General features: G+C 71.5%; 107 protein-coding genes, 4 tRNA genes and 1 pseudogene (2 of these 112 only partly in view). 71 read left to right on the forward strand and 41 right to left on the reverse strand.

What is annotated here, in order from left to right:
- Window positions 1–709, forward strand: partial view of an FG-GAP-like repeat-containing protein gene (locus MRBLMG1_RS31580; protein WP_367827587.1) — the end only. Its footprint begins 989 nt before the window's first position; only the last 709 of its 1698 coding nucleotides appear in the window; the start codon falls outside the window, past its left edge; its stop codon occupies window positions 707–709.
- Window positions 710–820: 111 nt separating this feature from the next.
- Here the strand turns inward: MRBLMG1_RS31580 and MRBLMG1_RS31585 are convergent, their stop codons facing one another.
- Window positions 821–1978: a flavin-containing monooxygenase gene (locus MRBLMG1_RS31585; protein WP_367827588.1), complete on the reverse strand. Its 1158-nt coding sequence runs from the start codon at window positions 1976–1978 to the stop codon at window positions 821–823.
- Window positions 1979–2151: 173 nt separating this feature from the next.
- On the opposite strand from MRBLMG1_RS31585, the gene MRBLMG1_RS31590 reads away from it, so the two are divergent.
- Together MRBLMG1_RS31590 and MRBLMG1_RS31595 are read left to right on the forward strand one after the other, a co-directional pair.
- On the forward strand, window positions 2152–2601 hold the full coding sequence (locus MRBLMG1_RS31590) for a DoxX family membrane protein (protein ID WP_367827589.1): 450 nt from the start codon (window positions 2152–2154) through the stop codon (window positions 2599–2601).
- Window positions 2601–3068, forward strand: coding sequence for a Zn-ribbon domain-containing OB-fold protein (locus MRBLMG1_RS31595; RefSeq protein ID WP_367827590.1), 468 nt, complete (start codon window positions 2601–2603; stop codon window positions 3066–3068). The genes MRBLMG1_RS31590 and MRBLMG1_RS31595 overlap by 1 nt, the downstream gene beginning before the upstream one ends.
- Here MRBLMG1_RS31595 and MRBLMG1_RS31600 read toward each other — a convergent pair.
- From MRBLMG1_RS31600 to MRBLMG1_RS31615, 4 genes are all read right to left on the reverse strand, one after another.
- On the reverse strand, window positions 3057–5030 hold the full coding sequence (locus MRBLMG1_RS31600; protein WP_367827591.1) for a protein kinase domain-containing protein: 1974 nt from the start codon (window positions 5028–5030) through the stop codon (window positions 3057–3059). The genes MRBLMG1_RS31595 and MRBLMG1_RS31600 overlap by 12 nt on opposite strands.
- Before the next feature lie 111 nt (window positions 5031–5141).
- Complete coding sequence (locus MRBLMG1_RS31605; RefSeq protein ID WP_367827592.1) at window positions 5142–7406, reverse strand: FG-GAP repeat domain-containing protein; 2265 nt, start codon at window positions 7404–7406, stop codon at window positions 5142–5144.
- A 55-nt stretch (window positions 7407–7461) separates the two neighbouring features.
- On the reverse strand, window positions 7462–9729 hold the full coding sequence (locus MRBLMG1_RS31610) for an FG-GAP repeat domain-containing protein (protein ID WP_367827593.1): 2268 nt from the start codon (window positions 9727–9729) through the stop codon (window positions 7462–7464).
- Window positions 9730–9842: 113 nt separating this feature from the next.
- A complete protein-coding gene (locus MRBLMG1_RS31615; protein ID WP_367827594.1) occupies window positions 9843–9974 on the reverse strand; it encodes a hypothetical protein in 132 nt (43 codons plus the stop codon).
- Between the two features lie 78 nt (window positions 9975–10052).
- Between MRBLMG1_RS31615 and MRBLMG1_RS31620 the strand changes: the two genes are divergently transcribed.
- The gene (locus MRBLMG1_RS31620) at window positions 10053–10514 is read left to right on the forward strand and encodes a hypothetical protein (RefSeq protein ID WP_367827595.1); all 462 of its coding nucleotides are present in this window, start codon (window positions 10053–10055) and stop codon (window positions 10512–10514) included.
- Between the two features lie 77 nt (window positions 10515–10591).
- Here MRBLMG1_RS31620 and MRBLMG1_RS31625 read toward each other — a convergent pair whose 3' ends face one another.
- Both MRBLMG1_RS31625 and MRBLMG1_RS31630 read right to left on the reverse strand, forming a co-directional pair.
- On the reverse strand, window positions 10592–11470 hold the full coding sequence (locus tag MRBLMG1_RS31625) for a GNAT family N-acetyltransferase (RefSeq protein ID WP_367827596.1): 879 nt from the start codon (window positions 11468–11470) through the stop codon (window positions 10592–10594).
- 173 nt (window positions 11471–11643) lie between these two features.
- Window positions 11644–12720: an alpha/beta hydrolase family protein gene (locus MRBLMG1_RS31630; RefSeq protein ID WP_367827597.1), complete on the reverse strand. Its 1077-nt coding sequence runs from the start codon at window positions 12718–12720 to the stop codon at window positions 11644–11646.
- Between the two features lie 85 nt (window positions 12721–12805).
- Between MRBLMG1_RS31630 and MRBLMG1_RS31635 the strand changes: the two genes are divergently transcribed.
- Window positions 12806–13762, forward strand: coding sequence for an ArsR/SmtB family transcription factor (locus MRBLMG1_RS31635; protein WP_367827598.1), 957 nt, complete (start codon window positions 12806–12808; stop codon window positions 13760–13762).
- 40 nt (window positions 13763–13802) lie between these two features.
- Here MRBLMG1_RS31635 and MRBLMG1_RS31640 read toward each other — a convergent pair whose 3' ends face one another.
- The 4 genes from MRBLMG1_RS31640 to MRBLMG1_RS31655 are packed head-to-tail and all read right to left on the reverse strand — an operon-like array spanning window position 13803 to window position 15881.
- A complete protein-coding gene (locus MRBLMG1_RS31640) occupies window positions 13803–14093 on the reverse strand; it encodes a hypothetical protein (protein WP_367827599.1) in 291 nt (96 codons plus the stop codon).
- 59 nt (window positions 14094–14152) lie between these two features.
- Window positions 14153–14779, reverse strand: coding sequence for an HAD family hydrolase (locus MRBLMG1_RS31645; protein WP_367827600.1), 627 nt, complete (start codon window positions 14777–14779; stop codon window positions 14153–14155).
- Window positions 14776–15021: a DUF397 domain-containing protein gene (locus MRBLMG1_RS31650; RefSeq protein WP_367827601.1), complete on the reverse strand. Its 246-nt coding sequence runs from the start codon at window positions 15019–15021 to the stop codon at window positions 14776–14778. Before MRBLMG1_RS31650 ends, MRBLMG1_RS31645 begins: the two co-directional genes overlap by 4 nt.
- Window positions 15018–15881 (reverse strand): helix-turn-helix domain-containing protein, encoded by an 864-nt coding sequence (locus tag MRBLMG1_RS31655; protein ID WP_367827602.1) that lies wholly within the window; start codon window positions 15879–15881, stop codon window positions 15018–15020. The genes MRBLMG1_RS31650 and MRBLMG1_RS31655 overlap by 4 nt, the downstream gene beginning before the upstream one ends.
- A gap of 91 nt (window positions 15882–15972) precedes the next feature.
- Here MRBLMG1_RS31655 and MRBLMG1_RS31660 point away from each other — a divergent pair, with 91 nt between their 5' ends.
- On the forward strand, window positions 15973–16374 hold the full coding sequence (locus MRBLMG1_RS31660) for an ATP-binding protein (RefSeq protein WP_367827603.1): 402 nt from the start codon (window positions 15973–15975) through the stop codon (window positions 16372–16374).
- Window positions 16375–16663: 289 nt separating this feature from the next.
- Here MRBLMG1_RS31660 and MRBLMG1_RS31665 read toward each other — a convergent pair whose 3' ends face one another.
- From MRBLMG1_RS31665 to MRBLMG1_RS31675, 3 genes are all read right to left on the reverse strand, one after another.
- On the reverse strand, window positions 16664–18961 hold the full coding sequence (locus tag MRBLMG1_RS31665) for an FG-GAP repeat domain-containing protein (protein WP_367827604.1): 2298 nt from the start codon (window positions 18959–18961) through the stop codon (window positions 16664–16666).
- Window positions 18962–19063: 102 nt separating this feature from the next.
- Window positions 19064–19573 carry a mycothiol transferase gene (locus tag MRBLMG1_RS31670; RefSeq protein ID WP_367827605.1) on the reverse strand — a complete coding sequence of 170 codons (510 nt, stop codon included), beginning with the start codon at window positions 19571–19573 and terminating at the stop codon, window positions 19064–19066.
- A gap of 96 nt (window positions 19574–19669) precedes the next feature.
- The gene (locus tag MRBLMG1_RS31675) at window positions 19670–20068 is read right to left on the reverse strand and encodes a DUF1992 domain-containing protein (protein WP_367827606.1); all 399 of its coding nucleotides are present in this window, start codon (window positions 20066–20068) and stop codon (window positions 19670–19672) included.
- 140 nt (window positions 20069–20208) lie between these two features.
- Here MRBLMG1_RS31675 and MRBLMG1_RS31680 point away from each other — a divergent pair, with 140 nt between their 5' ends.
- Window positions 20209–21153 (forward strand): M23 family metallopeptidase, encoded by a 945-nt coding sequence (locus MRBLMG1_RS31680; RefSeq protein ID WP_367827607.1) that lies wholly within the window; start codon window positions 20209–20211, stop codon window positions 21151–21153.
- A 110-nt stretch (window positions 21154–21263) separates the two neighbouring features.
- Here the strand turns inward: MRBLMG1_RS31680 and MRBLMG1_RS31685 are convergent, their stop codons facing one another.
- The gene (locus MRBLMG1_RS31685) at window positions 21264–21467 is read right to left on the reverse strand and encodes a cold-shock protein (RefSeq protein ID WP_015035453.1); all 204 of its coding nucleotides are present in this window, start codon (window positions 21465–21467) and stop codon (window positions 21264–21266) included.
- A gap of 284 nt (window positions 21468–21751) precedes the next feature.
- On the opposite strand from MRBLMG1_RS31685, the gene MRBLMG1_RS31690 reads away from it, so the two are divergent.
- Complete coding sequence (locus MRBLMG1_RS31690; RefSeq protein ID WP_367827608.1) at window positions 21752–22624, forward strand: menaquinone biosynthetic enzyme MqnA/MqnD family protein; 873 nt, start codon at window positions 21752–21754, stop codon at window positions 22622–22624.
- A gap of 19 nt (window positions 22625–22643) precedes the next feature.
- On the opposite strand, the gene MRBLMG1_RS31695 is transcribed toward MRBLMG1_RS31690, so the two are convergent.
- The gene (locus MRBLMG1_RS31695; RefSeq protein ID WP_367827609.1) at window positions 22644–23684 is read right to left on the reverse strand and encodes an alpha/beta hydrolase; all 1041 of its coding nucleotides are present in this window, start codon (window positions 23682–23684) and stop codon (window positions 22644–22646) included.
- A gap of 175 nt (window positions 23685–23859) precedes the next feature.
- On the opposite strand from MRBLMG1_RS31695, the gene mqnC reads away from it, so the two are divergent.
- From mqnC to MRBLMG1_RS31715, 4 genes are all read left to right on the forward strand, one after another.
- Window positions 23860–25059, forward strand: coding sequence for a cyclic dehypoxanthinyl futalosine synthase (gene mqnC, locus MRBLMG1_RS31700; RefSeq protein WP_367827610.1), 1200 nt, complete (start codon window positions 23860–23862; stop codon window positions 25057–25059).
- A gap of 7 nt (window positions 25060–25066) precedes the next feature.
- Window positions 25067–25666 carry a hypothetical protein gene (locus MRBLMG1_RS31705; RefSeq protein WP_367827611.1) on the forward strand — a complete coding sequence of 200 codons (600 nt, stop codon included), beginning with the start codon at window positions 25067–25069 and terminating at the stop codon, window positions 25664–25666.
- Between the two features lie 74 nt (window positions 25667–25740).
- Window positions 25741–26436 (forward strand): demethylmenaquinone methyltransferase, encoded by a 696-nt coding sequence (locus MRBLMG1_RS31710; protein ID WP_367827612.1) that lies wholly within the window; start codon window positions 25741–25743, stop codon window positions 26434–26436.
- Between the two features lie 136 nt (window positions 26437–26572).
- Complete coding sequence (locus MRBLMG1_RS31715; RefSeq protein ID WP_367827613.1) at window positions 26573–27859, forward strand: geranylgeranyl reductase family protein; 1287 nt, start codon at window positions 26573–26575, stop codon at window positions 27857–27859.
- Between the two features lie 180 nt (window positions 27860–28039).
- On the opposite strand, the gene MRBLMG1_RS31720 is transcribed toward MRBLMG1_RS31715, so the two are convergent.
- From MRBLMG1_RS31720 to MRBLMG1_RS31730, 3 genes are all read right to left on the reverse strand, one after another.
- Window positions 28040–28975: a hypothetical protein gene (locus MRBLMG1_RS31720; RefSeq protein ID WP_367827614.1), complete on the reverse strand. Its 936-nt coding sequence runs from the start codon at window positions 28973–28975 to the stop codon at window positions 28040–28042.
- A gap of 4 nt (window positions 28976–28979) precedes the next feature.
- Window positions 28980–29393, reverse strand: coding sequence for a hypothetical protein (locus tag MRBLMG1_RS31725; protein WP_367827615.1), 414 nt, complete (start codon window positions 29391–29393; stop codon window positions 28980–28982).
- A 232-nt stretch (window positions 29394–29625) separates the two neighbouring features.
- Window positions 29626–30480, reverse strand: coding sequence for a C40 family peptidase (locus MRBLMG1_RS31730; RefSeq protein WP_367827616.1), 855 nt, complete (start codon window positions 30478–30480; stop codon window positions 29626–29628).
- A 656-nt stretch (window positions 30481–31136) separates the two neighbouring features.
- Between MRBLMG1_RS31730 and MRBLMG1_RS31735 the strand changes: the two genes are divergently transcribed.
- From MRBLMG1_RS31735 to MRBLMG1_RS31810, 16 genes are all read left to right on the forward strand, one after another.
- Entirely contained in the window at window positions 31137–31496 is a 360-nt protein-coding gene (locus tag MRBLMG1_RS31735; RefSeq protein WP_019888619.1) for an NADH-quinone oxidoreductase subunit A, read from the forward strand.
- 17 nt (window positions 31497–31513) lie between these two features.
- Window positions 31514–32068 carry a NuoB/complex I 20 kDa subunit family protein gene (locus MRBLMG1_RS31740; RefSeq protein WP_030318842.1) on the forward strand — a complete coding sequence of 185 codons (555 nt, stop codon included), beginning with the start codon at window positions 31514–31516 and terminating at the stop codon, window positions 32066–32068.
- A complete protein-coding gene (locus MRBLMG1_RS31745) occupies window positions 32065–32796 on the forward strand; it encodes an NADH-quinone oxidoreductase subunit C (protein ID WP_367827617.1) in 732 nt (243 codons plus the stop codon). The genes MRBLMG1_RS31740 and MRBLMG1_RS31745 overlap by 4 nt, the downstream gene beginning before the upstream one ends.
- Window positions 32796–34118, forward strand: coding sequence for an NADH-quinone oxidoreductase subunit D (locus tag MRBLMG1_RS31750; protein ID WP_367827618.1), 1323 nt, complete (start codon window positions 32796–32798; stop codon window positions 34116–34118). Before MRBLMG1_RS31745 ends, MRBLMG1_RS31750 begins: the two co-directional genes overlap by 1 nt.
- The gene (gene nuoE / locus MRBLMG1_RS31755; protein ID WP_367827619.1) at window positions 34115–34855 is read left to right on the forward strand and encodes an NADH-quinone oxidoreductase subunit NuoE; all 741 of its coding nucleotides are present in this window, start codon (window positions 34115–34117) and stop codon (window positions 34853–34855) included. The genes MRBLMG1_RS31750 and nuoE overlap by 4 nt, the downstream gene beginning before the upstream one ends.
- Window positions 34852–36204 (forward strand): NADH-quinone oxidoreductase subunit NuoF, encoded by a 1353-nt coding sequence (gene nuoF / locus MRBLMG1_RS31760; RefSeq protein ID WP_367827620.1) that lies wholly within the window; start codon window positions 34852–34854, stop codon window positions 36202–36204. Before nuoE ends, nuoF begins: the two co-directional genes overlap by 4 nt.
- A complete protein-coding gene (locus MRBLMG1_RS31765) occupies window positions 36201–38705 on the forward strand; it encodes an NADH-quinone oxidoreductase subunit G (protein ID WP_414721688.1) in 2505 nt (834 codons plus the stop codon). Before nuoF ends, MRBLMG1_RS31765 begins: the two co-directional genes overlap by 4 nt.
- Complete coding sequence (nuoH, locus tag MRBLMG1_RS31770) at window positions 38702–40066, forward strand: NADH-quinone oxidoreductase subunit NuoH (protein WP_367827621.1); 1365 nt, start codon at window positions 38702–38704, stop codon at window positions 40064–40066. Before MRBLMG1_RS31765 ends, nuoH begins: the two co-directional genes overlap by 4 nt.
- Window positions 40038–40637 (forward strand): NADH-quinone oxidoreductase subunit NuoI, encoded by a 600-nt coding sequence (gene nuoI / locus MRBLMG1_RS31775; protein WP_367827622.1) that lies wholly within the window; start codon window positions 40038–40040, stop codon window positions 40635–40637. The genes nuoH and nuoI overlap by 29 nt, the downstream gene beginning before the upstream one ends.
- Window positions 40634–41461, forward strand: coding sequence for an NADH-quinone oxidoreductase subunit J (locus tag MRBLMG1_RS31780; RefSeq protein WP_367827623.1), 828 nt, complete (start codon window positions 40634–40636; stop codon window positions 41459–41461). Before nuoI ends, MRBLMG1_RS31780 begins: the two co-directional genes overlap by 4 nt.
- On the forward strand, window positions 41458–41757 hold the full coding sequence (gene nuoK, locus MRBLMG1_RS31785; protein ID WP_017239464.1) for an NADH-quinone oxidoreductase subunit NuoK: 300 nt from the start codon (window positions 41458–41460) through the stop codon (window positions 41755–41757). Before MRBLMG1_RS31780 ends, nuoK (MRBLMG1_RS31785) begins: the two co-directional genes overlap by 4 nt.
- Window positions 41758–41767: 10 nt before the next feature.
- A complete protein-coding gene (nuoL, locus tag MRBLMG1_RS31790) occupies window positions 41768–43663 on the forward strand; it encodes an NADH-quinone oxidoreductase subunit L (RefSeq protein ID WP_367827624.1) in 1896 nt (631 codons plus the stop codon).
- A gap of 5 nt (window positions 43664–43668) precedes the next feature.
- Window positions 43669–45240, forward strand: a complete 1572-nt coding sequence (locus MRBLMG1_RS31795; RefSeq protein WP_367827625.1) for an NADH-quinone oxidoreductase subunit M — start codon at window positions 43669–43671, stop codon at window positions 45238–45240.
- A complete protein-coding gene (nuoN, locus tag MRBLMG1_RS31800; protein WP_367827626.1) occupies window positions 45237–46886 on the forward strand; it encodes an NADH-quinone oxidoreductase subunit NuoN in 1650 nt (549 codons plus the stop codon). Before MRBLMG1_RS31795 ends, nuoN begins: the two co-directional genes overlap by 4 nt.
- Window positions 46887–47054: 168 nt before the next feature.
- Window positions 47055–48002, forward strand: a complete 948-nt coding sequence (locus MRBLMG1_RS31805) for a helix-turn-helix transcriptional regulator (protein WP_367827627.1) — start codon at window positions 47055–47057, stop codon at window positions 48000–48002.
- 42 nt (window positions 48003–48044) lie between these two features.
- Window positions 48045–48872, forward strand: coding sequence for a carbohydrate-binding protein (locus tag MRBLMG1_RS31810; RefSeq protein ID WP_367827628.1), 828 nt, complete (start codon window positions 48045–48047; stop codon window positions 48870–48872).
- A gap of 8 nt (window positions 48873–48880) precedes the next feature.
- Here MRBLMG1_RS31810 and fahA read toward each other — a convergent pair whose 3' ends face one another.
- Window positions 48881–50107: a fumarylacetoacetase gene (fahA, locus tag MRBLMG1_RS31815; protein ID WP_367827629.1), complete on the reverse strand. Its 1227-nt coding sequence runs from the start codon at window positions 50105–50107 to the stop codon at window positions 48881–48883.
- A gap of 291 nt (window positions 50108–50398) precedes the next feature.
- Here fahA and MRBLMG1_RS31820 point away from each other — a divergent pair, with 291 nt between their 5' ends.
- The gene (locus MRBLMG1_RS31820; RefSeq protein WP_367827630.1) at window positions 50399–51733 is read left to right on the forward strand and encodes a peptidase; all 1335 of its coding nucleotides are present in this window, start codon (window positions 50399–50401) and stop codon (window positions 51731–51733) included.
- A gap of 61 nt (window positions 51734–51794) precedes the next feature.
- Here the strand turns inward: MRBLMG1_RS31820 and MRBLMG1_RS31825 are convergent, their stop codons facing one another.
- Window positions 51795–53792 (reverse strand): CocE/NonD family hydrolase, encoded by a 1998-nt coding sequence (locus tag MRBLMG1_RS31825; RefSeq protein ID WP_367827631.1) that lies wholly within the window; start codon window positions 53790–53792, stop codon window positions 51795–51797.
- Window positions 53792–54010, reverse strand: coding sequence for a hypothetical protein (locus MRBLMG1_RS31830; protein ID WP_367827632.1), 219 nt, complete (start codon window positions 54008–54010; stop codon window positions 53792–53794). The genes MRBLMG1_RS31825 and MRBLMG1_RS31830 overlap by 1 nt, the downstream gene beginning before the upstream one ends.
- A 166-nt stretch (window positions 54011–54176) precedes the next feature.
- Between MRBLMG1_RS31830 and MRBLMG1_RS31835 the strand changes: the two genes are divergently transcribed.
- Both MRBLMG1_RS31835 and MRBLMG1_RS31840 read left to right on the forward strand, forming a co-directional pair.
- Window positions 54177–55187: a polyprenyl synthetase family protein gene (locus tag MRBLMG1_RS31835; protein WP_367827633.1), complete on the forward strand. Its 1011-nt coding sequence runs from the start codon at window positions 54177–54179 to the stop codon at window positions 55185–55187.
- Between the two features lie 128 nt (window positions 55188–55315).
- Complete coding sequence (locus tag MRBLMG1_RS31840) at window positions 55316–56497, forward strand: LolA family protein (RefSeq protein ID WP_367827634.1); 1182 nt, start codon at window positions 55316–55318, stop codon at window positions 56495–56497.
- Window positions 56498–56562: 65 nt separating this feature from the next.
- On the opposite strand, the gene MRBLMG1_RS31845 is transcribed toward MRBLMG1_RS31840, so the two are convergent.
- Window positions 56563–57870, reverse strand: a complete 1308-nt coding sequence (locus tag MRBLMG1_RS31845; RefSeq protein WP_367827635.1) for a M28 family metallopeptidase — start codon at window positions 57868–57870, stop codon at window positions 56563–56565.
- 225 nt (window positions 57871–58095) lie between these two features.
- On the opposite strand from MRBLMG1_RS31845, the gene MRBLMG1_RS31850 reads away from it, so the two are divergent.
- Both MRBLMG1_RS31850 and MRBLMG1_RS31855 read left to right on the forward strand, forming a co-directional pair.
- Window positions 58096–59202, forward strand: a complete 1107-nt coding sequence (locus MRBLMG1_RS31850) for a hypothetical protein (RefSeq protein WP_367827636.1) — start codon at window positions 58096–58098, stop codon at window positions 59200–59202.
- 173 nt (window positions 59203–59375) lie between these two features.
- Complete coding sequence (locus tag MRBLMG1_RS31855) at window positions 59376–59873, forward strand: DUF1203 domain-containing protein (RefSeq protein ID WP_367827756.1); 498 nt, start codon at window positions 59376–59378, stop codon at window positions 59871–59873.
- A gap of 5 nt (window positions 59874–59878) precedes the next feature.
- On the opposite strand, the gene MRBLMG1_RS31860 is transcribed toward MRBLMG1_RS31855, so the two are convergent.
- On the reverse strand, window positions 59879–60337 hold the full coding sequence (locus MRBLMG1_RS31860) for a VOC family protein (protein WP_367827757.1): 459 nt from the start codon (window positions 60335–60337) through the stop codon (window positions 59879–59881).
- A gap of 217 nt (window positions 60338–60554) precedes the next feature.
- On the opposite strand from MRBLMG1_RS31860, the gene MRBLMG1_RS31865 reads away from it, so the two are divergent.
- The gene (locus MRBLMG1_RS31865) at window positions 60555–61208 is read left to right on the forward strand and encodes an NADPH-dependent F420 reductase (RefSeq protein ID WP_367827637.1); all 654 of its coding nucleotides are present in this window, start codon (window positions 60555–60557) and stop codon (window positions 61206–61208) included.
- On the opposite strand, the gene MRBLMG1_RS31870 is transcribed toward MRBLMG1_RS31865, so the two are convergent.
- Window positions 61151–61798, reverse strand: a complete 648-nt coding sequence (locus MRBLMG1_RS31870; RefSeq protein ID WP_367827638.1) for a DUF4291 domain-containing protein — start codon at window positions 61796–61798, stop codon at window positions 61151–61153. The two genes, MRBLMG1_RS31865 and MRBLMG1_RS31870, sit on opposite strands and share 58 nt — an antisense overlap.
- A 116-nt stretch (window positions 61799–61914) precedes the next feature.
- Here MRBLMG1_RS31870 and MRBLMG1_RS31875 point away from each other — a divergent pair, with 116 nt between their 5' ends.
- Window positions 61915–62235, forward strand: coding sequence for a DUF6401 family natural product biosynthesis protein (locus MRBLMG1_RS31875; protein ID WP_367827639.1), 321 nt, complete (start codon window positions 61915–61917; stop codon window positions 62233–62235).
- A 20-nt stretch (window positions 62236–62255) separates the two neighbouring features.
- Here MRBLMG1_RS31875 and rarD read toward each other — a convergent pair whose 3' ends face one another.
- The gene (gene rarD / locus MRBLMG1_RS31880; RefSeq protein WP_367827640.1) at window positions 62256–63236 is read right to left on the reverse strand and encodes an EamA family transporter RarD; all 981 of its coding nucleotides are present in this window, start codon (window positions 63234–63236) and stop codon (window positions 62256–62258) included.
- 98 nt (window positions 63237–63334) lie between these two features.
- Complete coding sequence (locus MRBLMG1_RS31885; RefSeq protein ID WP_367827641.1) at window positions 63335–64201, reverse strand: NmrA family NAD(P)-binding protein; 867 nt, start codon at window positions 64199–64201, stop codon at window positions 63335–63337.
- A 119-nt stretch (window positions 64202–64320) separates the two neighbouring features.
- Between MRBLMG1_RS31885 and MRBLMG1_RS31890 the strand changes: the two genes are divergently transcribed.
- The 4 genes from MRBLMG1_RS31890 to MRBLMG1_RS31905 all read left to right on the forward strand — a co-directional run bounded on the left by MRBLMG1_RS31890 (window position 64321) and on the right by MRBLMG1_RS31905 (window position 70089).
- Entirely contained in the window at window positions 64321–64731 is a 411-nt protein-coding gene (locus MRBLMG1_RS31890) for a winged helix-turn-helix transcriptional regulator (protein WP_367827642.1), read from the forward strand.
- An 85-nt stretch (window positions 64732–64816) separates the two neighbouring features.
- Window positions 64817–65668 carry a hypothetical protein gene (locus MRBLMG1_RS31895; protein ID WP_367827643.1) on the forward strand — a complete coding sequence of 284 codons (852 nt, stop codon included), beginning with the start codon at window positions 64817–64819 and terminating at the stop codon, window positions 65666–65668.
- Complete coding sequence (locus MRBLMG1_RS31900; protein ID WP_367827644.1) at window positions 65665–67902, forward strand: bifunctional serine/threonine-protein kinase/ABC transporter substrate-binding protein; 2238 nt, start codon at window positions 65665–65667, stop codon at window positions 67900–67902. Before MRBLMG1_RS31895 ends, MRBLMG1_RS31900 begins: the two co-directional genes overlap by 4 nt.
- Before the next feature lie 3 nt (window positions 67903–67905).
- Window positions 67906–70089: a bifunctional serine/threonine-protein kinase/ABC transporter substrate-binding protein gene (locus MRBLMG1_RS31905; protein WP_367827645.1), complete on the forward strand. Its 2184-nt coding sequence runs from the start codon at window positions 67906–67908 to the stop codon at window positions 70087–70089.
- Between the two features lie 52 nt (window positions 70090–70141).
- Here MRBLMG1_RS31905 and MRBLMG1_RS31910 read toward each other — a convergent pair whose 3' ends face one another.
- From MRBLMG1_RS31910 to MRBLMG1_RS31930, 5 genes are all read right to left on the reverse strand, one after another.
- Window positions 70142–71203, reverse strand: a complete 1062-nt coding sequence (locus MRBLMG1_RS31910) for a 2-oxoacid:ferredoxin oxidoreductase subunit beta (protein WP_367827646.1) — start codon at window positions 71201–71203, stop codon at window positions 70142–70144.
- Window positions 71196–73133 carry a 2-oxoacid:acceptor oxidoreductase subunit alpha gene (locus tag MRBLMG1_RS31915; protein ID WP_367827647.1) on the reverse strand — a complete coding sequence of 646 codons (1938 nt, stop codon included), beginning with the start codon at window positions 73131–73133 and terminating at the stop codon, window positions 71196–71198. Before MRBLMG1_RS31915 ends, MRBLMG1_RS31910 begins: the two co-directional genes overlap by 8 nt.
- A 269-nt stretch (window positions 73134–73402) precedes the next feature.
- The gene (locus MRBLMG1_RS31920) at window positions 73403–74062 is read right to left on the reverse strand and encodes a LuxR C-terminal-related transcriptional regulator (protein ID WP_367827758.1); all 660 of its coding nucleotides are present in this window, start codon (window positions 74060–74062) and stop codon (window positions 73403–73405) included.
- A gap of 861 nt (window positions 74063–74923) precedes the next feature.
- Window positions 74924–76210 carry a sensor histidine kinase gene (locus MRBLMG1_RS31925; RefSeq protein ID WP_367827648.1) on the reverse strand — a complete coding sequence of 429 codons (1287 nt, stop codon included), beginning with the start codon at window positions 76208–76210 and terminating at the stop codon, window positions 74924–74926.
- A gap of 273 nt (window positions 76211–76483) precedes the next feature.
- The gene (locus MRBLMG1_RS31930) at window positions 76484–77665 is read right to left on the reverse strand and encodes a sensor histidine kinase (protein ID WP_367827649.1); all 1182 of its coding nucleotides are present in this window, start codon (window positions 77663–77665) and stop codon (window positions 76484–76486) included.
- A gap of 135 nt (window positions 77666–77800) precedes the next feature.
- Between MRBLMG1_RS31930 and MRBLMG1_RS31935 the strand changes: the two genes are divergently transcribed.
- The 14 genes from MRBLMG1_RS31935 (at window position 77801) to MRBLMG1_RS32000 (ending at window position 90437) form a co-directional block, all read left to right on the forward strand.
- Window positions 77801–78229 carry an NADH-quinone oxidoreductase subunit A gene (locus MRBLMG1_RS31935; protein WP_367827650.1) on the forward strand — a complete coding sequence of 143 codons (429 nt, stop codon included), beginning with the start codon at window positions 77801–77803 and terminating at the stop codon, window positions 78227–78229.
- On the forward strand, window positions 78220–78795 hold the full coding sequence (locus MRBLMG1_RS31940) for an NADH-quinone oxidoreductase subunit B (protein ID WP_017239493.1): 576 nt from the start codon (window positions 78220–78222) through the stop codon (window positions 78793–78795). The genes MRBLMG1_RS31935 and MRBLMG1_RS31940 overlap by 10 nt, the downstream gene beginning before the upstream one ends.
- Window positions 78792–79979, forward strand: coding sequence for an NADH-quinone oxidoreductase subunit C (locus tag MRBLMG1_RS31945; RefSeq protein WP_367827651.1), 1188 nt, complete (start codon window positions 78792–78794; stop codon window positions 79977–79979). The genes MRBLMG1_RS31940 and MRBLMG1_RS31945 overlap by 4 nt, the downstream gene beginning before the upstream one ends.
- Window positions 79976–80944, forward strand: a complete 969-nt coding sequence (locus tag MRBLMG1_RS31950) for a complex I subunit 1/NuoH family protein (protein ID WP_367827652.1) — start codon at window positions 79976–79978, stop codon at window positions 80942–80944. The genes MRBLMG1_RS31945 and MRBLMG1_RS31950 overlap by 4 nt, the downstream gene beginning before the upstream one ends.
- Before the next feature lie 2 nt (window positions 80945–80946).
- Window positions 80947–81504 carry a NuoI/complex I 23 kDa subunit family protein gene (locus tag MRBLMG1_RS31955; protein ID WP_367827653.1) on the forward strand — a complete coding sequence of 186 codons (558 nt, stop codon included), beginning with the start codon at window positions 80947–80949 and terminating at the stop codon, window positions 81502–81504.
- The gene (locus MRBLMG1_RS31960) at window positions 81501–82055 is read left to right on the forward strand and encodes an NADH-quinone oxidoreductase subunit J (RefSeq protein WP_367827654.1); all 555 of its coding nucleotides are present in this window, start codon (window positions 81501–81503) and stop codon (window positions 82053–82055) included. The genes MRBLMG1_RS31955 and MRBLMG1_RS31960 overlap by 4 nt, the downstream gene beginning before the upstream one ends.
- On the forward strand, window positions 82055–82420 hold the full coding sequence (nuoK, locus tag MRBLMG1_RS31965; protein WP_367827655.1) for an NADH-quinone oxidoreductase subunit NuoK: 366 nt from the start codon (window positions 82055–82057) through the stop codon (window positions 82418–82420). The genes MRBLMG1_RS31960 and nuoK (MRBLMG1_RS31965) overlap by 1 nt, the downstream gene beginning before the upstream one ends.
- Window positions 82417–84396, forward strand: a complete 1980-nt coding sequence (locus tag MRBLMG1_RS31970) for an NADH-quinone oxidoreductase subunit L (protein WP_367827656.1) — start codon at window positions 82417–82419, stop codon at window positions 84394–84396. The genes nuoK (MRBLMG1_RS31965) and MRBLMG1_RS31970 overlap by 4 nt, the downstream gene beginning before the upstream one ends.
- Before the next feature lie 27 nt (window positions 84397–84423).
- Window positions 84424–85977, forward strand: coding sequence for a complex I subunit 4 family protein (locus MRBLMG1_RS31975; protein ID WP_367827759.1), 1554 nt, complete (start codon window positions 84424–84426; stop codon window positions 85975–85977).
- Window positions 85974–87479, forward strand: coding sequence for an NADH-quinone oxidoreductase subunit N (locus MRBLMG1_RS31980; protein ID WP_367827657.1), 1506 nt, complete (start codon window positions 85974–85976; stop codon window positions 87477–87479). The genes MRBLMG1_RS31975 and MRBLMG1_RS31980 overlap by 4 nt, the downstream gene beginning before the upstream one ends.
- A gap of 34 nt (window positions 87480–87513) precedes the next feature.
- Window positions 87514–87969: a large conductance mechanosensitive channel protein MscL gene (gene mscL, locus MRBLMG1_RS31985; protein WP_367827658.1), complete on the forward strand. Its 456-nt coding sequence runs from the start codon at window positions 87514–87516 to the stop codon at window positions 87967–87969.
- Window positions 87970–88142: 173 nt separating this feature from the next.
- Window positions 88143–89006 carry a zinc metalloprotease HtpX gene (htpX, locus tag MRBLMG1_RS31990; RefSeq protein WP_367827659.1) on the forward strand — a complete coding sequence of 288 codons (864 nt, stop codon included), beginning with the start codon at window positions 88143–88145 and terminating at the stop codon, window positions 89004–89006.
- Window positions 89003–89410, forward strand: a complete 408-nt coding sequence (locus MRBLMG1_RS31995; protein ID WP_367827660.1) for a YccF domain-containing protein — start codon at window positions 89003–89005, stop codon at window positions 89408–89410. The genes htpX and MRBLMG1_RS31995 overlap by 4 nt, the downstream gene beginning before the upstream one ends.
- A 7-nt stretch (window positions 89411–89417) precedes the next feature.
- Complete coding sequence (locus MRBLMG1_RS32000) at window positions 89418–90437, forward strand: hypothetical protein (protein ID WP_367827661.1); 1020 nt, start codon at window positions 89418–89420, stop codon at window positions 90435–90437.
- On the opposite strand, the gene MRBLMG1_RS32005 is transcribed toward MRBLMG1_RS32000, so the two are convergent.
- The 4 genes from MRBLMG1_RS32005 to MRBLMG1_RS32020 all read right to left on the reverse strand — a co-directional run bounded on the left by MRBLMG1_RS32005 (window position 90403) and on the right by MRBLMG1_RS32020 (window position 93371).
- Window positions 90403–91641, reverse strand: a complete 1239-nt coding sequence (locus MRBLMG1_RS32005; RefSeq protein WP_367827662.1) for an APC family permease — start codon at window positions 91639–91641, stop codon at window positions 90403–90405. The genes MRBLMG1_RS32000 and MRBLMG1_RS32005 overlap by 35 nt on opposite strands.
- 18 nt (window positions 91642–91659) lie before the next feature.
- Window positions 91660–92289: an alpha-ketoglutarate-dependent dioxygenase AlkB family protein gene (locus tag MRBLMG1_RS32010; protein WP_367827663.1), complete on the reverse strand. Its 630-nt coding sequence runs from the start codon at window positions 92287–92289 to the stop codon at window positions 91660–91662.
- Window positions 92286–92783, reverse strand: coding sequence for a methylated-DNA--[protein]-cysteine S-methyltransferase (locus MRBLMG1_RS32015; RefSeq protein WP_367827664.1), 498 nt, complete (start codon window positions 92781–92783; stop codon window positions 92286–92288). The genes MRBLMG1_RS32010 and MRBLMG1_RS32015 overlap by 4 nt, the downstream gene beginning before the upstream one ends.
- A 96-nt stretch (window positions 92784–92879) precedes the next feature.
- Window positions 92880–93371: a YajQ family cyclic di-GMP-binding protein gene (locus MRBLMG1_RS32020; protein ID WP_367827665.1), complete on the reverse strand. Its 492-nt coding sequence runs from the start codon at window positions 93369–93371 to the stop codon at window positions 92880–92882.
- Window positions 93372–93543: 172 nt separating this feature from the next.
- On the opposite strand from MRBLMG1_RS32020, the gene MRBLMG1_RS32025 reads away from it, so the two are divergent.
- Window positions 93544–93625 (forward strand) — tRNA-Tyr (locus MRBLMG1_RS32025).
- An 87-nt stretch (window positions 93626–93712) separates the two neighbouring features.
- Here MRBLMG1_RS32025 and MRBLMG1_RS32030 read toward each other — a convergent pair.
- On the reverse strand, window positions 93713–94369 hold the full coding sequence (locus MRBLMG1_RS32030; protein WP_367827666.1) for an NAD(P)H-binding protein: 657 nt from the start codon (window positions 94367–94369) through the stop codon (window positions 93713–93715).
- Between the two features lie 2 nt (window positions 94370–94371).
- Complete coding sequence (locus tag MRBLMG1_RS32035) at window positions 94372–95652, reverse strand: amidohydrolase family protein (RefSeq protein ID WP_367827667.1); 1281 nt, start codon at window positions 95650–95652, stop codon at window positions 94372–94374.
- Between the two features lie 206 nt (window positions 95653–95858).
- Here MRBLMG1_RS32035 and MRBLMG1_RS32040 point away from each other — a divergent pair.
- The 6 genes and pseudogenes from MRBLMG1_RS32040 to MRBLMG1_RS32065 all read left to right on the forward strand — a co-directional run.
- Window positions 95859–95931: transfer RNA gene (locus tag MRBLMG1_RS32040), tRNA-Thr, on the forward strand.
- 44 nt (window positions 95932–95975) lie between these two features.
- Window positions 95976–96048 (forward strand) — tRNA-Met (locus MRBLMG1_RS32045).
- Window positions 96049–96136: 88 nt separating this feature from the next.
- Window positions 96137–96301: a 50S ribosomal protein L33 gene (gene rpmG, locus MRBLMG1_RS32050; RefSeq protein WP_003956487.1), complete on the forward strand. Its 165-nt coding sequence runs from the start codon at window positions 96137–96139 to the stop codon at window positions 96299–96301.
- A gap of 85 nt (window positions 96302–96386) precedes the next feature.
- Entirely contained in the window at window positions 96387–96839 is a 453-nt protein-coding gene (locus tag MRBLMG1_RS32055; RefSeq protein WP_367827668.1) for an FAS1-like dehydratase domain-containing protein, read from the forward strand.
- 2 nt (window positions 96840–96841) lie between these two features.
- Window positions 96842–97270: a MaoC family dehydratase gene (locus MRBLMG1_RS32060; protein WP_367827669.1), complete on the forward strand. Its 429-nt coding sequence runs from the start codon at window positions 96842–96844 to the stop codon at window positions 97268–97270.
- A gap of 37 nt (window positions 97271–97307) precedes the next feature.
- Window positions 97308–98384, forward strand: a pseudogene (locus tag MRBLMG1_RS32065) (UDP-N-acetylmuramate dehydrogenase); the annotation flags it as partial.
- A gap of 31 nt (window positions 98385–98415) precedes the next feature.
- Here the strand turns inward: MRBLMG1_RS32065 and MRBLMG1_RS32070 are convergent.
- Entirely contained in the window at window positions 98416–99048 is a 633-nt protein-coding gene (locus MRBLMG1_RS32070) for an NAD(P)-dependent oxidoreductase (protein WP_367827670.1), read from the reverse strand.
- 87 nt (window positions 99049–99135) lie between these two features.
- Between MRBLMG1_RS32070 and MRBLMG1_RS32075 the strand changes: the two genes are divergently transcribed.
- A complete protein-coding gene (locus MRBLMG1_RS32075) occupies window positions 99136–99735 on the forward strand; it encodes a TetR/AcrR family transcriptional regulator (protein WP_367827671.1) in 600 nt (199 codons plus the stop codon).
- On the opposite strand, the gene MRBLMG1_RS32080 is transcribed toward MRBLMG1_RS32075, so the two are convergent.
- Both MRBLMG1_RS32080 and MRBLMG1_RS32085 read right to left on the reverse strand, forming a co-directional pair.
- Window positions 99725–100747: an adenosine deaminase gene (locus tag MRBLMG1_RS32080; protein WP_367827672.1), complete on the reverse strand. Its 1023-nt coding sequence runs from the start codon at window positions 100745–100747 to the stop codon at window positions 99725–99727. The two genes, MRBLMG1_RS32075 and MRBLMG1_RS32080, sit on opposite strands and share 11 nt — an antisense overlap.
- 143 nt (window positions 100748–100890) lie before the next feature.
- On the reverse strand, window positions 100891–102117 hold the full coding sequence (locus MRBLMG1_RS32085; protein ID WP_367827673.1) for a pyridoxal phosphate-dependent aminotransferase: 1227 nt from the start codon (window positions 102115–102117) through the stop codon (window positions 100891–100893).
- 206 nt (window positions 102118–102323) lie between these two features.
- Here MRBLMG1_RS32085 and MRBLMG1_RS32090 point away from each other — a divergent pair.
- The 10 genes from MRBLMG1_RS32090 to MRBLMG1_RS32135 form a co-directional block, all read left to right on the forward strand.
- A tRNA-Trp gene (locus tag MRBLMG1_RS32090) sits at window positions 102324–102396 on the forward strand.
- A 103-nt stretch (window positions 102397–102499) separates the two neighbouring features.
- A complete protein-coding gene (gene secE, locus MRBLMG1_RS32095) occupies window positions 102500–102787 on the forward strand; it encodes a preprotein translocase subunit SecE (protein WP_017239539.1) in 288 nt (95 codons plus the stop codon).
- A 44-nt stretch (window positions 102788–102831) separates the two neighbouring features.
- The gene (gene nusG / locus MRBLMG1_RS32100; RefSeq protein WP_367827674.1) at window positions 102832–103743 is read left to right on the forward strand and encodes a transcription termination/antitermination protein NusG; all 912 of its coding nucleotides are present in this window, start codon (window positions 102832–102834) and stop codon (window positions 103741–103743) included.
- A 159-nt stretch (window positions 103744–103902) separates the two neighbouring features.
- The gene (rplK, locus tag MRBLMG1_RS32105) at window positions 103903–104337 is read left to right on the forward strand and encodes a 50S ribosomal protein L11 (RefSeq protein WP_015035536.1); all 435 of its coding nucleotides are present in this window, start codon (window positions 103903–103905) and stop codon (window positions 104335–104337) included.
- Between the two features lie 80 nt (window positions 104338–104417).
- A complete protein-coding gene (gene rplA / locus MRBLMG1_RS32110; protein ID WP_150267065.1) occupies window positions 104418–105146 on the forward strand; it encodes a 50S ribosomal protein L1 in 729 nt (242 codons plus the stop codon).
- A gap of 119 nt (window positions 105147–105265) precedes the next feature.
- Window positions 105266–106198, forward strand: coding sequence for a hypothetical protein (locus tag MRBLMG1_RS32115; RefSeq protein WP_367827675.1), 933 nt, complete (start codon window positions 105266–105268; stop codon window positions 106196–106198).
- A gap of 245 nt (window positions 106199–106443) precedes the next feature.
- Window positions 106444–106974 (forward strand): 50S ribosomal protein L10, encoded by a 531-nt coding sequence (gene rplJ, locus MRBLMG1_RS32120; protein WP_030687887.1) that lies wholly within the window; start codon window positions 106444–106446, stop codon window positions 106972–106974.
- A 111-nt stretch (window positions 106975–107085) separates the two neighbouring features.
- Window positions 107086–107469, forward strand: coding sequence for a 50S ribosomal protein L7/L12 (gene rplL, locus MRBLMG1_RS32125; protein WP_056552432.1), 384 nt, complete (start codon window positions 107086–107088; stop codon window positions 107467–107469).
- Between the two features lie 548 nt (window positions 107470–108017).
- Window positions 108018–111500: a DNA-directed RNA polymerase subunit beta gene (rpoB, locus tag MRBLMG1_RS32130; protein ID WP_367827676.1), complete on the forward strand. Its 3483-nt coding sequence runs from the start codon at window positions 108018–108020 to the stop codon at window positions 111498–111500.
- Between the two features lie 100 nt (window positions 111501–111600).
- Window positions 111601–113517, forward strand: partial view of a DNA-directed RNA polymerase subunit beta' gene (locus MRBLMG1_RS32135; protein ID WP_367827677.1) — the start only. It continues 1983 nt past the right edge of the window; the window shows 1917 of its 3900 coding nt (coding positions 1–1917); its start codon is at window positions 111601–111603; the stop codon falls past the right edge of the window.

Here is a 113517-nt window from a genome sequence, read left to right on the forward strand (position 1 = left end):
CTACGGCGGCGACGGCCGCGCCGACCTCCTCGCCGTGGACGGCGCGGGCGTCCTCTGGCGCTACGACGGCACCGGCGACGGCGGCTTCCGGCCCCGGCAGAAGATCGGCTGGGGCTGGAAGGGCTACCGCTTCACCGCCGTCGGCGACCTCAACGCCGACGGCCGCCCCGACGCGCTCGCCCAGGACGCCACCGGCGGCCTCTGGCGGCTCGACGGGACCGCGGGCGGCGGCTTCGGCGCCAAGGTGAAGATCGGCACCGGCTGGAAGGACTTCAAGCTCACGGGCGTCGGCGACCTGACCGAGGACGGCTACCCCGACGTCCTGGCCGTCGACGCGGTGGGCGCCGTCTGGCACTACCCGGGCGACGGCCGCGGGGGCCTCCAGGCCCGCCAGAGGGAGGGCACCGGGTACACCGGCCAGCGCATGACGGGCGTCGGCGCGTTCACGCGCAGCGGCCACCAGAATTACCTCGGCCTCTTCCCGGCCGGCGACCTCTACCGCTACGAGCGGGGCGGCGCCGACAAGATCGGCTGGGGCTGGAAGGGCCTGACCCTCACCGGCGCGGGCGACCTCTCCGGCGACGGCGTCACCGACGTCCTCGCCCTCGACACCGCCGGGGTGCTGTGGCGGTACGACGGCGACGGCAACGGCGGCATGAAGCCCAGGGTCAAGGCGGGCTGGGGCTGGACGGGCCTGAACCTGTTCTGATCCTTCCCGGGACCTGAACCTGTTCTGATCCTTCCCGGGACCTGAACCTGTTCCGATCCTTCCCGGGACCGACGCGGTGCCCGCCCCCGGCCGCGGGGGTGGGCACCACTCTCATTTCGCCCGCGTACGCGCGATCCGCCGTGCGATCCTCTCCGCGTCGATCGCCAGCTCCCGGAACATGCCGCTGATCGGGTTCGTGAAGCCGGTGAAGTACAGCCCCGGGGTCTCGCGCGGGCAGCGCGCCCCGTGGACCACCGGCCGCCCGCTCCCGTCGAGCACGTCCAGGTGACCGAGGAGGGGCTCAAGGGCGCGGCGGTAGCCGGTCGCGGCGATCACGGCGTCCGGGGCGATCCGGGTGCCGTCGGCGAGGACGACCTCGCCGCCCTCGAAGGCCTCGACGGCGGCGACGATCTCGACCTTGCCCGCCCGGACGGCGTCGATGAGGCCGACGTCCTGGACGGGGACGGCGCCCTCGCGCTGGCGGGTGGCGAGGCCGGACGTGGGGCGGGGCAGCCCGTAGGCGGAGAGGTCGGGCACGGCGACCTTGGCCATCAGGGTGCCCATGCGGTCGACGAGCGGGGCGGGGAGCCGCCGGACCAGGATGCCGGTGCGCTGGGCGGGCCAGCCGGCGGTGGTGCGGCGGACGATGTGCGGGACGGTGCGGATCGCGAGGCGCACGCGGGCGGCGCCGCCCTCGGCGAGGTCGGCGGCGATCTCGGCACCGGTGTTGCCGGCGCCGACGACGAGGACGTCCTTGCCCTCGTACGGCCCGGGGTTGCGGTAGGAACGCGCGTGGTTCAGCTCGCCCTCGTACGCGTCGCGGCCGGGCCAGTCGGGGACGTGCGGGGTGTGGTTGTAGCCCGTCGCCACGACCACCGCGCGCCCGGTGAGCCGCCGTCCGCCCGTGGCGTGCAGGATCCATTCCGTGCCGTCCCGCTCGACGCGGTGGACCTCGACCCCGGTCACGACCTCCAGCTCGTGCTGCTCGGCGTACTTCTCCAGGTAGCGCACGACGTCGGCGCGGGCCACCCAGCGGCCGAACGAGCGGGGCATCTTCAGGCCGGGGAGCGCGGAGAGCCGCCGGGTGGTGTGCAGCCGCAGCCGGTCGTAGTGGGCGCGCCAGGAGGCGCCGACGGCGTCGGACTTCTCCAGGACGACGGCCCGGACTCCCCGCGCGCCCAGGGCTGCGGCGACGGCGAGTCCGCCGGGTCCGCCGCCGATGACGTACACGGGATGCGCGGGGGGTGGAGGGGGGGTGGTGATGGCCATGAATGCTGAGCGTAATGACGTGTACACGCAGTGGGTCTCGGTCAAGAGGGATTTCGGTTGCGAATCGGTCACGTGCGCGCGGCCCGCACCCCTCCGTGCCCGCCTCTTGCGCTGCACGCCCACCCTGCGCTGAACTGACATACCGTCAGATCAGGCTCTCCGAGGGGGCGCGCATGCAGACCGTCTGGCTCACCGGCGCCGAATGGCTCGCCGTCCTCCGCATCGGCCTCGGCCTGTGGTGGCTGGAGAGCTGGCGCCACAAGGACAAGAAGGGCTGGTTCGAGCGCGGTACCGGCATCGCCTGGGCCGCCGACGTCGCCGGCAAGCACCGCTGGCCCCAGGTCAAGAAGGGCTTCGACACCGTCGTCGCCCCCCGCCCCAAGCTCATGGCGTACGTCGTCGTCTATGCCGAACTCGCCCTGGGACTCGGCCTGGTCGTCGGCTTCCTCACCCCGGTCGCCCTCGTCGCCGGCCTCCTCCTCAACCTCCTCTACCTCGTCCTGATGATCCACGACTGGGCCGAGCAGGGGCAGAACGCGATGATGGCGCTCATCTCCCTCGTCGCCCTCCTCGCCATGTCCTGGCAGACCTGGTCCCTCGACCACGCGATCGGACTCTTCTGATGACGGCGAAACCCGCGACGCCCGCGACGGCCGCGAAACCCGCGACGCCCGCGAAACCCGCGACGGCCGCCACCCCCGACATCGACGCCTTCACCCGTCCCTACTGGGACGCCGCCGCCGAAGGCCGGCTCCTCGTCCGCCACTGCGCCGCCTGCGACCGCGCCCACCACTACCCGCGCGAGTTCTGCCCCCACTGCTGGAGCGAGGACGTCCGCTGGGAGCCGGCGAGCGGACGGGCCACCCTCTACACCTGGTCGGTCGTCCACCGGAACGACCTCCCGCCGTTCGGCGAGCGCGTCCCGTACGTCGCCGCCGTCGTGGACCTCGCGGAGGGCCCGCGCATGATGACGGAGGTCGTCGGCGTGCCGGAGGCCGACCTCCGGATCGGGATGGATCTGGAGGTCGCCTTCCGGGCGGAGGGGGACGTCGCGGTGGCGGTGTTCCGCCGCCCGCCCTCAGAGGGCTGAGATGTTCCGCCAGAGCTGGCTGCCGTCGGAGCCGCAGGTGTAGGTCATGGCGAACGAGCCGGCTGTCAGGCACCGGCCGTCGCTCATGTTCTTGAAGGTGCGGCCGGCGGAGGTGGAGGTGAGGACCTTCCAGGACTGGAGGCTCGCTCCGTTGCAGGCGGCAGTCGTGACGGAGGTGTTGCCGGCGGGCTGGAGGCAGCGGCCGGACTTCCTGTTGATCAGCCGGAAGGTGCCGTTGCTGCCGGGCGAGTAGGTCCACGCGTACCAGTAGGTGGCTCCGCTGTTGCCGGGGGCGCCGCACTCGGCCGAGGTGACGATGACGCCGAAGCCCGCGTCGTACTCGGCCAGGCAGTTGCCGCTCGACCCGTTCTCGAGGGAGTACGTCCCCGAGGGCGCCGAACCGCCGGTCGGCGGCGGCGCGGGCCTGGCGGTCGTCGGCTTCGGGGCGGGCTGCGTCGTCGTACCACCGGAGCCGGAGCCGGACCCGGACCCGGAGCCGGAGCCGGACCCCGACCCGCCGGGTGCCACGGTGGTCCCGCCGGCCCCGCCCCCGCCCCCGGGCGGCGTTCCTCCGCCGCCGGCCCCGCCGCCCGCGCCTCCGCCGTCGGCGGGCGGCGGGACGGGGGCGCCGGGGGAGGAGCCGGGCGGGGTCGAGACGGGCGGCTTCGAGGACGGGGCCTTGGAGGAGGGCGAGCCGGGCCCGCTGGACGGCGGCACGGCGGCGGGCTGAGAGACGGTCGCGGTGGCGGAGGGCGAGGTGCTGGGGCCCGCGCCGAGGCGGCCGATCTCGTACGGGCCGAGGGCCACCGTGAGGGTGGTGCCGGTGGCCACGACGACGGGGACGGCGAGCATGACGAAGCGGTTGCGGCGCTTGCGCTGATCGCCGGAGGCGCCCCGGCCGGTCACGGCCAGCGGGTCGGGCGAGGTGGTCGCGGGCTCCTTGCCGGGCTGCGGGGTCAGCGGCGCGGTCGCGACGTCCTCGGAGGGGTCGGCCTTCTCCAGCTCCGTCAGGTGCTCGGCGGTCGGGGCCCCGGCGGCGAAGGCGGCGCGTTCGCCGATCCGCTCGGCGACGGCCGCCGGCCAGTCGGCGCCCTCGGCCCGCTCCTCGGTGAGTCCGACGAGCTCCTCGGCCGTCGGCCGGTCCGCGGGGTCCTTGGCGAGACACTTCCGTACGAGCTCCGCCAGTTCGGGGTCGTCGTCGGCGAGGCGTCCGAAGTCGGGCTCTCCGTGGACGACGCGGTAGAGGAGGTCGGGGCCGGAGCCGTCGCCGAACGGGGGCCGGCCGTTGGCCGCGTACAGGAGGAGGCTGCCGAGCGCGAACACGTCGGCCGCGCCGGTGAGGCGGCGGTCGGCGACGGCCTGCTCGGGGGCCATGTAGGCGGGCGTGCCGATGACCATGCCGGTCTTGGTCAGCCGGCTCTGGTCGGCGGCCCGGGCCACGCCGAAGTCGATGAGCGAGAGGCCGTCGCCGGTGAGCATGACGTTGGACGGCTTGAGGTCGCGGTGCACCATGTCGGCGCCGTGGACGACCCGGAGCCCGGCCGCCGCGTCCCGGAGGAGCCGCCAGAGGGCGGCGCCGGTGAGCGGGCCGCCGTTGAGCCGGATGGCTTCGTTGAGGGTGATTCCGGGGATGAACTCCGTGGCGAACCACGGGGGTTTGGCCGTGCGGTCGCTCGCGAGGAGCTTGGTGTTCGCCCCGGCGGGCAGCCGGGCGAGGTTGTCCAGCTCGTGCCCGAAGTGGCTCAGGAAGTCGGGATCCTCGGCGAGCACGGGAAGTACCCGCTTCACCGCCGCGAACTTGCCCGGCACGGCGCCGAGGTACACCCGGCCCATCCCCCCGGATCCGAGCACCCCGAGCAGCCTGAACGCCCCGATCCGGCGGGGATCCCCCGCTTCCAGCGGTATGGCCCCGCTGCCGGTCAGACCGTCAAAACTAGAGTTGTTTTCCAGTTCCCCCTGCATGGGCCACACAGTAGCCGAGCCCCCTTCCGATCTGAATATCGATCAGGTGAAGGGGGCTCGACATCAACTTCACGTCAAACAAGGCGAGTTGGACGGGTTGTCCGGAACATCCTAGAACCAGTCCCGGTCGGTCATCGAGTTCGGGAAGTAGTTCTCGACGCGCGGCTTGAAGGGCGCCTGCCAGTCCCCCGTCCCCCCGTACCAGTACATGCGCGCCGTGGGGTCGGACCTGTCGAACGCCACGAGGTCGTTCCGGCCGTCGCGGTCGATGTCCCCGACACCGACGAGCCGGGCGTACGTGTTCCAGCCGGTGCCGATCTTCGTGCGGGGCGCGAAGCTGCCGTCGCCCTTGCCGAGGTACTGCCAGAGGACGCCGTCCTTGTCGCGGGCGACGAGGTCGCCGGCGGGGGCGCCGGCGATGTTCCCGGTGGCGGTGACCTCGTTGTAGACGCCCCAGCCGGTGCCGATCTGCTTGCGGGGGCCGAGGGGCGTGCTGGAGTTGCCGGTGGCGGGGTAGAGCCACAGGCCGCCGACCGTGTCCGTGGCGAGCACGTCGGGCCTGCCGTCGCCGGTCAGGTCGCTGCCGCCGGTGATCTTGTCGTAGATCTGCCAGCCGGTCCCGATCTTCACCGGGGGAGCGAACGCGAGGCTCCTCGTGCCCGGGAAGAACCACAGGCCGCCGTTCTTGTCGCGGGCGAGCACCTCAGGCGCCTTGCTCGTCCCGCCGAAGTCGCCGGGCGTGACGAACCGGTCGTAGGTGCGTCCCCAGCCGGTGAGCGTGGCTCCCTTGAACCAGTTGAAGCCCTGTTGGGACGGAAGGTAGGAGCCTTCGATGACGGACACGTCCCCGGTGGCGGAGTCGACCGCGAACAGGTCCGGCGAACCGTTGTCGGAGAAGTCGTGCGACTTCGGGGCGCGGACGACCTTCATCGTGCCGCTCAGCCCCACGCCCTTGCCGACGCCGTCGAGCGGGGTGACGCCCATCTTCCAGACGTAGTCGCCGTTGGTGACGTCGCCCCACGGAGTGAGCCCGCCCTCGTAGGAAGAGCGGTTCCCCTCCCACGTGAGGGTCATCGTCCCGGGGCCGGTCGGGCCCTCCGTGGGGCGGATCTCGCCGGACCACTCCGTGACCGTGGGCGTCTCCGCCTTCGAGATGGTGACGCTCACCCGCACGTTGCGGCGGCTCACGTCCACCGTGAACGGGACGGCACCCCGGTTCTTGTCGAGGTCGAGCACCGCGGGGATGTCGGGCCCCGCGGTCACGGAGACCCCGGTCTTCTCCCCGGTCGCCGCCACCGGCTCCCGCGTGACCGAGGCGCCGCCCCGCACCCGGTACAGCCCCTCGCCCTCGCTCTCGGCCACCGACCCGCCGCGGACGAGCAGCGAGCCGTCCGGGGCGGCCGTCACGCTCGTCACGTGATCGATCCACGGCGTCCACCCGGACGCCCCGTTCAGCGAGACCGCCCTCGGACCCTGCCGCGCCTGGAACGGATCGGTCACGTCCTCCCCGTAGACCACCCAGCCGTCGACCAGGCCCACCTTCATCGCGCCGCCGCCGGTGTTCAGCGTCGTGGCCGCACCGGTCTTCCGGTCCACGACGATCAGGTGGTCGTCCACGAAGCCGTCCGAACGCGGCGTCTCCTGCACCCACGCCACGTGCGTCGCGGAGAGCGCGGCCGACTGCCCGTAGCCGACGGGACCCGCGTTGTCGTACGTCTCCGTGACCGCCCGCGTCCCGAGGTCGACCACCGCGAAGTGGCTCTTCCCGGCCGACTGGTAGCCGACGAGCGCGGTCCCGGGGATCCCGGCCGCGAAGGTGAGCGCGCTCGCGTCCGCCGGCAGCCCGGTCACGGCGTGGTTCCCGGTGCTGCCGTCGGCCTCGTGGGTGACGAGGTGCAGCAGGGTCCCGCCGTCGGCAGGGGCCACGCTCGTCAGGACGGTGCCGCCCACCGCGCCGATCGGCGTGTGGACACCCCCGCCCAGCATGTTGGTCCAGATGTCGACCGGCGCGGCGCCCGTCGCCATGTCCCTGAGCCGGACCGTGTTGATCCCGGGCCGCGTCACGACCACGTCCGAAGCGGCCCCCAGGACCTCCTCCTGACCGAGGTCGCTCGTCGTGCCGTCGGCCAGCCGCGTCCACCGGTACTCGCCGGCGTCGCTCTTGCTCAGGAAGCCGGTGTCCCCGGCACTCACGATCTCGGACGCGAGCGGGAAGGCGATCGGGGCCTCGGCGGTGACCGCCGCCACCACGGCCGGGGTCCCGGCGACGGCGACGGGGGCCGCGACCAGCGTCCCGGCGGTGACGGCCAGCGACGCGGCGATGGCCGCGGTGAGCATTCTCGACCGGGACGGCGTGCGGTGCTGTGGACGGGGCAAGGCTCGGTTCCTGTTCCGTGAGGCGGACGGCCATGTGGTGGTGCGGGAAACGGGGCTAGAAGACCAGGCGCGCGTCGTGCGCGGCCGCCCACTTCGCGGTCCGGGGACCGAAGGGAGCGCTCCAGGCGCCCGTGCCCTTGTAGACGTAGACGTTCTTGTTCGGGTCGGACGGGGTGCGGACGTAGGCCATCAGGTCGTTGAGGCCGTCGTTGTCGAGGTCGCCGAGGGCGAGGATCCGGCTGTACGCGTTCCAGCCGCCGCCGATCCTGGTGCGGGGCGCGAAGGTGCCGTCGCCCTTGCCGAGGTACTGCCAGAGGACGCCGTCCTTGTCGCGGGCGACGAGGTCGCCGGCGGGGGCGCCGGCGATGTTCCCGGTGGCGGTGATCAGGTTGTAGACGCCCCAGCCGGTGCCGACCTTCTTGCGGGCGGAGAAGGGGGCGTTGACGTTGCCGGTGCCGGGGTAGAGCCAGAGGACGCCGGCCTTGTCGGTGGCGAGGAGGTCGGGCTCGCCGTCGGCGTTCACGTCGCTGCCGCCGGCGATCTTGTCGTAGATCTGCCAGCCGGTGCCGATCCGGGTGCGGGCCGAGAGCGGCTGGTCCGCCATGCCGCCCTGGTAGAGCCAGAGGTAGCCGCTCCTGTCGCGGGCGACGACGTCGGGCTGGTCGGTGCCGCCGAGGTCGCCGGGGACCGAGACGCGGTCGTAGACGCCCCAGCCGGTGCCCCACCTGGAGTCCCAGCCGGTGGTGTCGTCGTTGCGGACGAGCTCGCCCGCCGCGTTGACGCTCAGCAGGTCGGGGACGGCGTTCTTCGTCCAGTCGTGCGGGCGGGGAGCGCGGGTGACGGTGAACGTGCCCCTCAGCTCGACCGACTCCCCCACGCCGTCGGTCGGCCGGACCTCCGCCTTCCACTCGTACAGCCCGTTCGACGCGGTCCCGCTGGACCCGTAGTCGCCGGTGCCGTAGTCGTAGCTGCCGTCCCATCTGACGCAGAGGGATCCGGACGTGCCGCCGCAGGAGCCGTTGCCCTGCCACATGTAGGAGTAGTGGTCGATCTGCCCGGGCGGCGAGATGATCATGTGCACCGCCACGTTGGGCCGGTCCACGTCGAACGTGAACACCGCGGGGCGGTTCTTGTCGAGGTCGACCACCTCCGGGACGTCGTACCCCGTCACCGAGAGCTGGGTGACCTCGCCGCTGCCGGCCACCAACCGCCGGTCCACCTCGCCCTCGCGCGCCGTGACGCGGTACAGCCCCTCGGCCTCGCCCTCCGCGAGCGAACCGCCCCGGACGAGCAGCGTGCCGTCGGGCGCGCCGGTGAGGCTGGTGGCGTGCTCCAGGAGCTCCTTGTCCGGGGCGCCGGCCAGCGACCTGGCGACGAGCGGATGGCGGTCGGCGCCGGAAGCGGTGTCCTTCCCGAACTCGAACACCACCCAGGAGCCGGTCAGACCGACCCTGACCTCGGAGGCGGTCCCGGCGGAGAACCGCTGCGTCACGCCCGGCCGCTTCCGGTCGGCGACGACCACGACCGGCTGCGGGTTCCCGTACAGCGGCGGCATCTGCTCCACCCACGCCACATGGGTGGCGGAGAGCGCGAGGTGCGGGGAGGTCCGTGCCGGGCTCGGGTTCTCGTACCTCTCGACCACCGCGTACGTGGCCAGGTCGACCACGGCGTAGCGGGGCTTGGCATCGGACACGTACGAGACGAGCGCGGTGCCGGGGATGGCCGACCGCATGACGATGCGCGTGGCGTCAGCGGGCATCCCGGTGACGACGCGGTTCAGGAGGGTGCCGTCCGCGTCATGGGAGAGGACGTGCAGCACCTCGGTGCCCGTGACGGTGTGGGCGGACGTGAGGACGGTCGCTCCGACCGCGCCGATCGCGATGTTCACCCCGCCGCCGAGCCCCACGAGGGGCACCTCGACGGGCGCCGCGCCGGTCGCCATGTCCCGGATCTGCACGACGTGGTCGCCGGTCTGCGTGACCACGACATCGGAAGCGGCCCCCAGGGCCGGTCCTCCCGCACTCGCGAGGACCGTCGAGGTCCCGTCGGCGTAACGGGTCCAGCGGTACTCGCCGTCGGCGCTCTTGCTGAGGAATCCGGTCTCGCCCGAACTGACGATCTGGGACGCCTTCGGGAAGGCGATCACCTCGTCGGCGGAGGCGGAGGCGGAGGAGACCGCGGCGGCGGACACCGACACCACGGCCGGGGCCGCGGCGCCGGCGGCAGGAGCGGACGCCAGCGTCCCCGCGGTCACGGCCAGCGAGACGGTGACGGCCGCCGTCAGCCGCCGGGACCGTGAAGTGACGCTCGATGCGTAGGGCAACGCCGGCTCCCTGCATGTTGGGGTGCGGCACGGGGCGCGCCACACCCCAACAGACATGCGAGGGAGCCGAGGGGTTGTACGGAGATCGACTTCCCTTCCGCAGAGGCGTACGCCTACGGCAAGCTGTAGACCTGGAACCCGTAGCCGATCTTGACCGGCGGCTCGTAGAGCGCGCCCGACGCGCTGCCCGTCCCCGAGTACCGGAACAACTCACCGCTCGGCTTGCGCGCGATCAGGTCCGACACGCCGTCCTCGTCGAGGTCGCCGACCGCCCACCGGACTCGGCACCGCGGGGTCAGCGATCAGCACGTCGAGGAGGGCGAGTGGACGAGTCGGATGTCCCGCGGCGGGAGCCGGTCTGGCTGGTGGCGGCGAACGTCGTGGCCTGGCGTCGGTGCGGGGTCGGCGGCCGGGAACTGCGCCCCGGGACGAAGAACTTCAAGGGCGGGGCGAAGGTCTACGTGGTCCACGTGTACTGGGGCCCGGGCGGCGAACGGCTCACGGTGCTCGGACGCGAACGGCACACCAGCCGGTGGATCGCCATCGACACGGCGACCCGCCACCTCCACGGCTTCCGACCGAAGCTCGTCCACACCCCCCGCGTCCTGGAACGTCTGCACGAGGCAGGACGCGAACTCGGCCCCGGACCAGGTGAGGACCACGCGGTGGAAGTCGCCGCGACACTGGAGCGGTACGCGCGCCGGGACCGCGCCCGGATATCCCCCTACAGCCCGCACCCGGACCGATGCCTGTGCCACGCCTGCCTCACCGGCGAAGCCGGCTAGGGCGTGTCCTGGGCGTGTGGCGACAGCGCGGACGGGCCGGGCGGGGTGATGCCCCGGTCCGGCCCGTGCGCTCTCTGCTAGAGGTCGAGCTGATGCCGGTGCGTCGTGTGCGTGGGCGTGTAGCCGAGACCGTCGTTGATCCGTCTCATGGGCGCGTTGCCGTCGGCGGTGTCGGTCAGGAGGCCACCGAGGTCCGGATAGTTTCTCCGGGCCTGTCGGATCGACTCGGCCTTCATCCATCGGCCGAGACCGTGTCCACGGTGCTCGGGCAGCACACCGGTGCCGTAGTGCTGGCCGTCACCTGTGCCGCTGCCGGGGACGACGAGTTCGGTGAACCCGGCGATCGAGCCGTCGGAGGCGTCGACGGCGACGACGGTGTGCAGGTGGTCGCCGCGCTGTTCGACGGCCTTCGCCGCGGCCCGCACGCGCTCCACGTCCCAGGTCACGGTGCCGCAGTCGGCGTCGTCCATGGGCATGTCGTCCATGGCGCGACGTGATGCGGCGAACGCCCGGGCGAGGTCGTCGGGGACGGTTCCCCGCCATGACGTCAGCCGGTAGCCGGGATGCGGACGCTCGATGATCTCGGCGAGGACGGCGGTATCCACGTCGGCCAGGGGCAGGCGGGTGAACCTCAGGGTGAGGACCCTGCGGAAACCCCGCGCCGCCAGGAAGTCGTCGCCGGGCGACCCGGCTTCCGCCTGCGCGACGACGCAGCGTCGCGCGTTGTCCCGGGCGGTCGCCACGGCGGTGTCGAGGAGCCGGGAGCCGACGCCCTTGCGGCGCTCCGCGGGATGAACACGGAGGTCGAGCTCGGCCATGTGCTCCTGTCCGCCGTCGAACAGGCGCAGAAAGGCCGTCCCGGCAGGGATGGAATCCGCGTCCGACGCCAACCAGGCGAGACGCCGGCCGTGCGGCCCGTGAGCGGGGTCGGTCAGTGGGGTGATGCGAAGGGACAAGGTGTCTCCGTCGTGAGGAGGTGGCAAAGGTCCGTACGCGAGCTCGACTCCTGGGCACTCCTGCGCATGTGCTCCACACCTCCTCGTCGACAGTGCCGCCCCGCACCCGTGCGGACGGCTGGGTGAACCTAGCTGGCCGACCGACTCCCGGGCAACGGGTTAACGAGAAGGCGCTACGCGCGTGTGTGGTGATGGCGGGCGAAGAAGGCGCCCACCCGGGCCCGTACCTGCGCGAGTGCCACCACCGGGTCGCCGGTGCCGATGAGCGCGGCCCGCGCCGTCGGCGTCACGAGGCCGGCGGTCTGGAGCCGTGCGACGAGCGAGCCGTAGTCGGTGAACGCCCAGTGGTTCGCGTCGGCGAGCAGCACGCGGCGGCCGGGAAGGCCCGCCCAGGAGGACTCGATGCGGGCGGCACCCTCGAATCCGTCGGTGCGGAACAGCAGCGACGGCCGGTCGACCGGCGTCGGGTACAGGTCGAGATAGCCCTCCAGGTTCGCCACCGCGCCGATCCTGCGGTCCCGGTGGGCCGCGTACACCGCCGCCGTGCCGCCTGCGGAGTGCCCGTACGTCCCGATCCGGCCGAGGTCCATGACCGGTGCGAGCGGCAGGTCGCCGAGCCGGTCCAGGACCAGGCGGAGGTCCGCGATCCGGGTGTCCACCATCGTGCGGAAGGTCGCCGGGTCGGGCGGCCCGGTGAGGACGGTCGTGCGCATCCCGGTGGGCAGTTCCACCTGAGAAGCGTCACCGGGGTGGTCGACGAGGACCACCACCCGGCCGTGGCTCGCCAGGTCCTCGGCGAGGGTCGTGCCGAGCGTGCGGGAGTCACCGCCGCCGGGTGAGTACACCAGCACCGGCCGCCGCCCCGGCAGCGGCGGCGCGCCCACGTACCCGTGGGTGAGGACCGCGCCCCAGTCCACCGCTCCCGGCTCCGGCAGCCCCGGACGGACGTGCGGCGCGTACGCGGCGAACACCTCGGCCTCGGCCGGGGTGAGTTGCGGGGCCCGCGAGAAGCCGCGCACCGATCGGGCCGGGTACAGCACGGTCAGCATCAGCTCCCGCACGCCGCCCACCCACGGGTCCGAACGGACCGGGTCCGTCAGATGGACCGTCCGCATGCCCACGGGATACGGGCCGGAGGGCGCGGGCAGCCGGAGGAACGAGCCGCCACCGGACGCGGACGCGGCCGTGGGCAGCAGGGCGGCGGCACCCCCGAATAGGGTGCCCTTCAGAACAGTGCGTCGAGAGGTCATACGACCATCCTTGGGGCGGGGGCCGCCGCGTCGCGAAGCTTCACGCCCCGGCCGAAAGGCTGGCCCAGGACGAGGAGTTGTGCGGGTGCTGCGCATCCACTTCACCGCGGAGGACTTCGCCCGGATCCGCTTCGCCCCCCGCCCGGCGCCGCTCCAGGAGCTGCACGCCGCCCTGACGACGGTCGTGGCCCAGCACGGCGGGCCGCTGTTCGCGCCGTGGCGCGGCCGCGTCCTGCGCTCCCTCCCGGCCGCCACCGACCCGCTCGCCGACCTGGTTCCGGCGGGCCGCCCGCCCTCCTTCCTCGACGTCCTCGGCGACACCGTCGCCGACGGCTTCGAACGGATCCGCGCCACCAGCCCCGCACTCGTCCGCTCCGAGCTGGAGCGGGTCCACGGTCCTGTGCCTCCCCCCACCTGGATACGCGGCCTGCACGCGGGCGACAAGACGGCCTGGCGCACCCTGCACCGCGCCCAGCAGGCCGCGTACGAGACGGTCCTCGCCCCGGTCTGGCCCGTCGTACAGGACCTGCACCGCGAGGAGTTCACCCGCTACGCCCTCACGGTCGCCGAGCACGGCGTGGCCGCCACACTGACCGTCCTGGCCCCGGGCAGCCGACTCCACGAAGGTGTGTGGGAATGGCCCGGCGCGGCGCCGGACCGCGACGTCCGCCTCCATGGGCGCGGCCTGGTCCTGCTGCCCACCTTCCACCACCCGGCGGGCCCCCTCCTCCAGGACACCCCGGGCCGCCCCGCGGTCCTGACGTACCCGGCCGGTCCCGGACTCCCGCCCGCCGCGGAGCGCCCGGCCGCCCCCGCCGAGACCCTCGCCGCCGTCCTGGGCCGCACCCGACTCGACGCCCTGCGCCTCCTCGCCGAGCCTCACACCACGACCTCCCTGGCCCGCGCCCTCCACGTCAGCAACGCGACGGCCTCGTCCCACGCGGCCGCGCTCAGATCCGCGGGCATGGCGACGACGACCCGCACAGGCCGCTCGGTCACCCACCGGCGCACGGCCCTCGGCACACTGGTCGCGGGCGCGTGACCGTCTTACGGATGCCCCCCCGAGCCGTATCGGCCGGGACCTATCGGTCAGGGAATCGGGACCAACCGATCAGGGCGGTTCCCGGAAGGAAGAGCGAGGCCCCCACCGCCATGAGCGTGGCGAGGGCGCTCCCCGTCGGCGTGATGGCGACGACGCCGAAGAAACAACACAGTCCGCCGCCCACGAGCACCTGACCGATCCCGTGCGGGACGGGCCGCAGGACCCGCGCTCGCTCCCACGGATGGATCCACCCGGTGACCAGCTCGACCACACCACTGATCGCCACGGCCAGAGAGAACGCGATGGCCACCCCCGTCACCACGTACCGCATTGCCGCCTCCCCCCGTTCCACACGAGCGCTCGAAGCCCGCCGGCCCCGGCCCCGGAAGGCTAGGCCCTGCCGGCAAGTTCCAGGATGTGGGGTGCCGCCTCCGCCAGGGACGCGAAGTGCCGGTGGGCGCCCACGTCAGCGGTCCCGTTCACGGACCACACCGTCATCCCGGCCGCCCGCCCCGACCGCACCCCCGACGGCGCGTCCTCGATCACCAGGCAGTCCGCCGGATCCGCCCCCAGCTTCTCCGCCGCCATGAGGTACGGCATCGGCGACGGCTTGCCCTCCGTCACCGCGGCCGCGTCCACGATCAGCCCCGGCAACGGCAGCCCGGTCCTCTCGAACCGCCCCCGCACCCGGTGCTCGTAGTTCGACGTCACCAACGCCCACCGGCCCTCCGGCAGCCCACCGAGCAGCTCGGCAGCCCCTTCGAAGGCCCCGTACGTCCCTGTACGCACGTCCTCGTCCTCCAGCTCGTGCAGGAGGGCGAGGCACTCGTCCGGGTCCGCGTCCGGAACCACCGACGCGAACGTCTCCACCGGCCGCGTCCGCAACGCGACGGCGTACACCTCCTCCCCGTCGAGCCCGTACCGCGCAGCCCACTCGTGCCACATACGGCGCTGGTTCTCGACGGCGTCCATCAGCGTGCCGTCGACATCGAAGAAAACGAAGCTCTCGGAGATCACGCCCCGGATGCTACGTCCACGAACGCGGCCCAGGAGGAGGGGGATACGGCGAGCTGGGGGCCGTGGGGGTTCTTGGAGTCGCGGACGTGGACGAGGGCGGGGTGGACGGCTACTTCTACGCACTCGCCGCCTTCGGCGCTGCTGTAGCTGGACTTGTGCCATTCGTAGGCGACTTCGATGCAGTTGCCGCCCTCGGGGCCGCTGTAACTGCTCTTGAACCAGGCCAGACCCGTGGTGTTCATCGTTCTCCCAGCAGTTTCTCGATCCACGTCAGCGACTCGTGTTGCGTGAGCGCCTGGGACCGGATGATTCCATAGCGCTCGGCGTACTGGCGGACCTCTTCTGGGCCGGTGATCAGCCGCGCGTGTCCGTAGACCTCGGTGTACGCCGTTTCCCGTCGCCCCCTGGGCGTGATCAGAGTGAAAGGCGAGCCCAGGTAGGGGTGTTCGTACCGATCCTGCGGCATGATCTGGAAATCGACCGTACGCTTCCGAGCCACTTCCAGGATGCGCCGGAGCTGCTCGCGGTGAACCTCGGGTCCGCCGAACGGACGCAACAGGACGGCGGCCTCCAGGACGAAGCTGATCGTTGGGGCGGGCCATTTCTCAAGCAGGACCTGACGGGAGATCCGGTCGGCTACCCGCTTCTCGACGGTCGTCTCGTCCAACATGGGACGAAGGTGCTCGAAGAGGCAACGCGCATAGGCGGGCGTCTGGAGAATGCCCGGCACCGCCTGCACCTCGTAGTAGTGCAGCGCCACCGCCTTCGCCTCCTCATCGGCGAAGTCTCGGAACCAATCCGGATGCCGCACCCGCGCCCTGCCCTGCGCATCCCTCAGCTCCTCCAGGACCGCCTCCAGCACACCCCCCGCCCCCAGCACGGGGTCCATCCGCACCAAGAAGTCCGGCTGCGGCACCCGAACCCCCCGCTCGATCGCGGACACCAGGTCCTCGCTGCAATGCGCGATGTCCGCCAGCTCGCCCTGGCTCAGGCCCGCGTTTTTCCGCAGCACTTTGAGCTGTTTGCCCAGCGCCCTGAAAAGGTGCGCCGTCCCGTCCACCTCGGAGGGCCGTTCCGGCCGCTCCTCCTCGTTTCCCGACATCCGTACCGCCCTCGTGGCGCACCCGTACAGTTACCCAGCGTCGTCGCGTCGCTGCTGGTCAGCGTACGGCTGGGGGGCCAGGGTCGGGGGCATGAAATCCGAAACCTCCACCCCAACCGGTGAGTTCGCGCTCCGGCTCTCTGCGACGCGCCGGGGCGCGCGATTGGCGCGGTTACTGGCCGTGCAGCAGTTGCGTGAGTGGGGGGTGACCGGGCCGGCCGCCGAGGCGGCGGAACTGGTGGTCGCCGAGCTCGCCAACAACGCGGCCCTCCACGGCAGGGTGCCGGGGAGGGACTTCGAGGTGCGGATGGAACGCGGCGAGGACCACGTACACATCGAGCTGTCCGACGCGCGGGGCGAGCGGCGGCCGCAGCCGCGCCCGGAACCCGACGAGGGCGGCTACGGGCTGCTGCTCGTGGCCGCCCTCGCCACCGCGTGGGGGGTGAGGGGGCGGTGTGTCGGGAAGACGGTGTGGGCGACCGTCAGAACGTGACGTCCGCACTGTTGCCCAGCCGTTCGTCGAGCTCGCGGGTCGGGGCCGAACGGCCGGAGCCAGTCGCCGGTGCCGGGGTGGCGGTCGGCTCGCCGGTGGTCGCGAGGAGTGTCGTCTCCGGCTTGCCGCTCTCGCCGACGGCGACGCGGTAGAGGCCCTCGTTCTCGGCGAGCCACGCCGATGCGGGTGGGGAACACGGTCGTGGCGCCGTCCGAGGGTGGGGAGGAGCGGGGGAGGGAGGGGGCGCCGTCGATGACGAGGCGCCCCCGGACGTCGGGAGACCCTCGGGTCAGAAGACGATGGTGTTCACGCCGGTGTTGCTCAGGACCTCGGTGCCGGTGTTCGGCGCCAGGGGGGCGTTCAGGTTGCCCGTACCGGCGTAGAAGCCGGAGCGGAACGTGAAGAGGTCGTTGCGTCCGTCCTGGTTGGCGTCGCCGAGGGGGACCAGTTCGCCCTGCGACTGCCAGCCGGTGCCGATCTGCGTGCGGGGGGCGAGGGTGCCGTCGCCCTTGCCGGGGTACAGCCAGAGGGCGCCGGCGGTGTCCGAGGCGATGAGGTCGCCGGCTGCCGTGCCGCCGATGTCGCCGGTGGCGGCGATGTGGTTGTAGATGCCCCAGCCGGTGCCGATCTTCTTGCGGGCGCCGAGGGGGGTGTTGGTGTTGCCGGTGCCGGGGTAGAGCCAGAGGCCGCCGGTGGTGTCCGTGGCGAGGACGTCCGCCTTGCCGTCGTTGGTGAGGTCGGAGCCGCCGACGATGTGGCTGTAGACCTGCCAGCCGGTGCCGATCTGCGCCCGCGGGGCGAAGCCGCCGTCGCCCTTGCCCTGGTAGAGCCAGAGGTTGCCGTTCTTCTCCCGGGCGAGGACGTCGGGGACGGACGTGCCCGCCACGTTGCCGACGGACTCGATCCGGTCGTACACCTGCCAGCCGGTGCCGACGACGACCGGCTGACCCGCCGCGAGGAGGCGCTTGGTGCCGGGGTCGTAGGTGGTGTCGATACGGCGCAGGATGCCGGAGCCGTCCCGGGTGAAGAGGTCGGGCGAGCCGTTGTCGTCGAAGTCGTGGGACTTGGCGGTGCGGACGACCTTGAAGGCGCCGGACCGGGAGACGTCGGGGCCGATGCCGTTCTGCGGCTTCGCCTGGAGGGACCAGGTGTAGTCGCCGTTGTAGGCGGACTTCGGGGCCTCCGCCACCGGGTGGTCGAAGACTCCCGTCCAGCGCATGCCGAACGTTCCCTCGGTGCCGGGGTCGACGGCCGGCTTGCGGGTGTACGTCCGGCCGGTGCGCTGGTGGGTGAGGGTGATCGTGACGTCGGCGTTGCCTCGCGAGAGCTGCCACTTCAGGTCGACCTGGCGCGTGAGGTCGAAGTCGATGGTGGCCGGGACCTGCGCGCCGAGGTAGGTGAGCGCGGTCGGCTGGTTCGTCGTGGCGACGAGCTCGACGGTGGGCTCCTGGCTCGTGCCCGGCGAGACCCGGTAGAGGCCCTCGCCCTTGTCGACGGTGCCGCCGCGCACGAGGAGGGTGCCGTCGGCCGCGGCGGCCGTGGAGGAGGCGTAGTCCGTCAGCTGGACGGGGTCGTTGACGGGAGCCGGATCGGTGGCTTCCGCGGCCGCCAGGTCGAGGGCCGTCAGCTGCGTGTCGGGGAATTTCCCGGGCTCGGTGAGCGTGCTGGGCACGCCGTACACCAGCCAGTTCTTCACCAGGCCGAGGTGGTACCCGTCGGCCGCGTTCACGGAGATCCGGTTGGCCTTCTTCGTCGCGCGGTTGACGGTGACGATGGCGGTCCCGTCCGGGCCGGAATCCATCCAGGCGACATGGCCGGTCGACAGGGCGAGAGCGCTGCTCAGGTAGCCGACCGTGGCGGCGGGGTACGTCTCCACGACCGCGCCGGTCTCCAGGTCGACGACGGCCCGCGCGGCCGTGGGCTCGTCGAAGGTGCCGGCGGCGTAGCCGACGATCACCTTGCCGTCGACGGCGGGCGCGTTGGTGAAGAGGCTGTGCGCGGTGCCGGGCAGTCCGGCGACGACGCGCTCGTGCTTGGTCCCGTTCTCGTCGGTGACGATCAGCAGCTGCTCCGTGCCGAGATCCGTCGTCCTCTTGGCGAGGACCGTCCTCGGCCCGACCGCCTTGACGTACGTGGCCCGCAGCGAGCCCAGGTCGAACGAGACGGAGCCGGCCCCGGGGTTCCCGAGGTCCCTCAGCGTCACCGAACGGAACTGCCGCGCCGGGGACATGTCCCCGCGCACGAAGATGTCGGTCCCCGTGGTGTCGAAGCCGGCGTTCGCCGACGTGAAGTCGGTCGGCGCGCTGCCGTCGTACGGAGTCCAGCGCAGCTGCTGATCGCCGTACTGGTCGTTGGGCCCCTGCGACAGGAAACCGGTGGTCCCGGCGCCCACGACCTTCGCGTCGGTCGGGAACGGGACCGGGGTGGCGGCCTCCGTGACGCCGGTGGCGAAGGCGGCGAGGGCCGGGGTGGCGGCGAAGGCGGCCGGGGCGGCGGCCGGGGCGCCGGCGGTAATGGCGAGGACGGCGGTCGCGGCGGCGACGAGACGGCGGCGGGAGAGGCGTATGGCAGGGCGTGCGGAGGGCAAGGTGGTCCCTTCAACAGACGATGCGATACGCACACGTGTGCGTATCGCATCGTCAGACTCTTGATCAGCCGAAGGGGTTGTACGGAGACGCCGGGCGCGGGGTCAGCCGCGCCGCTCCACCACTCCCCGCACGTACGCGGCCTGGCCGGCGTGCTGGAGGTCGTCGGCGATGACGGAGACGAGGCGGACGCCGAGGGTGACAGGGGGGTCCCAGGCGGTGTCGACGACGCGGGCGAGGTCGGCGTTGGTGACGGAGGAGACCAGGTCGGCGGTGCGGGCGTGGACGGCGTCGTGGTAGCCGAGGAGGAGGTCGGCGGGGGCGCGGACCTGGGCGACCTGGGCGGTGCTCTGGCCGTAGCCGGTGGCGAGCGGGGGGAAGGGCAGGCCGAAGCGGGTGGACCAGCCGTCGGAGGTCCAGAGCTGGTCGGTGGCGAAGGCGTCGGAGAGGTGGTCGTCCTGGACGCGGGTGAGGTGCCAGACGAGCCAGGCGATCGTGTTGGCGTCGGGGTCGACGCGCGCGGTGAGCTGCTCGTCCGTGAGGCCGTCCACGGCCTCGTGGACGACCTCGCGGATCCGGCCGAAGGAGTCGACCAGCAGGGCGGCGCTGTTCATGGGGGCTCCTCTGGGTGGAGGCCGTCCGGGCGGGGGACCTCGGCGGAGGCCCCGCGAGCCGGCCCTCTCCAGGGGCCCGGCCCCCTCCATAGAGCCCTAAGCCCGGTCCCGCCGCCACCGCTCGACCGCCGCGTCGACGTCGAAGAGGGTCAGGTTCAGGGGCGGGCCGGCCGGCGGGCGGCGGAGGGCCTCGGCGATTTTGGTGTTGATGTCGCCGAGGATGCGGCGGACCTGGCGTTCGGACACGGCGGCGGCGACGGCGGCCTCCGCGTCCTCGGCTTCCTTGCGGAGGGTGAGGGAGGGCGGGAGGACGGACGCGCCCTCGCGGTGCATCTTGCCCTTGATCCACCACAGTTCGTCGTAGGGGGCGGAGTCGTCGGGGAGGGGTTTGCCGAAGCCGGAGAGGCTCCGGAACTCGCCGCGCTCGGCGGCCTCGCGGATCTGCCGGTCCACGAACGATTCGAAGTCGACGCCGGGCGGTTTCCGTTCGGTCATGTGTTCAGCCTACGTAACCGGGGTGGTACGAGTGTGGTCTTCGCGGGCTTCTGCGGCTCGCGATCTTCCGGCACGCTGTGGTGCGTTCAACGCGCGTCGACCCTTGTCCCGTCTCGCCCCCACCCCTCACCGGAGGACGTATGCGTGCACGGATCGTCTCCCTCGGAGCCTCTCGCCACACCCCTCACCACACCCCTCACCACACCCCTCACCACCCCCCTCACCGCACCGCTCGTCGCGCCCGCCGCGGGGCCCGCCTCGGCACCCCGCTGGGCACCCTCCTCGCGCTCGTCGCGGGGCTGCTCACCGCACTCGTCACCGCGACGCCCGCGCAGGCGGCGCCGCTGTTCAAGGCGCCGTTCCCGTGCGGCCAGACCTGGACGTACAGCCATCACTCGGCGGAGGTGCGCCAGGCGCTGGACTTCATCCGCTCCGACGGCGGTACGACGGCCGGCACGCCGGTGCTCGCGTCGGCGTCCGGCACGGCCTACCGCTACTCACAGCCGAGCGGCGCCGGGAACTACGTCGTGGTCGACCACGGCGGCGGCTGGAAGACGTACTACTTCCACCTGAACGCCTATGCGGTCGCCGACGGCGCCTGGGTCAACCAGGGGCAGCAGATCGGCACCACCGGCACCACGGGCAACAGCTCCGGCGCCCACATCCACTACGAGCAGCTCTACAACGGCGTCGGGCAGCCGATCGCGATCAACGGCGCCTCCCTCGCCCCCTACCCGGGCTCGTACGGCTCCAAGTACCTGACCAGCGACAACGGCTGCTCGGGCGGCGGGGGCGGCAAGTACTGGGTGGACACGTTCGCCAACGCCACCGGCTACGCCCAGGCGAACACCAACGCCCCGCAGGGCGTGCTGAACGCGGGGACGAACTACGTCTACTGCAAGGTCTGGGGCCAGGAGATCCGGGACGGCTCCGGCAACTACAACCACTGGTGGCTCAGGACGGACCTCGACACCGTCTACGCCGGGAAGAACGGATACGGAGCGTACGTCTCCGCCTACTACCTGTCGCGCTGGGGCAACGACGAGGCCCGCGACAACAACGGGACCGTGATCCCGAACTGCTGACCCCGCCCCCTACCGGGGTGGGGAAAGGCAGGAGCCCCGCTCGTGCCGAGACACGGAGCGGGGCTCCTTGGGTACTGCTCTAGTCGTGCGTGCTCGCCGACCCAGGCACCTTAGGCCGGGGAGACGTTCTCCGCCTGCGGGCCCTTCGGGCCCTGCGTGACGTCGAAGGTCACGAGCTGGTTCTCCTCGAGCGAACGGAAGCCGTTCGCGTTGATCGCGGAGTAGTGGACGAAGACATCCGGGCCGCCGCCGTCCTGGGCGATGAAGCCGAAGCCCTTTTCAGCGTTGAACCACTTCACGGTTCCGGTAGCCATGAGCCCTCCTATGGGCCAAAGGGTCGCCCTGCTCCAGAACCTGCAAACAAGTCTGAAAACTACAAAAGCCTGCGGGTCACATGCTCCGCAGGCTCTGTACTGCAAGGGAAACCAAACTGCAACTTGCGTTGAGCGTAGCACGCAGGACGCTCGACGCGGTAGAGGGAAAGATCACTTCACCCACATGTTTGATCTTCTTCCGCGTGCTGACGCACACACCTCCGGGAGCACCCCCGCGGAGCCCCGGCGATGCCCACGGTACGAGACGGGTCTAGCCTCACGATGTGGACAAAGCAACCGACGACCACCAGCGCAGCCGGCCCCGCGTCGGACACATCCAGTTCCTGAACTGCCTCCCCCTGTACTGGGGGCTCGCGCGGACCGGCACGCTCCTCGACCTGGAGCTGACGAAGGACACCCCGGAGAAGCTCAGCGAGCGGCTGGTCCGGGGCGATCTCGACATCGGGCCCATCACCCTCGTCGAGTACCTCAGGAACGCGGAGGACCTCGTCGCCCTCCCGGACATCGCCGTCGGCTGCGACGGCCCGGTCATGTCCTGCGTGATCGTGTCCCAGCTCCCCCTGGAGGATCTGGACGGCGCGCGCGTGGCGCTCGGCTCCACCTCGCGCACCTCCGTACGCCTCGCCCAGCTGCTGCTGTCCGAGCGGTACGGCGTCACGCCCTCCTACTACACCTGCCCGCCGGACCTCGGCCTGATGATGCAGGAGGCGGAGGCGGCCGTCCTGATCGGCGACGCGGCCCTCCGGGCCTCGCTGCACGACGCGCCCCGGCTCGGTCTGCAGGTCCACGACCTCGGCCTCATGTGGAAGGAGTGGACGGGCCTGCCGTTCGTCTTCGCCGTGTGGGCGGCCCGCAAGGACTTCCTCGCGCGCGAGCCGGAGACCGTCCACGACGTCCACCAGGCGTTCCTGGCCTCCCGCGACCTCTCCCTCGAAGAGGTCGCCAAGGTCGCCGAGCAGGCCGCCCGCTGGGAGACCTTCGACGCCGAACTCCTGGAGCGGTACTTCCGGACGCTCGACTTCCGCTTCGGCCCCGAGCAGCTCGCCGGGGTACGCGAGTTCGCCCGCAGGACCGGCGCCACCACCGGCTACCCGGCGGACGTCACCGTCGAACTGCTGCCGCCCGCCCACCGGTAGCGGCGGACCGGGGCACCGCCTACGCGGAGCCCCGCCACGTCGTGCCCCGGTCCGGCACCGGGGGCTGGAGGTGCCTGCTGATCCACTCGATCGAGCCGGCCTCCAGTCCCCTCATGTAGGTACGGGCGTTGTGCCCGCCGCCCGGTATGACCTGGAGCCTGCTCTTGACCGGGCCCTTGGTGTACGTACGGATGAACCGCTTCACCTTCGGCCCGATGCCGGTCTCCCCCGAGCCGAGCTGGAAGGCCAGGTACACGACGTTGCGGGGGAGGTCCGGCCGGCGGCCCAGGGCCGCCGCGAGGCGTCCGGGGTCGTTCGCCCGGCGCTCGCGCTCGTGCCCCCGCCACAGCGGGGAGTCCGGGACGGTGTCGGGCCCCGACGCGATGACGGCCTTGAAGCGGTCCGGGTGCTGGAGCACCGACTTGAGGCCCACGAAGCCGCCCGACGACGACCCCATGAACGCCCAGCCGTCGCGCGACGCGAACGTCCGGAAATTCGCCCGGACGAAATCCGGCACGTCCTCCGCGACCCAGGTCCCCATGCGCGGCCGGCCCGGAATATCGCTGCCGTCGTAGTAGTGGTCGAAGTCCGGATTGAGCACGGGCATCGCGACGATGAACGGAAGGCTCTTTCCCGCCCGGGACCACCGGGAGATGCCCGCCTGGAGCCCGAGATCCGTCCCCCGCCAGTAATTCCCCGGATATCCGTGCCCGCCCGGGAGCGCCACGAGGACGGGGAAGCCGCTGTGCGCGTACCGGGGGTCGAAATACTGCGGCGGCGCCCACACCCACACCTTGCCCGTGAATCCGGACTTCCGGCCCGTCAGCGTCGTGACCCCGATGCGCGTGCCGTCGTCCACCGACCCCGCGACGGTGAACCGCGCCGGAGGGCCCGTCGGATACACGGTGACGGGCTGCCCCGGCGCCGCCCTCGGCCCCGAGAGCGGGCCGCCGAAGACGAGCGGCTCACCCCCGCCGCCGTCGCGGACCCCCAGCAGGGCGAGCGGCGCGGCGAGCGCGAGGGCGACCGCGAGGGACCTCCGGGACGACGGGCGTGCCATGGTGCGACTCCGGTTCCTTACGGGGCGGATCGGGTGATTCCGAAGGGAGAGAGGGGTCCGGTGCCCGGGGGGTTGCCCCGGTGCGGAAGCTCGCGCGGCACCCTGCTGAAGCGGCGAAGAGCGCTGGCGTAGGCTGGTTCGGTCGATCAGAACCCCTCCGAAAGGGACGCACCCGGTGACCGAGAAGGCCGAACTCCAGTCCGTTCTCGACCGCGCCGCCGCGGGTGGCCGGATCACCCCCGAGGAGGCGCTCGACCTCTACCGCTCCGCGCCGCTGCACGCGCTGGGCGCCGCCGCCGACGCCGTGCGCCGGCGCCGGTACGCGGGGACCGAGCACATCGCGACGTACATCATCGAGCGGAACATCAACTACACGAACGTCTGTGTGACGGCGTGCAAGTTCTGCGCCTTCTACGCCGCGCCGAAGGACACCAAGAAGGGCTGGACCCGCGACCTCGACGACATCCTGCGCCGCTGCGCGGAGACCGTGGAGCTCGGCGGCACCCAGATCATGTTCCAGGGCGGCCACCACCCGGACTACGGCGTCGAGTACTACGAGAAGCACTTCGCGGCCATCAAGAAGGACTTCCCGCAGCTGGTCATCCACTCCCTCGGCGCCTCCGAGGTCGAGCACATGGCCCGCATCTCCGGCGTCTCCGTGGAGGAGGCGATCACCCGCATCCACGCGGCCGGTCTCGACTCCTTCGCGGGTGCCGGCGCCGAGCTGCTCCCGGAGCGGCCGCGCAAGGCCATCGCCCCGCTGAAGGAGAGCGGCGAGCGCTGGCTGGAGATCATGGAGATCGCCCACAAGCTGGGCGTGGAGTCCACCTCCACCATGCTGATGGGCACCGGCGAGACCAACGCCGAGCGGATCGAGCACCTCCGCATGATCCGTGACGTACAGGACCGGACGGGCGGCTTCCGGGCCTTCATCCCGTACACGTACCAGCCCGAGAACAACCACCTGAAGGGCCGCACGCAGGCCACGCTCCTCGAGTACCTGCGGATGATCTCGATCGCGCGGCTCTTCCTCGACAACGTCGCCCACATCCAGGGCTCGTGGCTCACCACGGGCAAGGAGATCGGCCAGCTGACGCTGCACTACGGCGCGGACGACCTCGGCTCGATCATGCTGGAGGAGAACGTCGTCTCCTCCGCCGGCGCCAAGCACCGCTCCAACCTGCGCGAGATGATCGACATGATCCGCACCGCGGACCGCGTCCCGGCGCAGCGCACCACGACGTACGAGCACATCGTCGTCCACGACGACCCGGCGAACGACCCGGTCGACGAGCGCGTCGCCTCGCACATCTCGTCCACCGCGATCGAGGGCGGCACGGCCCACCCCGAGCTGAAGCTCCTGGACGCGAACTGAGGCCGTCGTGCTGACCATCCACGTCGCCGAGGCGACGCCCGAGACCGCGATCCTGGTCGACGGCGACCGCGTCGCCGCCGTCGGCCCCATCGACGACCTGGTCGCCGTGCGGCCCGAGGCGCGGGTGCGGCGGTGGCCCGGCATCCTCACCCCGGGGCTGCTCAACCCGTTCGCGCCCGAACTGCTCGAAGGCATGTACCACCCGGACCCGCGGGAGGCCGAGGGGTTCGGCACCGAGCCGATCACGGGGGAGCGGGCGCAGCGGATCTTCCGCATGGACGCCTCGCGGCGCGGCGCGTCCGCGCGCCGGGGCGTGCAGCGGCTGCTCGCCCACGGGACGGTCGCGGTCGCCGGCGAACTGCGCGACCGGGCCGCCGTGGACGCGGTGCGCCGGGCCGGTCTGGCCGTCGGCCGCCGCCCGGAGAAGGTCCCGGGCCTCCCGTCCTTCTCGCCGGTGCCGCTGATCCTGCTGCCCGGCCTGATCCCGGGAGCCCCGGCCCGCTTCGCCGTCTTCGACGTGCCCGACCGGGCGGCGCTGGTCCGTCTCGGCGCGTCGACGTGTGTCGCCACCGTCCTCGGCGGCCGGCTCGTCCACCGGGCCCGCTGACCGGTTTCCGGCCCGCCCGCTGCGACAATGAACCCGCCCGCCCGTCACCCCCGATTCTGCGAGGCCGAACGCCAGTGACCCGCGCCACCCTGGACAAGCAGCCGCACGAAGTCGCCACCATGTTCGACGACGTGGCGGCGAACTACGACCTCACGAACGACGTGCTCTCCCTCGGGCAGGACCGCCGCTGGCGCAAGGAGGTCGCGAAGGCGGTCGACGCGCGCCCGGCGCAGCGGATCCTCGACCTGGCGGCGGGTACGGCCACCTCCTCGCAGCCGTTCGCCCGCGCCGGCGCCTACGTCGTGCCGTGCGACTTCTCCCTCGGCATGCTCCGGGTCGGCAAGAAGAACCACCCGTGGATGCCGTTCACGGCGGGCGACGGCACGAAGCTGCCCTTCCGCGACGACGTCTTCGACGCGGTGACGATCTCCTTCGGGCTGCGCAACATCCAGGACACCGAACAGGCGCTGCGCGAGATGTACCGGGTGACGAAGCCCGGCGGCCGGGTCGTCATCAGCGAGTTCTCGCACGCCACCTGGGCGCCGTTCCGCACGGTCTACGAGGAGTACCTGATGCGCGCGCTGCCGCCGGTGGCCCGCGCGATCTCCTCGAACCCCGACGCCTACGTCTACCTCGCCGAGTCGATCCGCTCGTGGCCCGACCAGCCGACGCTGGCGGCCATGCTCCAGAAGGCCGGCTGGTCGAAGGTGGCCTGGCGGAACCTGTCCGGCGGGATCGTCGCGCTCCACCGGGGCTTCAAGGCCGCCTGACGGAGCGCCGTCCGCGGCCGGGCCGCGGGGACGCGCACCGGGTCGGCGGGCGGGTGGCCGACCCTCCGTTTCGGCCGAGTCCGCCCGCCATAGACTGCGATACGTCCTCATCGTCGAATCTTCGGGAGACCCCGCCGTGACCGAGCAGCCCCTCTCCGAGCACAGCGCAGATGTGATCGTCGTCGGGGCGGGCCCGGCCGGCTCCACCACCGCGTACTACCTGGCCAAGGCGGGGCTCGACGTCCTGCTCCTGGAGAAGACCGCGTTCCCGCGCGAGAAGGTCTGCGGCGACGGGCTCACCCCGCGCGCCACCAAGCAGCTCGTCGCGATGGGCATCGACATCTCCGAAGAGGCCGGCTGGCTGCGGAACAGGGGCCTGCGGATCATCGGCGGCGGCGTCCGCCTGGAGCTCGACTGGCCGGACCTCGCCTCGTACCCGGACTACGGACTCGTGCGCAAGCGCGACGACTTCGACGAGCAGCTCGCCCGGCAGGCGCAGAAGGCCGGCGCGCGGCTGTACGAGCGCTGCAACGTCGGCGCGCCGATCATCGACGACCGTACGGGCCGGATCACCGGCGTGCACGCCAAGCTCGGCGAGGAGAAGCGCGAGGTCACCTTCCACGCGCCGCTCGTCGTCGCCGCCGACGGCAACTCCACCCGGCTCTCCGTGGCCATGGGCCTGCACCGGCGTGAGGACCGCCCGATGGGCGTCGCCGTCCGCACGTACTTCACCAGCCCCCGGCACGACGACGACTACCTGGAGTCGTGGCTGGAGCTGTGGGACAAGCGCGGCGCGCAGGACCGGCTGCTGCCGGGCTACGGCTGGATCTTCCCGATGGGCGACGGCACGTCGAACGTCGGCCTCGGCATCCTCAACTCCTCCTCCGCGTTCAAGGAGCTGGACTGGCGCGAGGTCCTCAAGGCCTGGTGCGCGTCCATGCCGGAGGAGTGGGGCTACACCCCGGAGAACATGACGACGCCGATCCGCGGCGCCGCCCTGCCGATGGCCTTCAACCGCCAGCCGCACTACACCAAGGGCCTGCTGCTCGTCGGCGACGCCGGCGGCCTCGTCAACCCGTTCAACGGCGAGGGCATCGCGTACGCCATGGAGTCCGGGCAGATCGCCGCGGACGTCATCGTCCAGGCCCACGCCCGCGCCACCCCGGCCCAGCGCGAACTGGCCCTGCGCAACTACCCCCAGGTCCTCAAGGACACCTACGGCGGCTACTACACGCTCGGCCGCGCCTTCGTGAAGCTCATCGGCAACCCGAAGATCATGAAGATCGCGACCCAGCACGGCCTCACCCACCCGCTCCTCATGAAGTTCACGCTGAAGATGCTCGCGAACCTCACGGACCCGACGGGCGGCGACGCCATGGACCGCATCATCAACGGCCTGTCGAAGGTCGCGCCGAAGGCCTGAGGCCGGGGCCTGAGCACGGGGACCCGAGCCCGGGGACCCGAGCCCGGGGACCTGAGCCCGGGGACCTGAGCCTGGGGCCTGAGCACGGGGCCTGAGCCTGGGGACCTGAGCCCGGGGCCTGAGTCCGGGTCCTGAGCCTCTGGCGGCCCGCACTCCTGGCCGCCCGGGCCCCGGGCTCCGTCAGCCGTTACGCGCCGCCGCCAGCCTGATCCGGGCGTCGAGTTCGGACCTCGTCCGGGTCAGGGTCTCGGCGTGCTGCTCGACGGCCCGTTTCTGGAAGCCGACCTCGGCGGCGTACCAGACGCCGACGAGGCCGGTGCGCTCCTTGCAGGCCACGTCCTGCACGGCGGCGGCGACGGCCCGGGGGCCGCCGGCCGCGTCCTGGGCCAGCCCGAGGTCCTCCTGGGGGCTGACCGGGTCGTCGGTCCGGTAGCCCTGCTCCGCCATGCAGCGGGACCACTCCCCGACGGCCCGGGCGACGCGCGGGTCCTGCCGGGCCTTCGTGAAGGCCTCCGCCTCGAGCCGGAAGACGAACAGGGCGTCGACGGCGCCGTCCCGGGGCGCGTACATCCGCAGGAAGCCCTCGCGGCCGCAGCCGCCGACGGGCACCTTCCGGCCGTTGACCTTCCTGCCGCTGTCGGTCCGCTCCGACTCCGGGAGGCTCATCGGCAGCCGCCCCCTGACCGGCGGCCCGCCCAGGGCGAGGTCGCCGGCGGGGCCGAGGTCGTCCTCGGCGGCCTTTCCGGGCGCCTGGGCGCCGCCGCGCGGGGCGTAGCCGTGGCGGGAGGCGTTCCCGGCGTCGGTGAGGCCGTAGCGGGAGCCGGCGCCGGCGCGGACGGGCCGCGGCTGCTCCGGCGGCCGGTACGTGAAGCCGAACCGCTTCATGCAGTCGGCGGTCAGCAGCGCCTGCGCCCGCTCGATGGCGCGGCTCTCCTCGTCCGTGGGCTTGTAGCCGTCCAGCGGGTACGCGAGCCGCGCCGCGTCCGTCGCCCGGGGCGGCGCGGCGGGGGCGGACGGGCCGGCGCCGATGTCGGCGGAGCCGGAGCCGCAGGCGGTGAGGAGGGCCGCGCCCAGCAGGAGGGCGGCGGCCGCGGGGTGCGGGATGCGGGTGCGCATGGGGTCAGCGGGCCTTGTAGTGGTACGCCGAGGAGACCTGGTTCTTGAACGTCGTGGAGGCGTTCCCGTAGTAGTTCGCCGGGATGCTGCCCTCGATGCCGCCGGCGAACGAGCCGGTGTAGACGTACCAGACGACGCGGTCGCGGTTGAAGTACGAGGCGGCGTTGTTGTCCACGACCTCCCCCTGGCCGGCGCCGTAGCCGGGGAAGCGGTCGTCGGCGAGGTTGGAGTCCGCCAGGTACAGGTCGAAGACCGATCCCATCAGGGACGAGTTGTAGAAGAGGCCGAACTCGCGGTACTCCAGCTCGCCGTCCTTGGTCGCGGCGGCGGCGGTTCCGCCGCCGGCCACGAGTCCGGCGCCGAGGGCGGTGAGGGCGACCGCCGTGCCGATGGCGCGCCGGATGACCGTGCTCTGCATGCCGTTGCCTTTCGGGGCCGAGGACCGAGATTGAGAAGTACACGTCATGAAGAGATTCCGGTCTACGGCTCTTTGCGACAGAGAACCCAAACCATGTGGCCCGCATGTGGCGTGATTTCACTGCCTGTTGGGCTCCACGCGAGACGCCCTCCCCCGACCGCCCCCGGACACGACGAAGGGCCGTCTCTCCCCCGAGGAGTGACGGCCCTTCGTCGCGCGGATGCGGAAGCGATCAGAGGAGGCGGACGGCGCCCGAGGGCATGTCCCAGTCCAGGGAGCGCTCGACCACACCGGTCGAGGAGTTCTGCGCGCCGACGTACTTGCCGCCGCCGACGTAGATGGCGACGTGGTACGAGCCGCTGCGGCTGCCCCAGTAGAGGATGTCGCCCGGCTGGAGGTTGCTAAGGGAGACGGACGTGCCCATGCTCGACTGCTGGTACGAGATGCGGGGCAGGTCGATGTTGGCCTGGCGGTACGCGGCCTGGACGAGGCCGGAGCAGTCCCACGAGTTGGGGCCGGTGCCGCCGGTGACGTAGGCGTCGCCGACCTGGGCGCGGGCGAAGGCCACGATCGCGGCGGCGGCGCCGGAGGGGGCCTGCGTCGGGGCGTCGTCCGTCGACGAGCCGGTGCCGGACGAGTCGTCGCCCGTGCTGGTGAGCTGGGTGCGCACGCTGTCGCGGGAGGCGCGGGCGGCGGCGTCCTTGCGCTCCTGCTCGGCCTTGGCGCGGGCCTTCTCGGCGCGCTCGGCCTCGGCCTTGCGGTCCGCCTCGGCCTTCGCCTTCTTGGCGTCCTTGGCGGCCTTCTGCAGGGCCTGGTTCTCCTGCGACTGGAGGCTCTGGTCGAGGGCCTCCTGCTGCGACGCCTCGGCGGAGGCGGCGACGGCGCTCGCGAGGCCGGAGCCGGAGTCGAGCGAGCCCAGGGTGGGCATTTCGATGGTCTCGGTCACCGGCTCGGCATTCGCCGGCCCGGCAGCACCGGCCACCGCGATGGTGCCGAGGACGCCACCGGCAACTCCTGCCCGCAGGGCGAGCTTCGAGGCGCTGCGGCGGGGCTTCCGGTGGCTGGGTATGTGAGCGGTGTGGGACATGGGAACAACCGCTATCAGGGGTTCGTGGTTCCCATCAAGAAACGTGGGTTGCGCCACAGTTACGTTCGGAACCACCCAATCCGCTTCTCTGACGCCCTTATTGACGCCGTAACGGGCAAATCGGGCAAGGCTCATCCGGCCCTTGATCAAGGGTTTTCAATGAAACGCCCGAATTGCCCGACGCTTACCACCTCTTGACGCGTATGGCCAAGCCCCGCTTTTTTCGTGGCCTCGGAGTGTGGTGCAGGTCACATCTTCACTCGTGAACGCGTGCACGCGTCCATCTCCGTACGCCGGACCCCCCGACCGGGCGATGGGCGCATCCTTTATCACCCGGATGCGTCCACCACCAATTTGCTTGCATGGGCCATCACTTGATAGTGCGCACCCCCTCCGAGCAGCGGCTTCCGGTCCGGATGTCACATCTGGTGATCACCTGGGCGCTTCGCGCGACAAGATCACCGCTCATCCGACTTCATGATCCTTCGTCAGGTGGTGGAGATCACAAAGTCCTTGGTGTACCCCGTGTCGCAGATCACAGAGGGGCAGGCATAAGATGCGGGGCAGCCGGGCTTGTGAACTGCCTCACATGGGGGCGATCTTTCACTCCGGCGGTGCGGTCCAACGGTCAAGGACGACTGGAAGGAGCGAGGAGCGTGAATGCGTACGCGCCCGTCCTCGTGCTCGGTGCCCTGGGTGCGGGGTTTGCGATCTTCTCCGTGGTCATGGCCACGCTTATCGGGCCAAAGCGGTACAACAGGGCAAAGCTTGAGGCGTACGAGTGCGGCATCGAACCGACGCCCACTCCCGCAGGAGGCGGTCGCTTCCCGATCAAGTACTACCTGACGGCGATGCTCTTCATCGTCTTCGACATCGAGATCGTCTTCCTCTACCCCTGGGCCGTCACCTTCGACGCCCTGGGGCTTTTCGGGCTCGTGGAGATGCTGCTCTTCGTGCTCACCGTCTTCGTCGCCTACGCGTACGTGTGGCGGCGCGGCGGCCTGGAATGGGACTGAAGGGCTGAGGGGCACCTATGGGACTCGAAGAGAAACTCCCGAGCGGCTTTCTGCTGACGACCGTCGAACAGGCCGCGGGCTGGGTGCGCAAGGCGTCCGTGTTCCCCGCGACGTTCGGCCTCGCCTGCTGCGCCATCGAGATGATGACCACCGGAGCCGGCCGGTACGACCTGGCCCGCTTCGGCATGGAGGTCTTCCGCGGCTCGCCGCGCCAGGCCGACCTGATGATCGTCGCCGGCCGGGTCAGCCAGAAGATGGCGCCCGTCCTGAGGCAGGTCTACGACCAGATGCCCAACCCCAAGTGGGTCATCTCCATGGGCGTCTGCGCCTCCTCGGGCGGCATGTTCAACAACTACGCGATCGTCCAGGGCGTCGACCACATCGTGCCGGTCGACATCTACCTGCCCGGCTGCCCGCCGCGCCCGGAGATGCTGCTCGACGCGATCCTCAAGCTCCACCAGAAGATCCAGAGCTCCAAGCTCGGCGTGAACGCCGAGGAGGCGGCCCGCGAGGCGGAGGAAGCGGCGCTCAAGGCGCTGCCGACCATTGAATTGAAGGGTCTGCTCCGGTGAGTGACGAGACACCCAACCCCGAGAAGGAGCTGAGCGCGCAGAACCTGCCGGGCCAGCGCGGGGACCACGGCGAGGAGGTACGCCTCCAGCGTGGCATGTTCGGCGCGAACAACGGCGGCGACACCACGGGCTACGGCGGCCTCGTCCGCTCCGTCCGGCTCCCCGGCCCGGCCGTCCGCCCGTACGGCGGCTGGTTCGACGAGGTCGCCGACGAACTCGAAGGCGCCCTGGAGGAGCAGGGACTGCTCCCCGAGAACGCCATCGAGAAGACGGTCGTCGACCGCGACGAGCTCACCTTCCACATCGAGCGCGAGCACCTCGTCCGCGTGGCCCGCACCCTGCGCGACGACCCGGCGCTCCGCTTCGAGCTCTGTACCGGCGTCTCCGGCGTCCACTACCCCGGCGACAAGGGCCGCGAGCTCCACGCCGTCTACCACCTGCGCTCACTGACCCACGGCCGGCTGATCCGCCTGGAGGTCTCGGCCCCCGACAGCGATCCGCACATCCCGTCGCTCGTCGCCGTCTACCCGACGAACGACTGGCACGAGCGCGAGACGTACGACTTCTTCGGCATCGTCTTCGACGGCCACCCCGCCCTCACCCGGATCATGATGCCGGACGACTGGCAGGGCCACCCGCAGCGCAAGGACTATCCCCTCGGCGGCATCGCGGTCGAGTACAAGGGCGCCCAGATCCCGGCTCCGGACCAGCGGAGGTCGTACAGCTGATGTCCACCTCAGAAGCGTCTCCCCGCGAGACGACCGAAGGCCCCGTCTACACGGTGACCGGCGGCGACTGGGACGAGGTCGTCCAGTCCGCGGCCAAGGCCGACGACGAGCGGATCGTCGTCAACATGGGCCCCCAGCACCCGTCCACCCACGGCGTGCTCCGCCTCATCCTGGAGATCGACGGCGAGACCGTCACCGAGGCCCGCTGCGGCATCGGCTACCTCCACACCGGCATCGAGAAGAACCTCGAGTACCGGACCTGGACGCAGGGCACCACCTTCGTCACGCGCATGGACTACCTCACCTCGTTCTACAACGAGACGGCGTACTGCCTCGGCGTGGAGAAGCTCCTCGGCATCACCGAGCAGATCCCGGACCGCGCCAGCGTCATCCGCGTCCTGCTCATGGAGCTCAACCGGCTCTCCTCGCACCTGGTGTGCATCGCCACCGGCGGTATGGAGCTCGGCGCCACCACGATCATGATCTACGGCTTCCGGGACCGCGAGATGATCCTGGACCTGTACGAGCTGATCACCGGCCTGCGCATGAACCACGCGTTCATCCGCCCCGGCGGCCTCGCCCAGGACCTGCCGCCCGGCGCCGTCGACGCCGTCCGCGAGTTCGTGAAGACCATGAAGAAGAACCTGCCGGAGTACGACAAGCTCGCCACCGGCAACCCCATCTTCAAGGCCCGCATGCAGGACGTCGGCTACCTCGACCTCACCGGCTGCATGGCCCTCGGCGCCACCGGGCCGATCCTCCGGTCGGCGGGCCTCCCGCACGACCTGCGGAAGACCGACCCGTACTGCGGCTACGAGGACTACGACTTCGAGGTCCCGACCGCCGACACCTGCGACTCCTACGGACGCTTCCTCGTCCGCCTGGAGGAGATGCGCCAGTCGCTCCGGATCGTCGAGCAGTGCCTCGACCGCCTGGAGCCCGGCCCCGTCATGGTCGGCGACAAGAAGATCGCCTGGCCCGCGCAGCTCGCGCTCGGCCCCGACGGCCTCGGCAACTCGCCCGACCACATCGCGAAGATCATGGGCACCTCCATGGAGGCCCTGATCCACCACTTCAAGCTGGTCACCGAGGGCTTCCGGGTCCCCGCCGGACAGGCGTACGCGGCCGTCGAGTCCCCCAAGGGCGAGCTCGGCGTGCACGTCGTCTCCGACGGCGGCACCCGCCCCTTCCGGGTCCACTTCCGCGACCCGTCCTTCACCAACCTCCAGGCCATGGCCGCGATGTGCGAGGGCGGCCAGGTCGCCGACGTCATCGTCGCCGTCGCCTCCATCGACCCCGTGATGGGAGGCGTCGACCGATGACGGAGAACGTCAGCCTGGGGATGCCCCAGCTCCCCGCCCCCGACTACCCGGCCGAGGTCCGCGCCCGCCTGACGGACGACGCGCGCGAGATCATCGCCCGCTACCCGGACTCCCGCTCGGCCCTCCTGCCGATGCTGCACCTCGTGCAGTCGGAGGAGGGCCATGTGACCCGTACCGGCATGGCGTTCTGCGCCGACCTCCTCGGCCTCACCACCGCCGAGGTCACCGCCGTCGCCACCTTCTACACGATGTACCGGCGCAAGCCCTCCGGCGACTACCAGGTCGGCGTCTGCACGAACACGCTCTGCGCGGTCATGGGCGGCGACGCCATCTTCGAGGAACTCAAGGAGCACCTCGCCGTCGGCAACAACGAGACCACCGCCGACGGCAAGATCACCCTCGAACACATCGAGTGCAACGCGGCCTGCGACTTCGCACCCGTCGTGATGGTCAACTGGGAGTTCTTCGACAACCAGACCCCCGCCTCCGCCAAGCGGATGGTGGACGACCTGCGGGCCGGCCGGACCGTCGAGCCCACCCGCGGCGCCCCGCTCTGCACCTTCAAGGAGACCGCCCGCATCCTCGCGGGCTTCCCCGACGAGCGCCCCGGCGCCGTCGAGGCCACCGGCGGAGCCGGCCCGGCCTCCCTCGTGGGACTCCGTCTCGCCAAGGGCGAGCAGCCGCACCACCGAATCGTCCACCCGCGTGGTGAGACCTCCGGTCAGGAGGGGGAGTGATGACCTTGGCCGCCGAGATCGACAACAGCAGCCCCGAGAAGATCCTCGCCCCCGTGCTCTCCGCCTTCTGGGACCAGCCCGAGTCCTGGACCCTGGCGACCTACGAGCGCCACGAGGGCTACCAGGGCCTCAAGCGGGCCCTCGCGATGAGCCCCGACGACCTCATCGCGTACGTCAAGGAATCCGGCCTCCGCGGACGCGGCGGCGCCGGCTTCCCCACCGGCATGAAGTGGCAGTTCATCCCGCAGGGCGACGGCAAGCCGCACTACCTCGTCGTCAACGCCGACGAGTCCGAGCCCGGCACCTGCAAGGACATCCCGCTCCTCTTCGCCAACCCGCACTCCCTCATCGAGGGAATGATCATCGCCTGCTACGCGATCCGCTCCGAGCACGCGTTCATCTACCTGCGCGGCGAGGTCGTCCCCGTCCTGCGCCGCCTCCACGAGGCGGTCCGCGAGGCCTACGCCGCCGGCTACCTCGGCCGGAACATCCTCGGCAGCGGCCTGAACCTCGAACTCACCGTGCACGCCGGCGCCGGCGCGTACATCTGCGGCGAGGAGACCGCCCTCCTCGACTCGCTCGAAGGACGCCGCGGCCAGCCCCGGCTGCGGCCCCCCTTCCCCGCGGTCGCCGGCCTGTACGCCTGCCCCACCGTGGTGAACAACGTCGAGTCCATCGCGTCCGTTCCCGCGATCCTCAACCGGGGCAAGGAATGGTTCACGTCGATGGGCAGCGAGAAGTCCCCGGGCTTCACGCTGTACTCGCTGAGCGGGCACGTCGCCTCGCCCGGCCAGTACGAGGCCCCGCTCGGCATCACCCTGCGCCAGCTCCTCGACATGAGCGGCGGCATGCGACCCGGCCACCGCCTCAAGTTCTGGACCCCCGGCGGCTCCTCCACGCCGATGTTCACCGACGAGCACCTCGACGTGCCCCTCGACTACGAGGGCGTCGGCGCCGCCGGCTCCATGCTCGGCACCAAGGCGCTCCAGTGCTTCGACGAGACCACCTGCGTCGTCCGGGCCGTCACCCGCTGGACCGAGTTCTACGCCCACGAGTCCTGCGGCAAGTGCACCCCCTGCCGCGAGGGCACCTACTGGCTCGTCCAGTTGCTCCGCGACATCGAGGCCGGCCGCGGACAGCTGTCCGACCTCGACAAGCTCAACGACATCGCCGACAACATCAACGGCAAGTCGTTCTGCGCCCTCGGCGACGGCGCCGCCTCGCCGATCTTCTCCTCGCTGAAGTACTTCCGCGCGGAGTACGAGCAGCACATCACCGGCCGGGCCTGCCCCTTCGACCCCGCCAAGTCGACCGCCTGGGCGGACAACCACAAGGAGGTGACCGCGTGACCGTCACGCCCCAGTCCATCGGCGGCTCCGCCGCGGGCCGCCCCGGCGGCGGCACCCCGGCCGTACCGCCGGAAGACCTCGTCACGCTCACCATCGACGGCGCCGAGATCTCCGTCCCCAAGGGGACGCTCGTCATCCGCGCCGCCGAACAGCTCGGCATCGAGATCCCGCGCTTCTGCGACCACCCCCTCCTCGACCCCGCGGGCGCCTGCCGCCAGTGCATCGTCGAGGTCGAGGGCCAGCGCAAGCCGATGGCCTCCTGCACCATCACCTGCACCGACGGCATGGTGGTGAAGTCGCAGCTGACCAGCCCCGTCGCCGAGAAGGCCCAGCACGGCGTGATGGAGCTGCTGCTCGTCAACCACCCGCTGGACTGCCCGGTCTGCGACAAGGGCGGCGAGTGCCCCCTGCAGAACCAGGCCATGTCCCACGGGCAGGCCGAGTCCCGCTTCGAGGGCGTCAAGCGCACCTACGAGAAGCCGATCCCGATCTCCACCCAGGTGCTGCTCGACCGCGAGCGGTGCGTGCTCTGCGCCCGCTGCACCCGCTTCTCCAACCAGATCGCGGGCGACCCGATGATCGAGCTGATCGAGCGCGGCGCGCTCCAGCAGGTCGGCACCGGCGAGGGCGACCCCTTCGAGTCGTACTTCTCCGGCAACACCATCCAGATCTGCCCCGTCGGCGCCCTCACCTCGGCCGCGTACCGCTTCCGGTCCCGCCCCTTCGACCTGGTGTCCTCGCCGTCGGTCTGCGAGCAGTGCGCCGGCGGCTGCGCCACCCGCACCGACCACCGGCGCGGCAAGGTCATGCGGCGGCTCGCCGCCGAGGACCCGGAGGTCAACGAGGAGTGGATCTGCGACAAGGGCCGCTTCGCCTTCCGGTACGCGCAGCAGCGCGACCGACTCACCACCCCGCTCGTCCGCAACCCCGAGACCGGTGAGCTGGAGACCGCGTCCTGGCCCGAGGCCCTGGAGGCCGCCGCCCGCGGCCTCGTCCGCGGCCGCACCGGCGTCCTCACCGGCGGCCGGCTGACCGTCGAGGACTCCTACGCGTACGCCAAGTTCGCCCGGGTCGCCCTCGACACCAACGACATCGACTTCCGGGCCCGGATCCACTCCGGCGAGGAGGCCGACTTCCTGGCCTCCGCCGTCGCCGGCCGCGGCCGCGACCTGGACGGCAGCGGCGTCACGTACACCTCGCTCGAAGCGGCGCCGGCCGTGCTCCTCGTCGGCCTGGAATCCGAGGAGGAGGCCCCCGGCGTCTTCCTCCGGCTCCGCAAGGCCTGGCGCAAGCACGGCCAGAAGACCTACGCGGTCGCCGCCTTCGCGACCCGGGGCCTGGAGAAGTCCGGCGGCACCCTGCTGCCGGCCGCGCCCGGCACCGAGACCGAGTGGCTGGACGCGCTGACCTCCCGGGTCGGCCTGGCGGACGAAGGACTCGCCGCCGCCGAGGCCCTCCGCCAGGACGGCGCCGTCATCGCCGTCGGCGAACGCCTCGCGGGCGTGCCCGGCGCGCTGACCGCCGCCCTGCGCGCCGCGACCGCCACCGGCGCCCGGCTCGTCTGGATCCCGCGCCGCTCCGGCGAACGCGGAGCCGTCGAGGCGGGCGCCCTCCCGGCGCTGCTGCCCGGCGGCCGGCCCGCGACCGACCCCCGCGCGCGTGAGGAGGTCGCCGCCGCCTGGGGCGTCCGCGAGCTCCCGCACCGCTACGGCCGCGACACCGGCCAGATCCTGGAGGCCGCCGCCACCGGCGAACTCGGCGCACTGCTCGTCGCCGGCGTCGAGGTCGCGGACCTCCCGGACCCGGCACGCGCGCGCGAGGCACTCGACGCCGCCTTCGTCGTCTCCCTGGAGCTGCGGCCCTCCGAGGTCACCGAGCGCGCGGACGTCGTCCTCCCGGTCGCCGCCGTCGCCGAGAAGCCCGGCACCTTCCTCAACTGGGAAGGCAGGGCACGGCTCTTCGAGGCCGCGCTCAAGCCCGAGCAGATGACCAGGCCCCTCGCGCCGTCCGACGCGCGCGTCCTCCACATGCTCGCCGACGCCCTCGACGCCCACCTGGCCCTGCCCGACCTGCGGTCCGCACGGCGTGAGCTCGACCGGCTCGGCGGCTGGACCGAGGAGCGGGCCACCGAGCCCAGCGAGCCCGGCCAGCCGGCGCCCCGGCCCGGCGACGGCGAGGCCGTCCTCGCCGGACACCGCCTGCTGCTCGACCTCGGCAGGCTCCAGGAGGGCGACACCGCGCTCGCCGGCACCCGGCACGCGGCCGTCGCCCGGCTCTCCGCCACCACCGCCGCCGACACCGGCGTCAAGGACGGCGACGCGCTGGAAGTGACCGGCCCCGCCGGTTCCGTGACGCTCCCGCTCCAGGTCACCGAGATGCCCGACCGCGTGGTCTGGCTGCCGCTCAACTCGACCGGCCGAGGCGTCCTCTCCGACACCGGCGCCCACCCCGGCGCCCTGGTCCGCATCGGCCCGGCGACCCCGCAGGAGGCGCAGGCATGACCGCGAACGTCCTGGCGGCCGAAGACCTGTCCATGTTCGGCACGGACCCCTGGTGGCTCGTCCTGATCAAGGCCGTCTTCTGCTTCGCCTTCCTGATGATCACCGTGCTCTTCTCCATCGTGTGGGAGCGCAAGGTCGTCGCCTGGATGCAGCTGCGCATCGGCCCCAACCGGCACGGCCCCTGGGGCATGCTCCAGTCCCTCGCGGACGGCATCAAGCTGATGCTCAAGGAGGACGTGATCGTCAAGAAGGCCGACAAGGTCGTCTACGTCCTCGCCCCGATCATCGCCGCGATCCCCGCGTTCATGGCGATCGCCGTGATCCCCTTCGGCCCGGCCGGCAACGAGGTCTCGATCTTCGGCCAGCGGACCGCGATGCAGCTCACCGACCTGCCGATCGCGATGCTGTACGTCCTCGCGGTCGCCTCCGTCGGCATCTACGGCATCGTCCTCGCGGGCTGGTCCTCCGGCTCCACGTACCCGCTGCTCGGCGGACTCCGGTCCTGCGCGCAGATGATCTCGTACGAGATCGCCATGGGCGCCGCCTTCGCCTCGGTCTTCCTCTACTCCGGGTCGATGTCGACCTCGAAGATCGTCGAGGCGCAGGCGGACCGCTGGTTCGTGATCCTGCTGCCGGTCTCGTTCATCATCTACATCGTCACGATGGTCGGCGAGACGAACCGCGCCCCGTTCGACATGCCGGAGTCCGAGGGCGACCTCGTCGGCGGCTTCAACACCGAGTACTCGTCCATCAAGTTCGCGATGTTCATGCTCGCCGAGTACGTGAACATGGTGACGGTCTCGGCCGTGTCGGTGACCCTCTTCCTGGGCGGCTGGCGGGCCCCGTACCCGATCTCCACCTTCTGGGAGGGCGCGAACCACGGCTGGTGGCCGATGCTCTGGTTCGTCGTCAAGGTGCAGCTGCTGCTGTTCTTCTTCATCTGGCTCCGCGGCACCCTGCCCCGCGTCCGCTACGACCAGCTGATGAAGCTCGGCTGGAAGGTCCTCATCCCGGTCTCCGTGGTCTGGCTGATGCTGGTCGCCACCGTCCGGGCGATGCGGAACGAGAACATCGCCTTCTCGAACATCGTCCTGTACGTGGCCGGTGCCGTCCTCGGACTGCTGCTGCTCTCCTTCCTCGTGGACCTGTTCCGCGACCGGAAGGAGAAGGCCGCGACGACCGCCCCCGAGGCCGCGCCCGCCTTCGACGCGATGGCCGGCGGCTTCCCCGTACCGCCCAAGCCCGGGCAGTCGCTGCCGCCCGTGCCCCGGCGCAGGCCCCGGCGCGACCGGGACCTGGTCGCCAGCGGCGCCCCCGATACCGCTACTGCGAATGATGGAAAGGAGACGGACGGTGTCTGACTTCCAGAATCCGGTGGCCGGTTTCGGCGTGACCTTCAAGGCCATGTTCAAGAAGCGGCTGACCGAGCAGTACCCGGAGCAGCAGAAGACGACGGCGCCCCGCTTCCACGGCCGGCACCAGCTCAACCGTCACCCCGACGGCCTGGAGAAGTGCATCGGCTGCGAGCTGTGCGCCTGGGCCTGTCCCGCCGACGCCATCTACGTCGAGGGCGCGGACAACACCGACGAGGAGCGCTACTCGCCCGGCGAGCGGTACGGCCGCGTCTACCAGATCAACTACGCCCGCTGCATCCTGTGCGGCCTGTGCATCGAGGCGTGCCCCACGCGCGCGCTGACGATGACCAACGAGTTCGAACTGGCCGACTCCTCCCGCGAGAACCTGATCTACACCAAGGAGCAGCTGCTCGCGGGCCTGGAGGAGACCATGGTCGACTCCCCGCACGCGATCTTCCCCGGCATGACCGAGCAGGACTACTACCGGGGCCTGGTCACCGAGGCCGCCCCCGGCACGGTCCGCCAGGTCGCCGTCTCCAAGGGCGAGACGGGCGAGCCGGAGGGGGCGGACGCATGAGCGCCAACCTCGCGGCCTACACGACCTCCTCCGGCGAGGCCTTCCAGTTCTGGGTCCTCGGCACCGTCGCCGTCGTCGGCGCGCTCTCCACGATCCTGATGAGGAAGGCCATGCACAGCGCGCTGTCGCTGGCCGGCACGATGATCGTCCTCGCGGTCTTCTACCTCGCCAACGGCGCGTACTTCCTCGGCATCGTCCAGATCGTCGTCTACACCGGCGCGATCATGATGCTGTTCCTCTTCATCGTCATGCTGGTCGGTGTCACGGCCGCGGACTCGCTGAAGGAGACCATCAAGGGGCAGCGCTGGTGGGCCGCCGCCTGCGGCCTCGGCTTCGGCATCCTGCTGATCGCCGGCATCGGCCAGGCCTCGCTCACCGAGTTCGCCGGCCTCGGCGCGGCGAACACCGCGAACGGCGGGAACGTCGAGGGCCTCGCCGCCCTCATCTTCACCAAGTACGTCTTCGCCTTCGAGATCACCGGCGCGCTCCTCATCACCGCCGCCGTCGGCGCGATGGTGCTCACCCACCGCGAGCGCACCGAGCGGGCCCGCACCCAGCGCGAGCTCTCCGAGCAGCGCGTACGGGAAGGCAGGCACGTGCCGCCGCTGCCCGCGCCCGGCGTCTACGCCCGGCACAACGCCGTGGACGTCGCCGGTCTGCTGCCCGACGGCACCCCGTCGGAGCTCACCGTCATCTCGACCCTGCGCAAGCGGGGCCAGATCCGGGACGTGTCCACCGAGGCGATGGCCGACCTCAAGGCCCTGGAGCAGCGCTCCCAGGAGCGGCTCGGCCGGGACCGGGACGAAGAGGAGGCCACCCGGTGAATCCCGTCAACTACCTGTACCTCGCCGCCCTGCTGTTCACCATCGGCGCGGCCGGGGTGCTGATCCGGCGCAACGCGATCGTGGTCTTCATGTGCGTCGAGCTGATGCTCAACGCCTGCAACCTCGCGTTCGTCACCTTCTCCCGCATGCACGGCAACCTCGACGGCCAGATCATCGCGTTCTTCACGATGGTCGTCGCCGCCGCGGAGGTCGTCGTCGGGCTCGCGATCATCGTGTCCGTCTTCCGTGCCCGCCACTCGGCCTCGGTCGACGACGCCAGCCTGATGAAGCTGTGAGGGGCTGACCGTGGAAAATCTCATTGCGCTGCTCGTCGGGGCGCCCCTGCTCGGGGCGGCGGTCCTGCTCTGCGGCGGCCGCCGGCTCGACAAGTCCGGGCACTGGCTGGGCACGCTGCTCGCGGCCGTGTCCTTCCTCATCGGCCTGGCGCTCTTCGTCGACATGCTCGGCAAGAGCGCCGACGACCGGGCGATGCACCAGCGGCTCTTCACCTGGATCCCCGTCGAGGGCTTCCAGGCGGACTTCGCCTTCCAGCTCGACCAGCTGTCGATGACGTTCGTGCTGCTGATCACCGGGGTCGGCACGCTCATCCACGTGTACTCCATCGGCTACATGGAGCACGACGAGCGCCGCCGCCGGTTCTTCGGCTACCTCAACCTGTTCGTCGCGGCGATGCTGCTGCTCGTCCTCGCCGACAACTACCTGCTCCTGTACTTCGGCTGGGAGGGCGTCGGCCTCGCCTCGTACCTCCTGATCGGCTTCTGGCAGCACAAGCCCAGCGCGGCGACCGCCGCGAAGAAGGCGTTCCTGGTCAACCGGGTCGGTGACATCGGGCTCTCGATCGCCATCATGATCATGTTCACCACCTTCGGCACCTTCGCCTTCGGGCCGGTGTTCGCGGAGGCGGACAAGGCCGGTGAGGGCACGCTGACCGCGATCGGTCTGATGCTGCTCCTCGCGGCCTGCGGCAAGTCGGCCCAGGTGCCGCTGCAGTCCTGGCTCGGGGACGCGATGGAGGGCCCGACCCCGGTCTCGGCCCTCATCCACGCCGCCACCATGGTCACCGCCGGCGTCTACCTGATCGTCCGGTCCGCCGACATCTTCGACGCCGCCCCGGACGCCCAGCTGGTCGTCACCGTGGTCGGCGCGGTCACGCTCCTCTTCGGTGCGATCGTCGGTTGCGCCAAGGACGACATCAAGAAGGCGCTCGCCGGATCGACGATGTCGCAGATCGGCTACATGATCCTGGCGGCCGGCCTCGGCCCCATCGGCTACGCCTTCGCGATCATGCACCTGGTGACCCACGGCTTCTTCAAGGCCGGGCTGTTCCTCGGCGCGGGTTCGGTGATGCACGGCATGAACGACGAGGTCGACATGCGGAGGTACGGCGGCCTGCGGAAGTACATGCCGGTCACCTTCGCCACCTTCGGCCTCGGCTACCTGGCGATCATCGGCTTCCCCGGCCTGTCCGGCTTCTTCTCCAAGGACAAGATCATCGAGGCGGCCTTCGCCAAGGGCGGCACCGAGGGCTGGATCCTCGGCTCGGTCACCCTGCTGGGCGCGGCCATCACCGCGTACTACATGACCCGCGTGATGCTGATGACCTTCTTCGGCGAGAAGCGCTGGCAGCCGGACGCGGACGGCCACGAGCCCCACCCGCACGAGTCGCCCAGGTCGATGACCATCCCGATGATCGTGCTGGCCTTCGGCTCGGTCTTCGCCGGAGCCTTCTTCGGGATCGGCGACCGGTTCGTCGCCTGGCTGGAGCCGGTGACGAGCTTCGAGCACGGCCACCCGCCGATCGGCGCCGGAGCGATCACCGCCGCCACCGTCACCGTCATGGTGGTCGGCGTCGGCATCGCGTACGTCCAGTACGGCCGCCGGCCCGTGCCGGTTGTCGCCCCGCGCGGCTCGCTCCTCACCCGGGCCGCCCGCCGCGACCTCCTCCAGGACGACTTCAACCACGCCGTGTTCGTCACGGGCGGCACGCACCTCACCCGCTCGCTCGTGTACGTCGACCACAGCCTCGTCGACGGTGTCGTCAACGGCACCGCGGCCTCCGTCGGCGGACTCTCCGGCCGGCTGCGCAAGCTCCAGAACGGCTACGCCCGCACCTACGCGGTCTCCATGTTCGGAGGTACTGCGGTGCTGATCGCCGCGACCCTGCTGATGAGGGCGGTGTAACGCTCATGTCCTTCCCGCTCCTTACGGCGACGGCAGCGGTTCCGGCGGTCGGTGCGATCCTCACCGCCGCCGTCCCCGCCGCCCGCCGCACCGCCGCCAAATGGCTGGCGCTGCTGGTCTCGCTGGCCACGCTGGTGCTCGCCGGCGTCGTCTTCGGGCGCTTCGAGCCCGGCGGCGAGCGGTACCAGCTGACCGAGTCGCACTCCTGGATCAAGGACTTCGGGGTCCGGTACGAACTCGGGGTGGACGGCATCGGGGTGGCGCTCATCGCGCTCACCGCCCTGCTGATCCCCTTCGTGATCCTGGCCGGCTGGCACGACGCCGACCCGCTGGAGACCTCCTCGAAGCGGTGGCGGCCGACCCAGGGCTTCTTCGCCCTGATCCTCATGGTCGAGGCGATGGTGATCCTCTCCTTCGAGGCCACCGACGTCTTCCTCTTCTACATCCTCTTCGAAGCCATGCTCATCCCGATGTACTTCCTCATCGGCGGCTTCGGCGACCGCGCCCACAGCGGCTCCGACGAGAACGCGGCGGCCCAGCGCTCGTACGCGGCGGTCAAGTTCCTGCTCTACAACCTGGTCGGCGGCCTGATCATGCTGGCCGCCGTCATCGGGCTCTACGTGGTCGCGGGGAACTTCTCACTCACCGAGATCATCGAGGCGCGGGCCGACGGCACGCTGGAGATGGCGACCAGCACCGAGCGGTGGCTGTTCCTCGGCTTCTTCTTCGCCTTCGCGGTGAAGGCGCCGCTGTGGCCGCTGCACACCTGGCTGCCGAACGCGATGGGGGAGGCGACCGCCCCGGTCGCCGTCCTCATCACCGCCGTCGTCGACAAGGTCGGCACGTTCGCGATGCTCCGCTTCTGCCTCGGGCTCTTCCCCGAGGCCTCGAAGTGGGCCACCCCCGCGATCGTCGTCCTCGCCCTGATCAGCATCGTCTACGGGGCGCTGGTCGCCGTCGGCCAGCGGGACATCAAGCGCCTGGTCGCCTACGCGTCGATCTCGCACTTCGGCTTCATCATCCTGGGCATCTTCGCGATGACCACCCAGGGCCAGTCGGGCGCCACGCTCTACATGGTCAACCACGGCATCTCGACGGCCGCCCTGATGCTCGTCGCCGGCTTCCTGATCTCCCGGCGCGGCTCGCGGCTCATCGCCGACTACGGCGGTGTGCAGAAGGTCGCCCCGGTGCTCGCCGGCACGTTCCTGATCGGCGGTCTCGCGACCCTGTCGCTGCCCGGACTCGCCCCGTTCGTCAGCGAGTTCCTGGTCCTGGTCGGGACGTACGTCCGCTACCCGGTGGCCGGTGTCATCGCCACCACCGGCATCGTCCTCGCCGCGCTCTACACCCTCGTCCTGTACCAGCGGACGATGACCGGGCCGGTGAAGGAGGAGGTCCGGACACTGCCGGACCTGCGGCCGCGCGAACTGGCGGTGGTCGTCCCGCTGATCGCCCTGCTGATCTTCCTCGGGGTCTTCCCGAAGCCGCTGACGGATGTCGTCAACCCGGCGGTGCAGCACACCATGTCCGACGTCCAGCAGAAGGACCCCCAGCCCGAAGTGGAGGCCGCCAAGTGAGTTCCATGGCTGTCCACAGCTTGTGGACGACAGCGGCCGATCCGCTGAACAAGATCCCGGCCCCCCACATCGAGTACACGCAGCTCTCGCCCGTGCTCATCGTGCTCGGCGCCGCGATCGTCAGCGTGCTCGTCGAGGCCTTCGTGCCCCGCAAGGGCCGCTACCTCACCCAGGTCCTCCTGTCCGTCCTCGCCCTCGCCGCCGCCTTCGCCGCCGTCGTCGGCCTGGCGGCCGGAGGCTACGGCTCCACCAAGGCCCACATCGCGGCCATGGGCGCCATCGCCGTCGACGGACCCGCCCTCTTCCTGCAGGGCACCATTCTCCTCGCCTCGATCGTCGCGATCTTCACCTTCGCCGAGCGCAGGCTCGACCCGGCCGACCACGGCCACAAGGTCGACTCCTTCGCCGCCGAGGCCGCCGCCGTCCCCGGCAGCGAGCAGGAGAAGGCGGCCGTGAAGGCCGGGTTCACCACCACGGAGGTCTTCCCGCTCGCCCTGTTCGCCATCGCCGGCATGCTGGTCTTCCCGGCGGCCAACGACCTCCTGACGCTCTTCGTCGCCCTGGAGGTCTTCTCCCTCCCGCTGTACCTGCTCTGCGCCGTCGCCCGCCGCAAGCGGCTGATGTCGCAGGAGGCGGCCGTCAAGTACTTCCTGCTCGGCGCCTTCTCCTCGGCCTTCCTGCTCTTCGGGATCGCCCTGCTCTACGGCTACGCGGGCTCCGTCTCGTACGCCACCATCGCCGACGTCGTCGACGGCACGATCGCCTCCGTGGACCCGGCGCTCGCCGACACCATGGGCAACGACGTGCTCCTCCTCATCGGCTTCGCCATGGTCCTCATGGGGCTCCTCTTCAAGGTCGGCGCCGTGCCGTTCCACATGTGGACCCCGGACGTCTACCAGGGCGCCCCGACGCCGGTCACCGGCTTCATGGCCGCCGCGACGAAGGTCGCCGCGTTCGGCGCGCTGCTCCGCCTGCTGTACGTGGTGCTGCCGGGCCTCACCTGGGACTGGCGGCCGGTCATGTGGGGCGTCGCGATCGTCACCATGCTGGGCGGTGCGATCGTCGCCATCACCCAGACCGACATCAAGCGGCTCCTGGCGTACTCGTCGATCGCGCACGCGGGCTTCCTGCTCGCCGGTGTCATCGCGGCCACGCCGAGCGGGATCTCGTCCGTCCTCTTCTACCTGGGGGCGTACTCCTTCGTGACGATCGGCGCGTTCGCCGTCGTCACCCTGGTCAGGGACGCGGGCGGCGAGGCCACCCACCTCTCCAAGTGGGCCGGTCTCGGACGCCGTTCGCCGCTCGTCGCGGCGGTCTTCGCGGTCTTCCTGCTCGCCTTCGCCGGCATTCCGCTGACCTCCGGATTCTCCGGCAAGTTCGCGGTCTTCAAGGCGGCGGCGGAGGGCGGCGCCGGCGCGCTCGTCGTGGTCGGTGTGATCTCGTCGGCGATCGCCGCGTTCTTCTACATCCGGGTGATCGTGCTCATGTTCTTCAGCGAGCCGAAGGCGGACGGCCCCACGGTCGCCGTGCCGTCGGCGCTGACGTCGCTCACCATCGCCGTGGGCGTGGCGGTCACGCTGGTGCTCGGCCTCGCGCCGCAGTACTTCCTGGACCTGGCCGGCCAGGCGAGCGTGTTCGTCCGGTAGCGGCGGTCGTACGCGTGAGGGGCCCGGCTCGCTGAGAGCCGGGCCCCTCCGCCGTGTCCGGGCCCGGCGGGGGTGCCGCGTGCGGGGGTGACCCGTGGGAGGTGCCCGTGCCATCGTGGGAGCCGCCCCTGAATGGTCTGTACCAGTCGTCGAGAGGGAAGCGGCACGATGCGTGGCACCACCGTCTTACCCGGCACCCCCTGCGCCGCCGCGAGAGCCGGCGAGCCGCCCATGCACCGCCTGGAACTGCGCCTGCCCGACGACGTGCCCTTCGCCGCCGGGAGCTTCGACGCCGTCGGCCCGCTGTCCCGGGCGGCCTTCCCGCACCGGCACACCTTCCACGAGATCGTCCACGTCACCTCCGGCACCGGCACCCACGTCGTGGACCTGGCCCGCTGGCCGCTCGGCCCGCCCCACCTGGGCGTGATCCTGCCCGGCCAGGTGCACCACTGGGAGGACGCGCACGGCCTCGACGGCACCGTCGTCCTCTTCACCGAGGACTTCCTCCTCGACCACCCCGGCGACCGGGACCTCCTCCGCCGCCTCGGGGAGCACCCCTGGCACACCCTCGACGGGCCCACGCACGCGCGTACCACCCGGCTGATGGCCGAACTCGTCGAGGAGTACCGGCACGGCGCCGACGGCTTCGCGACCGTGCTGCGCTCCCTGCTGCACGTCCTCCTGGTCCGTACGGCACGGCTGCCGGGCCGCGCCGGGCCGGCCGGAGCCCCGCAGGCGGGGCCACCGCCGGGCCGACCGGGGGCCGTCGCCGAGGAGTTCGCCCGCCTGGCCGCCCGTACCGGAGCGGAGGGCAGGACCGTACGGGAGTGCGCCGAGCTGATCGGGGTCACCCCCGGGTACCTCACCGAGGCCGTCCGGGCCGCCACCGGCCGCACCCCCGGCGACCTCCTGCGCGCGGCCCGCACCCGGGAGGCCCAACGGCTGCTGATCGGCACCAGGCTGTCGATCCGTCAGGTGGCGGTGCGGGTCGGCTTCGACGACCCCGCGTACTTCTGCCGCTTCTTCCGCCGCGAGACCGGACGGAGTCCCGGGGAGTTCCGAAAACACCACGACCGCCGCGTTCCGTCCCTCGAAGGCGACGGCCCCCGCGCCTAGGTTCGTGCCGATCCCGCAGCCCCCCACATCCGAGGAGCAGGCATGGACAACGAGACCAGCACCGGGCACGTCACCCGCAAGGCGGTGCTGCGCGCCGCGCTCGCGGCCGGCATCGCGGCCCCCACGGTCCTCATGGGCGTCCCCGCGCTCGCCCGCACCCTGACCCCGTCCGACGCGCCGCCCGCGCTCACCCCGGCGTGCGACGACGGCGACGACCCCACCCCGCCGCAGACCGAGGGGCCGTACTTCAAGCCCAACTCGCCGCTGCGGTCCAGCCTGGTCGACGCCGGCAGCGCCGGCGTCCGGCTCACCGTCAGCGGCTACGTGTTCGGGCTGGCCTGCAAGCCGATATCCGGCGTCCTGCTGGACTTCTGGCAGGCCGACACCAACGGCGCCTACGACAACTCCGGATTCCGCTTCCGGGGGCACCAGTTCACCGACGCGAGCGGCGCGTTCAAGCTCACCACGATCGTGCCCGGCCTGTACCCGGGCCGTACCCGGCACATCCACGTCAAGCTGCAGGCCCCCGGCCGACCGGTGCTGACCACCCAGCTGTACTTCCCGAACGAACCCCGCAACAACACGGACACCATCTTCGACCCGCGGCTGCTCATGACCGTCCGGGACGCGGGCGGCGGCCGGGAGGCGGCCTTCGACTTCGTCCTGAGCGTGCCGCAGGACCCGGGGCCGACCCCGACGCCGACCCCGACGTCCACGGGCGTCCCCGGCGGCACCTGGGCCGCCGGGACCGCCTACCGGGCGGGCGACGCCGTCACCTACGGCGGCCCGGGCTATGTGTGCCTCCAGGCGCACACGGCCCAGGCCGGCTGGGAGCCGCCGAACGTCCCCGCGCTGTGGCGGGTCCGCTAGCCGTGTAGTCAGGCGGACGGAAGGATCCGGCCCCGGACCTCGCCCAGCGCCACGCGGGTGCCGTCCGGGCCCGGCGCCCAGGCCGTCAGGACGACCTCGTCGCCGTCCTCGAGGAACGTCCGCTTGCCGCCGGACAGTTCGATCGCGTCCCGCCCGTTCCAGGTGAGTTCGAGGAGCGAACCGCGCTGGTTCGTCTCGGGCCCGGAGACCGTGCCGGAGCCGTACAGGTCACCGGTGCGCAGCGAGGCGCCGTTCACCGTCATGTGGGCGAGCTGCTGGGCCGCCGTCCAGTACATGGAGGAGAACGGCGGCTCGGCGACGACCTCGCCGTTGATCTCCACGGAGATCCGCAGGTCGAAGCCGCCCTGCTCCTCCGCGTCCGCGTCGTCCAGGTAGGGGAGCGGCGGGAAGTCCCGGGCGGGCGGCGCGGTCCGGGCGGCGTCCAGCGCCTCCAGGGGCGTCACCCAGGCCGAGACCGAGGTCTGGAACGACTTGCCGAGGAACGGGCCGAGCGGCACGTACTCCCACGCCTGCACGTCCCGCGCCGACCAGTCGTTGAGCAGCGTCAGGCCGAAGACGTGCTCCCGGAAGTCGCCGAGCGCCACCGGCCGGCCGAGCTCCGACGGGGTGCCGACGAGGAAGCCGACCTCCGCCTCGATGTCCAGCTTGATCGAAGGGCCGAACACCGGGGCCGGGTCCGACGGCGCCTTGCGCTGGCCCGAGGGGCGTACGACGTCGGTGCCGGAGACCACGACCGTGCCCGCGCGGCCGTGGTAACCGATCGGCAGGTGCTTCCAGTTGGGGGTGAGCGCGTCGCCGTCGGGGCGGAAGATCCTGCCCACGTTCGTCGCGTGGTGCTCGCTCGCGTAGAAGTCGACGTAGTCCGCGACCTCGTACGGCAGGTGCAGCGTCACCGCGTCCAGCGGGTGCAGCAGCGGCTCGACGTCCGCGCGGTGCGCGGGCACGGTCACCCACGCGGTGAGGGCCCGGCGCACGTCGTGCCAGGCGGTCCGCCCGGCCGCGAGCAGCGGGTTCAGGGAGGGCTGGTCGAGCAGGCTCGCGTACGGCGAGCCGAGGGCGTGGGCCGCGGCGCCCGCGTCCAGCACGTACCCGCCGATCCGGACGCCGAGCCGGCGCCGGCCGGGCTCGTCCGCGGTGGAGAAGACGCCGTACGGGAGGTTGTGCGGGCCGAAGGGATCGCCCTCGGCCAGGTCGAGCGGGCTGTGCTCGGACATCGGTACGTGCCTCGCTTTCCAGGTGTGTGGGGGACACGTTACGGGCCGGGCCGCCGGGCGCGGATGACATGGATCACACAGAAACCGCGGCCTCCGTGGGCAACTGTCCCGCTTCGCGGGGTTTGCGTTCCCGGCGCCTTCGGAAACCTCTGCGAGCTGCGGAAACAGGGCTGCCGCCGGGGCCTTTCCGGCCATACGATCATGCCGGTGTCGCGCCGCGTGAAGTAGCCGCAGGCGCACGCCCACCACCACACTTCGCACTCTTTCTCTGACCAGGAAAAGGTCCGCATCGTGAAGATCCGCCGCATTCTCGCGACCGCCGTGGCCGCCGCCGTGACCACCCCGGTGGTGTTCCTCTCGGCCGCTCCCGCGTTCGCCGACACCAAGCCGACCGCCCCGCAGTCGCAGAGGCCGGCGTCGCACGGGGACGACATCGACGACGAGATGCCGTCGATCGACGAGCTCAAGGCCGCCGTCGCCGTGGCGCAGAAGGCGTACGACGAGGCCGTCGCCGACCTCGCCAAGGCCAAGGACGACCTGAAGGCCCTGGACAAGGCCGACCACGCGCTCCGGACGAAGGTCGCCGACGCCACGAAGGCCGTCGAGGCCGCCGTCGCCGCCAAGACCGCCGCCGACGACAAGCTGGCCAAGGCCGTGCAGGCCGAGAAGGACGTGCAGGCGAAGCCCGACGCCACCGAGCAGGAGAAGGCGGACGCCGCCGCGGCCGTCACCGCCGCCAAGACGGAGGCCTCCGCCGCCGCCACCGCGAAGACGGCCGCCGACGCGAAGCTGACGGAGGCCACGGCCGCCCTCACCGCCGCCAAGGACGCCGCCTCCCGCGTGGTCAAGCTCGCCGAGAAGGTCGAGAAGACCGCCAAGCAGGAACTCGCCGACGCCAAGGAGGAGCTGAAGCTCGCCGAGGAGATCGAGGAGGAGTGCAGGGTCGACCGCTCCGTCAAGGTCGCGCTGAGCGGCCCGAAGACGGTCACCGCCGGCAAGCCCGCCGTCTTCTCGCTGCGCGTCACCAACAAGTCCGACCGCGCCCTGGACGTCGTCAACGCCTTCGCGACCGCCGTGCGGCTCCCCGACCCGGGCGAGGAGGTCGACGACGAGACGGACCTCGCCGACCGCCTCATCCCGATCGAGTGGTCGTCCGCCGACGTCCTGGAGTGGACGCCGATCACCGAGACGTACGAGTCCATCGAGGTCGGCAAGCTCGCCAAGGGCGCCTCGTACGACGTGAAGCTGCGCCTCACGGTCGACGCCAAGTCGCCGGCCGGCCGGGGTGTCGCCTTCTCCTACGTCGACTACGAGAACAAAGACGGCTCGTGCGGCATGAGCTCGGACTACCCGGACGCCGACTTCACCATCGTCGCCGCCGACAAGGGCGACAAGCCGACGCCGTCCCCGTCGACGTCGACGCCCGCCCCGTCCCCGAGCGCCACCACCGGCAACGGCAACACCTCGCAGCAGGGCGGCTCGTCCCGTACGCCGGTGAACGGCTCGCTCGCCGCCACCGGTGCGAACGACACCCTGCCGCTCGGCCTCGCCGCCGCCGCGGCCGTCGCCCTGGGCGCCGGCGCGCTGGTCGTCGCCCGCCGCCGCGAGGCCGACGCGGACGCGTAGGCACCCGCGGAACGTACGAGGGCCCGCACTCCGGATTCGGGGTGCGGGCCCTTCCGCGTGCTCAGCCCGCCGTGCGGGGGATCCGTTCCTCCCAGGTGCGGTGGAAGACGACCTCGCCGCCCTGCTTGCAGACCAGTTCGTCGACGGTGAAGAAGGCGTCCGCGTCGCAGGAGATCTCCGAGCGGGTCTCGACCGTGCAGTCCCAGGCGAGTTCGGGCCGGTGGAGCCGGATCGACCACTCGGAGCGGGTACGGGCGGACAGCGGGCCGCTCTCGTCGATCGTGTACGTCTCCACGGCGTCCTCGGTGAACTCCAGGCCGTCGGGGTACACGCGCGTGCCGCCGTACCGGGGGTCGACGTCGAGCCGCCACTCGCCCTTGGCGACGTCCCGGACGACCACCCGCTCGGGGCGCTCCTCCTCCAGGGTGCGGGGGTGGACGACGCCGAGCGGCTCCGCCTGCTCCGGTTCCTCCCACTGGACGGCGTCGTCGGTGTGGGCGCGGACCGGCAGGGTGAGGTTCGAGCCCGCCGGGTCGAGGGTGAAGCCGGCCGCGTCCGGCTGGGGCCAGATCCACGGCCAGTAGGTGGAGGAGACGGCGAGGCGGACCCGGTGGCCGGGCGGGAAGGTGTGCCCGATGCCGTTGAGCTCGAAGACGAAGCTCTCCGTCTCGCCGATCTGGGCCTCCACGGCCCGGTCGCGGCCGTAGCGGGCGGAGAAGTTCAGCGCGCCGCGGGTCACGAGGGTGGAGGAGCCGTCGGGGGCGATGTCGCAGAGCCGGGCGATCACCTGCCCGGTGGGCGCGGCCGTGCGCAGGGCGAGGCTGACGGACGGGCGGCCGAGGATCTCGATGGGGCCGCCGTCCTCGGGTACGGGGAAGTCGAAGCAGGCCGAGTGGGCGTCCTCGTCGCGCTGGTCGGGCGGCAGGTCCGCGTCGTTGCCGAAGGGGAAGAAGCGGCCCGCGTCGAGTCCGGTCTGCTGGGGCGAGTCGACGACCACGGGCGGCCCCTGGAAGGCGTACGTGACGGGTGTGACGTGCGGGGAAGGCCAGGACGGGTCGGCGACCCAGCGGCCCGGCAGCTCCTCGTAGACCGTGGCGGGCCGGTGCGACTCGCTGATCCAGGAGCGCAGCAGCGGCTCGGCCATCACGTCGTTCTCGACGCCCTTGAGGTGGTGGTCCCACCAGCGCAGGGTCTCCTGGAGGAAGCCGATGGCGGGGCCGGGCGGCAGGCCGCGGTCGGGGTACTGGTGGGACCAGGGGCCGATGATGCCGCGCACCCGGTCCTGGGGGAGGTGCCGGGCGAGCCGCAGGACGGTGTCCCGGTAGGGGTCGTGCCAGCCGCCGACGGCGAGGACGGCGGCGCGGACCGCCCCGTAGTCCTCGCAGACGCTGCCGTGCTTCCAGTACGCGTCCCGGGTCTGGTGGGCGAGCCAGGTGTGCACGAGGGGCTTCACGGTCTCCAGGCGCCGCAGCCACATGTCGCGCCACTCGTCGCCGACGTACCGCGGGTCCGGCGGGCGGGCGACGAAGGCGAGCATGGTGGCCGACCAGGCGTGCATGTCGACGCCGAGGACCGAGCCGCCCATGTAGTGCACGTCGTTGTCATAGCGGTCGTCGGTGGAGCAGACGGTGACGATCGCCTTGAGGGGTTCGGGGGCGAGGGCGGCGACCTGGAGCGCGTTGACGCCGCCCCAGGAGATGCCGAACATGCCGACCTTGCCGGTGCACCACTCCTGCTCGGCGAGCCAGTTCACCACCGCCACCCCGTCGGCGAGCTCGACCGCGTCGTACTCGTCGCCGGGCAGGCCGTCGCTGTTGCCGTGGCCGCGGACGTCGACGCGTACGGACGCGTACCCGTGTCCCGCGTACCAGGGGTGGCGCTGCCAGTCCCGGGGCGCGGTCCAGTCGGTGAGGCGGTACGGCAGGTATTCGAGGAGCGCCGGTACGGGGTCCTCGGTGAGCGGGCGCCACACGCGCGCGTACAGCCGGGTGCCGTCCGGGAGGGGGATGCGGACGTCCTCGTGGCGGGTCTCGTACGGGAAGTCGGTACGGATCTTCATCACGGCTCCCTAGTGGACGGGGTGCATGGTGCGGTGCGGCCAGGGCGCCAGGGCGCCAGGGCGAGGCCGAGTAGGACCGCCCGGCGCGGGGCGGCCGGGGCGAGGGCGAACGCGGCGGCGTGCGTGCGCCCGGCCGGGTGACGGCTGCCGCCCTCCACCACGTCCTCGGGGGGCGGCCGCTCCCCGTTCGTCTCGGTGTCGATCGCTGTTCGGGACAAAACGCCTACTCCTGCTCGTATCAGCTGATCACGAACATACCGGGGGTGACGGGAAGGCGCCCACGGTGATCGAAAGGTGACCGGATACGCTGGCTGGAGTGCATCCAGCGACACATCGACAATCCATGTGATCGTCAGCAGGCGTCAGCAGACAGGAGACCCCCTCGTGACCGTCGTCGGGCCGTTCGGTCTTAGCGTGCGGGACCAGGCTCTTGAGGCCGATGTCCAGACCGGTTTGGCGGCTGTGGAGGCGGGCCTCCTGGACGCCACCAAGAGCGATGTCCCCTTCATCACGGAGGCCGCGCAGCACCTCGTGCTCGCCGGCGGCAAGCGGTTCCGCCCCCTGCTCGTGATGCTCGCCGCCCAGTTCGGCGACCCCTACGCCCCGGGCGTGGTGCCGTCCGCCGTGGTCGTCGAACTCACCCACCTGGCCACGCTCTACCACGACGACGTCATGGACGAGGCCGACGTCCGGCGCGGCGTCGACAGCGCCAACACCCGCTGGGGCAACTCGATCGCCGTCCTCACGGGTGACTTCCTCTTCGCCCGCGCCTCGCACACGCTCGCGGACCTCGGCCCCGAGGCCGTACGCATCCAGTCCGAGGCGTTCGAACGCCTGGTGACCGGCCAGATCCTGGAGACCGCGGGCCCGACCGACGGCCGCGACCCCGTCGACCACTACCTCGACGTCCTCGGCGGCAAGACCGGCTCCCTCGTCGCCGTCTCCTGCCGCTTCGGCGCCATGATGTCCGGCGCCGACGAGTCCGTCGTCGACATCCTCACCCAGTACGGCGAGCGGCTCGGCGTCGCCTTCCAGCTCGCCGACGACGTCCTCGACATCGCCTCCGACTCCCACGAGTCCGGCAAGACCCCCGGCACCGACCTCCGCGAGGGCATCCCCACCCTGCCCGTCCTGCGCCTGCGGGCCGCGGCCGCCGCCCACGGCCGCCCCGAGGACGTCGAACTCGTCGCGCTCGTGGACGGCGACCTCACGGACGACGCCCGGCACGCCGAGGTCCTGCGCCGGTTGCGCGCCCACCCCGCCCTGGAGCAGGCCCGCCGCGACACCGTGCGGTACGCGGAGGAGGCGCGCGCCATGCTGGAGCCGCTGCCCGACTGCTACGCCAAGGCGGCCCTCGCGGAGATGTGCGACGCGGTGGTCCACCGCGCGGGCTAGGGCTTCTCGGGGTCGGGTCATCCCGAAGCAGTACGCCAGGTTGATCCCGGGGTCTGACGATTCCGCGTCCCCGGTTTGGTCAGATGGAGACATCGACCACACCAGGGCGCACGGAGGTAGCGGAGACCATGGCAGCGAACGAAGTTCGTAGCGAGACCCGTCGCAAGGCGAGCCGGTACATCGTCCCGGTCGCGGTGGCCGGAGTGGCCGCGGCGACCATCGGCCTCGTACCGGCCCTCGCGGCGTCCGGCGACCCGGACCTGCCGGAGATCACGGCACAGCAGCTCATCGAGAAGATCGCCGCCTCGGACACCCAGACCCTGTCCGGCACGTTCCGCGTCTCCACCGATCTGGGCCTGCCGTCCCTCGGCGGTCTGGCCGGCATCGGCGGCGGCGCCGGCTCCGGGTCCGCGGACCCCGCGGAGAAGCTCACCGAGCTCGTCTCGGGCACCCACACGCTGCGCGTCGCGGCGGACGGCCCCGAGCGCCAGCGGCTCACCCTGCTCGACGGCTCCGACGAGTACAGCCTCATCCACAACGGCGACGACGTCTGGGGCTACGACAGCAAGTCGAACGAGGTCTTCCACGAGAAGGACGCGTCCGGCGCCCCCGAGGCGGACGAGCACCTCCCCGGCACGCCCAAGGAGCTCGCGGACGAGGTCCTGAAGGCCGCCGGCGACACCACGTCGATCACCGTCGGCGGTACGGCGAAGGTGGCCGGCCGGGACGCGTACCAGCTGGTGATCAAGCCGAAGCAGGCCGGTTCCACGGTCGAATCGGTGAAGATCGCGGTGGACGCGGCGAACGGCACCCCGCTGAAGTTCACCCTCTCCTCGGTCGAGGGCGGCAAGCCCGTCGTCGACGCGGGCTTCACGAAGGTCGACTTCGGCAAGCCGGCGGCGTCGGAGTTCACCTTCAAGGCGCCGAAGGGCGCGAAGGTGACGGAGGGCGCGGCGGAGGAGGGCGCGGACGCCGCCGACTCCGGCGACGGGCTCCCCGAGGGCCTCGAAGGCCTCAAGGACGGCTTCCCGGGCCTCGGCGGGGCCACCGGCGGCCCGAACGTCATCGGCGAGGGCTGGACGACGATCGCGAAGTTCGACACCGGCGCCCCGGCGCCCACGACGGACGAAGCGCCGAAGGAGATCCAGGGCTTCCTGGACTCCCTCGGCGACAAGGTCACCGGCAAGTTCGGCTCCGGCACCGTCTTCAAGACGAAGCTGGTGAACGCGCTCCTCACCGACGACGGCCGGGTCTACGTCGGCGCGGTGACCAAGGACGCGCTGGTGGCCGCGGCCGACTCCGGCAAGTAGCGGCCTGGTTGGGACCCCGGGCGGGTCGGGGGCGATGGTCACCGACCCACCCGGGAGCTTCTTCTCTACGGGAACGTCAGCTTGAAGTTGTTGATGTAGCCGGTGTCGATGGCGGCCTTGTCCTGGACGCGGAGCTTCCAGGCGCCGTTGGCGACCTCGGTGGAGGCGTTCACGGTGAACGTCTGCTGGATGTTGTCGGCGCTGCCGCCGGAGCGGTTGGAGAGGCTGTAGACCGAGCCGTCGGGGGCGATGAGGTCGACGACCAGGTCACCGCGGTAGGTGTGGATGATGTCCACGCCGACGGCGAGGTTGCTCGGGGCGTTGCCGGTGATGCCGGTGACGTTGACCGTCGAGGTGACCGCGACGCCGTTGTCCGGGACGGAGACGTCGGCCGAGTTCTCGAAGACCGTGCCGGTCGGCGGCGTGGTGGTGGTCCCGGACAGCGTCCAGATCGCGTGCGCGATGGCGTCGCTGTTGCGGTCGAGGGCGGTGTCGTTGATGTTCGCCGCCGTGTCGCAGGACGAGTGGTAGCAGCGGTCGAAGGCCTGACCGGAGGTGCCGCCCCACTTCTGCGCCTGGGCCGCCGTCTTGATGTAGTCGGCGCCGGTGAAGAGCCCGCCGACCGGGATGCCCACGTTCTTGAACGGGGCGTGGTCGGAGCGGCCGTCGCCCTCGGTCTCGATCTCCGTGGGGATGCCGAGCCCGGCGAAGTAGTCCTTGAAGGTCTGCTCGATCGTGGGGTCGTCGTCGTAGACGAAGTAGCCCGGGTTCGGCGAGCCGATCATGTCGAAGTTCAGGTAGCCCTTGACCTTCGCACGCTCGGTGGACGGCAGGTTGTTGACGTAGTACTTGGAGCCGATGAGCCCGAGCTCCTCCGCGCCCCACCAGCCGAACCGCAGGTGCTTGGTGGGCTGGTAGCCGGCGCGGGACACGGCGAGCGCCGTCTCCAGGACGGCCGCGGAGCCGGAGCCGTTGTCGTTGATCCCGGGACCCGAGGTCACCGAGTCGAGGTGCGAACCGGCCATCAGGACCTGGTTCGGGTCACCGCCCGGCCAGTCGGCTATCAGGTTGTAGCCGGTGGCTCCGCTGGAGGTGAAGGTCTGCAGGGTCGTCGTGTAGCCGGCCGCGTCCAGCTTGGCCTTCACGAAGTCGATCGACGCCTTGTAGCCGGTACGGCCGTGGGCGCGGTTGCCGCCGTTGGCGGTGGCTATCGACTGGAGGTCCGCCAAGTGCTGCTTGACGTTGGCCAGCGGGATGTCGGGCGCGGCGGCGGCCGCCTGCGAACCGGCGGACGCGGTCCCGGTGAGACCGCCGAGGGCGAGCGCCGCGAGGGCGGCGGCCGCGGTGAGACGTCTGGGTACGGAGATGTTCATCTGTGGGGGCTCCGGATTCCGAACGGGGATGGGACGGAACGTGCGAGACGCCTCGGGCTTGGGTGCCACGAGGCGCTGGAGCTGTGCGAGTGCATGTGCGGTGTTCAGTTGTTCTGCTGTGCGTGCTGAATGTTCAGTGAGAATTTGACTTCCCGTCAAGAGCGGAAACCGGTCAGGTGCGTTCGCTCAGCGGACAGGACGTGGACATGACCTACGCTGCTGCCCGTGGACGGAATAGACCTCGGCAACGGAATCGTCGGCGCTGTTCTCGGCGTCGTCTTCGCGACCCTCTTCCAGCAGTGGACCCAGGACCTGTGGTTCAAGGTCCGCCGACGCTCCGCCGGCGTCGTCCGCAGCCTCACCTACCGGCAGGAACAGGGCCGCGCCTGGGGCACGTTCTCCCTCGGGCCGCTGCACACCCCCGCGCTCATCGTCGAGGGGGACGGCGACCGCGCCATCGCCGCCGAATCCGTCCACGTCCAAGTGCTCGACGGGGAAGTCGAGTTGCCGGCGGAGATGGCGGGCTGGCGCGCCGAGATCGAGGCCGAGGAGGACCGCGCCGCCGAAGCCGGCGAGCGCCGGCCCGTCTGGAACGGACCCCGGTACGCCGTCGAGTCCCTCGAAGTCACCCGTACCGCCCTCGACGAGCAGTCCGAGGTCCACCTGCGGCTGAGGCCCACCGACTACTACACCTTCCTCGCCGCCCAGCAGCTCGACCGGCGCCTCCCGGACGGCACCACCCCGCGCGGCCGCTACCTCGACCCGGACGCGCCGCTCACCGCGCCCGCGTTCCTCCAGTGCAGCTTCGCCGCCAACGTCGCCGTCGTCACCGCCGACCACCTCCTGGTCGTGAGCCGTCGCAGCGAGCGCGTCCGGATGGCGCCGGGACTCTGGAACTCCTCCGTCAACGAGGGCCTCTCGCGCCACATCGACTCCGCCGGGCGCAACGCCCCCGACCTGCACGCCGTCGCCCGCCGGGGCATGCGCGAGGAACTGTCGATCGAGCCGCACGAGTACACGCTCACGCTGCTCGCCTTCGTCCTCGACGTGGGCAAGCGCCACTGGAGCGCCCACTTCTACGCGCGCCTGAACGATCTGACGGGCGACCAGCTCCAGGCGCGCATGAGCAGGGGCGTCGCGGACCGGTGGGAGCACGAGACCATCGAGTACGTCCCCTTCCGCACGGCCGACGTCACCCGCTACCTCCTGTCCCCGGAACGCCGCCACCGCTGGGCCCCGCTGGCCCCGGCGCTCTTCCACCTCGCCCTGGTCCACGTGCACGGCCGGGCGTCGGTCGAGCGGGCGGAGGCGCAGGCGGTGCGGCGGGCGTAGGCGGTGCGGCGGGCCCGGCGGAGGCGCCCGAGCGCTGCGTCCGAATTGCGCCAGCGGCGGGGGGCGCCGCGCGTGACGCTGGGCGCATGAGCATCGACACCGACACCGACACCGACACCCGGATCGACAGCGCCACCGACACCGAAGCCGGCAGCCCCACCCGCACCGGCGCCGTGACCACGTACGCGGCGCGCCCCGTCCCGACCGCCGTCCTCGCCGAGCTGCGGGCGGCCGACGACGCCGGGAGCGTCCCCGTGCCGTACGCGGACGCCGAGGGCGGGGCCCCGCTGCGCTGCTGCCTGCGGCTGTCCGTGCCGGGCGAGCGGATCGCCCTCGTGTCGTACGCGCCGCTGCGGCGGTGGGCGGCGGAGACGGGGGCCGAGCCGGGGGCGTACGACGAGCAGGGGCCGGTCTTCGTGCACGCCGAGGAGTGCGGGGGCCCCGCGCCCTCGGGGACGTACCCCTTCGAGCGGGTCGGGGCCCTCCGCACCGTCCGCCGGTACGACGCCGGCGGCCGGATCGTCGGCGGACGGCTGCTGGAGCTCCCGGAGGTACCGCGCGAAGGGTTCGACGGGGCGTTCGCGGAGGCGTTCGCGGATCCGGCGGTGGCCTTGGTGCACGTCCGGGCCGTGGAGTACGGGTGCTTCCAGTTCGAGGTGCGGCGGCCCTGACGGGGTCAGTGGACGCAGAACTCGTTGCCCTCGGGGTCGGTCATGACGACCCAGGAGCCGGAGGGTTCGTCGACGCGGCGGAGGACGTCGGCGCCGAGGGCTTCGAGGCGCCGGACCTCCGCGTCGCGGGTGTCGGGGGCCGGGTGGAGGTCGAGGTGGAGGCGGTTCTTGGTGGTCTTGGGCTCGGGGACGCGCTGGATGAGGAGGCGCCGCCCGAGGCCGCCGCCCGTGACCGGGTCGTGCGGGTCGTCGGGGTGGCGGACGGCGGCGAGGTCGCGCCAGCCGAGGCGGGCGTGGTCGGTGTCCTCGTGGAGGGTGAGGGTCGCCTCGGAGGGGGCGGCCCCGAGGTCGAGGAGGCGCCGGATGTGGGCGTCGTGATCCTCTTCCAGGTAGCCGAGGGCGGCCGCCCAGAAGGCGGCCTGGGCGTGCGGGTCGGCGGCGTCGAGGACGAGCTTCCAGTGCATCGCTGTCATGTGACCCGTTATAACCCTCGCCCGGGCCGAGGGCGCTCCGGCAAGGCGCGGGGGCACCGGTCCCGTACGGGGGAACCGGCGTCCCGGCGGGACGGCGGGCGACCCGTCCCCGTCCCGGGGCGGAACGGGACGGCGTGCGCGCCCTTCAGGACGTAGGGTCGGGCTCCCGGAACCGCCGGTGCACACGCCCGCGAAGGAGCGCACGTACATGCAGATCGCCGTACTGGGAACGGGTGAGGTCGGTCGTCGCCTCGCCACCAAGCTGGTCTCGCTCGGCCACGAGGTCACGATGGGCTCCCGCACCGCGGACAACGCAGAGGCGGTGAAGTGGGCGGAGGAACACGGCGGCGGGCACGGCACGTTCGCCGACGCCGCCGCCCCCGCCGAGCTGGTGGTGAACGCGACCGGCGGCCTCGTCTCGCTCGCCGTCCTGGAGGCCGTGGGCGCCGACCAGCTGCGGGGCAAGGTCCTCGTCGACGTGTCCAACGCCCTCGACTTCTCCGAGGGCTTCCCGCCCAAGGTCGTCACGCCCGACGGCGGAAGCGTCGCCGAGCAGCTCCAGAAGGCGTTCCCGGAGACGCGCGTCGTCAAGACGCTCAACACCATGACCAACACGGTCATGGTCGAGCCCGGCCGGGTCCCCGGCGCCCACAACGTCTTCGTCAGCGGCGACGACGCGACCGCGAAGGCCGTCGTCGCCGACCTGCTCGGCTCCTTCGGCTGGCCGGCGGACCGGATCGTCGACCTCGGCGACCTGTCCAGCGCCCGCGCCACCGAACAGCTCGTGCAGCTCTGGCTGCGGCTCTACGGCATGCTCGGCACCGGCGACTTCAACTTCACGGTGTCCGTCGCCGGTTCCTGAACGAGCAGGTGGCCGAGGAGGCCGTCGGGCACCGGATACGGCTCCTCCCGGGGCAGCAGCCGGCCCGCGGCCTCCGGGTCGCCGGCCCGGACCAGGCCGTGGACCTCGTGGGCGAGCGCGGTCACGTCGGTGACCCCGACCGTCCACTCGTCCGCGTACGCGCGGGAGGCCTCGCCCGAGAGCCCGAGCTGGAGCGACCGGTACGGCAGCGGCCGGAGCCGCAGGTCGCGCTCCGGGTCCCACTGGACGCGCGCCGGAGCCTGCCTCAACCGCCGCTTCCAGGTGTCCCGGTCGGGGTGGAACCCGCGAGCGTAGTGCGACAGGCAGGCGTTCCGCAGGGCCCACTCGAAGCCCTCGCGGGTGATCTCCACGGCGAGGACCGTCTCCTGGCCCTCCTTCGCCCCCCAGCCGGAGCGGTACATCATCCACAGGAACGACGGCTTGATCCACGTCATCCGGTCCCGCTTCCACGCGGCCGGAAAGCGCCCGTCCCGGGCCGCCGGCAGCCCGATCTCGGGGCGGTAGGCCTGGTAGACGGTCACGGTGTCCGGGGTGTGGAGCGCCCGGATCCGGTACTTCGGTTCTTCCATGGGCCCCAGGGTGCGCGGCGGGCGCCGCACGGGGCCACCGGATTTCCGGGCCCCGGGGAGCGCGCTGAGACCGACGTCACGGCCGGAACGTCCCCGTACGCCCCTAATCTGGACGGATGAACGCATCGCCCGGCTGTCCGCTGATCGGCGTCGCCGCCGCGTACATGCCCCGGCTTTCGGAGGCCGCCTCCGACCCGGGGCTCGCGGCCGCCGTCGACCAGCACGCGGCGGCCGTGCGCGACGCCCTGGTCCCGGCCCAGCGGGGTCCGGGGAGCCGCCGGGCCGTCCGGCGCGAGGAGCTCGGCGACTACGTCCTCGGGTTCACCGACGGGCTCTCCGAGGCGGAGTGGACCGAGCCCGCCGGCCACGACTTCGCGACCCTGCGGCTGACCGCCGTCTGCTGGCTGATCCGGGAGCACGACCTCCTGGCCCCCTGAGCGGAGACCGGACGGCCGGGTCAGCCGCCCGTCCGGGCGGGCGGAACCGGAGCCGGGGCGTCGGCCGCGACCGCCTCGGCCGCCGCCGTGGCCTTCGCCGCCTCGACCTCGGCCCTGCTCCGCCGGGACGTCCGCAGCGCGTCCCAGGTGAGGAGCGTCAGGGCCAGCCAGACGAGCGAGAAGCCCGCCCAGCGCTCCGCCGGCATCGCCTCGTGGAAGTACACGACCCCGAGCAGGAACTGGAAGGTCGGCGCCAGGTACTGGAGCAGTCCCAGCGTCGACAGCGGGACGCGGATGGCCGCCGCCCCGAAGCAGATCAGCGGCACCGCCGTGACGATGCCGGTGGCGGCGAGCAGCGCCGTGTGGCCCGCGCCGTGGGCGCCGAAGGCCAGGCCGTCCTGCGACCCGAGCCACACCAGGTAGCCGAGGGCGGGCAGGAACTGGACGGCGGTCTCGGCGGCGAGCGACTCCAGGCCGCCGATGTTGACCTTCTTCTTCACCAGGCCGTAGACGGCGAAGGAGAAGGCGAGGGTGAGCGAGATCCACGGCGGCCGGCCGTACCCGATCGCGAGGACCAGCACGGCGGCGAGACCGACGCCGACCGCCGCCCACTGCGCGGGCCGCAGCCGCTCCTTCAGGACGAGGACGCCGAGGGCGATGGTGACGAGCGGGTTGATGAAGTAGCCGAGGGAGGCCTCGACGACGTGGCCCGTGTTGACGGACCAGATGTAGAGGCCCCAGTTCACCGTGATGACGGAGGCCGCCACGGTGATCATGCCGAGCTTGCGCGGACTGCTCGCGAGCTCCCTGACCCAGCCCCAGCGGCGGAGCGCGAGCAGCGCGAGCCCGACGAAGACCAGCGACCACACCATGCGGTGGGCGAGGATCTCGATCGCTCCGGCGGGCTTGAGGAGCGGCCAGAAGAGCGGGACCAGGCCCCACATCCCGTAGGCGCCGATCCCGTAGAGCAAGCCTGCTCGTCCTTCGTCATCCGTCTTCACCGGACCTCCTGCCCTGCCCCGCGCCGCGCTGTCCTGTCGAAGGTAGCGCCGCTCGGGGCAGGTTGTCATGCCCGTACCGCGATACGGTCATGACGGCGTCAGGCGGAGGCCAGCGCTTCCTTGATCGTCACGGCGATCGGGGTGGTCGGCCGGCCGATCAGGCGGGCCAGGTCGCCGGTCCGCACGGCCAGCGCGCCGTGCTCGACGGCCCGGTCGACGTCGACCAGGATCTCGGCGAAGGCCTGCGGGACGCCGGCGCCGGTGAGGATCGCGAGGTGCGCCTCGGCGGGGACGCTGCTGTACGTGATCTCCCGGCCGGACTGCGCGGCGACCTCGGCCGCGTACTCGGTCAGCGACCAGGCGGTGTCGCCGCTCAGCTCGTACGTCCTGCCCAGGTGCTCCTCGGCCGGGCCGGTCAGCACCGCGGCCGCGGCGGCGGCGTAGTCGGCGCGGGCCGCCGAGGCGATCCGGCCCTCGCCGGCGCTGGCGACGACGGCGCCGTGGGCCAGCACCGGCGCGAGGTTCGCCGTGTAGTTCTCCGTGTACCAGCCGTTGCGGAGGAAGGTGTACGGCAGGCCCGAGGCGAGGATCAGCCGCTCGGTCTCCTTGTGCTCGGCCGCCAGGTCGAAGTCCGCGTCGTCGCCGCCGAGGACGCCGGTGTACGCGAGCTGGGCCACCCCCGCCGCCTTGGCCGCGTCGATCACGGCGGCGTGCTGCGTCACCCGCTGCCCGACCTCGCTGCCCGAGATCAGCAGCACCCGGTCACCGGCCCCGAAGGCCCCCGCCAGCGTCTCCGGGCGGCTGTAGTCGGCGATCCGCAGCTCGACGCCCCGGTCCGCGAGGTCGGCCGCCTTCTCCTTGTCGCGCACGACGGCGGCGACGGACTCGGCGGGGACGGTGGCGAGGAGGGCGTCGATGACGAGGCGGCCGAGCTGGCCGGTGGCTCCGGTGACGACGATGCTCATGGCGTGGCTTCCTTTTCCCGTGGGGTGCGGTGGGCGATGCACTCACCGTACGTCGGGCGCTAACCATTCGTAAGTACCCACCTTGAAGTAAGGTACTGGTGTAGAGGTAAGGTACTGGCATGGGAGTAAGCAAAGAACCGCAAGGTCTGCTCGCCGACGTCGACGGCGCCATGTGCCCCGCCCGCCTCGTCCTGGAGCACGTCACCAGCCGCTGGGGCGTCCTCGTCCTCATCGCGCTCCACGACCGCTCCTACCGCTTCAGCGAGCTCCGCCGCCACGTCGGCCGCGTCAGCGAGAAGATGCTCACCCAGACCCTCCAGACCCTCGAACGCGACGGCTTCGTCCACCGCCACGCCCACCCCGTCATCCCGCCCCGCGTCGACTACTCCCTCACCCCCCTCGGCGAGGAGGCCGCCCGCCAGGTCCGGGAGCTCGCCCGCTGGACCGACCGCCGCGTCCCCGAGGTCGAGCAGGCCCGCGCCCGCTACGACGCCGCGCGTCGCGAGCGTGCCACGGAACCGTCCCAATGATGTTGTAACCAAGGCGAGTTGTCGGTGCCTGGCCGTACGATCTCCTCACTGTTCGTGGCGAAACCGTGAGGACCGTGGGGGAACCGTGGCGTACGCGGACCGAAGACTTCTGCACGCCTGCTGCGCCGTACTGGCGGGCGGCCTGATCGCTACCGGCTGTACCAGCGGAGGCGGCGAGGGGGAGAGACCCGACGGCAAGGGGAGTGCGAGCGCGAGCACCGCACCGGGAACGGCCAAGGCGCCGACCATCGCCCCCGTTCCCACCCCGACCGCCCTCGACTTCACCCCGGACCCCGAGCGCGCGCCGAAGACCGAGGCCGAGGCCCGCCGCCTCGCCCTCGCCGTCGTCGCCGGGCCCGACGCCTGGGCCCCGGGCTACGTCAAGCGCACCCCGTACCTCAGCGACCCGGACTACTGGCCCGTCCTCGGCGCCAACTGCTCCTGGGAGACCGGCGACCGCCCCGCGGACGTCCTCGCCAGCGTCACCGCCTACAGCGAGCTCCCCGCCACCGGCGGCAAGGGCGTCCTGCGGGTCGCCGCCACCGTCACCGTGCACCGCACCGAGTCCGACGCCGACTGGGAGATGGCCTCGACCCTCGAAGAGGCGCTGAACTGCCCCGACCAGAAACTCCGCGACGGCGAGAGCGTCACCGGACTCATGTCGCTCGGCAACCCCTTCGGCGTCGGCGGCAACGCCACCGCCCACGACTCGATCCGCGAGGGCGGCTCCTACCTCAACGACGCAGTGAAGGGGAAGCAGCCCTACACCTGGTACCAGTCCCGGCTCGGCCAGGTCACCGTCGCCGCCGTCGTCAAGGGCGCCCCCGGCTACCAGGAGATGAGCGACGCCACGAACACCGGCACCGCCCAGGCACAGGTGCAGGCCCTCGTCACCATGCTCGAACGCGCCGCGGATGCGCTGGAGGTCAAGCAGTGAGCCCCACCACCCCGCAGCCCGAGCCCGGTGCCCTCCAGCCGCTGCTGCCCTCCGACCCGTCGGCCATCGCCGGGTACCGGCTCCTCGGCCGCCTCGGCGCCGGCGGCATGGGCGTCGTCTACCTCGGCCGCACCGCCACGGGCGAACTCGCCGCCGTCAAGGTCACCCACGCCGACCAGGCCGACCAGCCCGACTTCCGGGCCCGCTTCCGCCGCGAGGTCGAAGCCGCCCGCCGGGTCTCCAGCCCCTGGGCCGTCCCCGTCACCGGCGCCGACCCGGACGCCCCCGAACCGTGGATGGCCACCGCCTTCGTCGCCGGCCCCTCCCTCGGCGAAGCCGTCACCGCGCACGGACCGCTGCCCGAGCGGAGCGTCCGCCTCCTCGGCTGGTCCGTCGCCCGCGCCCTCGCCGCCGTCCACGCGGCCGGACTCGTCCACCGCGACGTCAAGCCCGGCAACGTCCTCCTCGCCGTCGACGGCCCCCGCCTCATCGACTTCGGCATCGCCCGCGCCACCGGCGAGACCGCGCTCACCGCCACCGACATGGTCGTCGGCACCCCCGGCTTCCTCGCCCCCGAGCAGGCCGAGGCCCGCACCGACGCCATCGGCCCGCCCGCCGACGTCTTCGCCCTCGGCTGCCTCCTCGCGTACGCGGCGACCGGACGGCCCCCGTTCGGCACCGGCGCCGTCGACGCCCTGATGTACCGGACCGTCCACGACGAACCCGACCTCACCGGCGTACCCGAAGGCCTGCTCGACCTCGTCCGCGCCTGCCTTGCCAAGGACCCCGCCGGACGCCCCACGGCGGCCGAGATCGGCGTCCGGCTCGTCGAGGACAGCCCCGGCGACGGCACCGAATGGCTTCCCGCACCCGTCGTCCGGACCATCGCCGAACGCTCCGCCCGGATGCTCGCCCTCCCCGAGATCGACGTCACCGAGACCGGCGGCACCACCGGCCCCGCCGCCCCGGAGAAGAGCAGACGCGGCTTCCTGCTGCTCGCCTCGGGAGCCGCCGTACTGGCCGTCGGCGGCGGCGCGGCGGCCGTCTGGGCGGGGCTCGGGGACGACGACAAGGCGGACGGCAAGGCCGGCAGGAAGCCCGCCCCGCCCCGCACCAGCTGGACCATCGGCGTCCTCTCCGACCTGTCCGGGCCGACCAAGGAGATCGGCCGCGCCCAGGAGAACGGCGCACGCCTGGCCGTCGAGCAGTTCAACGCCCGCAAGGACAAGCCCTTCACGCTCGGCCTCAAGGTGGTCGACGACCGGGGCGACGCGACCCGGGCTCTGGCGGCCGCCAGAACCCTCACCGCCGACCCCGGGGTCCTGGCCGTCCTCGGCCCCACCAGCGACGCCGTCGCCGAGGCCGTCATGCCCGCCTTCGAAGAGGCCGGCATCCCGCTGATCACGGTCTCGGCCGGATACAACCTGCTCACCCTCCGCGCGGGCACCGCGCGGAACGAGACGTTCCTGCGCGCCATCCCCAACCACATCAGCGCGGGCACCCACCTCTCCTTCGCCGCCACCCTGCTGCCCGCGATCCGCCGCCCCGGAGTCCTGGAGGACCGGACCGAGGACCAGTACAGCTGGCAGGTCACCGGCGGCGTCCGCTTCGGCTTCGGACAGGCCGGCATCGCCCCGCACTTCCGGGTCGTCCCCGCCCACGCCGACGAGGGCGCGTACCGCCGGGTGCTCGGCGAGATGATCGACGCCGGCATCGACGCGTACGTCCACTGCGGCGTCACGGAGACCGCCGTCCGTGCCGCCCGGGCGCTGACCGAACTCGGCTTCACCGGACCGAGGTTCACCGGCCAGGCCGTCTTCGGCCAGGACTTCCCGAAGCAGGCCGGGGCCGCCGCCGAGGGCTGGTTCGTGTGCGCGCCCGTCGCCGACCCCACCGCGCAGAAGACGGCCGCCGCCTTCGTCGCCGCCCACCGCAAGCGGTTCGGGACGGCCCCCGCGTACTACGCGGGCGAGTCGTACGACGTCGCCACCATGACCATCGAGCAGCTGACGGCACAGGCGAAGGCCGGCGGCAAACCCGCCCGCAAGGGCCTGTGGGCCGCGCTGCGCAAGCAGGACTACAAGGGCGCGATGGGCGGATACAACTTCAACGAATTCGGCGACCTGGCGCTCGGCGGCACCTTCGTCTTCGCCGTGCAGAACGGCGCGTACAAGGCGATCGGCTCCGCACCCCTGCTGCCGAACAAGCCCGCCAAGAACGACAAGAAGGCCTGACCCGTGCAGCCGCTCCGCAAGGCCGACCCGTCGACCCTCGCCGGCTACCGGCTGCTCGCGCGGCTCGGCACCGGCGGCATGGGCGTGGTCTACCTCGCCCGTTCCGCCGGCGGAACGCTCGCCGCCCTCAAACTCATCCGCGCCGAGCACGCCGCCGACCCCGGCTTCCGGGAACGGTTCCGCCGCGAGGCCCGCGCCGCCGAACGCATCACCGGCCGCTGGGTCGTCCGCGTCCTCGGCGCCGATCCGGAGGCCCGCGAACCCTGGCTGGCCACCGAATACGTCCCCGGCCCCTCGCTCGCCGAGGCCGTCGCCCTGCACGGCGCCCTCCCCGAAGCGACCGTCCGGGCCCTGGGCGCCCGGCTCGCCTCCGCCCTCGTCGACATGCACGAGGCGGGGCTCGTCCACCGCGACGTCAAACCCGGCAACGTCCTCCTCGCCCTCGACGGCCCCCGCCTCATCGACTTCGGCATCGCCCGCTCCGCCGGGCAGACCGCCCTGACCGCCACCGACGCCATGATCGGCACCCCCGGCTTCCTCGCCCCGGAACAGGCCCGCGTCGCCGGCGCCGGCGAGGTCGGACCGGCCAGCGACGTCTTCTCGCTGGGCTGCGTCCTCGCCTACGCCCTCACCGGCGAACGGCCCTTCGGCGCGGGCGCGGTGGCGGCCGTCGTCTACCGCACCGTCCACGAGGAACCCGACCTCGGTGCCGTACCCGACACCCTCCTCCCGCTGGTCGGCGCCTGCCTCGCCAAGGACCCGGCGGACCGGCCCACGGCCGCCGAGGTGCGGGCAGCCCTCGGCGAGGCCGACGGCCCCGCCGGCGACTGGCTCCCACCCGGCCTGCCCGCCCTGATCGCCCAGCGCTCCACCCGCGTCCTCGACCTGCCCGTCGCCGACCCGACCCTCCTCACCCAGGAGGAGCCGCCGCCGGGCATCTCGCGCCGCCGCGTCCTCCTGGCCGGCTCCGCCGCCGCCGTCGCGGGCGCCGGCGGCCTCACCGCCTGGCTGCTGACCCGGACCCCGGGCGGTACGGGCACGGGAACGGGCGGTACCGGCGGCCCCCTCGCCTCCTACACGATCGGCGTCCTCACCGACCTGAGCGGCCCCACCAAGGCGGACGGACGGGGGCAGGAGCGCGGCATCCGGCTGGCCGTGGAGGAGTTCAACGCCCGCGCCGACCGGCCCTTCGACGTGCGGCTCCGGGTCGAGGACGACGGGGGGAAGCCGGAGGGGGCGAAGGCCGGGGCGGCCAAGCTACTCAAGGACCCCCGCCTGGTGGGTGTCCTCGGGCCGGCCTCGGAGCCGACCGCAGTGGCTGCCGCCGATGAACTCGCCTCGGCCGCGATGTCGTTGGCCAGTGTCATCGCCGACGTCTCGACCACTCGGATCAAGGGCCAGGGGACCAAGGCCACCTACTTCCAGCCGCGGACCCGCCATCAGATGATGACGGTCCCCTTCGTCCGCTACCTCGCCGAGCACGACGCCCTTCGGACCGCCGTCGTGGAGGACCGGGCCGCCGGACAGTACAGCTGGCTGCTCGTCAGGAACCTGAAGGAGTACCCGCCGTCGACGGCGAAGGGGGCGAGGGTGACCTCGCACCCCGTGGAGGCGGACAGCGAGGACTTCGGCCCCGCAGTACGGGCGGCCCTCGCGACCGACCCCCAGGGTGTCCTGTTCGCGGGGTCCTCGGCGCGCCGGGCCGCCCTGTGCGCCCGAGCCCTGCGCGACCAGGGGTACCGGGGACCTTGCGGGAGCGTCGAGTACGCGCTCCAGCCGGAGTTCCTCACGGTTGCCGGCCCGGCCGCCGAGGGCTGGTTCTTCGGCACGGGGTACGTCGACCCCGACGGGCTTCCCGCGGCGGGGAAGTTCGCGGCGGCCTACCGGAAGCGCTGGGGTCTCTCCGGCACGACGCCCGTGGACCGGTTCGCGACGGAGGCGTACGACCTCGCCAACTGGGCGCTCCAGGCACTGCGCCTGGCGACCGCGAACAATTCCGAGGCGGTCGCGGCGGGCGTCCGCAACGGTTTCGTGCAGACACCGTATGAGGGGCTCACCAAGAAGTTCACGAACCTCGCGGACAGCAGCAAGCCCATCGCCGTCGCCGGCCTCTTCCTCTGGCAGGTGAAGGGCGGAGCACCCCGCTTTCTCGGCAAGTTCGACGAGGCGGCGGCGAAGGCCACGTGAAAGGGGCCCGGTCCGTGCCCACGGACCGGGCCCCCAATGCCGTACACGCGTGCTAGCCGACGACCGTCCAGGTGTCGTTGCCCGCGAGGAGCTGGCCCAGGTCGCCCTTGCCGTGGCGTTCCACGGCGGTCTCCAGCTGCTCGGCCATCAGCGTGTCGTAGACCGGCCGTTCGACGGACCGGAAGACGCCGATGGGGGTCTGGTGGAGGGTGTCGGGGTCGGCGAGGCGGGAGAGGGCGAACGCCGTCGTGGGGGTGGTGGAGTGGGCGTCGTGGACGAGGATCCGCGACGCGTTCTCCGGGGTGACGGTGACGACCTGGAGGTCGCCGGTCGCCTGATCGCGGACGACGCCCTTGCCGTGGTCGACGCCGAAGCGGATGGGCTGCCCGTGCTCCAGGCGGATGACCGCCTCCTGGGCCTGGTCCTTGTCCTTGAGGACCTCGAAGGCGCCGTCGTTGAAGATGTTGCAGTTCTGGTAGATCTCGACGAGCGCGGTGCCGTTGTGGTCGGCGGCCTGGCGGAGGACCTCGGTGAGGTGCTTGCGGTCGGAGTCGACCGTGCGGGCCACGAACGAGGCCTCGGCGCCGAGGGCCAGGGACACCGGGTTGAAGGGGGCGTCGAGGGAGCCCATCGGGGTCGACTTGGTGATCTTGCCGACCTCGGACGTGGGGGAGTACTGGCCCTTGGTGAGGCCGTAGATCCGGTTGTTGAAGAGCAGGATCTTGAGGTTCACGTTGCGGCGGAGCGCGTGGATGAGGTGGTTGCCGCCGATGGACAGCGCGTCGCCGTCGCCGGTGACGACCCACACCGACAGGTCGCGGCGGGAGGTGGCGAGGCCGGTGGCGATGGCCGGGGCGCGGCCGTGGATGGAGTGCATCCCGTAGGTGTTCATGTAATACGGGAAGCGGGAGGAGCAGCCGATCCCGGAGACGAAGACGATGTTCTCCTTCGCCAGGCCGAGTTCGGGCATGAAGCCCTGGACGGCGGCGAGCACCGCGTAGTCACCGCAGCCGGGACACCAGCGGACCTCCTGGTCGGACTTGAAGTCCTTCATGGTCTGCTGCGCCTCGGCCTTGGGGACCAGGCTGAGCAGGGTCTCCGTGGGCTCAGGCATCGATGGCCTCCTTGAGGGCGGCGGCGAGCTGCTCGGCCTTGAACGGCATGCCGTTGACCTGGGTGTGGCTGCGGGCGTCGACGAGGTACTTCGCCCGGACGAGGGTGGCGAGCTGGCCGAGGTTCATCTCGGGGACGACGACCTTCTCGTACCGCTTCAGGACCTCGCCCAGGTTCTTCGGGAAGGGGTTGAGGTGGCGCAGGTGGGCCTGGGCGATGGGCTTGCCGGCGACCCGGAGGCGGCGGACGGCCGCCGTGATCGGGCCGTAGGTGGAGCCCCAGCCGAGGACCAGGGTGTTCGCGCCGTCCGGGTCGTCGACCTCGATGTCGGGGACGTCGATGCCGTCGATCTTGGCCTGGCGGGTGCGGACCATGAACTCGTGGTTGGCGGGGTCGTACGAGATGTTGCCGGTGCCGTCCTGCTTCTCGATGCCGCCGATGCGGTGTTCGAGACCGGGCGTGCCGGGCACGGCCCAGGGGCGGGCGAGGGTCTCGGGGTCCCGCTTGTACGGCCAGAAGACCTCGGTGCCGTCGTCGAGCGTGTGGTTCGGGCCGGTGGCGAACAGGGTCCGCAGGTCGGGGAGCTCCTCGACGTCCGGGACGCGCCAGGGCTCGGAGCCGTTGGCGAGGTAGCCGTCGGAGAGGAGGAAGACCGGGGTGCGGTAGGTCAGCGCGATCCGGGCGGCCTCCAGGGCCGCGTCGAAGCAGTCCGCGGGGGTCCTGGGGGCCACGACCGGGACCGGGGCCTCGCCGTTGCGGCCGTACATGGCCTGGAGGAGGTCGGCCTGCTCGGTCTTGGTCGGCAGGCCGGTGGACGGGCCGCCGCGCTGGATGTCGACGATCAGCAGCGGCAGCTCCAGGGAGACGGCCAGGCCGATGGTCTCGGACTTGAGCGCCACACCGGGGCCGGACGTCGTCGTCACCGCGAGGGAGCCGCCGAAGGCCGCGCCGAGCGCGGCGCCGATGCCGGCGATCTCGTCCTCGGCCTGGAAGGTGCGCACGCCGAAGTTCTTGTGCTTGGACAGCTCGTGCAGGATGTCCGAGGCCGGGGTGATCGGGTACGAGCCGAGGTAGAGCGGCAGGTCAGCCTGGCGGCCGGCGGCGATCAGCCCGTAGGAGAGGGCCAGGTTCCCCGAGATGTTGCGGTACGTGCCGGTGGGGAAGGCCCGGGTCGCGGGGGCGACCTCGTAGGAGACGGCGAAGTCCTCGGTGGTCTCGCCGAAGTTCCAGCCGGCCCGGAAGGCGGCCACGTTCGCCTCGGCGATCTGCGGCTTCTTCGCGAACTTCTGCCGCAGGAAGGTCTCGGTGCCCTCGGTCGGCCGGTGGTACATCCACGAGAGCAGCCCGAGCGCGAACATGTTCTTGCTCCGCTCGGCCTCCTTCCTGGAGAGACCGAACTCCTTGAGCGCCTCGACCGTCAGGGTCGTCAGCGGCACCGGATGGACGTGGTACGCGTCCAGGGAGCCGTCTTCCAGGGGCGAGGTCGAGTAGCCGACCTTGGCCATGGCGCGCTTGGCGAACTCGTCCGTGTTGACGATGATCTCGCCGCCGCGCGGTACGTCCCCGATGTTGGCCTTCAGAGCGGCGGGGTTCATCGCGACCAGCACGTTCGGGGCGTCGCCCGGCGTCAGGATGTCGTGGTCGGCGAAGTGCAGCTGGAAGGACGAGACGCCCGGCAGGGTCCCGGCGGGTGCCCGGATCTCGGCCGGGAAGTTCGGCAGCGTGGAGAGGTCGTTCCCGAAGGACGCCGTCTCCGAGGTGAACCGGTCACCCGTGAGCTGCATGCCGTCACCGGAGTCGCCCGCGAAGCGGATGATCACCCGGTCGAGCCGGCGCACTTCCTTCTCGGTGCCGTGGTGCGACGTCGCCGGGGCGCTGCGCTGCTCCCCGAGCAGGGCCTCACCGGCCTCGCTACTGACCTGGCTGGTCACTGAACTGGACCTCCCTCGCGGCAAGGGGACTCTCCGCCGGAGGCGGGAGAAGGCTCGGGACACGGCCGGTGGATCACCGCCCGTCCCGAGGCCCACCCTACGACGGCAGGGCGGTCCCTCCCGGGACTTCTCGTATGACGGACCTCTTTTTGAGACGCCCTCTTGCCCTGAATCGTCACGTTCTGTCGCCACCCGGAGTGTTCCGTAAAGTCACATTCCGTCTCATCCCTTGGGTCTAGGACCAGGCTATCTGACAGGGTGTCAGATGATCAGGACTTCAGATACGTCAACACCGCGAGTACCCGGCGATGATCACCGTCACTCGGGGAAAGGCCCAGCTTCAGGAAAATGTTGCTGATGTGCTTCTCCACCGCGCCGTCGCTCACGACCAGCGCCTTCGCGATCGCCGAGTTCGTCCGGCCCTCCGCCATCAGGCCCAGGACCTCCCGCTCCCGCGGCGTCAGGTTCGCCAGCACGTCCTGCTGACGGCTCCGCCCCAGCAGCTGCTGCACGACCTCCGGGTCCAGGGCCGTACCGCCCCCCGCCACCCGCACCACCGCGTCCACGAACTCACGGACCTCCGCGACCCGGTCCTTCAGCAGATACCCCACACCCCGGCTGGAACCGGCCAGGAGTTCGGTGGCGTACTGCTCCTCCACGTACTGCGACAACACGAGCACACCCAGTCCCGGGTGCTCCTTCCGCAGCCGCACCGCCGCCCGCACGCCCTCGTCCGTGTGCGTCGGCGGCATCCGCACGTCCGCCACCACCACGTCCGGCAGCGCGCCCTCGCCCGCGAGGCCGGCCACCGTCTCCACCAGCGCCTCGCCGTCCCCCACCCCCGCGACGACCTCGTGCCCCAGATCCGTCAGCAGCCGCGTCAGACCCTCCCGCAGCAGCACCGAATCCTCCGCGATGACCACCCGCACCCGCTCCACCACGCCCCCCACCTCCCACACCCGACAAGACCCCCAGCATCTCACCGCCGCCGGGGCCATACCCACCCTCCCGCCGGCCCCCACTACGAACACTCGCCCCCCCCGGCACGGACCCCACCCCCATTACGGCCACGCAATCCGCCGGGCCGAGCCCACCCCGTTGCGGCACGCATTCCTCCGCGCGGGGCCCACCCCCACAGCCCCCCCGGCGCCCACCCGCGTGGTGGCCACTCGCTCCGCCGAGGCGAGCCCACCCTCGTTGCGGGCCATCGTTCAGCCGGGGCGATACCCACCCTCCCGGCGGCCCCCGCTGCGAACACTCGCCCCCGGGACGGACCCCTCCCCCCCATTGCGGCCACGCAATCCGCCGGGACGGTGCCCACCCCGTTGCGGCACGCATTCCTCCGTGCGGGGCCCACGTTGTGGGCAATCGTTCCGCTGGGGCGGAACGGGTGGGCACAACGGACGGCGCCCCCTGCCGGGCCTAGGCTCCCCGCACCTACGGCACCCACCAGGCCCAGGCCTCTGATCAGCGCCCCCACCAAAAGGCCCGGGTTACAGACAGGGGGCGGCTGATCGCCGTGGTCGGGTTGTGCCCACCCGTTCCGCCCTTGCGGAACAGTTGCCCACAACCGGGCGGGGCCGGTGGAGCCACGGGCTCACGCAGGCTCACGCCGGCTCGGGCACAGGGCCATGTCGACCAGGCCGCAGGCCCGTGCAGGTCCGGCTAACGGGCTCCAGGAAGGCACGGCCCCCACGGGCTCCAGGCCCCAGCCAAGGGCCACCCGGTTCCGGGACCAAGGGGACGCGTAGGTCACGCCGGGACCCGTGCTGCTCGCCGCCCGCCGAGGGCTACGCGCGCCAGGGCAGTTCGGCCGTGACGGACGTGGGACCGCCGGTGGGGGAGGAGAGGGCGAGGACGCCGTCGACGGCGTCGACGCGGGCGGAGAGGGCGGCGAGGCCGCGCCCGGCGGAGACGGCGGCCCCGCCGACGCCGTCGTCGCGGACCTGGATCATGAGGCGGTCGCCGCTGCGCCAGACGTCGACCCAGGCGCGCCGGGCGCGGGCGTGCCGGGAGACGTTCTGGAGGAGCTCGGAGACGGTGAAGTACGCGATGCCCTCGATGGCGGGGGCGGGGCGGGCGGGGAGGTCGACGGAGACGGAGACGGGGACGGCGCAGCGGGAGGCGACGGAGGAGAGGGCCGCGTCGAGGCCGCGGTCGGTGAGGACGGCGGGGTGGATGCCGCGGGCGAGGTCGCGCAGTTCCTGGAGGGCGAGCTTGACCTCGCCGTGCGCCTCGTCGACGAGGACGGCCGCCGCCTGGGGGTCCTGGGCGAGCTTCTCCTTGGCGAGCCCGAGGTCCATGGCGAGCGCGGCGAGCCGGGCCTGGGCGCCGTCGTGGAGGTCGCGTTCGATGCGCCGCAGGTCGGCCGCGGCGGTGTCGACGACGATGCCGCGGTCGGATTCCAGTTCGGTGACGCGGGAGGCGAGCCGGGAGGGGCCGAGGAGGCCGGTGACGAGGAGCCGGTCGACGGAGACGAGTCCGCGCAGCACCCACGGTCCGACGAGGACGAAGACGAGGCCGATCAGGCTGGTGACGGCGATCTCGAAGGGCGCGTCGAGGTAGAAGGAGTGGGTGGCGTCGCCGTACAGCTGGATGCCGTCCTGTCCGACCCAGGTGGGGAAGACCCACTGCCACAGCGGGTACGTGAAGAGGCTCCAGCCCCAGGTCCAGAGGGCCACCGTGACGGAGAACGAGAACACCGCCCACGGCATGTGCACGACCGCGTACAGCAGGTGCCGCCACGACGCGCCGCTCTTCAGCATGGCCCCCATCCACGAGAACGCCCCGCCGGTCCGGCCGCGCACCGGCTCCGGCGCGTCCACGTCGTGTCCGAGCAGGCCGCGTGCCCGGGCCCGCTCCACGGCGCCGAAGCCCCGGCACATCGCCAGCGCCCCGGCGAGGATCGGCACTCCGAGGAACGTGATGAGCAGCCCCGCACCCGCCGACACGAACGCGACGGACAGCGAGAACCAGCAGACGCTGAGCGGCAGCCCGATCAGCACGTAGCCGAAGGCGCGCCAGGTGCGGGCCTCGAACGGCGCGCGGATCGCGGCGGGGAGACGAGGGGAGGCCATCGGTGGTCCTTCTCTACTCGGGATGCTCGGACAGGTCCGTCGGTACGTGTTCCAGCCTTCCGTTCCGCCGCTCCCCGGACCATGAGGCGGGTGGGCGTCTCCGGGCGGGGGTTTTCCCTACCCGAAGGGGCCGGGAAGCCGGAGGGCGTCGACGCCCACCGGCTCACCGCTCACCACCCCGTACGCACGACCCGGCTCACCGCCCCGTACGCACAGCCCCCTCACCGCCCCGTACGCACAGCCCCCTCACCGGCCCCGTACGCACGACCCCGCTCACCGCCCCGGTCGGGACCGCCACGGCAGTTCCGCGGTGACGGTCGTCGGGCCGCCGACGGGGGAGTCGAGGACGAGGAGGCCGTCGACCGCGCCGAGCCGTTCGGCGAGCCCGGCGAGGCCCGTGCCGCCGTCGAGGCGGGCGCCGCCGGCCCCGTCGTCGCGGACCTGGAGGAGGAGGCGGTCGTCGGCGCGCCAGACGTCGACGGAGGCGGACCGGGCGCGGGCGTGCTTGGAGACGTTCTGGAGGAGTTCGGAGACGGTGAAGTAGGCGATGCCCTCGATGGCCTCGGCGGGCCGCTCCGCCAGGTCGACGCCGACCTTCACGGGCACCGTGCAGCGGGAGGCGACGGAGGAGAGGGCCGCGTCGAGGCCGCGGTCCGTGAGGACGGCGGGGTGGATGCCGCGGGCGAGGTCGCGCAGTTCCTGGAGGGCGAGCTTGACCTCGCCGTGCGCCTCGTCGACCATCGCCGCGGCCGTCTCCGGGTCGTCGAGCAGCTTCTCCTTCGCCAGGCCGAGGCCCATGGCGAGGGCGACGAGCCGGGCCTGGGCCCCGTCGTGGAGGTCGCGTTCGATGCGCCGCAGGTCGGCCGCGGCGGTGTCGACGACCACGCCGCGGTCCGATTCGAGTTCGGCGATCCGCCGCTCCAGCTCGTCGGAGGGGGAGAGCAGCCCCCGGACCATGGCGCGGTCGGCGTGGGAGAGGCCGCGGGCGAGGAACGGCAGGACGGGCCAGAGGACGAAGAGCGAGACCAGGCCGACGGTGAACGTCACGATCCCCCAGGGCAGCCGGATCAGCCCGTAGAGCTGGGTCCGCCAGGCCACCGGGTCCTTCAGGGAGGTCCACAGCCAGCCGAAGAAGCCGCGGCGCCGGGGCAGCGGGGACGGCTCGGGGACGCGGACCCCGAGCAGGCCGCGGGCGCGGGCTCGTTCCGAGCGGCCGATCCAGCGCGCGCCGCCGAGCCCGAGGGCGAGCAGCGGGAGTCCGATGACGGTGACCGAGAGGCCCACGCCGAGGAGGACGCTCACCACCGCGTAGACGAATCCGGCCACCGCCGTGAAGAGGTTGGAGAGGAGGAAGGCGATCTCCTTCCACGTCTCCTTCCCGTAGGCGAAGCGGAGCGGCGGGCGGGGGGCATCGGCGGAGTCGGTGGACTCGGAGGGATCAAGATCGGCGCTCATGGTCCCCAGAGTGCCGGTCGGGGACGGCGGGATGCCATGGGGGAGGTGGGTGAGGAGGAGGGGGGTTATCCCCACCCGCGACTGCTTACGGTCCCTTTAGCAGGGCCTAGACTCGCGTTCGTACAGAAGTGACTCATGAGACACCGAGACCGAGGGGCGGACGTGCGGGAACCGACCGTTGTCGCGGCCGACGCGGCGGACTACTTCCAGACGTACTCCGTCGTCGGCCTGCTCGCCGTCGTCGGCGTGCTCTTCGTGGCCGTGGCGTTCACGGCGAACCGGCTGCTCAGGCCGGTCGTGCCGACGCCCGAGAAGCTCCTCACGTACGAGTGCGGTGTCGACCCCGTGGGGGAGGGCTGGGCGCACACCCAGGTCCGCTACTACGTGTACGCCTTCCTATACGTCGTCTTCGCCGTCGACTCGATCTTCCTCTTCCCCTGGGCGACGGTCTTCGCCGCGCCCGGCTACGGCGCCGCGACCCTGGTCGAGATGTTCGTCTTCCTCGGCTTCCTGGCCGTGGGGCTGCTCTACGCGTACAAGAAGGGCGTCCTGGCATGGACGTAACACCGCTGCCCTCACCCGTGCCCGCTCCGAAGCTGGGGCCGCTCGCCCGGCTGGCCCCCGAGCCCATGAAGGTGGTCCTGAACTGGGGCCGCCGCTACAGCCTGTGGGTCTTCAACTTCGGCCTCGCCTGCTGCGCGATCGAGTTCATCGCCGCGTCGATGGCCCGGCACGACTTCATCCGGCTCGGCGTGATCCCCTTCGCGCCCGGCCCGCGCCAGGCCGACCTGATGATCGTGTCCGGCACGGTCACGGACAAGATGGCCCCGGCCGTGAAGCGGCTCTACGAGCAGATGCCCGAGCCGAAGTACGTCATCTCCTTCGGCGCCTGCTCCAACTGCGGCGGCCCCTACTGGGACTCGTACTCCGTCACCAAGGGCGTCGACCAGATCATCCCCGTCGACGTGTACGTGCCCGGCTGCCCGCCCCGCCCCGAAGCGCTGCTCCAGGGCATCCTCAAGCTCCAGGAGAAGATCGCCCGGGAGAACCTGGCCGAGCGGTACGCCACCGCCGCCTCCGTCTCCCAGCTGACGAGCCCCCTGGTCCCGCCGCCGGGAGGCACCGCATGAGCGCGTACGACTCCCTCCCCGACGCCGTGACGGACGTCTTCGGCGAGGAGGCGACGGCGGAGCAGGCGTACGACCTGCTGACCGTCGACGTGCCGCCGGCGTCCTGGATCACCGCCCTCACCACCGCCCGCGACACGCTGGGCTGCACCTACTTCGACTGGCTGAGCGCGGTCGACGAGCCGGGCACCGGCTTCCGCGTCTGCGCGCACGTGGTGTCCCTCGCCGGCGGCCGCCCCCGCCGCCTCCTCCTCCGTACGACCGTTCCGCACTCCGCGCCCGTCCTCCCGACGGCGATCGAGGTGTACGCGGGCGCCGGCTGGCACGAGCGCGAGACCCACGAGATGTTCGGCGTCGACTTCGCCGGTCACCCCCACCTCGTCCCCCTCCTGCTCCCCGAGAGCTTCGAGGGCCACCCCCTCCGCAAGGACTTCGTCCTCGCCGCCCGCGTCGCCAAGGCCTGGCCCGGCGCCAAGGAGCCGGGCGAGTCCCACGACGGCGGCGGCCCCAAGCGCCGCCAGATGCTGCCGCCCGGCGTCCCCGACCCCAACGAGTGGGGCCCCCTCAAGGGCCAGCTCCCCCCTGCCCCCGCCCGCCCCGCCCGCGCCACCGCCGGCGACCGACCCGTCCGCCGCGCCCGCTCCGTCACGGAGGGCTCCGCCGGCCAGGCATCCGCCGCCGACACCCCCGGGACCGAGGCCCCGGCGGCCCGCCCGCCCCGCCGCTCCCGCTCGGTGACGGAGGGCTCCGCCAGCCAGGCCCCCGCCCCGGCCCCCGAAGCCCCGGCCGCCCCGGCCCCGGAGCCGACCCCCGCCCCGGCCCCGGAGCCGACCCCGGAGCCGACCCCCGAGCCGGGCGCGGTCTCCGAGCCCCCGGCGGCCCGCCCGCCCCGCCGCTCCCGCTCGGCGGCCGACGGCTCGGCGAGCCAGGCCCCCCGCACGGAGGACGCCGCCCCGGCCGCCCCGCGCACCCGCAGCTCGGACGCCCCGTGGCACCACGCCCGCCCGGCCTTCGACGACGAACCGGCCACCCCGCCCACCGCCGACGGCGGCACGGAAGCCGGGCCCCCGGCCCCGAAGCCCCCCGCCGCCAAGCCGGAGCCCGCCGACAAGCCCGAGCCCCCCGCCGCCAAGCCGGAGCCGCAAGGCGACGAACCGACCGACCCCGCCGGAGGCGATCCCGCGTGAATGACGCACTCGACGTCGCCCTGCGGCTGCTGATCCTGCTCGCGGTGTTCCTGGTGCTGCCGCTCGTCGTGGGACAGGCGGAGCACAAGGTCATGGCGCACATGCAGGGACGGCTGGGTCCCATGTACGCCGGTGGGTTCCACGGCTGGGCGCAGCTGGTCGCGGACGGCGTGAAGTTCGCGCAGAAGGAGAACGTGGTGCCGGCCGAGGCCGACCGCCGGGTCTTCCAGATCGCGCCCGCCGTCGCGCTCCTGCCCTACCTCCTCGTGCTCGTCGTGATCCCGATCGGGCCCGGCGAGGGCGCCGTCGGCCAGGTGGTCGACGCGGGCATCTTCTTCGCGCTGGCCGTGATGGGCGTCGGGGTGCTCGGCAGCCTGATGGCCGGCTGGGCGTCGGCGAACAAGTTCTCGCTGCTCGGCGGTCTGCGGACGGCCGCGCAGCTGCTGGCGTACGAGCTCCCCATGCTGCTCGCCGCCGCGTCCGTCGCGATGGCCGCGGGCACCGTCTCGATCCCCGGCGTCCTGGACGCCTTCGCGTGGTGGTGGGTGCCGTGGCAGATCGTCGGCGCGGTCGTCTTCTTCGTGGCGGGGCTCGCGGAGCTCCAGCGGCCCCCGTTCGACATGCCGGTCGCCGACTCGGAGATCATCTTCGGCGCGTACACGGAGTACACCGGCCTCCGCTTCGCGCTGTTCCTGCTCGCCGAGTACGCGGGCATCGTCGTGCTGTGCGGTCTCACCACCGTCCTGTTCCTCGGCGGCTGGCACGGCCCCTTCGGGGGCGACGGCCTGGGCTGGGTGTGGACCCTGCTCAAGACCGCGGTCCTCGCGTTCGTCGTGATCTGGCTGCGGGTGACCTACCCGCGGCTGCGTGAGGACCAGCTCCAGAAGCTGGCCTGGACGACCCTCGTCCCGCTCGCGCTCGCGCAGATCGCACTCACCGGCATCGTGAAGGTGGCGATCCAGTAACCATGCCTCCCATCCCCGGCTCCGGCCTCGCCAAGGGCCTCGCCGTCACGCTCCGCACCATGACGAGGAAGACGGTCACCGCGCAGTACCCGGAGGTGCAGCCCGAGCTGCCGCCCCGTACGCGCGGTGTCATCGGCCTCTTCGAGGAGAACTGCACGGTGTGCATGCTGTGCGCCCGTGAGTGCCCCGACTGGTGCATCTACATCGACTCCCACAAGGAGACGGTGCCGGCCGCCGCCCCCGGCGGCCGCGAACGCAGCCGGAACGTCCTCGACCGGTTCGCCATCGACTTCTCCCTCTGCATGTACTGCGGCATCTGCATCGAGGTGTGCCCGTTCGACGCGCTGTTCTGGTCGCCGGAGTTCGAGTACGCGGAAACCGACATCCACGAGCTCACCCACGAGCGCGACAAGCTCCGCGAGTGGATGTGGACGGTGCCCGAGCCGCCCGCGCTCGACCCGCGCGCGGAGGAGCCGAAGGAGATCGCCGCCGCCCGCAAGGCCGCGGAGAAGGCCGCCGCCGCGGCCGCCGCGGCCGAGGCCCAGGAGGACCAGCAGTGACCCTCGCCGCCACGGCGCAGCAGACGCAGGGCTTCCTCTCGCCCTCCGGCGTCGAGATCGCCTTCGTCCTCGTCGGCCTCGTGACCCTCGGCGCGGCCCTCGTCACGGTCGTCACCCGGCAGCTCGTGCACGCCGCGCTCTGGCTGGTCGTGGCGCTCGGCGGGCTCGCCGTCGAGTACCTCCTCCTGACCGCGGAGTTCATCGCCTGGGTGCAGGTGCTGATCTACGTCGGTTCCGTCGTCGTCCTCCTCCTCTTCGGGCTGATGCTCACCCGGGCGCCCATCGGCCGCTCCCCGGACGCCGACTCCGGCAACCGGCCGGTGGCCCTCGCGGTCGCGCTGACCGCCGCCGCCGCCCTGGTCTGGGTGGTCGTCGACGCCTTCCGCACGACGTGGATCGACCTGGACGGCGCCGTCCAGGGCTCGACCGAGGTCACCGGCGCCGTCCTCTTCCGGCACTGGGTGCTGCCCTTCGAGGCGCTCTCGGTGCTCCTCCTCGCGGCGCTGGTCGGCGCGATCGTCCTCTCCCGCAAGAAGGAGCAGGAGCGCTGATGCACCTCGCCTACCCCGCCGTCCTCGCCGCTCTGCTCTTCTGCGTCGGCCTGTACGGCGTCCTCGCCCGCCGCAACGCGATCCTGGTCCTGATGTCCGTCGAGCTGATGCTCAACGCCGTCAACCTCAACCTGGTCGCCTTCGACGTCTGGCTCCGCGACACCCTGCACGCGGGCCAGGCCCTCACCCTCTTCACCATCGCCGTCGCCGCCGCGGAGATCGGCATCGGTCTGGCGATCATCCTGATGGTCCACCGCAACAAGGGGACCTCGGACATCGACCGCCTCCGCGACACGGCCGAGGAGTCGGACGTCCCCGACGGCCGGAGGGAACCCACCGACGAGAAGACCGAGGCCGCCGCGTGACCACGACCACCCTCGCCGTCCTCGTCCCCGTCCTGCCCTTCCTCGGTTCCGTCGCCGGCCTCCTCCTCGGCCGCACCGCGCCCGGTTTCGTCCGCCCGCTGGCCGTGCTCCCGACGCTCGCCGCGGCCGTCCTGGCCGTCGTCGTCGCCGTCCGGCAGGGCGGCGGGAAGAGCATCGAGGCCGCCACCCAGCTCACGCCGACCGGCTCCGTCCCCATCGACCTGAGCCTCTACATCGACGGCTTCGCCGCCCTCGTCGCCGTGCTCGTCGGCGTCGTCGCGACCTGTGTGCAGATCTACTCGACCGGCTACCTCCGCGAGGACCCGCGCTACCCCTCGTACGCCGCGCTCGTCTCCCTCTTCACCTCCGCGATGCTGCTCGTCGTCTACTCCGGCGACCTGATGGTGCTCCTGGTCGGCTGGGAGGTCATGGGCATCTGCTCGTACTTCCTCGTCGGCCACTACTGGGAGACCCCGGAGGCGCGGGCCGCGTCCCTGAAGGCCTTCCTCGTCACCAAGCTCGGCGACGTCCCCTTCCTCATCGGTCTCTTCGCGCTCGCCACCGACGCCGGCACCTTCCGGATCACCGGCGTCCTCGGCGCCGTCGCGAGCGGCGGCCTCGACCACCCCACGCTGATCGCGCTGCTGCTGCTCGCGGGCGTGGCGGGCAAGTCCGCGCAGTTCCCGCTGCACACCTGGCTCCCGGACGCGATGGCCGGCCCCACCCCCGTCTCCGCGCTGATCCACGCGGCGACGATGGTCGCCGCCGGCATCTACTTCACGGCCCGGCTGCTGCCCGTCTTCGCCGCCTCGGCCGCGGCGATGACCGTGCTCGCGGTGATGGCCGCGGTCACGATGGTCGGCTCGGGGCTCGCCGCGCTCGCGCAGGACGACATCAAGCGGGTCCTCGCCTACTCGACGATCGGCCAGCTCGGCTACATGGCCGGCGCCCTCGCCGTCGGCGACCGCGGCGCCGCCGTCTTCCACCTCCTCTCGCACGCCGCCTTCAAGGCGCTGCTGTTCCTCGCCGCCGGCACCGTCATCCACGCCGCCGGCACGAACTCGCTTACCGCCATGTCCCGGATGAGCGGCCTCGCGAAGCGCGTCCCCGACGCGTTCTGGACGATGACCGTCGCCCTCCTCGCGCTCGCCGCGATCCCGCCCTTCGCCGGCTTCTTCTCCAAGGAGGCCGTCCTGGTGGCCGCCGAGCACACCGCGCTCGGCGACCGGGACGTCGCTCCCGCCGCGGCCGGCTGGACCGTCCTCGTCGCGGGCCTCCTGACCGCGCTGCTCACCGCCGCCTACGCGCTCCGCCTGTGGCTGCGGACCTTCCGCGGCCGCGGCGCCGAGGCCCCCGACCACGGCCGCCAGCCGATCGCCATGACGGCCGTCCTGTGGGCCCTGGCGATCCCCTCGCTGGGCTTCGGCCTGACCGTCACGTACCTCGACGACTGGTTCGACGGGCACGCCCTCACCCCCACGCTGACCACGGCCGTCCTGGGCACGGGCCTCGCCGCCGCCGGAGCGGTGATCACGTACGCGGTGTGGCGCACCCTCGCCGTCAGGGCCCCCGCCGCGGTGCCCGTCCCGCACGTCGCCCACCCGGACGCCGAGGCGGGCCAGGTCGAGGCCGAGGCGCTGCGCCTGCCGCACCCCGCCGAGGACCCGGCCGACCCCGGCCGCGCCCTCCTGGGGCCGCTGCACGGACCGGCCGCCGCCGGCTTCCACCTGGACGCCGTCTACCGGACCGCGTTCGTCCGACCCGTCCTCGCCGCCGCCTCCCTGGTCCGCTTCCTGGACCGCGAGGTCGTCGACACCTACGTACGTGCCGCGGGTGATTCCGCCAAGGGGCTCGGCTGGCTCGTCCGCCGCGCCCAGACCGGCAACGTCCAGACCTATCTGAGCGCCCTGCTCGCCGGCTCCGTCGTCCTGGTGATCGCCGCAGTCGCCCTCGCCAACGCCGTCGCCGGAGCGTGAGCCGTGATCGATATCAGCGAATCCGTGATGCAGTTCCTTCTGGCGTTGATCGTCGCCGGCCCGCTCCTCGGCGCCGCCGCCGCTCTCCTCCCCGCCCCGCCCGGGCTGAAGGGGAAGTCGCCCGACCAGGCCGTGCTCCGCCACGGCGTCACCGTCACCGGCGTGATCCTGCTGGCCGCGATCGTCCTCGCGCTCGGCTTCGACCACGACCACCCGTCGACGATGCAGGCCACGACGGACATCAGCTGGATCAGGGCACTCGACGTGCGCATCCACCTCGGTGTCGACGGCATTTCCCTCCCCCTCCTGGTCCTGACCGCGCTGCTGACCTTCCTCTGCGCGCTCTACAGCTACTTCAAGATGCCGACGGGCCCGTCCCCGAAGGGCTTCGTCGCGCTCCTGCTCGTCCTGGAGTCCGGCACCCTCGCCACCTTCGCCGTCCTCGACCTCGTCCTGTTCTTCCTGGCCTTCGAGATGGTCCTCATCCCGATGTACTTCCTCATCGCCCGCTGGGGCGGCGAGGGCAGGCGCGGCGCCGCCTGGAAGTTCATCCTCTACACGCTGCTCGGATCCGTCGTCATGCTGCTCGGCCTGCTCCTCATCGGAGTGAAGGCCGGCACCTTCGACATGCTGGCACTCGCCACTGACAACGGCCGCGGCCTGTCCACGTCCGTGCAGGTCACCGCCGTTCTCGCGATCGGTCTCGGGCTCGCGGTGAAGACCCCGATGTGGCCGCTGCACAGCTGGCTCCCGGACGCCCACACCGCCGCCCCGACGGTCGGCTCGGTCCTCCTCGCCGGCGTGCTCCTGAAGATGGGCACGTACGGCTTCGTCCGGATCGTGCTGCCGATCGCACCGGACGGGATGCGGACCTTCGCGCCGTACCTCGCGGCGTTCGCCGTCGCCGGGATCGTCTACGGGTCGCTCGCCTGCCTCGCGCTCGCCCGCCCCGGCGCCAAGGGCGACCTGAAGCGCCTCATCGCGTACTCCTCCGTCGGCCACATGGGCTTCGTGCTGCTCGGCATCGCGACCATGACCCCCACCGGGGTCAACGGCGCGCTGTTCGCCAACATCGCCCACGGCCTCGTCACCGGCCTGCTGTTCTTCCTGGTCGGCGCGGTCAAGGACCGGTACGGCACCGCCGACCTCGACACCCTCGCCGGCGCCACCGGAGCAGCCCTCTACGGCCGCGCCCCGCGCCTCGGCGCGCTCCTCGCCTTCGCCGCCGTCGCCTCCCTCGGCCTGCCCGGCCTGGCCGGCTTCTGGGGCGAGATGCTGGCCCTCTTCGGCGCCTTCGAACCCGCCGCGGGCCTCAGCCGCCCCGCCTTCCTCACCTTCATGGCGATCGGCGCGTTCGGCACCCTGCTCACCGCCGCCTACCTCCTCGTCGTCGTGCGCCGCGTCTGCATGGGCGGCGCGCGGCCCGCCGGGGAGGCGTCGATCGCCGACGTCCAGGGGTACGAGTTCGCCGCCTGGACCCCGCTCGTCGCCCTCACCGTCCTCGCCGGGCTCTGGCCCGCCGTCCTCCTCGGCCTCACCGACCCGGCCGTCCAGAAGCTCCTCGCCGGAGGCACCCAGTGACGTCGTTCGCCAGCGGGTCGCTCGTCCAGTCCGTCGACTGGCTCACGATCGCGCCCCCGACCCTCACGGCCGTGGTGGCGCTCGTCGTCCTCGTCGCCGACCTCTTCCTGCCACCGGAGCGCAAGCAGCTCCTCGGCTGGACCGCGATCGGCGGCCTCACCGCCGCCCTCGCCCTGCTCGTCCCGCTGCGGGCCGGCGACCGCGAGACGTTCTGCCTCACCGCCGACACGCAGCTGACGGCGTGCAGCTACACCGCCGACCACTTCACCCTGGTGATCCAGATGCTCGTCCTCGGCGGGGCGCTCCTGACGGCCCTGCTGTCGCTCTCGGAGACCCGGGAGAAGCTCCCGGCGGGCGAGTTCTGGTTCCTGCTGCTGTCCTCGGCCGCCGGCGCCGCGCTGCTGCCCGCCTCGCGCGACCTGGCGACCCTCGTCGTCGCCCTGGAGGTGGCCTCGCTGCCGGCCTTCGCGCTCGTCGGCCTGAAGCGCGGCGACCGCATGTCCGGCGAGGCCGCGCTCAAGTTCTTCCTCTCCTCCGTCACCGCGACCGCCGTGACCCTGCTCGGCGCGAGCTTCGTGTACGCGGCGACCGGCACCCTGCACCTCACCGAGCTGGCGCAGCGCCTCGACGACGTCCCCGGGCAGCTCCAGACGCTCGCCGAGGCCGGTGTCGCCCTCACCCTGGTCGGCTTCGCCTTCAAGACGGCCGCGGTGCCCTTCCACTTCTGGGTGCCCGACACCTATGTCGGCGCCCCGCTGCCCGTCGCCGCCTACCTCTCCGTGGTCGGCAAGGCCGTCGGCTTCACCGGGCTCATCCTGGTCACGGTCGTCGCCTTCCCGTCGTACGCGGACGTGTGGGGCCCGGCGCTCGCCGTCCTGGCCGCGCTCACCATGACCGCCGGCAACGTCGCCGCCCTCCGCCAGGTCCCCACGCGCGCGTGGAGCGCGGTACGCCTGCTCGCCTGGTCCTCCGTCGCCCAGGCCGGCTACCTCCTGGTGCCGATCGCCGCGGCCGCGTACTCCAGCGACGACCAGATCGGCGCCACCGTCGCGTACGCCCTGATGTACGCCGTCGTGAACCTCGGCGCCTTCGCGGTCGTCGCGCTCGTCTCCCGTACGCACCCGGGCAACCGGATCGAGGACTACCGGGGCCTGTACGCGGCCAGCCCCGCCGCGGCCCTCGCGCTCGGGTTCTTCCTCCTGAATCTGGCCGGTTTGCCCCCGGGTATCATCGGCCTCTTCGCCAAGGTGACGGTCTTCTCGGCGGCCGTCGACGCGGGCCTGGGCTGGCTGGCCGTGATCATGGGCCTCAACGTCGTGATCGCGCTGTACTACTACCTGCGCTGGACGGCCCTGCTCTTCCGCGCGCCGGAGGGGGCACCCGCCGCGCACAAGGCCCCCGCGCCGGTCACCCTGGCGATCGCGCTGACCGCCGCCGCCGGAGTCGTCCTGTCGGGCTACCCGCAGTTCGCCCTCCGCTTCGCGGCGACGGCACTGTTCTGATCCCCCCACAGAGAACCCCTAGGAGCAACACCCCGTGCTGAACGGATTCAAGGACTTCATCCTTCGCGGGAACGTCATCTCGATGGCCATCGGTCTGGCCGTCGGATCGGCGTTCACGGCCGTCGTCACCGGCTTCAGCAAGGCCTTCATCACCCCGCTCATCGGTCTCGCCACCGGCTCCGTCGGCGACTTCAGCGAGGCGAGCTTCATGGTCCAGGGCACGGTCTTCCCGTACGGCCTGGCCATCGCCGCCGTCATCGCGTTCGTCATCACGGCCGCCGTCCTGTACTTCCTGATCGTCGTCCCCATGACGAAGATCCAGGACAGGTTCGTCAGGGCGGAGGCCGCCGACCCCAAGTCGGAGAAGCGCGACTGCCCCCGCTGCTTCACCGAGATCCCGGCCATCGCCTCCCGCTGCGCGCACTGCACCAGCGAGGTCGAGCCCACCGCCACCACGCTGGAGAAGCTCGGCGTCCCGGCGGCCCGCTGATCACCCGAACGGCCCACAGCCGTCCCGGTGCGGCCCGGGGAACCCGTGCCTCCCGCCTGGCGTTGACCAGTACGGGAGGGTCCACTGGACGTGGGGATCCCCCCTGACGAAGTCCGGGGGAGGACCACCACGAAGCCAAGGGTTCCCCTGCCGCACCACCTGGAGGGCGTACCGTGCACCGCCGGCACAACGGGCTGAGGACCGCCGTACTCCTCGGAGGGCTCTCGGCCCTCATCATCGTCATCGGCAGCTTCTTCGGGCGTACGGGGCTGATCGTCGGCCTCGTCGTGGCGCTCGGCACCAACGCGTACGCGTACTGGAACAGCGACAAGCTGGCGCTGCGGGCCATGCGGGCCCGCCCGGTCAGCGAGTTCGAGGCGCCCGTGCTCTACCGGATGGTGCGCGAGCTCTCCACCCAGGCCCGCCAGCCGATGCCCCGGCTCTACATCTCGCCGACCCAGGCGCCGAACGCGTTCGCCACCGGCCGCAACCCGCGCAACGCCGCCGTCTGCTGCACCGAGGGCATCCTCGCGATCCTCGACGAGCGCGAGCTGCGCGGCGTCATCGGCCACGAGCTGAGCCACGTCTACAACCGGGACATCCTGATCTCCTCGGTCGCCGGAGCGCTCGCGTCCGTGGTCATGTTCCTGGTCAACTTCGCCTGGCTGATCCCGGTCGGCCGCTCCAACGACGACGACGGCCCCGGCCTCCTCGGCTACCTCATGATCGTCATCCTGGGCCCCATCGCCGCCTCGATCATCCAGCTCGCCATCTCCCGCTCCCGCGAGTACGAGGCCGACGCCTCGGGCGCCCAGCTCACCGGCGACCCGCTCGCCCTGGCCAGCGCCCTGCGCAAGCTGGAAGCGGGCACCAAGCAACTACCACTGCCCCCGGAGCCCCGGATCGAGACCGCGAGCCACATGATGATCGCGAACCCTTTCCGTCCCGGACAGGGTCTGTCCAAGATGTTCTCGACCCATCCGCCGATGGCCGAGCGCATCGCCCGGCTCGAACAGATGGCAGGTCGCCGCCCGTGAAGACAATCCTCAACGTCATATGGCTGATCCTGTGCGGATTCTGGATGTTCCTCGGCTACCTGCTGGCGGGCGTCCTGCTCTGCATCACGATCATCGGCATCCCCTTCGGGCTCGCCGCGTTCCGCATCGGCCTCTACGCCCTCTGGCCGTTCGGGCAGACCGTCGTCGACCGACGCGACGCGGGCGCGCCCTCCTGCGTCGGCAACGTCCTCTGGCTGATCCTCGCCGGCTGGTGGCTCGCCCTCGGGCACATCACCACCGGCATCGCCCTCTGCATCACGATCATCGGCATCCCGCTCGGCATCGCCAACTTCAAGATGATCCCCGTCTCCCTGCTGCCCCTCGGCAAGGAGATCGTCCCCACGGACCAGGCGAACGCCGCGTACGGCTACCAGCCCCGCTGAGGGACCGGTGCGGAACCCGAAGTACGCCCTCCTCGCCGGCGTGTACGCCGTCGCCCTCTGCAAGGACGTCGACGGCCTGTACGGCGAGCCCGTCCCGCCGCCGCGCCCCGTCCACGAGCTGCGCGGCTGCGAGCCGCGCGGCGAGCTCGGCAGGGCCGTCACCCAGGCCGTCGTGGACGGTACGGCGCCGCTCGGCCCGCTCCAGGTCCGGACCCCCGACGGCCTCGCGTGGTCCTTCACGGGCGTCCGGGTCCTCGGCGCGCGCGGCGACGTCGTGATCGTCGAGTCGGACGACGGGCCCCGCAGGTCGTACACCGGGGCGCCGGCCGTCCCCTGCGGGAACCTCGTCCGCGTCTCGCCCCCGGAACCGGCGGACCGCACCCACACCGACGTCACCTTCGTCGGCTGCTCGCCCCGCGGCGGGCTGCGGGACGCCCTCGCCGCCGGGGCGGCGGAGTTCGAGGCGGTCCGCTACCAGGTCCTTGGCGCGGCGGGCCGCGTGCACCACGAGGCCGCGGCCGGTCGCATCACCTGCTGGGGCGCCTCGCCCCGCGCCCACGACCTGGTCGACCTCACCGTGGCCTTCCCCCGGGCGGGCCTCGTGCCGCACCGGATCCGGGAGGTCTGGGAGCTGTGGCGGGGCGACCGGCCCGCCGAACCCGGCACCTGGCGCCGGTTCACCGGAGCGGCGCGCGGCGAGTGGCTCACCCAGGCCGCCCGCAGATCCGCCGGCGCCCCGGAGATCGTCCCGGGCGCCACGCACCACCTCGACGGCGCCGACGTCGTGGACGAGGACTCCTTCCACTGCGCCCTGGGGGAGGCCGTGTACGGTCCCGGCGGCGCCCTCGCCGTCGGGGCGCCCCGGGCCGTCGGCGAGCTCCTCGCGGGCACCACCCTCGTCTGGCACCGCGCCGACGTGGCCCGCGCCTGCCTCGGTGTCCTGCCCTACGCCGAGGGCCGCCCCGCCACCTTCCGCGAGATCACCGAGGGCCTCACGGCCGCGGGGGTACGGCTCGTCCTCGACTGACGGCCCACGCCACCACACCCGCCGCGACGACACCGGACCCGGCGAGGACGGACCCGAGGGGCAGGGCGAACGCGAGCGCCCCGCACCCGACGAGACCGAGGGCGGCGAGCGGTCGGCTCCGGCCGCCCAGGGTCCAGGCGGACGCGTTCGCGATGCCGTAGTAGACGAGCACGCCGAAGGACGAGAAGCCGATCGCGCCCCGCACGTCCGCCGTCGCGGCCACCACGGCCACCACCGCGCCCACCGCGACCTCGGCCCGGTGCGGCACCCGGAAGCGCGGGTGCACGGCGGCCAGCGCGGCCGGCAGGTAGCCGTCCCTGGCCATCGCCAGGGTCGTGCGGGACACCCCGAGGATCAGCGAGAGCAGCGAGCCGAGCGCCGCGACCGCCGCGCCCACCGTGACGGCCGGCACGAGCCACCCGGCGCCCGCCGCGCGGGCCGCGTCGGCCAGCGGCGCGGGGGAGTCGGCGAGGGCCGCTGGGCCCAGGACGGTGAGCACGCTCACCGCGACGAGCCCGTAGACGGCGAGCGCGATCCCGAGCGCCACCGGCACGGCCCGGGGGATCGTGCGGGCGGGGTCGCGGACCTCCTCGCCGAGCGTGGCGATCCGCGCGTACCCCGCGAACGCGAAGAAGAGCAAACCGGCGGCCTGGAGAACCCCGCCCGCGGTGAGCTCCCCGCCGAGCGTGGCGCGGGACGCCTCACCGGCGTCGAGGCACACCACGACCACGGCCGCGAGCACCGCGAGGACCGTCGCCACGACGGCCCGCGTGACCAGGGCCGACTTCTGAACTCCGCCGTAGTTCACGGCCGTCAGGGCCACCACGGCGGCGACCGCCACCGCATGCGCCTGCTCCGGCCACACATAGGACCCGACCGTCAGCGCCATCGCCGCGCACGAGGCCGTCTTGCCGACCACGAACGCCCAGCCGGCCAGGTAGCCCCAAAACGACCCAAGGCGTTCGCGACCGTAAACATAGGTGCCGCCGGAGGCCGGATACAGGGCGGCGAGCCGGGCCGACGCCATCGCGTTGGCGTACGCGACGACGGCCGCGACCCCGAGCGCCCAGAGCAGCCCGGCCCCCGACCCCGCCGCGTCCGCGGCCGGCCCGAGCGCGACGAAGATCCCGGCCCCCACCATCGAACCCAGTCCGATCACGACCGCGTCGAAGACGCCGAGCGACCGGCGCAGTTCGTCTGTCATGCCCCGCACACTAAGGCCCTAGGGGGCGAGGCCGGTCTCCCGCAGGGTGATGTTCAGCCGCCCCGTCAGTCCGAGCGCCGGCTCGGCCGTCCCCGGGTACACCCGGGGCACCCCGTGATGGACCCACCGCGACTCCCCGCCGAACACGAACAGGTCGCCGGAGGCCAGGTCGACGTCCTGGTAGGGACGTCCGCGGTTCTCCTCGTTCCCGAACCGGAAGACGCACCGGTCCCCGAGGCTCAGCGACACCACCGGCGCACCCGAGCGCTCCTCCCGGTCCTGGTGCATGCCCATCCGCGCCCCCGGCGCGTAGAAGTTCACGAGCGCCGTGTCGGGAGCGAAACCCCCGTCGTCCCCGTACGCCTCCACCAGCGCCTCCCGGCCCAACGCCACCAGCCAGCCGGGCAGTTCGAGCCCGACCGAGTCGAGATAGCGGTACGGAACCCACTGCCGGCCCAGACACAGCGACCGCACCGACATGACACCCCCGCCCGGCAGCACGGTCTGCCGGTACGGCACCGGCCCCCGCCCCCACTCCCGGCAGGCCTCCACCAGCTCCCGCTGACGCGCGAGCGGAAGCCACCCCGGCACGTGCACGGCCCCGGGCCCGACCACGGCCCGCTCACGGGGGAAGAGCCCCTCGGTCACACCCCGGCCCCTTCGAGCCCGAGCAGCCGCTCCTTGCGGTCGAGCCCCGCCGCGTACCCGCGCAGGCTCCCGTCGGCCCCGATCACCCGGTGGCAGGGCCGCACCACGAGCAGCGGATTGCGCCCGATCGCCGTCCCCACCGCCCGCACCCCGGCCCCGGACGAACCCACCCTGCGGGCGATCTCCCCGTACGACACGGTCGTCCCGTACGGGATCCCGTCGAGCGCCTCCCAGACCCGCCGCTGGAACGCGGTACCCGCGTCCGTCGCGAGCTCCAGCTCGAACCGGTCCCTGCGCCCGGCGAAGTACTCGCCCAGCTGCCCGGCGACCTCCTCGAACGCCCCGGGCGCGAGCGTCCAGCCGTCCCCGACCTCCACGCCGCCCTTCTGCCCCGGCAGCGACAGCGAGCACAGCACGGCACGGCCCCCTTCGGCGAGCCGCCCGACCAGCAGCATCTCGCCCAGGGGGCCGTCGACGTACGCGTACACGGTCATGACTGGTTCCTCTCCCCGCACGGGTCTCTCACGACCCAGTGTGCGGGGCCCGCCGACCTTCCGGCTGGCGGCATTCGGACACCGGCCTCGACGGGGTCAGCGGTAGTTCACGAACTGGATCGCGAAGTCGAAGTCCTTGCCCTTGAGCAGCGCCTGCACGGCCTGCAGGTCGTCCCGGCTCTTCGAGCTCACCCGCAGCTCGTCGCCCTGCACCTGCGCCTTGACGCCCTTCGGGCCCTCGTCCCGGATGGCCTTCGCGACCTTCTTGGCGTTCTCCTGGGAGATGCCCTCCTGCACCGACGCGAAGAGCTTGTACTCCTTGCCGGACAGCTGCGGCTCACCCTCGACGTCCAGCGACTTCAGCGAGATCCCGCGCTTGATCAGCTTGGACTGGAAGATGTCGAGGATCGCCAGGACGCGCTCCTCGCCGCTCGCCTGCATCAGGATCTTCTCGCCCGACCACGAGATCGAGGCGTTGGTTCCCTTGAAGTCGTAGCGCTGCGAGATCTCCTTCACGGCCTGGTTGAGGGCGTTGTCGACCTCCTGCCGCTCGACCTTGGACACGATGTCGAAACTGGAGTCGGCCATGACTCGTGGCTCCTTGTTCGGGTGCTGTGGGGTACAGCCCAAAGCCTAGGCCTTCGTCACGCCCCGATCCGCTGATCAATCCGGTGGCGAACCACCCCCCGACATCGGGTATTGTTTACGTCGTTGCCAAGGAACACCGCCGCAAAGCGGGGCTCCCACGCAGCAAACCCATGGCGATGTGCCCGAGTGGCCAATGGGAGCGGACTGTAAATCCGTCGGCTTAGCCTACCCAGGTTCGAATCCTGGCGTCGCCACGTGAAGAAGGTCCCCGGTGCTTGCACCGGGGGCCTTCACTCGTTTCCGGGGGCGGTTCGCGGGGGTGTCCGCGGGTGGGCGGGGGGTCAGTTGCCCGCGACGTCCTTGACGGCGACGGAGAGCGGGGTGGAGCCCGAGACGAGTTCGAGGGTGAGGCCGGCGGTCGCGGGGGTGTCGAGGAGTTCGGCGAGGGTGGCGGCGACGTCGTCGCGGGGGATCGGGCCGCGGCCGGTGTGGGCCTCCAGGCGGACCAGGCCGGTGCCGGCGTCGTTGGTGAGGGCGCCGGGGCGCAGGATCGTCCAGTCCAGGGCCGTACGGGAGCGGATGTCGTCGTCGGCGGCGCCCTTGGCGCGCAGGTAGGCGTCGAAGACCTCGTCGCCCGGGTGGGTCGCGTCCGCGCCCATCGAGGAGACGACGAGGTAGCGCCGGACGCCGGCCCGTACCGCCGCGTCGGCGAAGAGCACCGCGGCCGCGCGGTCCACCGTGTCCTTGCGGGCGGCGTCGCTGCCCGGTCCCGCGCCGGCCGCGAACACGGCCGCGTCGGCGCCCTGGAGGACGGCGGCGACCATCTCGACCGACGCCGACTCCAGGTCGAGGACGACGGGCTCGGCGCCCGCCTCCCGCAGGTCGGCGCCCTGTTCCGGTCTGCGGATGATCCCCGCGACCTCGTGCCCGCCCGCGGAGAGCAGCCTCTCCAGGCGCAGGGCGATCTGTCCGTGTCCTCCAGCGATGACGATGCGCATACTCACGACCGTACGACGGGTCCGGCCGGAGGGCTTCCCGGCTCGGGCGGACGCTCCGGACGCGCCTGGCGGGGCAGGTCGAGAGCGGCGGCGGAGTCGCAGTACTCCCGCACCGCGCTGGTCCGCGCCACCACCCGCCCCCGGTGCACCACGATGCGGCTGTACGCGAGGGACAGCACGCCCGACAGGCGCTCGCCGCGCACCGCGAGCAGCTCCGCGGGGAAGCCCGCCTCCACCCGCACCTCCGGCAGCCCCATCGCCGCCCTCGCCTCCGCGCTCACCGCCGCGTACGCCTCCAGGGGCGGCAGCCCGCCGAGCGAGGCGAGGAGGTAGGCCGCCTCCAGGGGGTCCCCGCGACCCACCGGGTTGGACACGTCCCGCAGTGCCCCGCTGCCCGCGGCGACCCGGACGCCGGCCGCCCGCAGCAGCCGGACCGGCGCGGTGCCGCGCAGCTCCGTACCCCCGCAGCCGCCCTGCGGCAGGCACACCACCGTCGCGCCGGCCGCCGCCAGCTGGTCGGCCGCCCGCCGCGCCGCGTCAGCGGGCAGTCGGCCGAGTCCGGCGCACGGGCCGACCGTCACCCCGGGCCGCAGTCCGCCGGCCATCGCCGCGAACCGCGCGAGGCGGGCCGGGTCGTCGGCGTCGGTGTGGAGGTCCACCGGGACGCCCTGCTCGGCGGCGATCTCCAGGACCGCCTCCACGTATCCCGCCGGGTCCGGATCGACGTCCGGGCAGCCGCCGACCACGCCGGCGCCCATCTTCACCGCGTCCCGCAGCATCGCCAGCCCGTCCGCGCCGGCCACGCCGGTGAGCAGCCGGGGGACGGCGACGGCGGTGAGGTCGGCGAGGCCGCGCAGCGAGCGCCGGGCCTGGAGCACGGCCTCCAGCGGGCCGAGCCCCTGGACGTCGCCGATCCGCACGTGCGCGCGGAGCGCGGTCGCGCCGTGCCCGAGCTGGAGCAGCGCGGCCTCGGTGGCCCGGCGCTGCACGTCCTCGGGGGCGTACGAGACGGGGCCCGGGGTGTCGGCGGAGAGGGCGGTGTCGGCGTGCGCGTGGGGTTCGGCGGCGGCGGGCAGCAGCAGGTACCCGGCGAGGTCGACCCGGGCGCCGACGGCGGCCAGGCTGCCGGCCGTCCCGACGGCCTCGATGCGGCCGCCGGCGAGCCTGACGTCCACGGTCCGCCCGTCGGTGAGGCGGGCGTGGGAGAGCAGGAGCGAGGTCGAGTCGGCGGTGGTGGCGGCCCCGTCCTCGGGCGGCTGGGGCTGCTTGCTGTCGGCTGACATCGGGCTCCTCAAGGCTCCTCAAGATCAAGATCACGCAGCGTGGGGCCGAGCCTAGGGGGGCTCGGACCCGCCTTCGAGGAGGTGCGCAAAAGTCGTACCGACGAGTCCACGAGTGGCCTACGTGACGCCTGGTGAGGGCCGTCGCGAGGGTGCGGGGAAACGGATTTGGGTGATGGGCCGGAGACCGTGTAATGTCTTCCTCGCTCGCCCCAATAGCTCAGTCGGTAGAGCGTCTCCATGGTAAGGAGAAGGTCTACGGTTCGATTCCGTATTGGGGCTCTGGTGAGAGGGATCCCGTCTTCGGACGGGGTCCGGATCATCAAAGCGGTGTAGCTCAGTCGGTAGAGCAAGCGGCTCATAATCGCTGTGTCACCGGTTCAAGTCCGGTCACCGCTACAGACAGTAGCCGATTGTGGGGTCGGTCCTTCGATCGGCTACTCTTCTATGCGTTCATCCGTCCATCCGTCCGTCAAGGAGCACTCACGTGGCTGCCACCGACGTCCGCCCGAAGATCACGCTGGCCTGCGTGGAGTGCAAGGAGCGGAACTACATCACCAAGAAGAACCGGCGTAACAACCCGGACCGTCTTGAGATGAAGAAGCACTGCCCTCGCTGCAACTCTCACACCGCGCACCGCGAGACGCGCTAACTCAGGCTCGTACACGAGGCCGTCCCCACCAGGGGGCGGCCTCGTGTCGTTTATCGCAACAGATCCAGCAGGAGGTATCGAGTCCATGGCGCTCGACCAGTCCTTCGTGGGCCGGACCTATCCGCCCACCGCGCCCTACGAGGTCGGCCGGGAGAAGATCCGTGAATTCTCCGAGGCGATCGGTGACGCGAATGCCGCGTACACCGATCAGGAGGCGGCCAAGGAACTCGGTCACCCCGATGTGATCGCTCCGCCGACCTTTGTGTTCGCCATCACGTTCAAGGCCGCCGGCCTGGTGATCGAGGACCCGCAGCTGGGCCTCGACTACAGCCGCGTCGTCCACGGCGACCAGAAGTTCGCCTACACCCGGCCGGTACGCGCCGGGGACCGGCTCTCGGTCACCTCCACCATCGAGGCGATCAAGTCCCTCGCGGGCAACGACATCCTGGACATCCGCGGCGAGGTCCACGACGCCTCCGGCGAGCACGTCGTGACCGCCTGGACCAAGCTCGTCTCCCGCGCACCCGAGGGGGCCTGACCATGACCGCGAAGATCGCCTACGACGAGGTCGAGGTCGGCACCGAGCTGCCCGCGCAGAGCTTCCCCGTGACGCGCGCCACGCTCGTCCGGTACGCCGGCGCCTCCGGGGACTTCAACCCCATCCACTGGAACGAGAAGTTCGCCGTCGAGGTCGGCCTCCCCGACGTCATCGCCCACGGCATGTTCACCATGGCCGAGGCCATCCGCGTCGTCACCGACTGGGCCGGCGACCCCGCCGCCGTCGTCGAGTACGGCGTCCGCTTCACCAAGCCGGTCATCGTCCCCAACGACGACGACGGCGCCCTGATCGAGGTCTCCGCCAAGGTCGCCGCGAAGCTGGACGACCAGCGGGTGCGGGTGGACATCACCGCGATGAGCGCCGGACAGAAGGTGCTGGGGATGTCGCGGGCCGTGGTCCGCCTCGCCTGACGGTACGAGCGTCACGGGCCCGTCGCGGAAGCGGCGGGCCCGTACTCTTGAGCCCGTGCAGCCACTCCACGACGCCCCCCTCGCGCCCCTGACCACCTTCCGGCTCGGCGGCCCCGCCACCCGGCTCGTCACCGCCACCACGGACGACGAGGTCGTCGCGGCGGTCCGTGAGGCCGACACCGCGGGCACGCCGCTGCTGATCATCGGCGGCGGCTCCAACCTGGTCATCGGGGACAAGGGCTTCGACGGCACGGCGCTGCGGATCGCCACCACCGGCTTCGCCCTGGAGGGCACGCGCCTTGAGCTCGCCGCGGGCGAGGTCTGGACGGACGCCGTGGCGCGGACCGTGGAGGCCGGGCTCGCCGGGATCGAGTGCCTGGCCGGCATCCCCGGCTCGGCCGGCGCGACCCCGATCCAGAACGTCGGCGCGTACGGGCAGGACGTCTCGGCGACCGTGACCGAGGTCGTCGCCTACGACCGGCGCGCGGGGGAGACGGTCACCCTCACGAACGCCGAGTGCGTCTTCTCGTACCGGCACAGCCTCTTCAAGGACCTGCCCGACCGGTACGTGGTGCTGCGGGTCCGCTTCGAGCTCGAGGACGCCGACGGGATGTCGGCGCCGATCAAGTACCCCGAGACCGCCCGCGCCCTCGGGGTGGAGGCGGGGGACCGGGTGCCGCTCGCGACGGCCCGCGAGACCGTACTCAAGCTCCGCGCGGGCAAGGGCATGGTCCTGGACCCGGAGGACCACGACACCTGGTCCGCGGGCTCCTTCTTCACCAACCCGATCCTCACGGAGGGGGAGTACGAGAGCTTCCTCGCGCGCGTGGCCGGGCGCCTCGGCCCCGACGTCCGGCCGCCGGCCTTCCCCGCGGGCGAGGACGGCGCCGTGAAGACCTCCGCCGCCTGGCTGATCGACCGGGCCGGCTTCACCAAGGGGTACGGCTCCGGGCCCGCCCGGATCTCCACCAAGCACACGCTCGCCCTCACCAACCGGGGCGAGGCGACCACCGAGGACCTGCTCGCCCTCGCCCGCGAGGTCGTCGCAGGGGTCCACGAGGCCTTCGGGATCACCCTCGTCAACGAGCCCGTGACGGTGGGCGTCTCGCTCTAGGTCAACGCGGCCGTCGGCGTCGGACGGGGCCTCAGTACGCGACGCCGACGCCCTGCCGTACCGTCGCCCGGTCGTCGATCATCGCCAGCATCGCGTGGGCCACGTCCGCGCGGGCCAGGGAGCGGCCGCGGGGCGGGGTGCCGCCGACGACCGTGCGGTAGCGGCCGGTGAGCCGCTTGTCCGTCAGCTTGGGCGGGCGCACGGAGGTCCAGTCGGCGGCGCTGGCGGCGAGGTCGGACTCCATGACCCGCAGGTCGGCGTAGACGTCCTTGAGGACGGAGTTGATGATCGCGAGGACGGCCTTGTCCAGGAGGGCCTGGCCGTCCGGGACCGGGCCGAGCGGGGCGGCGCTGACCACCAGGAGGCGGCGCACGTCCTCCACCTCCATCGCGGTGAGCACCGAGCGGGTGAGCCGGGCGGCCACGCCCGCGTCGGCCCTGCTCCGGGCGCCCAGGCCCGAGAGGACCGCGTCCCGGCCCGTGACCGCCTCGCGGAGGGCGTCGGGGTCCGACAGGTCGGCCTGCCGGACGACGAGCCGCTCGCCGGTCACCGTCAGCCGTGCCGGGTCCCGTACGACCGCCGTCACCTCGTGGCCCGAGGCCAGCGCCTGGCGGACGATCTCCCGGCCGATGCCGCCGGTCGCTCCGAAGACTGTGAGCTTCATGTCGCGTCCCCCCATGGTGGGTAAGTGTTCACTCACCCCCAGGGTGGGTGGATACTCACTCACGCGTCAAGCGTCGATGGAGGATGCATGGAACAGAAGCCGACCCGCGTACGGATCGTCGACGCCGCCCGCGACCTCATGCGCACGGCGGGGCTCGCCCGCACCACCACCAAGGAGATCGCCAAGGCCGCCGGCTGCTCCGAGGCCGCGCTCTACAAGTACTTCGCGAGCAAGGAAGAACTCTTCCTGACCGTCCTGAACGAGCGCCTGCCCCAGCTCGGCGGGCTCCTCGGCACCCTCGCCGCCGACCCCGGCGGCCGTACCGTCGAGGAGAACCTCACCGAGATCGCCCGGCAGGCCGCCCTCTTCTACGAGGAGACCTTCCCGGTCGTCGCGTCCCTGTACGCGGAACCGCAGCTCAAGCGGCGCCACGAGGAGGCCATGCGCGGCTACGGCAGCGGACCCCACAAGCCCGTCGAAGGACTCGCCGCCTACCTCCGCGCCGAGCAGCAGCACGGCCGCATCCGCCCCGACGCCGACCCGGTCGCCGCCGCCTCCCTACTCCTCGGGGCCTGCGTGCAGCGCTCCTTCGTCTGGGAGATGAGCCAGGACCGCAGGCCGCCGGACACCCTCGACGAGTTCGCGCGCACGATCGCCCGCACCCTGGTCCAGGGCCTCAGCCGCTGATCCAGTCGTCGATCCCCGCCAGCAGCTTCGCCCGTACGTCCTCGGGCGCCGCCGAGCCCCGCACCGACTGACGGGCCAGCTCCGCGAGCTCCGCGTCCGTGAACCCGTGGTGCCGGCGGGCGATCTCGTACTGCGCCGCGAGCCGCGAGCCGAACAGGAGCGGGTCGTCGGCGCCCAGCGCCATCGGCACCCCCGCCTCGAAGAGGGTCCGCAGCGGCACGTCCTCGTGCTTCTCGTACACGCCGAGGGCCACGTTCGACGCCGGGCAGACCTCGCACGTCACCCCGCGCTCGGCGAGCTTCCGCAGCAGCCTCGGGTCCTCCGCCGACCGCACCCCGTGGCCGACCCGGGACGCCCGCAGATCGTCCAGGCAGTCCCGTACCGACGCCGGGCCCGTCAACTCGCCGCCGTGCGGGGCAGCCAGCAGGCCGCCGTCACGGGCGATGGCGAAGGCCCGGTCGAAGTCCCGCGCCAGGCCGCGCCGTTCGTCGTTGGAGAGCCCGAAGCCGACCACGCCCCGGTCCGCGAACCGCACCGCGAGCCGCGCGAGCGTACGCGCCTCCAGGGGGTGCTTCATCCGGTTCGCGGCGACGAGCACCCGCATCCCGAGCCCCGTCTCCCGCGAGGCCGCGTCGACCGCGTCGAGGATGATCTCCAGAGCCGGGATCAGCCCGCCCAGGTGCGGGGCGTACGAGGTCGGGTCGACCTGGATCTCCAGCCACCCGGAGCCGTCCCGCACGTCCTCCTGGGCCGCCTCGCGGACGAGCCGCTGGATGTCCTCAGGTGCGCGCAGGCAGGACCGTGCGATGTCGTACAGGCGCTGGAAGCGGAACCAGCCGCGCTCGTCGGTCGCCCGCAGCTTGGGGGGCGTACCGCCGCTCAGCGCCTCGGGAAGGTGCACGCCGTACTTGTCGGCCAGCTCGATGAGTGTCGTGGGCCGCATCGAACCGGTGAAGTGCAGGTGCAGATGGGCCTTGGGCAGCAGGGTGAGATCGCGGGAATCGTGCTCCATCGACCGATCCTGCCGCACCCGAACGGACCAATACACCCCCTTTCCCCGATCGGGACCTTGCTAGAACGCAAAAACGGGCCCCCGGTTCGGAAGAACCGGGGGCCCGTCGACCGCTCCTCGCGCGCGAGGAACCGGAGGGGGTGTCAGTCGCGCGCCTCGGCGAGGAGCTTCTGGATCCGGCTGACGCCCTCCACCAGGTCCTCGTCGCCCAGCGCGTACGACAGGCGCAGGTAGCCCGGGGTGCCGAAGGCCTCGCCCGGGACGACCGCGACCTCGGCCTCGTCCAGGATCAGGGCCGCGAGGTCGACCGAGGACTCCGGGCGCTTGCCGCGGATCTCCTTGCCGAGCAGCCCCTTCACCGACGGGTACGCGTAGAACGCGCCCTCCGGCGTCGGGCAGTAGACGCCCTCGATCTCGTTCAGCATCCGCACGATCGTCTGGCGGCGGCGGTCGAAGGCGGCGCGCATCTCCGCGACGGCGTCCAGGTTGCCCGAGACGGCGGCGAGCGCGGCGACCTGCGCCACGTTGCTCACGTTGGACGTGGCGTGCGACTGCAGGTTCGTCGCGGCCTTCACGACGTCCTTCGGGCCCACGATCCACCCGACGCGCCAGCCCGTCATCGCGTACGTCTTCGCCACGCCGTTGACGACGATGCACTTGTCGCGCAGCTCGGGCACGATCGCCGGCAGCGAGACGAACTTCGCGTCGCCGTAGACCAGGTGCTCGTAGATCTCGTCCGTCAGGACCCACAGGCCGTGCTCGACGGCCCAGCGGCCGATCGCCTCGGCGTCGGCCTCGCTGTACACCGCGCCGGTCGGGTTGGACGGCGACACGAAGAGGACGACCTTGGTCTTCTCCGTACGCGCGGCCTCGAGCTGCTCCACCGAGACCCGGTAGCCGGTGGTCTCGTCGGCCACGACCTCCACCGGGACACCGCCCGCGAGGCGGATCGACTCGGGGTACGTGGTCCAGTACGGCGCCGGGACGATGACCTCGTCACCCGGGTCGAGGATCGCGGCGAACGCCTCGTAGATCGCCTGCTTGCCGCCGTTGGTCACCAGGACCTGGGAGGCGTCGACCTCGTAGCCGGAGTCGCGCAGCGTCTTCGCGGCGATGGCGGCCTTCAGCTCGGGCAGGCCGCCGGCCGGCGTGTAGCGGTGGTACTTCGGGTTCTTGCAGGCCTCGACGGCCGCCTCGACGATGTAGTCCGGGGTCGGGAAGTCGGGCTCGCCTGCGCCGAAGCCGATCACCGGGCGTCCGGCGGCCTTGAGGGCCTTGGCCTTGGCGTCGACGGCGAGGGTGGCGGACTCGGAGATCGCACCGATGCGGGCGGAGACCCGACGCTCGGTGGGAGGGGTAGCAGCGCTCATGCGGCCCATCGTCCCAGACCGTATGGAAGCCCGACACACAGGTTTCACGGACCGGACAGGACCGGTCATTACCGGTCGTACGCCCGTCCCGCGGCAGGTCGACCTGCTTCCTGTTCGACGCGGAGCCCTCTGACCACGTATGCTCACTGCTCGTTGGCCCGAACCGACCACATCTCACGATGCGGTAGGTTGGGGGGCACCGACAAAGGGTCGTAGCTCAATTGGTAGAGCACCGGTCTCCAAAACCGGCGGTTGGGGGTTCAAGTCCCTCCGGCCCTGCTACACACACCGCCAGGTGTTGTGCGCATGTACGTACTTCATTGCACCGCCGTGCGGCTCCACCCGGGCGCGGCACGGCCGACCCGGAATCAGGTGAGAGATCGTGACGGACGCCGTAGGCTCCATCGACATGCCTGATGCCGACGACGAGGCCGCGGACTCGAAGAAGAAGTCCCGCAAGGGCGGCAAGCGCGGAAAGAAGGGCCCCCTGGGCCGTCTCGCGCTCTTCTACCGCCAGATCATCGCCGAGCTCCGCAAGGTCGTCTGGCCCACGCGCAGCCAGCTGACGACGTACACCACCGTGGTGATTGTCTTCGTCGTCATCATGATCGGCCTCGTCACCGTGATTGACTATGGCTTCCAGGAAGCAGTCAAGTACGTCTTCGGCTGACTTTTTGTTCCACCCCATCTGTATCGCAGGAAGAAGCAGCCACCGTGTCTGACGCGAACCTGAACGACGCCTTCGAGTCCGAGTCCGTCGAGGACGAGCTGGACATCGTGGAGGCCGCCGACGAGGACCAGGCAGACGCTGCTGACGACGCGGCCGCCGAGGCCGCGGAGGAGTTCGCCCTCGAGTCCGAGGACGAGGACGAGGCGGAGTCCGACGAGGACGCCGAGTCCGACGAGGACGACGAGACCGTCGACGCGGACGACGAGGACGACACCGTCGAGGCCGAGGACGAGGACGCCGAGGAAGAGACCGAGGAGGAGGCCGAGCCGGCCGCCCCGGTCGACCCGGTCGCCGCGCTCCGCGAGGAGCTGCGCACCCTCCCCGGCGAGTGGTACGTCATCCACACCTACGCGGGCTACGAGAAGCGCGTGAAGGCCAACCTCGAGCAGCGTGCCGTCTCGCTCAACGTCGAGGACTTCATCTACCAGGCCGAGGTCCCCGAGGAAGAGATCGTCCAGATCAAGGGCGGCGAGCGGAAGAACGTCAAGCAGAACAAGCTCCCCGGCTACGTCCTCGTCCGCATGGACCTGACGAACGAGTCCTGGGGCGTCGTCCGCAACACCCCCGGCGTCACCGGCTTCGTGGGCAACGCCTACGACCCGTACCCGCTGACCCTGGACGAGATCGTCAAGATGCTCGCCCCGGAGGCCGAGGAGAAGGCCGCCCGCGAGGCCGCCGAGGCCGAGGGCAAGCCGGCTCCGGCCCGCAAGCTGGAGGTCCAGGTCCTGGACTTCGAGGTCGGCGACTCGGTCACGGTCACGGACGGTCCCTTCGCGACCCTCCAGGCCACGATCAACGAGATCAACCCGGACTCGAAGAAGGTCAAGGGTCTCGTCGAGATCTTCGGCCGCGAGACCCCGGTCGAGCTCAGCTTCGACCAGATCCAGAAGAACTGATCCCACAGGTTTCCGACCAGGTCAGAGTGGCTGTCAAAAGCCGCTCTGACCTGCTCGGTTTTTGGCCGCGCGTCTATACCCGTTATCGTTGTGCGGTATGCCTGCATCCGGATGACCGGAAAGCGGGCTGAACACTCTCACTAGGACCCGGAGAGAGCAATGCCTCCCAAGAAGAAGAAGGTCACGGGGCTTATCAAGCTCCAGATCAACGCCGGTGCGGCCAACCCGGCCCCGCCGGTCGGCCCCGCGCTGGGTCAGCACGGCGTCAACATCATGGAGTTCTGCAAGGCCTACAACGCCGCGACCGAGTCGCAGCGTGGCATGGTCGTGCCGGTGGAGATCACGGTCTACGAGGACCGCACCTTCACCTTCATCACCAAGACTCCGCCGGCCGCGAAGCTGATCCTCAAGGCCGCTGGTGTGGACAAGGGCTCCGGCGAGCCGCACAAGACCAAGGTCGCCAAGCTCACGGCCGCCCAGGTCCGCGAGATCGCCACGGTCAAGCTGCCCGACCTGAACGCCAACGACCTGGACGCCGCGTCCAAGATCATCGCTGGCACCGCCCGCTCCATGGGCATCACGGTCGAGGGCTGATCACCCCCCCTCGTGACCTCTAGTGGTAGGGCCGGCGCGGCCCGCACCACGACTCCATACCTGAACCAACAGGAGAAGCAGTGAAGCGCAGCAAGGCTCTCCGCACCGCGGACGCCAAGGTCGACCGCGAGCGGAACTACGCTCCCCTCGAGGCCGTCCGCCTCGCCAAGGACACCGCCACCACGAAGTTCGACGGCACCGTCGAGGTCGCCTTCCGCCTGGGTGTCGACCCGCGCAAGGCCGACCAGATGGTCCGTGGCACCGTGAACCTTCCGCACGGCACCGGCAAGACCGCCCGGGTCCTGGTCTTCGCGACCGGTGACCGTGCCGAGGCCGCGATCGCCGCGGGCGCCGACATCGTCGGCTCCGACGAGCTCATCGACGAGATCTCCAAGGGCAACCGCCTGAACGAGTTCGACGCCGTGGTGGCCACCCCGGACCTCATGGGCAAGGTCGGCCGCCTCGGCCGCGTCCTCGGCCCGCGTGGTCTCATGCCGAACCCCAAGGTCGGCACCGTCACCCCCGATGTCGCGAAGGCTGTCAACGACATCAAGGGCGGCAAGATCGAGTTCCGCGTCGACAAGCACTCGAACCTGCACTTCATCATCGGCAAGGTCTCCTTCGACGAGACCAAGCTGGTGGAGAACTACGCCGCGGCTCTGGACGAGATCCTCCGTCTGAAGCCGTCCGCCGCCAAGGGCCGCTACATCAAGAAGGCGACCCTGACGACGACGATGGGCCCCGGCATCCCGCTGGACTCCAACCGCACCCGCAACCTCCTCGTCGAGGAGGACCCGGCCGCGGTCTGAACCCCATCGGTTCACTGAGTGGTCAGCCGGCCCCCGCCTTTCTCACGAGAGGCGGGGGCCGGCTCTTTGTTACGGTTCGAAGAACCGTAAAGACGTTGATCAAGGGGTGGGGAACGCTCATGAACAAGTCCGCATGGAAGCGCGCGGGCGTCGCCCTGACGGCACTCGCCGTCGTGACGGGCGTCGCGGGCTGTCAGGACGGTGACGCGAAGGCCGGCGGTACGAAGGCCGACGCCACGCAGACGGCCCCCGAGTCGCGGACGCAGAGCCTCGGAGACGCCACGAAGGCGATCCAGGCCGCGTACCGGAAGACCTCGGCCGCCAAGGCCGCCAAGGTCAAGATGACGATGAGCGTGAAGGGTGTCGGCGCGGAGTCGGGCACCATCGAGATGACCGGCGTCCAGGGCTGGGCCCCGGCGTCGATGGACATCACGATGAAGGGCTCCATGCTGTCCGCGGGCGACCCGGGCGCGCCCGAGCAGATGCGCATGATCATGCTCGACCAGGTCATGTACCTCGACGTGGGTGCCAAGCAGGCCGCCGAGATGGACGGCAAGCGCTGGATGAAGCTGGACATGAAGGCCGCGGGGGACGCCGCCGGCAGCGCGGCGATGCAGAAGCAGATGACCGGCGGCCTGGACAACATGAACCAGGACCCGGCCCAGCAGCTCGCCCTGCTCCTCGACTCCCCGGACCTGAAGCACATCGGTGCCGAGAAGATCAACGGCATGGAGACCGAGCACTACAAGGGCACGCTCACCTTCGAGCAGATGCTCAAGGCCAACGAGTCGTCGAAGCTCCTCTCCAAGGAGGAGCACGACGCGCTCATCGCCAACGTGAAGAAGACGGGCCTCAAGGGCTACGACACCGAGCTCTGGGTGACCGAGGACGGCTACCCGGCGCGCATGGACGTCGGCATGGTCATGGCCGAGGGCACGATGACCATGCGGGCCGACTACAGCGACTACGGCACCAAGATCGCCGTCCTGGCTCCGCCCGCCAAGGACACGGTCGACCTCTTCGAGATGCTGAAGGGCCTCGGCAAGGCCTGATTTGCCCCCGGCCGCCCCGGTCGCGTACGCTTCCCCAGAAGCCAAAGACCGCTGGTCGTTGCTGTGCCCCTACCGGGTGCGGTGGCCGAAGGATCCGCTGACAACGGACGACCCGCGCAGGTGACTGTGGAAGGTTCCCGACCTAGTTCGGTCGAGCCAGCCCCGTGCGCCTGCGCCCGGGGCGTTTTGTTTTGTTCAGCCCCCTTCTGAGCGGTCCTCATCACCCGGAAGGAGGCCGAAGCACTATGCCGACGCCCAACAAGGCTGCATCGGTGGCCGAGCTCAAGGACGCGTTCCAGAGCTCCAACGCCGCCGTGCTGACCGAGTACCGGGGTCTCACCGTTGCGCAGCTCAAGACGCTGCGTCGTTCGCTCGGTGAGAACGCCCAGTACGCCGTGGTGAAGAACACGCTGACCAAGATTGCGGCCAACGAGGCCGGGATCACCGCACTGGACGAGCACTTCGCTGGTCCGACCGCGGTCGCCTTCGTCACCGGTGACCCGGTGGAGTCGGCGAAGGCCCTGCGTGACTTCGCCAAGGAGAACCCGAACCTCATCATCAAGGCCGGTGTCCTTGACGGTAAGGCTCTCTCCGCCGACGACATCAAGAAGCTTGCGGACCTCGAGTCCCGCGAGGTTCTGCTCAGCAAGCTGGCCGGCGCGTTCAAGGGCAAGCAGTCTCAGGCTGCCTCGCTCTTCCAGGCGCTGCCGTCGAAGTTCGTCCGCACTGCGGAAGCGCTTCGCGTCAAGCTCGCCGAGCAGGGCGGTGCCGAGTAATTCGGCTCGCGCATTGATCCGTGCCGCCTAGTGCACGGGTCGTAGCGGGCCGTTACGCCCGCCTCTAAAGACACATCGGCACCTGCCGAATTAGTGGAAGGATCGCCCATCATGGCGAAGCTCTCTCAGGACGACCTCCTCGCCCAGTTCGAGGAGATGACCCTCATCGAGCTCTCCGAGTTCGTTAAGGCGTTCGAGGACAAGTTCGACGTCACCGCCGCCGCGGCCGTCGCCGTTGCCGGCCCGGGCGCCCCGGTCGCCGGTGCCGAGGCCGTCGAGGAGCAGGACGAGTTCGACGTCATCCTCGAGGGTGCCGGCGACAAGAAGATCCAGGTCATCAAGGTCGTGCGTGAGCTCACCTCCCTGGGCCTGAAGGAGGCCAAGGACCTCGTCGACGGCACCCCGAAGCCGGTCCTCGAGAAGGTCGCGAAGGAGGCCGCCGAGAAGGCTGCCGAGTCCCTCAAGGCCGCCGGCGCCTCCGTCACGGTCAAGTAAGACCGTTTCGAGTCGCTGAAGCTGACTCCTGCTCCCGTGTAACGCGGGAGCAGCGAAAGGCGATCACCCTTCTGGGTGGTCGCCTTTCGGCGTTCCCGGGGAAGGGCGTGGCGGGGTCCCCGAGGGCCGCTGGAAGCGGAGTATGGTGATCTTCGCCGTGCGCCCCGCACACCGGGGGGCCTTGACGAACCGCACGCAGCGCGCAATTCTCAGGACGCGTCGTCACAACGATCCGATTCCGAGGCATGGATCGACGACTGAACGGGCAGTATCGAGGTGCGCCGCATGGCGCGAGTAGCGCGGAGTTGAGAGCAACGAGGGTCGCGAAGAACTCGCCCTGGACATCAGTGAGCCAAGTGGCTACACTGACCCTTTGCGCTGCCTGTTAGCTGCCCTCTGCCCGTCACCAGGGGCATACCTTCGCATCCGCTTCGTCGACAGACCCCGTCTGACATGGCCTTTTGGCTATTTCAGGAAATGTCCGACGCGAAGCGCTGCTGGGGACCGGTACGCGCGTAGTGAGTCCGAGCCCTCGGAAGGACCCCCTCTTGGCCGCCTCGCGCAACGCCTCGACCAATACGAACAACGGCGCAAGCACCGCCCCGCTGCGCATCTCCTTTGCAAAGATCAAGGAGCCCCTCGAGGTTCCGAACCTCCTCGCGCTGCAGACCGAGAGCTTTGACTGGCTGCTCGGCAACGCCGCCTGGAAGGCTCGCGTCGAGGCTGCCCTTGAGTCGGGACAGGACGTCCCCACGAAGTCCGGCCTGGAGGAGATCTTCGAGGAGATCTCCCCGATCGAGGACTTCTCCGGGTCGATGTCGCTGACCTTCCGCGACCACCGCTTCGAGCCGCCGAAGAACTCGATCGACGAGTGCAAGGACCGTGACTTCACGTACGGTGCCCCGCTCTTCGTCACCGCCGAGTTCACGAACAACGAGACCGGCGAGATCAAGTCCCAGACGGTCTTCATGGGCGACTTCCCGCTCATGACCAACAAGGGCACCTTCGTCATCAACGGCACCGAGCGTGTCGTCGTGTCGCAGCTCGTCCGCTCGCCGGGCGTCTACTTCGACTCCTCGATCGACAAGACGTCCGACAAGGACATCTTCTCCGCCAAGATCATCCCGTCCCGGGGTGCCTGGCTGGAGATGGAGATCGACAAGCGCGACCTGGTCGGTGTCCGCATCGACCGCAAGCGCAAGCAGTCCGTCACCGTGCTGCTCAAGGCCCTCGGCTGGACCACCGAGCAGATCCTGCAGGAGTTCGGCGAGTACGAGTCCATGCGGGCCACCCTGGAGAAGGACCACACCCAGGGCCAGGACGACGCGCTGCTCGACATCTACCGCAAGCTGCGTCCGGGCGAGCCGCCGACCCGTGAGGCCGCTCAGACGCTGCTCGAGAACCTCTACTTCAACCCGAAGCGCTACGACCTCGCGAAGGTCGGCCGCTACAAGGTGAACAAGAAGCTCGGCGCCGACGAGCCGCTGGACGCCGGCGTGCTCACCACCGACGACGTCATCGCCACGATCAAGTACCTGGTCAAGCTCCACGCGGGCGAGACCGAGACGATCGGTGAGAACGGCAACGAGATCGTCGTCGAGACCGACGACATCGACCACTTCGGCAACCGTCGTCTGCGCAACGTCGGCGAGCTCATCCAGAACCAGGTCCGCACGGGTCTGGCTCGTATGGAGCGCGTCGTCCGCGAGCGGATGACCACCCAGGACGTCGAGGCGATCACGCCGCAGACCCTGATCAACATCCGGCCGGTCGTCGCCTCCATCAAGGAGTTCTTCGGCACCAGCCAGCTGTCGCAGTTCATGGACCAGAACAACCCGCTGTCGGGTCTGACGCACAAGCGTCGTCTCTCGGCGCTGGGTCCCGGTGGTCTGTCCCGTGAGCGGGCCGGCTTCGAGGTCCGAGACGTGCACCCGTCCCACTACGGACGCATGTGCCCGATCGAGACCCCCGAAGGCCCGAACATCGGTCTGATCGGTTCGCTCGCCTCGTACGGCCGCGTCAACGCGTTCGGCTTCATCGAGACGCCGTACCGCAAGGTCGTCGACGGCCAGGTCACCGACGAGGTCGACTACGTCACCGCCGACGAGGAGGACCGCTTCGTCATCGCGCAGGCCAACGCCGCGCTCAACGACGACCTGCAGTTCACCGAGCCGCGCGTCCTGGTCCGCAAGCGTGGCGGCGAGGTCGACTACGTCGAGCCGTCGGACGTGGACTACATGGACGTCTCGCCGCGCCAGATGGTGTCGGTCGCGACCGCCATGATCCCGTTCCTCGAGCACGACGACGCCAACCGTGCCCTCATGGGCGCGAACATGATGCGTCAGGCCGTCCCGCTGATTAAGTCGGAGGCCCCGCTCGTCGGCACCGGCATGGAGTACCGCTGCGCCACCGACGCCGGCGACGTGCTCAAGGCCGAGAAGGACGGTGTCGTCCAGGAGCTGTCGGCCGACTACATCACGGTCGCCAACGACGACGGCACGTACATCACGTACCGCCTGCACAAGTTCTCCCGCTCCAACCAGGGCACCTCTGTGAACCAGAAGGTCGTCGTGGACGAGGGCGACCGCGTCATCGAGGGCCAGGTCCTCGCCGACGGTCCCGCCACCGAAGACGGCGAGATGGCGCTCGGCAAGAACCTCCTCGTGGCGTTCATGCCGTGGGAGGGCCACAACTACGAGGACGCGATCATCCTGTCGCAGCGCCTCGTGCAGGACGACGTCCTCTCCTCGATCCACATCGAGGAGCACGAGGTCGACGCCCGTGACACCAAGCTCGGCCCGGAGGAGATCACCCGGGACATCCCGAACGTCTCCGAGGAGGTCCTCGCGGACCTCGACGAGCGCGGCATCATCCGCATCGGTGCCGAGGTCGTCGCCGGCGACATCCTGGTCGGCAAGGTCACGCCCAAGGGCGAGACCGAGCTGACCCCGGAGGAGCGCCTGCTCCGCGCGATCTTCGGTGAGAAGGCGCGTGAGGTCCGTGACACCTCGCTGAAGGTGCCGCACGGCGAGATCGGCAAGATCATCGGCGTCCGCGTCTTCGACCGCGAGGAGGGCGACGAGCTTCCCCCGGGCGTGAACCAGCTGGTCCGCGTCTACGTCGCCCAGAAGCGCAAGATCACCGACGGTGACAAGCTCGCCGGCCGTCACGGCAACAAGGGCGTCATCTCGAAGATCCTCCCGATCGAGGACATGCCGTTCCTCGAGGACGGCACCCCGGTCGACATCATCCTCAACCCGCTGGGTGTCCCGTCCCGAATGAACCCGGGACAGGTCCTGGAGATCCACCTCGGCTGGCTCGCCAGCCGCGGCTGGGATGTCTCCGGTCTCGCGGACGAGTGGGCGCAGCGCCTCCAGGCGATCGGCGCCGACCAGGTCGCCCCCGGCACCAACGTCGCGACCCCGGTCTTCGACGGTGCGCGTGAGGACGAGCTCGCGGGTCTGCTCCAGCACACCATCCCGAACCGCGACGGCGAGCGCATGGTGCTCCCGACCGGTAAGGCGAGGCTGTTCGACGGCCGCTCCGGCGAGCCGTTCCCGGACCCGATCTCCGTCGGGTACATGTACATCCTCAAGCTGCACCACCTGGTCGACGACAAGCTGCACGCGCGTTCGACCGGCCCCTACTCGATGATCACCCAGCAGCCGCTGGGTGGTAAGGCCCAGTTCGGTGGCCAGCGCTTCGGTGAGATGGAGGTGTGGGCGCTGGAGGCATACGGCGCCGCGTACGCCCTCCAGGAGCTGCTGACGATCAAGTCCGACGACGTGACCGGCCGCGTGAAGGTCTACGAGGCCATCGTCAAGGGCGAGAACATCCCTGAGCCCGGCATCCCCGAGTCCTTCAAGGTGCTCATCAAGGAGATGCAGTCCCTGTGCCTCAACGTGGAGGTGCTGTCCTCGGACGGCATGTCCATCGAGATGCGCGACACCGACGAGGACGTCTTCCGCGCAGCGGAGGAGCTCGGCATCGACCTGTCCCGGCGCGAGCCGAGCAGCGTCGAAGAGGTCTGACGGGAGTCCGGCAGGGGGACCAGCGATGGTCCCCCCGCCGGCCCCAGGACCCCCGTATCAGACCCCACAGCCTTACAACCCTGAGAGGGATTGACGCATAGTGCTCGACGTCAACTTCTTCGACGAGCTCCGGATCGGTCTGGCCACCGCTGACGACATCCGTCAGTGGAGCCACGGCGAGGTCAAGAAGCCGGAGACCATCAACTACCGCACGCTCAAGCCCGAGAAGGACGGACTCTTCTGCGAGAAGATCTTCGGTCCGACCCGGGACTGGGAGTGCTACTGCGGCAAGTACAAGCGCGTCCGCTTCAAGGGCATCATCTGTGAGCGGTGTGGCGTCGAGGTCACCCGCGCCAAGGTGCGCCGTGAGCGGATGGGCCACATCGAGCTCGCCGCCCCCGTCACCCACATCTGGTACTTCAAGGGCGTTCCGTCGCGTCTTGGCTACCTGCTCGACCTCGCCCCGAAGGACCTCGAGAAGGTCATCTACTTCGCGGCGTACATGATCACCTACGTCGACGACGAGCGCCGTACGCGTGACCTGCCCTCGCTGGAGGCGCACGTCTCCGTCGAGCGCCAGCAGATCGAGAACCGTCGCGACTCCGACCTGGAGGCCCGCGCCAAGAAGCTCGAGAACGACCTCGGCGAGCTCGAGGCCGAGGGCGCCAAGGCCGACGTGCGCCGCAAGGTGCGCGAGGGTGCCGAGCGCGAGATGAAGCAGCTGCGCGACCGCGCGCAGCGCGAGATCGACCGTCTGGACGAGGTCTGGTCGCGCTTCAAGAACCTCAAGGTCCAGGACCTGGAGGGCGACGAGCTCCTCTACCGCGAGCTGCGTGACCGCTTCGGCACGTACTTCGACGGTTCGATGGGTGCCGCGGCGCTGCAGAAGCGCCTGGAGTCCTTCGACCTCGAGGAGGAGGCCGAGCGCCTCCGCGAGATCATCCGTACCGGCAAGGGCCAGAAGAAGACCCGTGCGCTCAAGCGCCTCAAGGTCGTCTCCGCGTTCCTGCAGACCGCGAACAGCCCCAAGGGCATGGTTCTCGACTGCGTGCCGGTCATCCCGCCGGACCTGCGTCCGATGGTGCAGCTGGACGGTGGCCGCTTCGCGACCTCCGACCTGAACGACCTGTACCGCCGTGTGATCAACCGCAACAACCGTCTGAAGCGTCTGCTCGACCTCGGTGCCCCCGAGATCATCGTGAACAACGAGAAGCGGATGCTCCAGGAGGCGGTCGACGCCCTCTTCGACAACGGCCGTCGCGGTCGCCCGGTCACGGGCCCCGGCAACCGTCCGCTGAAGTCCCTCAGCGACATGCTGAAGGGCAAGCAGGGTCGTTTCCGTCAGAACCTGCTCGGCAAGCGTGTGGACTACTCCGCGCGTTCCGTCATCGTCGTCGGTCCGCAGCTGAAGCTGCACCAGTGCGGTCTGCCGAAGGCCATGGCGCTGGAGCTCTTCAAGCCGTTCGTGATGAAGCGCCTGGTCGACCTGAACCACGCGCAGAACATCAAGAGCGCCAAGCGGATGGTCGAGCGCGGCCGCACGGTCGTGTACGACGTCCTCGAAGAGGTCATCGCCGAGCACCCGGTCCTGCTGAACCGTGCGCCCACGCTGCACCGCCTCGGCATCCAGGCCTTCGAGCCGCAGCTGGTCGAGGGCAAGGCCATCCAGATCCACCCGCTCGTCTGCACCGCGTTCAACGCGGACTTCGACGGTGACCAGATGGCCGTGCACCTGCCGCTCTCCGCGGAGGCGCAGGCCGAGGCCCGCATCCTGATGCTGTCCTCGAACAACATCCTGAAGCCGGCCGACGGCCGTCCGGTCACGATGCCGACCCAGGACATGGTCCTCGGTCTGTTCTTCCTGACCACCGACGGTGAGCTCCGTGACACCAAGGGCGAGGGCCGCGCGTTCGGCTCCACGGCCGAGGCGATCATGGCGTTCGACGCTGGCGAGCTCGCGCTCCAGTCGGAGATCGAGATCCGCTTCCCCGTCGGCACCGTCGCTCCGCGTGGCTGG

The sequence above is a fragment of the Streptomyces sp. LMG1-1-1.1 genome, from assembly GCF_040815545.1.
Lineage (GTDB): Bacteria > Actinomycetota > Actinomycetes > Streptomycetales > Streptomycetaceae > Streptomyces.

Coding starts and splice junctions, on each gene's coding strand:
- MRBLMG1_RS31585 (WP_367827588.1), bottom strand. CDS start 1,978: ATGGCCATCACCACCCCCCCTCCACCCCCCGCGCATCCCGTGTACGTC.
- MRBLMG1_RS31590 (WP_367827589.1), top strand. CDS start 2,152: ATGCAGACCGTCTGGCTCACCGGCGCCGAATGGCTCGCCGTCCTCCGC.
- MRBLMG1_RS31595 (WP_367827590.1), top strand. CDS start 2,601: ATGACGGCGAAACCCGCGACGCCCGCGACGGCCGCGAAACCCGCGACG.
- MRBLMG1_RS31600 (WP_367827591.1), bottom strand. CDS start 5,030: ATGCAGGGGGAACTGGAAAACAACTCTAGTTTTGACGGTCTGACCGGC.
- MRBLMG1_RS31630 (WP_367827597.1), bottom strand. CDS start 12,720: ATGACCTCTCGACGCACTGTTCTGAAGGGCACCCTATTCGGGGGTGCC.
- MRBLMG1_RS31640 (WP_367827599.1), bottom strand. CDS start 14,093: ATGCGGTACGTGGTGACGGGGGTGGCCATCGCGTTCTCTCTGGCCGTG.
- MRBLMG1_RS31650 (WP_367827601.1), bottom strand. CDS start 15,021: ATGAACACCACGGGTCTGGCCTGGTTCAAGAGCAGTTACAGCGGCCCC.
- MRBLMG1_RS31655 (WP_367827602.1), bottom strand. CDS start 15,881: ATGTCGGGAAACGAGGAGGAGCGGCCGGAACGGCCCTCCGAGGTGGAC.
- MRBLMG1_RS31660 (WP_367827603.1), top strand. CDS start 15,973: ATGAAATCCGAAACCTCCACCCCAACCGGTGAGTTCGCGCTCCGGCTC.
- MRBLMG1_RS31670 (WP_367827605.1), bottom strand. CDS start 19,573: ATGAACAGCGCCGCCCTGCTGGTCGACTCCTTCGGCCGGATCCGCGAG.
- MRBLMG1_RS31675 (WP_367827606.1), bottom strand. CDS start 20,068: ATGACCGAACGGAAACCGCCCGGCGTCGACTTCGAATCGTTCGTGGAC.
- MRBLMG1_RS31680 (WP_367827607.1), top strand. CDS start 20,209: ATGCGTGCACGGATCGTCTCCCTCGGAGCCTCTCGCCACACCCCTCAC.
- MRBLMG1_RS31685 (WP_015035453.1), bottom strand. CDS start 21,467: ATGGCTACCGGAACCGTGAAGTGGTTCAACGCTGAAAAGGGCTTCGGC.
- MRBLMG1_RS31695 (WP_367827609.1), bottom strand. CDS start 23,684: ATGGCACGCCCGTCGTCCCGGAGGTCCCTCGCGGTCGCCCTCGCGCTC.
- MRBLMG1_RS31720 (WP_367827614.1), bottom strand. CDS start 28,975: ATGCGCACCCGCATCCCGCACCCCGCGGCCGCCGCCCTCCTGCTGGGC.
- MRBLMG1_RS31725 (WP_367827615.1), bottom strand. CDS start 29,393: ATGCAGAGCACGGTCATCCGGCGCGCCATCGGCACGGCGGTCGCCCTC.
- MRBLMG1_RS31730 (WP_367827616.1), bottom strand. CDS start 30,480: ATGTCCCACACCGCTCACATACCCAGCCACCGGAAGCCCCGCCGCAGC.
- MRBLMG1_RS31740 (WP_030318842.1), top strand. CDS start 31,514: ATGGGACTCGAAGAGAAACTCCCGAGCGGCTTTCTGCTGACGACCGTC.
- MRBLMG1_RS31750 (WP_367827618.1), top strand. CDS start 32,796: ATGTCCACCTCAGAAGCGTCTCCCCGCGAGACGACCGAAGGCCCCGTC.
- nuoE (WP_367827619.1), top strand. CDS start 34,115: ATGACGGAGAACGTCAGCCTGGGGATGCCCCAGCTCCCCGCCCCCGAC.
- nuoH (WP_367827621.1), top strand. CDS start 38,702: ATGACCGCGAACGTCCTGGCGGCCGAAGACCTGTCCATGTTCGGCACG.
- nuoI (WP_367827622.1), top strand. CDS start 40,038: ATGATGGAAAGGAGACGGACGGTGTCTGACTTCCAGAATCCGGTGGCC.
- MRBLMG1_RS31780 (WP_367827623.1), top strand. CDS start 40,634: ATGAGCGCCAACCTCGCGGCCTACACGACCTCCTCCGGCGAGGCCTTC.
- MRBLMG1_RS31795 (WP_367827625.1), top strand. CDS start 43,669: ATGTCCTTCCCGCTCCTTACGGCGACGGCAGCGGTTCCGGCGGTCGGT.
- MRBLMG1_RS31805 (WP_367827627.1), top strand. CDS start 47,055: ATGCGTGGCACCACCGTCTTACCCGGCACCCCCTGCGCCGCCGCGAGA.
- MRBLMG1_RS31810 (WP_367827628.1), top strand. CDS start 48,045: ATGGACAACGAGACCAGCACCGGGCACGTCACCCGCAAGGCGGTGCTG.
- fahA (WP_367827629.1), bottom strand. CDS start 50,107: ATGTCCGAGCACAGCCCGCTCGACCTGGCCGAGGGCGATCCCTTCGGC.
- MRBLMG1_RS31825 (WP_367827631.1), bottom strand. CDS start 53,792: ATGAAGATCCGTACCGACTTCCCGTACGAGACCCGCCACGAGGACGTC.
- MRBLMG1_RS31840 (WP_367827634.1), top strand. CDS start 55,316: ATGGCAGCGAACGAAGTTCGTAGCGAGACCCGTCGCAAGGCGAGCCGG.
- MRBLMG1_RS31845 (WP_367827635.1), bottom strand. CDS start 57,870: ATGAACATCTCCGTACCCAGACGTCTCACCGCGGCCGCCGCCCTCGCG.
- MRBLMG1_RS31860 (WP_367827757.1), bottom strand. CDS start 60,337: ATGCACTGGAAGCTCGTCCTCGACGCCGCCGACCCGCACGCCCAGGCC.
- MRBLMG1_RS31865 (WP_367827637.1), top strand. CDS start 60,555: ATGCAGATCGCCGTACTGGGAACGGGTGAGGTCGGTCGTCGCCTCGCC.
- MRBLMG1_RS31870 (WP_367827638.1), bottom strand. CDS start 61,798: ATGGAAGAACCGAAGTACCGGATCCGGGCGCTCCACACCCCGGACACC.
- MRBLMG1_RS31875 (WP_367827639.1), top strand. CDS start 61,915: ATGAACGCATCGCCCGGCTGTCCGCTGATCGGCGTCGCCGCCGCGTAC.
- MRBLMG1_RS31885 (WP_367827641.1), bottom strand. CDS start 64,201: ATGAGCATCGTCGTCACCGGAGCCACCGGCCAGCTCGGCCGCCTCGTC.
- MRBLMG1_RS31890 (WP_367827642.1), top strand. CDS start 64,321: ATGGGAGTAAGCAAAGAACCGCAAGGTCTGCTCGCCGACGTCGACGGC.
- MRBLMG1_RS31910 (WP_367827646.1), bottom strand. CDS start 71,203: ATGCCTGAGCCCACGGAGACCCTGCTCAGCCTGGTCCCCAAGGCCGAG.
- MRBLMG1_RS31925 (WP_367827648.1), bottom strand. CDS start 76,210: ATGGCCTCCCCTCGTCTCCCCGCCGCGATCCGCGCGCCGTTCGAGGCC.
- MRBLMG1_RS31930 (WP_367827649.1), bottom strand. CDS start 77,665: ATGAGCGCCGATCTTGATCCCTCCGAGTCCACCGACTCCGCCGATGCC.
- MRBLMG1_RS31935 (WP_367827650.1), top strand. CDS start 77,801: ATGAGACACCGAGACCGAGGGGCGGACGTGCGGGAACCGACCGTTGTC.
- MRBLMG1_RS31940 (WP_017239493.1), top strand. CDS start 78,220: ATGGACGTAACACCGCTGCCCTCACCCGTGCCCGCTCCGAAGCTGGGG.
- MRBLMG1_RS31945 (WP_367827651.1), top strand. CDS start 78,792: ATGAGCGCGTACGACTCCCTCCCCGACGCCGTGACGGACGTCTTCGGC.
- MRBLMG1_RS31955 (WP_367827653.1), top strand. CDS start 80,947: ATGCCTCCCATCCCCGGCTCCGGCCTCGCCAAGGGCCTCGCCGTCACG.
- nuoK (WP_367827655.1), top strand. CDS start 82,055: ATGCACCTCGCCTACCCCGCCGTCCTCGCCGCTCTGCTCTTCTGCGTC.
- MRBLMG1_RS31975 (WP_367827759.1), top strand. CDS start 84,424: ATGCAGTTCCTTCTGGCGTTGATCGTCGCCGGCCCGCTCCTCGGCGCC.
- MRBLMG1_RS32005 (WP_367827662.1), bottom strand. CDS start 91,641: ATGACAGACGAACTGCGCCGGTCGCTCGGCGTCTTCGACGCGGTCGTG.
- MRBLMG1_RS32015 (WP_367827664.1), bottom strand. CDS start 92,783: ATGACCGTGTACGCGTACGTCGACGGCCCCCTGGGCGAGATGCTGCTG.
- MRBLMG1_RS32020 (WP_367827665.1), bottom strand. CDS start 93,371: ATGGCCGACTCCAGTTTCGACATCGTGTCCAAGGTCGAGCGGCAGGAG.
- MRBLMG1_RS32030 (WP_367827666.1), bottom strand. CDS start 94,369: ATGCGCATCGTCATCGCTGGAGGACACGGACAGATCGCCCTGCGCCTG.
- MRBLMG1_RS32035 (WP_367827667.1), bottom strand. CDS start 95,652: ATGTCAGCCGACAGCAAGCAGCCCCAGCCGCCCGAGGACGGGGCCGCC.
- MRBLMG1_RS32055 (WP_367827668.1), top strand. CDS start 96,387: ATGGCGCTCGACCAGTCCTTCGTGGGCCGGACCTATCCGCCCACCGCG.
- MRBLMG1_RS32060 (WP_367827669.1), top strand. CDS start 96,842: ATGACCGCGAAGATCGCCTACGACGAGGTCGAGGTCGGCACCGAGCTG.
- MRBLMG1_RS32070 (WP_367827670.1), bottom strand. CDS start 99,048: ATGAAGCTCACAGTCTTCGGAGCGACCGGCGGCATCGGCCGGGAGATC.
- MRBLMG1_RS32075 (WP_367827671.1), top strand. CDS start 99,136: ATGGAACAGAAGCCGACCCGCGTACGGATCGTCGACGCCGCCCGCGAC.
- MRBLMG1_RS32080 (WP_367827672.1), bottom strand. CDS start 100,747: ATGGAGCACGATTCCCGCGATCTCACCCTGCTGCCCAAGGCCCATCTG.
- MRBLMG1_RS32085 (WP_367827673.1), bottom strand. CDS start 102,117: ATGAGCGCTGCTACCCCTCCCACCGAGCGTCGGGTCTCCGCCCGCATC.
- rplK (WP_015035536.1), top strand. CDS start 103,903: ATGCCTCCCAAGAAGAAGAAGGTCACGGGGCTTATCAAGCTCCAGATC.
- MRBLMG1_RS32115 (WP_367827675.1), top strand. CDS start 105,266: ATGAACAAGTCCGCATGGAAGCGCGCGGGCGTCGCCCTGACGGCACTC.
- rplJ (WP_030687887.1), top strand. CDS start 106,444: ATGCCGACGCCCAACAAGGCTGCATCGGTGGCCGAGCTCAAGGACGCG.
- rplL (WP_056552432.1), top strand. CDS start 107,086: ATGGCGAAGCTCTCTCAGGACGACCTCCTCGCCCAGTTCGAGGAGATG.